Source organism: Ralstonia sp. TCR112 (genome assembly GCF_007997035.1).
In the GTDB taxonomy this organism is placed as follows: domain Bacteria; phylum Pseudomonadota; class Gammaproteobacteria; order Burkholderiales; family Burkholderiaceae; genus Ralstonia; species Ralstonia edaphi.
This window is the reverse complement of record NZ_VOSS01000028.1, coordinates 1-115343: the sequence shown is the minus strand read 5'-3', so window position 1 is coordinate 115343 and position 115343 is coordinate 1. Positions and strand designations below refer to the sequence as shown.

Below are 115343 nucleotides of genomic sequence, written 5' to 3'. Positions count from 1 at the left end.
GGGACTCCGCTGAGCATCTCAAGACCGAAGCCGACATGGCCGCATATCTGGACGCGTGCCTGGAGGAAGCGGCCGACGACCCCGCATTTATCACGCATGCGTTGGGCGTAGTGGCCCGAGCGCGCGGCATGACGCAACTCGCACGTGACACCGGCATGACGCGCGAAGGGCTGTACAAGGCCTTGTCTGAAGAAGGCAACCCGAGCTTTGCCACCGTGCTCAAAGTCATGCGGGCGTTGGGTATCCGCCTGCATGCGGTCGCGGTGTAAAAGGCCGGGGCGTACCCGTTTCTGCGTGACCTCCACACGCCTCCCGCACGTCTGCCGCAACACGCCATCCCCCCCATCGGGGCAATTCCGGGGCGCGACAACCTGCGACATGTCGCTACAATTCTGAGGGTCAGCTTAGGCTGCCCACAGAACAACCACACCGAGACGCCCTCATGGATAGCACTGCCACCCCGCATGCGGTTGACCCGCACGACACACGTCGCCGTATCTTCGCCATCGTCGGCGCGTCGTCGGGCAACCTCGTCGAATGGTTCGACTTTTACGTCTACGCGTTCAGCTCGCTGTACTTTGCGCCGGCGTTTTTCCCCAGCGGCGACCGCACGACGCAACTGCTGAACACGGCGGGCGTGTTTGCGGCGGGCTTTCTGATGCGGCCGATTGGCGGCTGGCTGTTCGGCCGCATCGCCGACAAGCACGGCCGGCGCACGGCGATGATGATCTCGGTGCTGATGATGTGCGGCGGCTCGCTGCTGATCGCGGTACTGCCGACCTACGCGCAGATCGGCGCGCTGGCCCCGTTCCTGCTGCTTGTGGCGCGGCTGTTCCAGGGCCTGTCGGTGGGTGGGGAATACGGCACCAGCGCGACCTACATGAGCGAGGTGGCGCTGCAAGGCCGGCGCGGCTTCTTTGCCTCGTTCCAGTACGTGACGTTGATCGGCGGCCAGCTGTGCGCGGTGCTCGTGCTTGTGATCCTGCAGCAACTGCTGACGACGGCCGAGCTGAAAGCCTGGGGCTGGCGCATCCCGTTCGTGGTGGGCGCCCTCACCGCGCTGATCGCCCTGTACCTGCGCAAGTCGCTGCACGAAACGCAGAGCGCCTCGGCGCGCAAGGCCGAGCACGCGGGGACGATCCGCGGGGCGTGGCAGCACAAGGGCGCGTTCCTGCGCGTGCTTGGTTTTACCGCCGGCGGTTCGCTGATCTTCTACACGTTCACGACGTACATGCAGAAGTACCTCGTCAACACGGCGCACATGGACACCAAGACCGCCTCGAACGTGATGACGGCCGCGCTGTTCGTCTACATGGTGTTGCAGCCGGTGTTTGGTGCGCTGTCCGACCGCATCGGCCGTCGCAATTCAATGCTGCTGTTTGGCGCCTTCTCAGTGCTGGGCACCGTGCCGCTCATGAAGGCCCTGGCCACGGTGTCAACGCCGCTGGCGGCCTTCGGCCTCATCACGCTGGCGCTGGCCATCGTCAGTTTCTATACGTCGATCAGCGGGCTGATCAAGGCCGAGATGTTTCCGCCCGAAGTGCGCGCGATGGGCGTTGGCCTGTCGTACGCGATTGCGAATGCGGTGTTCGGCGGCTCGGCGGAATATGTGGCGCTGTGGTTCAAGCAGGCCGGCAGTGAATCGACGTTCTATTGGTACGTGACGGCGCTGTGCGCGGCGTCCTTCATCGTGACGTACTTCATGCCCGATCCGAGCAAGGAAGGGTATCTGCGCCACGAGCCGTAATCGCGGCCCGGCGTTCCCACGACAAGCCCATACCGCGACCACCGATGTCTCAAACGGCGGTCGCGGTCGAGCTTCCCGCATCAGCTTCCGGCTAACCCAACGCGCCAAACGCAGCAGCCACCAGGCGACGCTGCTCCGCCTGGTGCGCCCGCACCGACGCATGCGCGCCCGACGGCGTCGCGCTGCGGCACACACTGGCCAGTCGACTCCGCTGCGGAACACACGTCTCAAGCGCCTCGCGCACGAAGCGCCATGCGCCTTGGTTGGCGTCCTCCTCCTGCGCCCAAACAACGTCCTTCAGGTTCGGGAATGCCGACAACGCGGCCGCGAGCGCCTCCTGCGGAAACGGGTAGAGCTGCTCCACACGGACGAGCGCCACATCCGTACGCGCCTCGCGCTGCGCCTGCAGTTCGTAGAAGAACTTACCGCTGCACAGCACCACCCGCTTGACGGTTTCCGGGTCAACCACCGAGGCGTCCGCCAGCACCGGCATGAAGCACCCGTCGATCAGGTCCTGCACACGCGAATGCGAACGCCCGTTGCCATGGAGCTGCGTCTTCGGAGACATGACGATCAGCGGCTTGGGCGCAGCCAGCGCGGCTTGCTCGCGCAGCAGGTGAAACCACTGGCCCGACGTCGACGGCATGACCACGCGCATGTTGTCATCCGCGCAAAGCTGCAGGAAGCGCCCCAGGAATCCGTTGGAATGCTCCGGCCCGACACCTTCGTGGCCGTGCGGCAGCAACATTGCCAACGCAGACTGGCAACCCCACTTGTATTCGCCCGAAGCGATGTACTGGTCGACGAACACCTGTGCGCCGTTGACGAAGTCGCCGAACTGCGCCTCCCACAACGTGAGCCGCGTGCGGGTCTGCACGCTGTAGCCGTATTCGAAGCCCAACGCCGCTTCTTCCGACAACGGCGAGTTGACGATGTCGAACGTGCCCTGGCACGGCGCCACGTGCTGCAGCGGAACATAGCGGTCGCCTTCGTCAGACAAGCTCGACTGCGAATGCCACACCGCGTGCCGATGCATGAACGTGCCGCGCCCAACATCCATACCGGACAGCCGGATGCTGTGCCCGTCTTCCAGCAGCGTGGCGTGGGCGAGGTTTTCTGCCAGGCACCAGTCGACCGTATGCGCGTCGCTCGAGACCGCCGTGCGCCAGCGCTCGCACAGTCCGCGCACGACATCGTGCAGGAGCACGCCGTCGGGCGGTGTGGTGAGCGTCTGCGTCAATGCCTGCACGCGGTGCAATGACAACGGCTGCAACTGGCGGCGCGCCGCACCGTGCGGCAGCGAAACGTCGGCTTCACCCAGCACAGCGCCAGGGCCTGCGTGCAAATCGCGCACGGCCGCGTCACGCAGATCGGCCAACCGGGCTGGTTCCGCGCTGGCCGCGTGATACAGCTCCGTGACGGTCGGATGCGCGGCAATGGCCGCGTGCAGCGCGGGCTGTGTCACGGCGGGCGTGTCGTGCTCCGAATGCCCAAGGCGGCGATAGCCGATCAGATCGATGACGATGTCGGCGCCATGCTCCATGCGGTACGCAATGGCAATCCGAGCGGCACGCATGACGGCTTCGGGGTCGTCAGCGTTGACGTGCAGCACCGGCGCGTCGACCATGCGCGTCACGTCGGTGCAGTAGTCGTGCGCACGCACGTCCATCACGTTGGGTGTCGTGAAGCCGATCTGGTTGTTGACGATCACGTGCACGACGCCGCCTGCCGTGTAGCCGCTGCGGCGGGTCAGGTTCAGTGTCTCCATGACAACGCCTTGCCCGGCGAACGCCGCGTCGCCATGCACCATCACCGGCAGGCACGGTGTGCCGGGGTGCTCGTCCACATGCGCGCGCGCCATGCCGCATACGACGGGGTACACGCTCTGCAGATGCGATGGGTTGGGCGCCAGCACCAGCGCCACCTCGTCGCCGCCCACCATCCGACGCGCCCGTCCACCAAGGTGATACGGCAGATCCCGCTGGGTGAATGCAATGTCCGAATCCGGATCGAGCCGATCGAGCATGCCGCGCGCCCCAAACCCCATCACGTTGACGAGCGTATTCAGGCGCCCACGATGCGGCATGCCGAGAAACACCTGCCGCACGCCATGGCCGGCACCTTCCTCCACCAGCGTATCGAGCAGCGGCACCAGGCTCTCGCAGCCCTCCAGGGAGAACCGCTTGGCATGCGCGAACGTGCCGCCAACAAGACGCTCCCACATCTCCGCCGCCACCAGCCGGCGCAGCAGCCAGCGCTTCTGGTCAGGTGCGAGCGGCGGTGCCAGCAGTTCCGCTTCCATGCGCGCGTGGAGCCATGCGCGGCGCTGGCGTTTGCGCACGCTGCTGCAATCGAGGCCGATGGCACCGCAGTACACGCGCCTGAGCTGCCATTCGAGTTCCTGCATCGTCGTCGCGGTGGGCAGAACCGCGCTGGCGGGATCGCGCTTCTGCGCCGGGTCGAGGCCGTGAAACCGCAGGCGAAGCTCGGGCACGTCGGGCAGGGGCACGCGTGCGAGCGGGTCCAGCCGCGCGCGCCGATGCCCGTGCTCGCGATAGGCGTCGATCAACTGCGTGACAGGGGTGAGTGGGAGCGCCGTGGCAGGGCCGACCGGCGTATTGGACAGGTCAAACCCTGCGGCCGGACCCGGGTCGGCCATTTGAGGAGCGTGCGAGGACATGGTTGTTCAGGAGATAAGAGACACCGTGGGTGGGTCCCGCCATCGGCACGCCGGCGCACCCGCGCGCGCAATCCTCCAACCAGCACAGCGGTTGCGCAGCAGACACCTGTTCGGCAAATGGCGGGACCGTTCGAAACGCCAAAGCAAAGCGCTACGTCGATTCCTTCTGTAACGAGCCGCCTGGCGACGACCCGTGCCTCCTCCGTTGGACTGCTGACTGCAACATCACTGCGACAACAACTGCGAATGACAAACGTGTCTAAGCGCGCGCCCAGCCAGCTTGCGCCAGCGTGGCCGTCCCGCTCTGTGCGCCATGCGCATGACCCGACATGTCGCCATGCAGCTTGAACGCGCTGACCATGTCGGCCAGCTGATCGGCCTGGTCCTGCAGCGCCTGTGCCGAGGTCGCGCCTTCCTCGACCAGCGAGGCGTTTTCCTGCGTGACCTTGTCCATCTGCGTGATGGCCTCGTTGATCTGCTCGATGCCTTCGCTCTGCTCGCGGCTTGAAGCGCTGATCTCGGCAACGATGTTCGTCACGTTCTGGATACCGGCCACCACGTCGCGGATGATCTGGCCGGCCTCTTCCACCTTGGCGGTGCCGGTGCCGACGTGGTTGACGGAATCTTCGATCAGCGCCTTGATCTCCTTGGCCGCTGCGGCACTGCGCTGCGCAAGGTTGCGCACCTCGCCCGCCACCACGGCAAAGCCACGGCCCTGCTCACCGGCGCGCGCAGCTTCCACTGCGGCGTTCAGTGCCAGGATGTTGGTCTGGAACGCGATGCTGTCGATCACGCCGATGATGTCGACGATCTTGCGTGACGACGCATTGATGGTGCTCATCGTTTCGATCGCCTCGCCAACGGCATCGCCGCCCTTGGTGGCCACCAGCGATGCATTGGATGCCAGGCGGCTGGCTTCCTGCGCGTTGTCGGCGTTCTGCTTGACGGTGGAGGTGAGCTGTTCCATGGCCGCCGCCGTTTCTTCCAGCGAGCTGGCCTGCTGTTCGGTCCGGCTGGACAGATCGATGTTGCCGCTGGCCACCTCGCGCGATGCACGCGCGATGGTGTCCGTTCCGCCGCGCACCCGGCCGACGATGCCGTGCAGGTTCTCGGTCATGCGCTTGAGCGCGGCCAGCAGGCGGCCGATCTCATCTTGCGCGCCAAGCTCAAGACGGTGCGTCAGATCGCCCTGCGCCACGGCTTCAGCCAGATGCAGCGCACGGTTGATCGGGCCGGTGATCGTGCGGGTGATGAAAGCGCCCGTGGCAATGGCAAGCAGGGTTGCCAGCACCGCCAGCACGATCATCTGGATCTTCGCGTTGGCGCCTTGCGCGGCGGCTTCGCCCACGTCGTGCTCCATCTCGCTCGCCTGGCGGTCCACCATCTTGTCGACCAGCACGTAGTACTGGTCTTGCAGGCGGCTCATGTCACCCTGGTACAGCACGCGAGCGTCTTCGGGCTTGTTGGCATCGATCAGCTCAAAGAACTTGCGCACGCTCGCACCGTAAGCGGAACGCGCGTCGAACTGTTCCTTGAAGAGCGCCTTGCCCGCATCGGTCGTGAGCATCTTCTCCAGCCGCCCATACGCCTGCCCATTGGCCTGGCGGATGGCCGCGTAGTCGCTCATGTACTTCGCTTTCTGATCGGCCGACGTGGCCAGCAGCAGATTGCTGAGAATGCCGTTGGCCTTGTAGCCGTTGTTCTTGATCTGGTTGCTCAGTGCGATCAGCGAATAGCGCTCGCTGACGATCCGGCCCATCTTCGTATTGTTGTCGTCCAGCCGTTGGATGCCGACCGCGGCGGTCCCGATCAGCAGCGCCACGACAAGCGCGAACGCTGCACCAAGGCGCACTCCGATCTTCATATCCGAGATTCTCATTTGCTTCATTCCTGTTTCAGCGGCGTCAGAGAGAGAGAGACGTCATGACCTGGTCAGCCCCATCGCCGGGATGATCTGGCGATGCACGCAGGTACATGCGTCGAAGCAGGAGCATCTTGGAGACATGTGCGGCTGTCGTTGGCCGATCTTCAAAACCGTCGCGCTACAAGATTGCCCAGGCTGCTTCGATCGGAAATGACGGCACGGCACAAGGATTCTTGAATGCGATGCCAACGCAGCAACGCGCTTCAAACCTGTGCACTCGACTCGGTGCACAGATCGCCGATCGCGAGGTGCGTGGCGCCAGCACTGGCGTGGCGGCACATCGCATCAAAACGAAGAGAACGAACGCGCACCAAATTTGAGCTTTTTTGAATCTTGGCGGCGCAAAAACTTCCGATATGAAATTATTTTAATTCTCGTATGCGGATGGAAATCGAGGCCGCCATCATGCGGTCACACGCATCTGCATTCGCGTCGCAGGCCTGGCCGCCTTCCACGAAAATTTCGTCACGCGCACCTGCCGCATCGTCTGCTGGTGCAGCCTCTAGACAGCAACCTGACCGCCAAACCGCTGGCGAATCAGCTCCGGCGGATAGCGATAGTTCCAGCGCAACTCGGCACCGGCGGCCACGCGCTCCGTTGCGAAGAAGGCGCGGATGGCAAAACGTCGTCCGCAACGTGAGGTCGCCTCGAACACCGCGGCCTCCATGTTGTAGCCGGACTCCGCCTGCCGGTCCGCCTGGCCACGTTCATAAGCAAAGCTGGTGTTGGCCATCGCCAGGATGTTTTCACCGTCGACCCACGAATCGATGCCGCCGGCGCTCGTGCTCAGCACGAACGAATCATCGAGGCACGTGTAGTAGGTGGCAGGGGTCATGAGCCGGCCGCCATAGACGCCGAGGCATTCGCCAACGGCGATGTCCCGCACCGCAAATACACCGCGCTCGCCAATGAGCGCTTCCTCGCGCGGGTCGCGCAGGTCAGCACGCTGTAACCGTCGGCACACAAGCGTGCGGTGATACAACCCGCCCCGCAAACTGGGCGTCACATCGACTTGCAGGTATGGCCATACCGCGTCAGCCAGGTAACGCTCGAAGCGGCCTCCGACTCGCCCCGTCGGCTCCAGCGCGGTGATGAGAATGGGCTGCTCGATGTCGTCGCGAAACGGATAGCGCTGATCGACCTCGGGTGAGTACGCGAGTCGCGCAATGGCATGCGCCTGCTTGAAAGCCTGCGTCTCTTCCCGAAAGACGTGAGCGCACGTCAGCAAGGCGGGATCGTCCGGTTCTTCGGACACCAATTCCAGAATCTCGGAGCGCAGCGCCTGGGCCGCTTCGTAAAAGCGCGCGTGTCGCGCAGCAAGTCCACGCGTTTCAGCGGCCTGTCGAAGCGACGAACGAATACGGTCGACCAGCGCATCGGCAAGGCAAGACGTTGATGAAAGCATAAGCACCACGGCAGCAGGACGAGTCACGGACGGCCACAACCATAGCCGCAGCCCGGCGCACGGCGGCGTCACAGCGCGAAAGGAACCGTTGCGGCGCGAAACGACGCCCCCTCCCATCATCCAGTGATGTTCGCCAAAGGAAGCGCTCAGCGGATCGAAGATCTGCGTTGCGGTGCGCCGAGAAACGGCATCAGGCAGCTCGGGAAAAATCCACCCCCCTCTTCGGAGGGGAAACGTGGCATGGATCCTGCGTTATTGGCGCCCGTTTCACGACAATAAAAATACGGGTGGGGGTATGAACAAGAAGCGGATCCCGGCGATCGCGCCGGCGAAATGCAGGCACCGGTTCGGCATGTGTGGACTGGACCATCGCGCGAGTCTGGACCGGGGGTGCGCCTAGCAGGCAGATCCGCTCGTTTCTGCGACGCGGGCAGAGCGCCTCGGAAGTTTCAGGCGCACAGGGCGCGCGAACGTCCTGCGTTCTCCGTCTTTTCCGGACCTTCGCCGCACGGTGACAGCGCTGTCCCTCATGACGTCCTTGCGATTTACCTCATTCCGGCTCCCTGGCCTGGCTGCCCTGCTGATCGGACTTTCCGTATCGCAGGCGCATGCCGTGGCGGCTGACGAGCCTCAGCGCTTGCGTATCGAGCGGTCAACGCTGGAGCATGTCCTGATGGAAATCACGCGGTTGAGCGGCCAACCGCTGTCGTTCGCATCCAGCCTCGTGCAGGAGCGCTGGGCAGGTCCGATCGACGGCACGATGACGGCCGCCGACGCCGCCCGGCTGGCACTGCAGAACAGCGGGCTCGCGCTGTCCGTGCTGCCTGACGGCACGATGACCGTCGTGGCGGCCGGCACCGCCGGCGCCCCCGACCCGCAGCCGCGCGACATCGGCGCGCTGCCGCCATCGGAAGTCCATGGCGCAGGCGACACGGGATTCGCGGCGCTTTCCAGCAGCGCCATCACGCGCGTTGAAATGCCAATGACCAGCATGCCGCACGCCATCAATACGGTCACGCGCGGCCTGTTGGCCAGCCAACAGCCGACCTCGTTGAATGCCGCACTGGCACAGGCCGGCGTGGCTTCGGTATTGGCTGACCCGACCGCACCGCCCCTCTATGCCATCCGTGGCTACATGACCAACGCCATCTCCGTGGATGGCTTGCCCGACAAGCTCGCCTCGCTGCGGCCCGTGGACGCACTGGAAGAGATCGACGTCATCAAGGGGCCGAACGCAGACGTCGCAAGCGTCACCATGGCCGGTGGTGCCATCAATGCCAGCCTGAAGGCACCGACCGCTGCCGCACAGCGCAGCGTCGCCATGGAGGTCGCCTCGCATGGCGGCCGCAAGGTGGTCGCCGACCTGGCCGGTGCCATCGGGGCCAACGGGTTGTCGTACCGCCTCGTTGGGGTCAACGACACGACGACCGACAGCGACGGCGGATACGCGGGCCACCGCGTCAGCTACGGCCACGCCGCACTGGGCTGGAACGACAGCACAACGAGCATCACCGCGGGCATCGAATCCCTCACCAGCCGGCAGCCTGTGCCACCTGCCACCTTTGCGCTGGACGGTGCACCTGCGCGTGTACCCGTGCAGCGTCCGTTCGGCAACGTAGACGACCGCGTTGAAGGCAGCGGCACGCGCGTCTACTACACGGCCTCGCGCAACCTGAACGATGACTGGGCTCTCCATTCGCGGGCGAGCTATGAATCCGTGAGAGAAGAATCGGCCCAGTGGGATCTCGGATCGGCCTCGTCATATAACGCAATGCCCAACAACACGATCTGCGGGCTGCGTCATACCGAAAGCCACCTGTGGGCCATGTCGAACGAGTTGACAGGTACCGTGTCGCACAACGCACTGCGCCACACATTCACCCTCGGCTGGGAAGAGATCCAGGAGCGGCAGAACCTGATCAAACCGGGCTTCATCGCACAGGCCACGCAAGACCCGTTCGCGCCCGTACCGCTGCCGGCGGCCACGTTCATTCCGGGCAACCGGCTGTCGCAAACCTTGAGGCAGTCGATCTTCCGGCTGCGCGACCACGTCGCCATTGGCGACAGGTGGGAGGTGTCGGCCTCCATTCGCGCGAACAACTACGTCGCCCTGCTGCCCCATACGCAATTGCGCGGCGTTGCCTGGACGCCTGCCGTGGGCCTGCTCTACAAGCTCACGCCCAGCACGGCATGGTTTGCCGACTACATGCGCGGCTTCCAGATCAACACGGGCTACTTCTATGACGGCACGGGCACACAACCGGAGCGCAGCCGCCAGGTCGAAACCGGGCTGCGATGGGAAAACGCACACCGCACGCTGACGGCACAGGCGGCGCTCTACCGGATCGATGCGAAGAACGTCAGCCTGGCCGACGTGTCGCACCCGGGCTACTACACGCAACTCGCCGAGCAAACCAGCCAGGGCGTGGAACTGTCGATGCAAGGCACGGTGGCGCGCGGCTGGGAGGCATCGTTATGGTTATCGGTGGCTCGCATGTCAGCGAGGCTGCCGGGCGGCTACGTACCCGGCGTGCCGGCTCGAAACGCCGCGCTGTGGACCACGTACACGCTGCAGAGCGGTGTGCTCGCAGGCATGGGCATGGGGCTCGGCATCAGCGCGCAGGGCCGTGCCGACGCCCACGGCGATGCGTCGTTCCGGGTGCCCGGCTCGGTGCGTGTCGACAGCAGCCTCTTCTGGCACCAAAAGCGCTGGCGCATCGACCTCTTCGCGCGCAACCTCTTCAACGTGCGCACGTACGGCAACACGCTCAGCAGCAGCTACATCCCCATCCTGCCGGGCCGCACGCTGGCGCTGCGCGTGACGCACCACTTCTGAAGCCCACCTGCGATTCACATGCCGCGCGCTGACACAGCGGCACGCACGTGAGTTTGCCGCCGCGCACGTCCGATCTGGCCTGAGATTTCGTCTCGGTGATCAGCGCTTCGGCCTGGCTGCATGGCCTGATGGCCGACATTCCCTAACGTTCCACCAAAGTCGCCCGACATGCCCTTTCGCTTTGCGATCGGCGTGCCGGCACGCGGCTGCCCTGGGCTGCGCGGCCCGGCACGGGCAGAACGCGCAGGGCCATGTCGGCCCCGCGACCCGAACTGGAATCGGAAGCGATTGCCGTGCTGGCGTTTCTCTGCAGACGTCGGCCGCGCGGCGTTTCTCTCCTCTCTGTATCGGCATGCGCCCAGTCAGCGGCCTGGACGGTGCCATGCATCACGCCTGCCCACTGAGGTGACACATGAATATGAAGGTCCAAGACAACGCTTCACTGAATATCTCGACCCAGCTCCAGCTGGATCAACCCGGCAAACAGAACCAGGCCGAAAGCCCGCTGCAGCATCTCGTGCAAGACATCCTGAAGGTGCTGGAAGCGATGCTGCGCAACGCCACCGCACAAGGCGGCGCCAATGCAGGTGCGGGCGGTGGCTCGGGTGGCGCAGCCGGCGGTGGCGCCCAGGGCGCGGGTGCCGCGCAGGGCCCGTCCGCCAACCAGGGCGCGCAAGGTGCACAAGGTAGCCAGGGTTCGCAAGGCGCGCAGGGTGCCAACAAGGGCCAGCAGGTTGGCGACGACAACGGCGACGACTCCAGCAGCCAAGACCCGATGCAGGCGCTCATGAAGCTGCTGGAAGACCTGCTGAAGTTCATGAAGATCAGTGAGCAGATGCAGCACAAGTTCGACACGGGCGAAGGCGCCAAGGGCGTCGATGGCGCGGGTGGTGCCAACGGCGGCAAGGGCCTCAGCATGGACGACATGCTCCAGATGCTCGACGACGCGCTGCAGCTGATGCAGCAGCAGATGATGACGAACGCGTTCGGTGGTGCGGGCGGCGCAGGCGGTGCTGATGGCGGTGCTGGCGCAGGCGGTGCTGACGGTGGAGCCGGCGCAGGTGGTGCCGGTGGCGCAGACGGCACCGACAACTCCAGCGACGCCAGCGGTGCAAACGGTGCCGACGGCACAGGCGACGCCGGTGGCGCAGATGGCGCCGACAGCTCGAGCGACACCAGCGGCGCAAACGGTGCTGATGCCACAGGCGATGCCGGTGGCGCAACGGGCGCGGACAACGCCAACGGCGCCGAGGGCAGCGGTCAGAAGAGCAACGACTCCATGATCGAACAACTGCTGAAAGTGTTGGACGACCTGGTGAAGATGCTGACGCAACAACAGCAGCAGGCGCTTGGCGGCGATCAGCCGCAAGGCGGCAGCGCTGGTGCCGGTGGCGCAGGCAACGCAGGCGCGGCCGGTGGTGCGCAAGGTGCGGGTGGCGCAGCGGGCGGCACGGCAGCCGGTGGCGCAAACGGCGCGTCCGGTGCATCCGGCACGCCGAACGCCTCCACGGCCGATGGCGCGAACGGCGCAGACGGCACCGGCAACGGCGCCAACAGCCCCATGGCCCAGCTCGAAACGCTGCTCAAAGACATGATCAAGGTGCTGGAGCAACTGCAGGCACAAAAGGCCGGCGGCACGCAACAGCAGCACGCCCAGGTGCAAGGCGCCTGACGCCAGCCCACTCAACCCGACGGCCGGCAACGGCCGTCACTTTTGCTATCCCAAGCAAGGAGACTCGCCATGAGTATCTTCAGCAAAATCAAGCACGCCTTTCAGCACCTTGGCGATGACATCGCCAAGGTCGGCAAGGGCATCGCCCACGCCGCCGAAAGCGTCGGCAAGAACCTCGTCCACGACGTGGAAGCCGTTGCCAAGCAGACGGCAGCCATGACCAACGATCTGGTCCACCTGCGCATTCAAAAGGCGCTGCACGATGCCGTAGGCGTTGGCGAAGCCACCTTCAAGGGCATGCGGGATCTGAATACCGCTGCCTTCGACGTGGCAGAAAAATCGCTGGAAAATGCCCACCTGAGCAAGGGCCTGGACAAGGCGCTGAGCAAGGTCGACAAGGCACGGGGCTTCGTCAACGATATTGCCGACCGCACGGTCAAGAGCATCGGCGACAGCGTCAACGGCTTTGCGGACAGCAGCATTGCTGCGGCCAAAGCGGCTGCGCATGGTCGCTTCGGCGAAGCGCTCGGCGATATCGGCTCAGCCGCGGGTAACGCCGCACAGTTGGCCTCGGACCTGACGCCCGAAGGCCTCGCGGCCAGCGCCGCTGTAGCAACGCTGCAGAAGACGCACCTGGGCGGCACGGTGGTCGACTCCGTGGTGGAAGGCGCGCTCACGGGCGGCCGCAGCGGCCTGAAGGATGCGATCAAGTTCGCCGCCAAGGAAGGCGCCAAGGCAGAGGCTGGCGTGCAGGCACAGAACCTGTTCAACAAGGTGAGCGGCCAAGGCAGCGGCAATGGCACCGGCGGCATGCTGCTCGGCGCTGCGGCTGCGGGCGCTGGCGTGGCAGGCGATTTCCATGCCTCCCGCAAGACCCGTCACGCCACGGCAGCTGAACCGCACCACACTGGTACGCAACATCAGCCCGAGGCTGGCGGCCACGAAGATGCGAGCCGCAAAGGCAAGAAGAAGCACGAGGCCGAAGTCGACTCAAGCAACGGCAACGGCAACGGAAGCGGCACGGGCAAGACGGGCAACGGCAGCAACACCGACCCCACCGGCCAGGACGCGGCCCTTGAGCTGCAACTGCTGCAACAGCAGTCCGCGCATCAGAGCATGCTGAACGGCATCAAGTCGAACACCAACGACGACGATGATGACGATGGCGACGACGTTACGTCGAACGCACCGGCCGCGGCACCGCAGTCCTCCGGCTCGAGCCAAGCGAGCGCCAGCGCTGGCCCGAACAGCCACGCCAGCGCGTCGACGCATAAGAAGGCTGCATAAGCCGCTGTTTGCGTTTGTTCCACTTCGGCCCCACGCGAGGTTCGCGTGGGGTCGAAGCTTTCCGCCATCGGTGCGACGCCACCGTCGTGCAACCTTCGACTGGAATTTCAATGCCTTCGATCAATCCGTTCCGCCGCACTTCGCACACTCCGGCCGCCGATTCCACGCCAGCGCATGGCGCCGTCCCTGCCTATGCCACGCCACCGCGACAGGAGCCGGCACGGCAGCCTCGGCGAGGCGGAATTGCCGGATTGTTCGGGCTGCGCCGCTCGTCTGCCAATGCGGATCGGTCTTCCGCCGCGCGCCCCAACATCGCTGCCGGCACCCCACCCGGGGCTTCGCGCACGGCGCCAAACAGCCCACTCCACGTACGCGCTCCGGCGCCCGAAAACCTGCTGCATGGTGCTGCCGCCGTGAATGCGCGCATTGCCGGTTCCGGCGTCCGCCAGGCGCTGGAGGAGTGGCACGCGCAGATGCATGCCCGGATTGGCGACTACCGCCCGACAAACCCGTCTGCTCCTTTCAATCCGGCACGGCAGCTCGACATTGCGCTGACCCACATCGAAGACGTGGCGCGAGGGCGTCGAGAGCCAGCAGACAGGATCGAGCTGAAGGCGACGCCTGTGCTTCATCTGCCTGACCTCGTTTCCGAAATCGCGCACCTCAAGGCCCTTCACGTGTCGGACTGCGACCTGCGCGAACTGCCGCACGACTTGAGCAACCTCGGCATGCTCGAGACACTCAAGCTGCAGAACAACCCACGCCTGCACACGGTGCCCGATACGCTGGGGCAATTGGCGAGCCTGAAGCATCTCGAGATCGTGGGAAGCGGCGTGCGCGCGTTGCCGGCCATGCACGGCCTCGCGAACCTGGAACACCTTGCCATCCAGCATTCACCACTCACCTCGTTGCCGCGCGACATCGGCAACGCAAGAAAGCTGAAAACATTGTCTCTGGCGCATACCTATCTGCGCGAGGTGCCGGCCAGCATCGGCAATCTGTCGAAACTCACCGAACTGGACCTCCGCCACAACGTAGGCCTGACTTCGGTGCCTGATTCCATTGGGCAGCTGCGTCAGCTGAAAACGCTCGACCTCTCGTACTGTCCACAACTCCGCGCCGTCCCGGCGTCCGTTGGAAACCTGCGCCACCTCAAGACCCTCGATCTGCGTGGCTGCACGGGTCTTACCATGCAAGGTCTGCCGAAATCGCTCATCACCCCGATGCCCGGCCGCAAGGTGCACTTCCCGGAACATCTGCACACCGAAATCGGCAAGGTACGTGAAGAATGGGCGATGAAGAACGCACCTCGACTTCAACTGCTGCAAGCCGACATCGAGCGCAAGAACGAAGAGATGGAAAACGCCGTCTTCGGGTCGGCAAACGACATGAACGACGGCCAGTTGGTTTCGGTTGCCTTTCGTCTGAAGAAGGCTCATGACAAGCTGCCCGAAGTGAGGAATCAGGTCCTGCGTAATCCGGCAGGCCTGCAGACCGATGCGTCTGTCGCCATGCGGCATGCATTGGCCAACGCATTCAACGTGGAGCCCGATCGCGAGATGTCCGCACGTTTGGTGACCGCGGCGCGTGCGTTGCCGCGCCCCTTGCAGCACGAACTGGCCGATCTGGTCGCCTCTAGCTCGGGGCGTCAACTGGTGATCGCCATTGGCGAAGGCGCATTTGGCGTGCGAGGCTCCAGCAGGCTGCAACACATGCTGCCGGCGTTTACGCAAGAGATTGCCCGCCACCCGCAGATCAGGAACCTGCGCGAGCAGGCACGGCGACATCCGACAACCCACACCGCGCAACAGGTAGCGGCACAGCTCACGCCGATCGTTCAGCAGTTGTGGACCGCCACACAGGCCGAGGCAACACTCGCGGCGCTTGTACCGCCGCTGCAGACAGAACTGAAACCGCTGCTGGCATCAGAGGCCGGCCGAAAGTTCGTGTTGGACCTCAGCAAGGTGGCAGAGGGCGCCAAGGGAACAAGTACGCTCAGGCGTCTTCTGCCGCAATTGGCCACGCGGATTGCGCACGACCCGAATGCGCAGGCTCTTCACCGGCTGGCAAGGCAGGATCAGCACGGCACGGCCGACGAACGCCGCGAAGGTCTTGCACTGGCGTTGCTCCCCATCGCCCAGCACCACTGGGATACGCTTGCGCAACAGGGCGACGCCGGGCCGTCGCGCCGCCGTTGACCGCGTTGCCGACGAGCACAAACAAAAAGCCTCCCATCGGGAGGCTTTTTTTCTGCTGCATTGGCAAGGGGCCCTACAGCGCCACCACACGCGGGGTCAGCAGGAACAGCCGCTGGAACCGCTGGCCCGTGGTCTGGTCATGCCGGAACAGTGCGCCCAGCAACGGGATCTTCGAAAGCCCCGGCACGGCATCCACGCCCTTGGTTTGCTGGTCGACCGAGTAACCGGCAATCAGCAGGCTTTCGCCTTCGTTGATGAGCGCCTGCGTGTTGATCTCGCTCTTGTTGACCACCGGCAGGTTGCCCACCATCTGATTGGTGATCTGGCCATCTTCAATGTGGATGTTCATGCGAATGCGCGAAGTGCCGCCATCCATCACGACCATCGGCAACACGCGCAGCGACACGCCCGCCGAAATGCTGTACAGATCCGCCGACTGATACCCTGCCACTGGCACGTAGAAATTCTGTTTGCTGTCCATGATGGCCTCGGTGTTGTCCAGCGTGGCCACCTTCGGGCTCGCAGTGATGTGCGCCTGGTTGGTCTGCTGCAGCGCGCTGATACGCGCCATCAGGTAACGCGATGCTCCACCGATCACGGCGGTCAACACACCGCCCGTGGGCGTGGCGGCAATGGCAGCAGCGGCATTGGCCGTGGTGGCGACCGCATCCAGCGCGCCCGGATTGGACAACTGCGTGTTCGTGCCATAACCGGTTTGCATATCGACATGGCTGTTGTGCAGGCGCCAATCAACACCGAGGTCTTCCAGTGCGCTCTCACTGATCTCGATGATGCTGGCGCTGATCTCCAGCACGGCCGGGCGCGTATCGAGCGATTCAATCAACGATTGGTGGGCCGCCATGCGGTCTGCGCGGTCGCGTACGAGCACCGAGTTGCTGCGCGGGTCCGCATGGATGATCGGGGCGCTGCCGCCGTCTTCCTGGAATGCATCCGCACGGCTGCGGCTCTCGCCGCTGGGCAACGGTGCCGCTGAACCGCCGCCGGCGTATTGGCCGACACCGCCCGGCGGCAGGGGCGCCTTGCCGCCACCGCGGTCATTACTGCCCAGACCCGAAAGCGCACGCGTGCCGCCGCGCCCTGCGTTGGCCTCGCCGGGGGCGACGCTGTCGACGCGACGGTCACCGCTTCGTTGCGGCGTGCTCTCCGTGCTCGGCGCGTTGTTGCCGTACATGCTGTTCAGGATGGACGCGACACCGCGAATGTTGATGGCCTGGCCGTCCACGATCATGGTGTGGTCGGTGGCCCACGCGTAGCGCAGCGGGAAGGTACGCACGACGGTGCGGTTGGCATCTTCGCGGCCGCGGTCGATCAAACGCGCTATGTCCTGCACAAGCTCGACCAGGCGCGGCGGCCCCGATACGACCACGCTGCCGGTTTCATCGTCGTACAGCACGGGAAAGCGCGGGTCGGTCACGCCCAGGCGTGTCAGTGCGCGCTTGACCTGCGCGGTGGATGCGCGCTGCAGCGCAATGGTCGCGCTCTGCGCCTCGTTGGCGCCCGTTACGCGCAGCACGGCGCCGTCGTAATACCACGCAAAGCCGAACGTGGCGGCCATGCGATCGAGAAACCGCTGCGGCGTTTCATTGAAGTTGCCCGTCACGCTGCCCTCGACCTGGGGCGAGATCCACGTCATGACGTGCTGGCTGGCGCCGAGGTCTCGCAAGACATCCTTCACGTCTTTGCGGTCGGCCACGTATTCAAATTTCTGCGACTGCCACGGGATCATCGCCGCAGCGGCGCTTCCGGCCAGCGACAGCACCGCGACGCCGCAGCCATCAAGTACCGGCACGCGGCCAGCACGCGACCCTTCCGGCTCGCAATTCGAGTCAGATGCATGGTTGCACTCGTAAGAATGATGAAGACAGACCGCACCAGCGCGCGGCCAGGCGATACAGCGGCCGCGGCTTAACGCCAGATGGTTTCCGACGGCGCTTCGTTGAACTGCTTGCGATACCCCTTGACCAGCGCCGAGCGGCTGCGGATGCCCCAGCGCGATGCCGTATCGATGATGTTCGACGGCCCGCGCCCCTCGTCCAGCAGGTCGGAGCGGATGCCCTCCAGACGCAGCCGGCGGATGACCGAGCTGGGCGACATGCCCACCGCGCTCTTGAACGCGAGCTGCAGCGCGCGCTCGGTCACGTTGATGTGCGCGGCCACCTCACGCGTCGTCAGGTCGCTACGTTCGATGTTGTCGAGAATGTAGTGATACGCGCGGCGGTACTTGGCCGACAGACGCGCGCTCACATCATCGGACGCGCGCGACGCGGCCGGCGTGGTCGTGCTGACACGGCGGACGCCAGGCGATTCGGTGCGCAGGCAGCGCAGGGCGTCTTGCATGTAGGCGGTGTAGTACTTGAGCGCACCCGCTGCATCGCCGCGCTGCGCCGCCATCTTGGCGCGGCAGTAGAGATAGTCGAAATTCCAGCGTCGCGCGCCGAACGACGTATCGCGATTGCAGATCTGGTCATACACCTTGCCGGCCACGTCGTGCTGCTCACCGCTGAGCGCGGCCAGCACCACCTCCACCTTCGTCTGCATCAGCAGGCGGCTGCCCATGCGGCGCGATTGCCCGATGATGGCCATGAGCGGGTCGATTGCCGTGCGGTCGCCATCGGCCATGCGGCGCAGCAGGCTCAGGTACTCGGCGCGGCGATGGATCATCGCGGGCACATTCGCATCGTGCTTGCCGTTGGCGGCCCAGCCGTCGCGCCCGCCATGGTTGTGCAGCATCGCAGCGCCGACTTCCGCGGACTGCCAGAACGCGTGTTCCAGCAGACGGTTGGAGCAGCGGATGCCCGCCTGCACCGCAAACTCGTACACGACGAGATCCAGCGTGGCGACCCAGCCGGCATCATTGCGCTCCGTTGCAATGGCACGTGCCGATTGCAGCGCCTCGTCTGCTGCGTCCTGCTGACCAAGCTGGTGGTGCACAAGTGCCAGGCCCATCATGCCTTCGACGCGCTGCAGCCATGTCGCGCCATCGTCTTCGGCCATGCGGGAGAAACAACCTGCCGCGGCCGAGTAGCGATCGCGCAGCAGCGATTGCCAGCCCATGTTGCGGCACGACACCACGCGCAGCTGATCATCCGAATGGCGAATCAGACGCTGCGCGATGCGGAAGGCCTCTTCGGCGTCTTCATCGCACTCCAGTAGCATCGATGCATCGGCCATGGCCAGCACGCCGGCGTAGTCGCCAGCGTCTTTGCCGTGCAGGCCGCCATGATCATCGACCAGTTGATACGCGCGATCGAAATCTTCCGCGAAGACGGCCTTCGCATAGTCGGGCAGACGCTCCCGCGCTGCCAGTCCGGAGGCCAAGGCAAAGTAGATGTTTCCCAGCATGTCGACGCTCCCGTGTCAGAGATTGCGGCTCGCGAGGCGCTGGCCGCGTGGTGTTGGATTTCGTAAGGACATCCTAAGAAATCGCTGCACCGACAATCTCAACAAAGCTTCGTCAGCCGCTGAACAATCCTCACTGCATATTTTTCGGTTTTGACGACGTGCCATCGCCCACCAGTCCGCCCCTCACCCGCTGCAGCAACTGGCTATAGGTGAGCGTGTCGCGCACCTGGCTGGACATTGCCACCACCAGCGCCGTGACCATCAGGATGGCCACCACGCCCTTGATGGGCTGCCCAAGCGAAGCGGGTTCGAGCTTGTCGGCCGCGCGCGACAGCAGCCCGATGCCGGCATCGATAAGGAACAACGTCATCATCACCGGCGCAGCGAGCTTCACGGCCGTGGAGAAGATGGAATCGGTTTGCTGCAGCAGAAAACTCTCGGCCACGGCGCTCATGTCGGGCAGCGTGGCGCCCAGCGGCCACCAGTGAAACGACTCGAACACGACGCCCAGCAAAAACAGCATGCCACCCGCTGCATAGAACAAGGTGACGGCCAGATTCAGCAACGTGTTGCCGATCGGCGTGTTCTGGTCGCCCTGCAACGGGTTGCTCATCTGCACGTTGTTGAAGCCGGCCATGTTGTCGACGATCGTGCCCGCCGTCTGCGCGACCCAAAACACAGTCGACGCCGCATAGCCGAGGCACGCCCCCAGGAAAATCTCCTTGCCGGCCAGCAGGAACCACCGCGCCGCGCTCAGGTGTTCCGCCACGGCCGGCGGCTGCGCCGCAGCAACGATGATGGCGAGCGTGTACACCACGCCATTGCGCGCGGTGCCGGGCACGGACTGGTCGCTCGTGGCCGGCAGGATCGCGAAGATGGTCATGATGCGCACGCAGGACAGCGCGAGCAGCGCAAGGATCACCTCCGCGCTTTCGTCAAGGTCAAACCAGGCGTGCAGAACGGTATCGATGGCTTCCATGGGGATGGGCTGAATATCGTCGAAATGTCGTGCCATCAAGCCGCTGCACGTGGGCGCGGGCGCGCCAGGATGGCCTCCACAGCCTCCTCCTCGGTGGCAAGCTCGCGCTCGGTGGCTTCCTGCTGATCGATCCGCTCCGCAGTCTTGCGGCATTGATCGAGCATGGCATCGAGCCGCGCCAGCGCCTGGCGACGTGCCTTGAGCTCAGCTTCGCGTTCGGCCACGGCGGCGTGCGCGGCAGCGACGGCGTGCTGTGCTTGCATGACCGCATCATCCAGCTCGCCGCGAAACGCGTCGTAGCGCAGGTACGCATCGGCCAGCAGCACCGGCGCGGCAATCAACTGATCCATGCGGGCAACGTGATCACGCAGGCGCTCATGCGCGCGCTCGCACGTGTCTTCGCTGTCTTGCGCTGCGGCCTGTGCATCGGCCACGGCTTGCTGTGCGATGCCGATCTCCGCTTCGACACGACGGCGCTGGCGCGTCTTGGCTTCGATCAGCGTGTGCCAGACCGCGGAGCGCTTGCGCTTCATGCCTGAGCCACCTCGGTCAGCAGCCGGTATGTTTCATCGGGGCTGCACCACTCGTCGGTGCGCTGGCGCAGGAAGTCTTCCATCCAGCCGTTCCATTGCACGGCGGTGTCGGCCACCGCATCGCTGCCTTCCTTGTACTCGCCCATCTGCAGCAGCGTCTCGACCTCGTTGTACTTGGCGAGCAACTGGCGCATGCGGCCGGCAGCCGCGCAGTGGTCGGCCGGCGCGACTTGCGTCATCACGCGGCTGAGACTGTTCAGGATGTCGATGGCCGGATAGCGATTGCGCGCGGCAATGTCGCGCGACAGGATCAGGTGGCCGTCCAAAATGCCGCGCACCTCTTCGGCCACGGGGTCGTTGCCGGATTCGTCTTCGGCCAGCACGGTGTACAGCGCGGTGATCGAGCCCGTGGCGCTCATGCCGGCGCGTTCGAGCAGGCGCGGCAACTCGGCAAACACCGATGGCGGAAAGCCGCGCCGCGTGGGAGGCTCGCCCGCGGCAAGGCCGATCTCGCGCTGCGCGCGGGCAAAGCGCGTGAGTGAATCCATCATCAGCAGCACACGCAGCCCCTGGTCGCGAAAATACTCGGCGATGGCCGTGCCGACATGCGCGGCCTTGGCGCGCTCCACGGACGAGCGATCGGACGTTGCACACACCAGCACGGAGCGGCGCATGCCCTCGTCGCCCAGGATCTGTTCGATGAACTCGCGTACCTCGCGGCCGCGCTCGCCAATCAGCACGATCACGTTGACATCGCATTCGGTGCCCCGCGCCAGCATGCCGAGCAACGTGCTCTTGCCCACGCCGGCCGGCGCGAAGATGCCCATGCGCTGCCCCTCGGCCAACGTGGCCAACCCGTCGATCACGCGCACACCGGTGGCCAGCGGCTGCTCCACCAGACGGCGCGACATCGGGTCAGGCGCCTGCGCAAACACGGGCACGTAGTCGTACACATCCAGCGGCGGCCCGCCGTCGGCGGGTCTGCCCAGACCATCCAATACGCGGCCCAGCAACCCGGGGCCGATCCCGACCGAAAGCGTGCGCCCGCTCGGCACCACGCGCGTCGAACGCGACAGGCCGACCACGCCGCCAAACGGCGCCAGCAAGGCGAAGTGCTCGCTGAAGCCGACCACCTCGCCTTGCTGAAGCTCCGTGCCGTCCGGCGTGGTCAACGTGCAAAGCTCGCCGAGCTTGACGTCGACGCCGCCCACGCGCAGCAAGGTGCCCGTCACTTCCACGACCTTGCCCAGGCGCTGGACGGGCGCCACGCTGCGGATGGCTTCATCCATGGCGTCGATCAGCACAGCTTTGGTCATGCCGCATCCTCGTCAAAACCGGCATCGTCATCTGCGTAGCCTTCGTGCGGATCGGCATGTTCGACCGGCTTGCGCTTGCGGCCGGAAAGCGCGTGGCGCAGCGCCGCCAGTTGCACACGCAGGCTTGCGTCGGCGACGCCGTGGTCCCATTCGCATCGGCAATGTCCTGGCTCGGCGCGGTCGTCTGCCAGCACCTCGAAGGCGGCGTTGAGCGAACCCGTCTGCACAGCCTTGGCAAATGCAGCGCGGGCTGATTCGATCTCGGCTGCGCACACGCTCACCGTCAACCGCGCCTGGCTTTGCAGCACACGGCCGAGCGTGGCCGCCACGCGCGCAAACAGCGCCTGGCGGTCGGATTCCAGCACCACATGCTCAACCGCCTGCATGACCGTGGCGATCAGGCGGTCTTCCTCGCGGCGCGTGGCCTCCTCATCCTCGTACGCGCGCGCGGCCATGGAGGCGTGAAAGTCCTCCAGTGCGCGCCGCTGGCCGGCCGCATAACCGAGCTTGGCGCTGCGTTGCGCGCGCTGCTCGGCTTGCCGGAGCAGCTCGTCAGCATTGGCCCGGGCTTGCGCCAGGATGGCTTCAGCCTCGGTGTGTGCCTGTGCCAAGGCAGCCTCGCGCGCCTCTTCCACGGCTTGCCATGCGGCATCCAGTTCGACCACGTGCCGGTAGTCTTCGGCGCGGATCACGTCCGAGCCGATGCCGAGCGCCGCATCGCGCCTCAACCAAATAACCATGACAACTCCGGAAAGAGAACGGGCAACGCGGCCATGAAGGACTCGGCTTGCGTGTCAGACGGGGCAGTGCCGGCACACGGCGGCAACGGCGCTTGCATGCCGATCGTCAGGCGCATCAGTTGCGCCAGCGACCGGTCCGACACCGCACCTTCGGCAATCAGGGCATGCAGGCCCGCCTCCGCAAGCTGCGCCAGGTCGAGCGTCGGCAGCGGGCCGCCCGGGTCGGGGGCCCAGTGCTGGCGTTGCGTCAACCCCGTGAGGGCTGCATCGCCCAACAAGCCCGCAAGGCCTGCCAGGTAGGCGCCGTCGATGCATCGCGCCAGCGCGCCGCGCCGGTCAATCAGCGTGCGGGCCGCAAGCACGCGCTGCAGGTCTTCCGTATCCAGCACGGCCAGTCGATGCGCATGCGAAAGCAATGTCGGCAAGCCCACCTGCCCCACGCCAAGCGCGATACAGACCTGGCGCCAGTCTTTGGCCGCGCCTGCCGGTACACCGTTAGCTTGCGCGGCGGATGTCGATGTATCGAACAGATGCACAAGCCCATGCAGCCGTTCCTGATACGCGTGCAGCATGCGCAGGATCATGGTGGCTGCCGGATCGGACGCGGCGCTCGCGGCGGTCATGCTGTTGCGCGCTTCTTCCAGCGTGCCGGCAACTTGTCTTCCAGGCGTGCGCGCACTGCGTCAAGGCGCGTCCGGACCGCGGATAGCCGCATTGCGGCGCGCCACAGCAATACGATCACGCTCAGGGCACCCGCCACGGCCCCCAGCGTGGCCCACGACACACCGGCGGGCGCGCGGCTCGCGGCATCGGGGGTGGGTGCATCCACGGTGCCGGGCACCAGCGTGACGCTGACGTTCTCGTAGGTGAGCCCTTCCACGCTATGCACGACCAGGTTCTTGATGCTCGGGACCAGCGAAGACACGTTGGCGCTCGGGCGGTACTTGATGAACACCGATGCACTGGACGGCTTGACCACGGTGGCCAGCGGATCGTTATTGGGCAGCACGATCTGCACATTGGCCACGGCCACGCCATCGATGCGCGAGAGCGTTTGCGAAAGCTGCTGCGATACGCCGTAAATGAAGCGCACGCGCTCTTCCGTGGGCGTGGAGATCAGCCCGTCTTTCTTGAAGATGTCGCCCAGGCTCGCGTACTTTTCGTGCGGCAAGCCGTGGCTGTGCAGCACTTCCATCGCGCGGGCGAAGGCATCCTGGTCGACCATCACCGACCAGGTCTTGCCGTCGTCGGGCGAATTCTTCTGCGCATCGATGCCGGCCTGCAGCAGCACGGTCAGCATGTCGTTGGCATCGGCCTCGCTCAGCTGGGCAAACAGCTGCTTGTTGCAGCCGGCCAGCAGCGCGGTCAGCACGAACAGCAGGGCCAGTGCGCCGCGCCGCATGCGGCAGGATGGAAGCGCGGGCCGCATCATTGGTTCCGCATCAGGGTCTGCACGGCGTTCTTGCCGGAATGCGCGATGGTGCTGCCCAGATGGATCTTCGTCATGGTGGCCGCGCACTCCATTTGCACGCGCACGCCTTCGGCCACCACTTCCTGCACAGACATACCGCGCTCGGCCTCGGTCATGGCTTCCACACGCGCCATCGACGCCTGCACAGCGGCATCCTCTTTCTTGATCAGCTCGCCAACAGCCGAAGGCCCCTTGCTGTGGTGCTGGCTGTGCTTGGCGTTCTGCAGCATGGATTCGAAGCGTGCAACAAGCTCGGGCGCCGGCGTCGCGGCTTCTGCCGGGGCAATGCCGGTGCCCGGCGTGCCGGCAGTCACCGGCGGGATGGCGGTCGGACCTTGGATCATGATGGGCTCCCGGGAGGATGGTTAGGCGCGGGTGAAGTAGTGCGCGCTGTGGTAAGCGCTCAGGTCCACGCTTTCGGCGGCCGGCGCGGCAGCGGCGGTGGTGCCGAACGTGCCGGCATCCATGTCTTCCTGCACACCGATCAGCGTGCGCACCAGCGCGACGGAATCGGCGTCTTCATTGCGGGCGAGCACCTGGTTGGCATAGACGTGCCACTCCTGGTCGCCCAGGGCGTTGAGGCACAGGGCCATCATGGCCGAGGCAAACGGCACCACGCTCTCGGCACGCTCACCGCTGTGCAGCTCACGCAGGATGCGCGCGGCATCGGCGTATTGATGGCGGCCCACCAGCAGCCAGCCTTCCACCAGATCGAGCTCACGAAAATTCGGGCGCAGCGTGCGCAATGCGGTCAGCAACGATTGCGCGTTGTCGAACTGCCCGCTGCGCGTTGCGTACATCAAGACTTCGAGCAGCCCGCCCAGCAGGCGGTTGCTACATTGAATCGGTTCCATATCGCGGGGTTCTCCGTGTCGGGTCATGTCGATGCCGGCATGGGTGCACCGGCCGACCTCGGGTGAAACCATAGACGCACGCATGCCGCGCGCCGGCCACCCACCCCGAAAAAGAGCGCCCCGCCCCGAAGTCCGTCGGCGCTGTGCGCGAGTCCGCACAACGCAAAAGCGACCGCTTTCGCTTCGCTGTCACCCCAGCTTCGGAACCGTGCATCCGCCTTCGCCCAAAGGGCACGCGCATGGCGCCCGCCTCAGCACAATGCCTCGCATCGCTGCGGCTGCGTAGGCCGCGGCCCCTTCCGTCGACACCCAGGGCCCCACCATGTCGGACGAAAAAACCGAAGAGCCCACAGACAAGAAACTCCGAGACGCGCACAGAGACGGCGAAACCGCCAAGAGTGCCGACCTGATCGCCGCCGTCGTGCTGCTGGCGGGCTGCCTGCTGCTCGCGATGACGGCATCGCTGCTGGGCGACCGCTGGCGCGCGCTGGTCGACCTTGCGCTTGATGTGAACAACAGCCGGCATCCGGCCATGACGCTCAAGCAGACACTCGGCCACGTCGCGCTTCAGCTGGCGCTGATGACGCTGCCGCTGAGCCTCGTGTTTGCGCTCGTCGCCTGGATTGCCACGTGGGGCCAGACGGGCATCGTGCTCTCAACCAAACCGCTCGAACTGAAGATGAGCGCCATCAACCCCGCATCGGGCCTGAAGCGGATGTTCTCCATGCGCTCGATGATCGATCTGCTCAAGATGGTGGTGAAAGCGATTGCCGTCGGAGCCGCGCTCTGGAAGCTGGTCCTGATGCTTCTGCCGACCATTGTGGGCACGCCGTATCAGCCGATCATGGACATCGCGCAGATCGGCATGTCGATGCTCGTGAAGCTGCTGGGCGCGGGCGGCCTGCTCTTCCTCGTGCTCGGCGCGGTGGACTTTGGCATCCAGCGCTGGCTCTTCATCCGCGACCACCGCATGAGCAAGGATGAAGTGAAGCGCGAGCACAAGAACAGCGAGGGCGATCCGCACATCAAGGGCCAGCGCAAGCAGCTCGCGCGCCAGATGGTGGATGAAGCCAAGCCCAAACAGACAGTGGCCGGCGCGCAGGCCGTGATCGTCAACCCCACGCACTACGCCGTGGCGATCCGCTACGCACCCGAAGCGTGCGGCCTGCCGTGCATCACCGCCAAGGGCGTCGACGAAGAAGCTCTCAGGTTGCGCGAAGAAGCCCAGGCGCTGGGCATTCCGATCATCGGCAATCCGCCGCTGGCACGCGCGCTGTACCTCGTAAAGCTGAACGACCCCGTGCCCGAAGCGCTGTTTGAAACCGTGGCCGAAGTGCTGGCCTGGGTGGGCGAGATCGGCGCGAAAGACCCTGGCGCCAAACACATGGGCGCAAGCCCTTCCATCCTGAACTGAGGCATCCGATATGGCCAAGAAGACCGCCTTCTCTGAATTCAGCGGCGAAATCGGCATCGCTGCGCTGGTGGTTGCCGTCATTGCGTTGATGGTGCTGCCGCTGCCCACCGTCCTGATCGATTCACTACTGGGGCTGAACATCACGCTATCGGTCGTACTGCTGATGGTGACGATGTACATCCCGGCGGCAACGTCGCTGTCGGCGTTTCCGTCGCTGCTGCTGTTCACCACGCTGCTGCGGCTCTCGCTGAACATCGCATCGACCAAATCCATCCTGCTGCACGCAGACGCCGGCCACATCATCGAGAGCTTCGGCAAACTCGTGGTGGGCGGCAACCTGGTGGTCGGTCTGGTGGTGTTCCTGATCATCACTACCGTGCAGTTCATCGTGATTGCCAAGGGCTCCGAACGGGTGGCCGAGGTCGGCGCGCGCTTTACGCTCGATGCCATGCCCGGCAAGCAGATGAGCATTGACGCCGACTTGCGCGCCGGCCATCTAAGTGCTGACGAAGCCCGCAAGCGCCGTGCGCTGCTAGCCATGGAAAGCCAGCTGCACGGCGGCATGGACGGCGCCATGAAGTTCGTCAAGGGCGACGCGATTGCCGGCTTGGTCATCACGCTGGTCAACATCCTGGCCGGCATCGTGATCGGCATCACGTATCACGGCATGACGGCCGGTGAAGCCGCCAACCGCTTTGCCGTGCTGTCGATCGGCGACGCCATGGTGTCGCAGATCCCTTCGCTGCTGATCTCGGTGGCGGCCGGCGTGATGATCACGCGTGTGTCTGACGACGACCACGGCGCCAAGCCAAGTTCATTAGGCAAGGAGATCGTGCGGCAGCTTTCCACCAGCGCACGCGCCATGTTCACCGCCAGCGCCTTGCTGGCCGGCTTTGCGCTGGTACCGGGGTTTCCTTCGTTCCTGTTCATCGCGCTGGCGGGCGCAGTCTTTGCCTTTGGCTACACGCTGCGCAAGCGCCTGAACACGGGCAGCACGACCGACAGCGACACCCTGCCCGCGCTGCTGCGCGAAGGGTCCAAGGACAAGGCGCCGACCATCGCCGACAAGGCCCCGTCGTTCACGGCGCCTCTGGGGGTGCGGCTCGGCACGCGGCTGGCAGAGGGACTCGACATTCCCAAGCTCGACGCCGCGTTCCAAAGCGGGCGGCACGCCTTGGCCGAAGAACTGGGCCTGCCCTTCCCGGGCATTGCCGTGTGGAAGAGCGCCGCACAGCCCGAAGACGCGTACGAAGTGCTGGTGCACGACATCCCCGGCGAACCGGTGGCGGTGTCCGAGGGCAAGGTATCGATATCGGATCTGCCGGAGCCCTTGCGCGCGCAACTCGACGCCGCGCCCGATGCTCCGCCCCACGCCGAGCAGGTGATAGCCGACCATGTCGTGCATGTGCTGCGCAAGCACGCGCACCTGTTCATCGGCCTGCAGGAAACGCAATGGATCATGGAGCGTGTGACCACCGAGTACCCGGGTCTGGTCACGGAAGCGCAGAAGGCTGTGCCCGCACAGCGCATGGCCGACGTGCTGCGCCGCCTGCTGGAAGAGCAGGTGCCCATTCGCAACATGCGCGCCATCCTGGAAAGCCTCGTCATCTGGGGGCCGAAAGAAAAAGACACGCTGATGCTGGTGGAGTACGTGCGTGGCGATCTGGGCCGGCAGATCGCGCACCAGGCCACGTGCGGCTCGCGCAAGATGCCCGCCATTCTGCTGGACCCGACGGTGGAGCAGACGGTGCGTCAGGCGATCAAGCCCACGCCCGCAGGCAACTTCCTGACGCTGGATCCGCAGCAGGTCGACACCATCGTCACGCGGCTCGAACACATGAGCCGCAGCGCGCCGCAATCGGGGGCGACGCCGGTGGGGGCACTTGCCATCGTCACGTCCATGGACATCCGACGCTATGTCCGCCGCATGATCGAGCCGCGCTTGCAGGCGCTGAACGTGTATTCGTTCCAGGAATTGGGCGCGTACGTTGATCTGCAGCCCGTGGGCAAGCTCACGCTGTAAGCCGCCATGACCATACCCGTACGCCTGTGGCGAGCGCCGCCCATCGTCCATCCCGTCACGCCGGTCAGGCGCCCTGCAGCACAACGCACTGCGGAGGCGCGGTCCGGCATGCACACCGAGCCTGGTGCGGGTGAAAGCAGCGCCTGGATACCGCTCGATACATACAGCGACGCCGTATGCGAAGCCGCACCCGAACACGAACCGCCCACACACGACCACGCAGACGCGCAGCCCGATGATGCGGCCCCCGAGGCCGCGCCGCTGCACACCTCGGCCATGGCCAGCCGACTTGTGCGCACGTGCTCGGAGATCAGCGTGGGGAGCACCGTGACGGAGCATCTCGCGCAGCTGCTGTCCAGGTTCTGCGGCTCGCGCGTCGTGAAGGCCAACAGCGAATGCTGGGAGGTCACGCTCGACCTCGACCCGCGCGTGCTGCCCGATACCCGCCTCACCCTGCGCCTTTCGCCCCACACGCTATGGCTTCGCTTCCTGGCGGCACACCCGCGGGCGCGCGACTTACTCTCCGAACACGGCGATGCACTGCGCCAACGCATTCACGTTTTGCTGGAGCAGCGCATCGATGTCGAACTCGAAGTGTGGTGACCGCTGCCACACGCCACCCGCCACCTCTCGCCGACTCGCCATGAACACCGGGCTCACGCCATCCCCGCTCGATGCGCATCTGCGTGCGTTCACGCCGGCCCAGGCCGCGTTGACACGGCTGACCGGCACACCCTTCCCGGATGACGATGGCCGCCACTGGCAACTGCACGCCGTAGAACGCCCGACGCCCATGCAGGCGCCCATGCGGCTGGGCGTCGGTTCATCGCTGTGCGCGGTCGACGTTGTTGTTGACGGGGCCAACCACCCGGCGCTCTACGCCATCGCGCAGGACCCCGATGCGCAACGCCGCACGGCGCTTGCCGGTCTTTGGCTGACACCGATGCTCGATGCGCTGTCTGCTGCGGGCTTGAAAGACGCCGCGCTGACGGGGATCGCGCCCGAGCGCCACAGTGCGCTACGTAACGATGATCCGGAACTGCCGATGCGGCTCGATGGGCCGCACGGTGAAACGCCATGCCGCATCACCACGCTCGGTTGGCACACCACACCGCCTGCGCCACCCATGGCCGATCGCAGCGCTGTGCTCGCACAACTTGGCGTCATTGGCCTGCCGGTGGGCGTCCGCATTGCAAGCCGGCGCTGCGCAACGCGCACGCTCTCTTCGCTCGCGGCCGGCGACGTTCTGCTCGGCTGGGGCCCGCACGCCTATCGCCCCGACACCGATGCAGGCGCCGTACACCTGACCTGCGGCGACAGCCGGCGCACCCACTTCACTGCCCATGCTCACTACAAGGAAGGCACCGTGACGATTCTCGATGTTCCTACGCTCGCAGACGACGACACGATCGCCGCAGGCGACACCCCATCCGACAGCACTGACGGCATTGCAGTGGAAGCGCTGGAGTGCCCGTCCACCTCGAAATCGCCGTGATGAGCCTGCCGCTGGCCGAAGTGGCTGCGCTGGCGCCAAGCCACGTCCTGCAGTTGCCCGTCCTGCTGCGCGATGCGACCGTGCGCCTGGTGTGCCACGGCCAGACGCTGGGGCATGGCCAGCTCGTGGCGGTGGGCGAGCATCTGGGTCTGCAGATCTCCGCCATGAGTGCGCGCCATGCAGAACATTGAATTCGCCTCGCTCATCATTGCGGCAGTTGCCATTGCGCTGCTGCCGTTTGCCGCCATGGTGGTCACGTCGTACACGAAGATCGTCGTCGTGCTGGGCCTGCTGCGCAATGCGCTGGGTGTGCAGCAGGTACCGCCCAGCATGGTGCTCAACGGCATTGCGATGATCGTGTCGTGCTTCGTGATGGCGCCGGTCGGCATGGAGGCCATGCAGCGTGCCCACATGCAACTCAATGATTCCAGCGCGAACGTGAGCCAGGTCATGCCGCTGCTCGACGCCGCGCGCGAACCGTTCCGGCAGTTCCTCGACAAGCACACCAATGCACGCGAGAAAGCGTTCTTCATGCGCTCGGCGCAACAACTGTGGCCGCCGGCCAAAGCCGCTCAGCTCAAGGAAGACGACCTCATCATCCTCGCGCCCGCCTTCACCCTGACGGAACTGACCGCGGCGTTCCGCATCGGCTTCCTGCTGTATCTCGTCTTCATCGTGATCGACCTGGTGATCGCCAACCTGCTGATGGCGTTGGGGCTGTCGCAGGTGACGCCAAGCAACGTCGCCATTCCGTTCAAGCTGCTGCTCTTCGTGGTGATGGACGGCTGGTCCGTGCTGATTCACGGCCTGGTCAACACGTATCGATGAAGGGGCCGTCATGGACTACGACAACATCACGCGCCTGACCAGCACGGCGCTCATGCTGTGCCTGCTGGTGTCCTTGCCCGCGGTGGCGGTGTCCGCCATTGCCGGGCTACTGATCTCGTTCGTGCAGGCCGTCACGTCGCTGCAGGACAGCAGCATCTCGCATGGGCTCAAGCTCATCATCGTGTCCGTGGTGATCGTGGTCGCGGCGCCCTGGGGAGCAGCATCGATCCTGCAGTTCGGCAACACGATCCTGCAATCGCTCTTCCAGTAGGAGGGAGCCGTGACACGTATCTCCGCTTCGACGCCCAACGTTCTCCCGTTGCCCGATCCGGTGCAGGCACCGCCACAGAACGCGGCCGCGCCGCACCATCGCAAGCATCATCGGCATGGCGCGCACGAACACCACCATTGGGCCGACCAACTGGCCGAAGAAAAGCTGCACCACCACAAGCACGTTGCGCAGGTTGCAAAACGCGTGCGACGACCGCGCACGGGCAAGCGCAGCGGCGCGGGCTCGCCTGAAGAGCCCATCACCGACAGCACGTTCGAAGAACTGCTCCTCATGCTGGAAGAGCATGCGCGCAAGGTCGAGCCCATGGTGATCGGCCTGTCGTCCCGGCAAGGCCAAAGCGAAGGTGACGACGAACAGGCACGAGACCATCGCAGCGCCCAAGGCCGCCGCGCCCTGCTGCTGCAGTACTTGCAGGAACAAGCAGCGGAGACCTCGGCCGCCGCGCCGAAGAAAACCGCGGCAGCCGAGGCCGGCGCGCCGCCAGCCGACACGCTGCTGTCGGAGGTGGCGTCGTCCAGCTACCAGCGCCTTGAACAGGAACTGCTTGCCGTGCGGCACGCCATGCACACGGGCCACCCGATGCCGCTGCGCATGGCGTTCGACATCCTGCGCAGCTATTTGAAGCAGGCGTCCATCGAAGGCACGCCCGGCACGCTGGCCGCCGTGAAAGACCGGCTGCTGGCCACCACCGCGGCACCGCACGCAGCTGCCCACGCACTGACCGACCGCGAAAAGACATTCAACCTGCTGTTTCCCCTCTTGCTGCTGAGTCCATCGCGGCCGCGCATTGGCCGCGAGCGCGGCGAGAGCATCGCACGCAGCAGCGCCGTCGCACGCCGCTGGACGACCGAACTGTGGTCTTACCGCGCGGGGCTCGGTCTGGCCCTGCCCCCGCTTTCTGATCCTTCACCGCAATCACCATGAACAAGCACATCCGCGTGTTGGCAGGCGCGCATGCCGGCGCCTGCCTCGACCTCACTCCGGGCCGCTGGACGGTCGGCCCCGACCCACAAGCCAGCATCCGCATCTCCGACTGGGTGGGCGATCCGCTCGCGCTGCTTGTCGACGCAGAACACGGCGTTCTGATCGAATCCGACGACGGCGGCACCGCCTGGGACGACCTGGCCCCTCGCCGCTTCGGCGAGATCATTCTCTGCGTGGGCCCCACCGGTGAAGCATGGCCGTCCGATCTTGCCCTCCTTGAGCGCGTGCTGTTGCCCGCTGCCCAAGAGACCGGCACGCACAGCGTCGCCGCTGCGCAAGCCCCTGCTTCCGATACACCCGCGCACGCCCGGCCCCGCGCACGCAAAGGCTGGATGGGCGTGACGGCAGTGGCGCTGCTGACGCCGTGCGCACTGCTCCTGGCCTCCACACGCGAAACATCCTCTGCCGCCCATTCGTCCGCAGCGACCCCGATTCCGCTAATCGAGCGTGTGCGCGCAAGCCTGGCGCTGCACCGTATCGACGGGTTGCAGATCGAGCAGCACGACAACGAGATCATCGTCCACGGCATCGTCACATCGCCGGCCGAAGAGCTGGCCACGCTGCGCGACCTGCGAGCCGTGTCGGCGTCCGTCCATACCGATCTTTCCATCGCGCAGGAGGTGATTGAGAACCTGCGCGAATCGCTGCAGGAGCCGGGGCTCAGCATTAGTTACCTGGGCAGCAACCGGTTCTCCATCACGGGCCCCGCCGTGCACCCCGAACGCGTGCGCGCAACGGCGGACCACGTCCGCAGTGACCTGGGCGGCAACATCAAGGACATCGTCTTGGACATCACGCAGGCCCGCGTGCGCAACACCAAAGCCGATGCCACGTCGGCACTTTCCGTCGATGAACTGAGCTACATCGAAAGCTCTGACGGCACCAAGGATTTTCTCGCTGCGCAGCGTTAACGCTGCTTGGCCGTTCTTGCCAATTCCCCTCTTCTGGAGACCCACATGTTTGACCATTTCACGCTCGACATCATCGAAACGTTTGACGGCATTCAGGCTTTTGCCAAGCAGGAAGGCCCGAAGGATTTCGGCCCACTGAACAAGGCCGTCGACGCGCTCAAGCGCACCGCCATGGACATGGAACAGCGCGCCATTCGCGCGGTGGACGTCAACCAGCGCGAGCAGCTTCGTGTGCTGTCCCATGGCTTTTCCAGCGCGGCACAGGTGTGCTCCGGGTTGATCCCGGCATAACGCGCACAGCGCGCCTACGGGCTTCGCGAGACGACATCACATTTCGCTTCCCCGCCGGCCCGGAGCGCAGAAATCCACGATGATGACTTCACGGCGAACACAACAGCAGCACGTTTCGCTGAACCGAATCAGCGACATCCCACACCGGGGTGTTGTTGAAAAACCCGGCTCTCACCCGAGACCACTCATCCACTGCAAAGGAGTTTTCCATGACGATCCAAACCAAAGCCGCTGCCCTCGGTGACACCGCTAGCCGCCTGTCGTTCAATGCCCAGCAAGAAGCCATCACCAAGGAAGGCGAGGCAGACATGCTGAACGCAGCCCGTCTGCAAAACGAACTGAACCGCACCAACATGTTCGCCAAGCTGATGGAAGCGGGCCCGAAGGCCGCCAAGGACCTGATCTCGTAATGATCGGTTCCGGACGGCACATTCGGTGCCGCCAACGTTCGGGAACGGGGCCGCGCCGTTCCCGAGCGGTTTTTTGAATGGTTCCCCGCGCGCTTCTGCTGTTCTCCCCCGGCCCATCGCGCCGCAGCCCGATTCACCGAATCCGACCCGCTACCGCGATCCCGACATGACACCGATCCACCGCAACGTCTCCGCCACGCCGGCAATCCCTGCACCGGGCGATTCCGCGTCGCACCTTGCTCACGGCCTGCCGGCCGCGCACGGTTCCGGCACCCTGCAAGCGGTGGTCTCCGCCGGCACACAGGACATGCTGAACACCGCTCATCTGGAAGATGAACTGAACCGCACGCAGGCATTCGCCAAGTTGATGGAAGCGGGCCCGAAAGCTGCCAAAGACTTGCTGGCGTAGAACATGAGCATCGAACGGCGCGACGCCCTTATCCGCGACATGTGCGTGCATCTGCAGATTCCGGATGCCGACGCCATCATCGCCGCCGGCAGGCTCACTGTCGAAGGGTTCGAAGTCATCATCGACGCCGTCGAGGAAGACCTCGATGCCTTCTACCTGAACTTCGACTACGGCATCGTCACCGGCGGCCGCACGTTGCGCGTGTTCCGCCTCATGTTGGAAGCCAACGTCACCATCTATGCGCAGGACCATGCCCAGCTCGGGCTCGATGGCGATACGGGCGGCATCATCCTGATCGTGCGCGTCGCCTACGACCCCGACATCGACGGCGAGCAACTGGCCGAGCTGCTGGGCCACTACGCCGAGCACGGCCGCTACTGGCGCGACAACATCCTGCAGACGACCGACGACATGTTCGAGAACCTGGCGAACGGCACCTACGTCTGGATTCGCGCGTAATGGCATGCATGGGGTGCACGGCAGTGCCGCCACGGGCGCGCCTTCGCAGCGCGTGATGATTTCGTGAACGTGTATGCCGGCTGTCATATAAGGCCGTACGCTCGCGGCATCACATGCGAAGGTGCTCGTTGAAGCTGACGCGTCGGCTCCTGCGGCATCGCCAACCCACGTTCATGTCCGCCTCACGCACGCCGTATCTGCCGACCCTAGACATCCCGCTTCTACGCGCCGATGAGTTCTTCCCGTTCGCCGCGCACCCCATCCTCATCGGCGCATATCAGCTCTGGTTCACCTGTGATGCCGAGGCCGATCCCGAATCGGTCACCGTTTGCATCGACCTCGGCAAGCCGCTCGAGATCAACATTGACGAAGCCCTGCACATGATCCTGGGGCTCTGCCTCGGCCTACCCGCTTCGTCGCGCGGCATGGTCGCGCAGCAGCGGCACACCGGTACGCTGGTCTATCGCTTTCCTTACATGCTCGACGACGACCCGACGGGCGCCCTGCTGGTGGATGCAATGACCGGGCTGGCGGCGTCTGCCAACTCGGTCTCCAAGTGGTCGGTGCACTGACGGATCGTGCGTGTGACGTTGCCATGCAGCTTCGCCATCGTCACACCGGATTCGCATTGCACGCGTGATTGTCATTCGGCCGCATCAAAGTGGTATGCCGATTGACCACGCCAGTGCCTGAACACTTCAAGCCATGCCCCCTTCACGCCTGTTGCCCGTCAACGTGCCGACATCGCCGTCGGAGTACGAGACGCTCCACGATTTCGCCGCACGCACGCCATCGCCCTCGCCCCAAGGCGGCAATGCGCCGCAGCCGCGAAAGAAAGGCGGCTGGCTGGGCAACCTGAAATCGCGCGTACGGGAAAAGCTGCCCAAGAGCGACGAGACAGAACTGGCCACGCTGCTGAGCGACAGCAAGCGCTCCGGCACATCGTTCGATACGGTGGGCAACTACAGGGAGCCCACGCGCGGCACGTTGACGGTCACGCCCGAGGCAACGCCGCAGGCCGCCGAAGGCACGCCGCACCCGGCTACACCGCAGGTGCAGGAACATCAGGAGACGCGCCGCGCTGCACGTTCGCAGCGCAAGACGTCGACCATGATGCAGCGCGCCGAACAGGGTGCGCAGCGCCTGCGCCAGCACGGAAAACCGCCGACGCCTCAAGCGCCGGCATCCACGGCACCGCTGACCGTGCCGGCCACGGCCGAAGCGTTTCGTCAGAGCATTGGGCAGTTGTTCCATACGGCGGGCAGCGCGAGCGAACGTGATTTGCTGGCCGATCGGCTCGGTGTCCTGGCGGCCCCTGCGCAGGGCACGTCGTCCGCAGCCGGCAACTACATCGGGCCAATGCTCGCGGCACGCGCACTGGCAGCCACCAGCGGCGGCAATGCAGCCGATGCGCTGCGGGTGCTGCTGCATGTCACGCAGGCGGTGCATTTTGATGCTGCCGCCTTTGCCGCTCCTGCGCCGGCGCCCAGCAACGAGGGCTCAACGCATTCGACAGGCAGCGCCTCGTTGGGCATGGGGCGCCTGTTTGACGAGACAGCATCGGCAACGTCGTCGCAGCGCTCCAGTGCATCCGATCTGGGCCTGTCGCATTTGTTTCGCGAGGGCGAAACGTCGCCACATGGTGCGCAAGACGGCGCCAGCCGGAGCGTTGATCAGCACAGTCCGGATGCGCTCTCCCGGCAATCCAGCTTGTCGGTCCAGTATGGTTCAGACGGTTCCTCCCGCAGCCTGACCGTGCCGCCAATGCCACAGGGCATGAGCGATGCCGGTGTGGCAAGCGCGGCTTGGCGCACGGCGCAGTTGCTCTCGCGCAGCCACCACGGCTTTGAAGCGCTGACCAGCCTGATGCAAGCGCCGCCCACGCCGGAGCAGGCGCACACCGCGCGCGCCTTCCTGCAGGCAGCCGACCATGTGCATACGGCTGGCACCTCGGCGGCCGATCCCACCGCGCTGTTGCACGCGCATCCGCCGGGCAGCGGCACGCAGGCCGCGTCACTCGCCATCAACGTCATGCACGCCGCTGCGCTCAAGCTGCGGGGCGAGCCCGTCGGTGCGCAACAAGCGGGCGTTCTCTTTGCCTGGCACCAGGGCTTTCGTGAAGACGGTCCGGGCTCGGATCTGGCCAACACCAAGGCACGCCTTGCCAAGTTTGTCGGGCGCACCATTCCGCGCGTGGAAAAGCAAACCGCGGGCAGTCATTTCTGGCAGATGATCGGCAAGAAGAAGTCGCCGCTGTCATCGGCCGCGCTTGGCATGCACGGCGCACAGCGGCCAGGGCTCGTCAAGGAAATGGATGCCTATACGGCGGCGCTGCGGACGATGATCGACACGCTTGCGCAGGCCGGGAATGCGCCATCGCTGCTGCACGCCATCGCCCACCCAGGCGATCTTTGGCGAAGCGCCATCCTCGCGCATTGGGCCGGGCTGGCGGCCTCCAACGCGCCGTTGAGCGACTACACGCTCACGGCAGAGAAGCTGCGCGCGCTGCAACCCGAAGTCGGGGCAGCTGTCAGCCGCATGCAGCGTGAGCATGCCGAGCCGACTGCCGTCGCCCGCACGCCGGGCAGCTCGCCGGCCCACCAGGAATTCGCGCAACTCGTGGCCTTGACCGGACTGACCGACGATGCCGACAGCCGGGCCTGGGCGCAAAGCCGGTTGGATACGCTGACGCTGCCGCAGGTCAGCGCCGCGCAGGCCCACGTGACCAAGCTCATCGATCATGCCGGCCTGACGGGCGAGCCGCCGGAATACCTGGTGGGGCTGCAGCCCTCGGCCACGCTGTTGCGCTACTGGGGCACCCACGCAGGCGAAGCGGCCGAATCGCCCGCCTTCCGTGGCGCGCTCGAGCGTGCCGACAAGCTGGAGCATCCGGCAGACCTCAAGATGCCAGCGCCTACCGTAGAAGACGCCCGCAAGACCATCGAGACGCTGCTCACGTCCATGGAGTCGGGCAACAAGGTACGCCTGTCCAACGGCGGCTGGATCGGCGGCAGCACGGCCGGCGTATCGACCGGCTTGTCGCACGTCGGCAAGGCGCTGCCGGTGCCCGTGTCGGTCCAACTGGACGCCAATTACGGCAGGGGCCGGCAGGCCGTGGTGGAAATCGGGCGCAGTGCGCACGGCCGCGACGTGTTCGTGGGCACCGATCGCACGATGCGTGCTTCAGTGGGCGTGGGGGCCTCCGTGGGCTACGACCTCAAGACGTGGGGCAAGCGCCTGCGCGCCAACCTGCTCGCCGTCAAGGTCACACCCTTCGATGTGGAGACGGGTGAGCCGCGCGGCGTGGTCATCCGCGCCACACGGCCCACGCAACGCCCCGTAGAGGGCCACGACGACTGGGAAGCCATCAAGTACGACGACAAGGCCGCGGCGGAGGCCATCGTCAAGGCCATGAACTGCTGTTCGAGCAGGCAACCGCAGCGCCTGGCCACCGGCCCGATCCCGACACGTTGTGGAACACGCTTGCGCAGCATTGCGGCGGAAGCAGCGGGAGCGGCGGCATTTCCGTCGGCTGGGTCGACCAGACCAAGAAGCGCTGGCGCGCCTCGATGGACGCGAGCGTTGGCATGAATGTGCGCGTGAGTGGCCCGCATACGCCGGTGCGAATCGGCCCGTCGGCACGGCTGCGCGGCGAAAAGACACTCAGCAACACGGCCACCCTGCACGAGAAGACCGGCACGATGCGTGTCGAGCAATTCAGCGTGGCCACGGGGCACAAGGTGACGGCGCGGGGTGGCTTGGCCTTTTCGGTGGGCCGCACCTTCTACACGGCCGCGCCCGACGACAACGCATCGGCCAAGGCCGGCGAAAGCGGCAAGTTCACACAGTCGTTTACCGGGGGCATGCCGCTGGGCTTCAACTGGAAACTCTCCGAAGGCGGCCACACGACCAAGGTGAAGATGGCTTACCAGAACGGCAAGATCGCCGATCGCGTCAGCTACTTCGACACCGAATACCGCAGCGTGCGCGAATACCTTGCCGTCGTGCGCAGCGACCGCGATGCGTGGATCAACATGCTGGCGCACAAGCCCGGCGGCACGCCGGAAAAGGCCGCGCGCGAGTTCGAGGCCTACTGCGAGACAGTCGAAAAGCATGCCCGCCCCAACCAGCGCTATCTGCATCGGCATCGGCTTCGGCCGTCCGCCGCTCGCGAGATCGAAGGTCACCTCGCCCTGGCCGACCTGCACCGGAGCATCGATCCAAATTCCGCCGACGCGCACGCTTCAGAAGCCCTGGCGCAGGCGCTTCTGGAAGCGCCAACGTCCCGCTTGCCGGAAAAGCTCGCCATCGTGGAGCAGGTATCCACCAGCCGCAGCCGCGGCCTGACCAGTGCACTGCAGCTGCGTGCCAGCAAGGAAGCTGAAGGCACGCGTGAACTCGCCGCCATCAAGTTCGGCTGAAGATCGTTTCATCAGGTTGTCACATAAGCCGTCAAATTAATGTTCTCGGCGGTTTTTTAATTTGCATATGCGCATAATCGTTCACTCAGAATGCGGCATTTGCATACTCAACGCACAATTGCAGAGTCAACAAAAAAAACTCAATCAGATCTAAGCGCGATTTCACTCTTTATAGGGATGTGTGAGCAAATTGTGAACGTTATGCTTTGCCCCAGTTTGAAGCGCCATCTGCAAGATTCGAATCGGTAGTGCAGTGGCTTGAAAGGGGAGCGCCATGAAGTTCGCCGTATTGACCTCGAACCCATCCAGCTTTGCCTACGTGGCGAGCTGTCTATCCACCCAGGAAGCGGAGTGCGTCCGCTTTGACGACGCCCTGTCGCTGCTTCGCGCGCGCCGCACGGAAACGTTTGATCTGTTGATGATCGACGCGCAGCACTTCCGCACTGCGGGGCAGCTCGTGCTGTCGTGGCGCGAGTGCAATGCCGACATGTGCTGGCCCACCCTGGTGTTCGGGCAGTTTGTCGACCGGGGGGACATGGCCGCGGCGTTTGATGCCGGCGTGGACGACGTATTGACCGGTCACTTCAGCGCCGAAGAGCTGCAGGCCCGCGTGCAACGGGCGCTGCGCCGCGCGGAGCCCGTGCGCCAGAATGCCGGTATCAACGTCGTGGTGGGGCCATATCGCCTTTGCCGCCTGACCCGTACCGCCACCGTCAACAGCGTCCCCATTCGCATGACTGCGCGGGAGTTCGCGACGGCATGGCTGCTGTTCTCTTCGCCGGGTTCGTTCCTCTCACGCCAGCAGATCGCATCGGCCGTCTGGGGCGCGGACGCCAGCATCGTCGAGCGCTCGATCGAGCAGCACATCTACAAGCTGCGCAAGAAACTGCAGTTCGGCCCCGAAACCGGCGTGGAACTCAAGACCGTCTATGCACGCGGCTATCAGCTGGCCGTGCAGGCTGCCAGCAACGAGCCGGCAGGCCCCCTCGCGCACACCATCCTGGCCGCGTGAGCGGTCTTTTGCGCAAACGATTGCGCGCCGTAGGGCCGACCGCGCCTACGGCGAATCTTTTTAGCGTTCGTTAATGAAAATCTTCAAGGCGGACAATTTCAGTACCGGCTTAAAAAACTCAGTGCCGGTTTAATAAACATTGCCTTGTTAATGATTACCGCGTTAATGATTTTCGCGGGCGCGGCTTTCACCGGCACATTGCTGGTATAACGCTGCCAATTCTGTCCGATTACGCGCTTGCAAACGCATCAGGATTTGGCGCACGTGCGACTTCACGGTTTCTACGCCGATATGCAGCGCCTGCGCTATTTCCACGTTGGACTTGCCGGAGGCTGCCTCACGCAGGATGTCGCACTGGCGTGGCGTCAGCACCGAGAACATAGCCTCCTTGCCCGCCGACCGGCCAGCCCCCTTCCGCCTCGATTCCAACATCCGCCCGAGCATGGCGTGCGCCTGCTCCAGCGTGACGGGCTGGGCCGGCGGGTCTTCACCGGCGGCCTCGGCCAGCTCGGTCAGATCGACCAGGATCCCACCGTTTGGGGCACGCGAGACCTGCCGCACCGAGATCGTCAGAGGCGCCACCGCGTGCGCCCGCCAGGCGGCGGCCGCAGGAAAGGGGGAGAAATACCGGCTTTCAGCCGTGCTGTCGGCTGCGTGTAGTAGCACGTCGTTCTGGACCCGGGCGTTCATGTCGTCCTTCGCTCTTGTGGAAGCTGTTGCATCTGGATGCAGGGGCGCGCACGGATGGTGACCGCGGCAGCCTCTTACTCTCTCTGTGCAACGAGCGAGAAAAACCGGAACCCCGATCGCAACAATTTTTTCGCGGCGCACGCGCGCTCAGCGCGGGCCGATGCGCACCCACACGCCGCCAAGCTCCTTCACCTGGATGGGCAGCGTTTCGGCCAGCATCTGCAGGGCGCGGCATCCGCCGAGCGGGAACCGCCCCGTCACGCGCAGGCCGGCCACTTCGCGGTTCAATTCAATCAGGCCACGGTGGTAGGGTCGCAATGCGTCGATCACATCGGCCAGCGGCTGGTGTTCGACCTCGACCATGCCGCGCGTCCAGGCGGCTACGTTGCGCGCCATCAGCGCCAGTTTTTCGATGCCGCCGTCGGCCAGACGCCGAACCTCGCCTGCACGCGCCGTGGAAACGGCCCCCGCCGGCGTCGACAGTGCTGCGGTGCCTTCAAGCACGGCGACCTTCATCGCACCTTCAGGCTCCAGCGTTGCGCAGACCATGCCGCCCGTGCATTCCACCGTGCCCGCGCCAGACCACAACCGCAACTGGCCCGACGGCGACCCGGCAACGGCCAGGACGCTGCCGCTGCGCAGACGCACGTCGTAGCCGCGCACAACCGCGGAGGCGTCGACCGCGCTGCGTGCGTTCAGACGCAATTGATAACCGCCAGCGAGGGTGAAATCGCGGCGCTCGGAGGTTGCCGTACGCATATCGGCAGCCAGGTCGGACAGCGGGATCTCCCGGTCAACGAGAGCGGCAACGCCCAAACCCAGCCCGCTGAAGATCAGTGCGCGGCGCACATGCCGCATCGGCGCAGACGGCGCATCGAGCAACCGCCGCGCGGCGCGCCGGTGCGAGTCTGCAACGGGCGGCAGCGCCATCGAACCCAACGCGCCCTGCAAGCGTTGCACGGCGGCAGCATGTGCGGGGTCGGCTTCCTGCCACGCGGCAAAGCGCTGGCGCTCCGTCTCCGAAGCCGTGCCCGAGCGCAGTACGACAAGCCACTGGATCGCCTGCTCCGCGATCCGGTCATCCAGCGCGTGCTTCACGATGCTTCGGCCAGGTAGCACAGGCGCATGGCCTGCGTCATGTATTTCTGCACCATGCGAACGGATACCTGCAGGCGCTCGGCGATCTCAGGGTATGTGAGGCCATCGAGCTGGCTATAGAGAAAGGCGCGGCGCGCCTTGGGCGCCAGCCCATCGAGTACGCGGTCGATGGAGGTGAGGGTCTCGAGGATCAACGCACGCTCTTCCGGCGATGGCAACGTCGCCTGCGGTTGCGTGGCGGCCCACGCCATGTAGGCCTCTTCGAGATCGCGACGGCGCCAGGTGTCGTAGAGCAGGCGTTGCGCAATCGTTGTCAGCAAGGCGCGCGGCTCGCGGGTGTCTTGCCACCCTGGCCTTTGCAGCAATTGCGCAAATGCCTCCGCCGCAATGTCTTCGGCGCCAAAGCGACAGCCCGTCTTGCAGCCCATACGACGGGCGAGCCATGCATAGTGCTGTCGGAACCAGTCAGAGGCCAGTTCGGTAACTGGCTGGCAGGTTTGCGTCACGGTACCCTCCGCGAAAATCTGTGCTGGGCGTTCCCCGGTAAACAGCCCGATCCGGTGTGGGCAAAGGCCCCACCCAGATGTCGAGATTTTACCCACCGCTGATATTTCAGGTGGGCATTTTTTCGCCCTATATCGCACTTTTTCGGTACCCCAGCCACATCCAGGAGCCCCTGCTGGCATCGTCTGGCGGTGCAACCCGGTTGCTGCAATGCGTTGCAGCGACGCCCGCCACGGCGCCCGCCCATGCCCTCCGAAGAATTGCCCCACCGCCCTTTCGACAACGATGCATTGCCCGCGCATGCCCTGCGCATCGGCACCCGCAACGTCTGGCTGGCTTATGACAGCTACGCCGATCCCGACATGCTGACGGCCTATGTCGAACTTGGGCCCCGCGACACGCTGGACGTCGCGTTGACGCTCAATCTGCTGCTCGGTCTCTGCCTGGAAGTGGAGGGCGCCTCACGCGGCAGCGTCGTGCGACACCCGCAAACCGGCCAGATGATCTATCGCTTCCGGTATGCGTTGGACGACGACCCCGAAGCGACGGATTTGCTCGATGCCATCGCCGCACTCACGGCGGAACTGGACGACGGCGCCGCGCCCACGCGGTATTGAGGCGCCGGAGTCACTCGTTTCGGATGCCGACGCAGCACTTCGGTGCCCGCAACGTCCGCCGGCCGGGGCTGGCTAGGCTTGCAAGGTTCAATTGTGCTTGGGCGGAACCGCGTTGCCCCGGCATGCAACCTCGGAGCCCTCGCCCATCATGAAGATATTTTCCCGCCACTCCAGAGCGACGCCTCCGGCACAGACGTCGTCCAGCACATCGACATCGCAATCCTCGCAGCCCTCGATGCCAAGCGTGCGCAAGACCTCGCAGTTGCCCAGCGGCCTGCGCGATCTTGCCGACATGGTGACGGCCAGCCGCCAAAAGAAAAGCGCTGCATCGCTTTCCAATGAGCAGCTCAAGGTTGAGCTGTCGAACAGCACCTTGAGTGGGCGTGGTACGCGCGCTGTGCACCGGGAAGCCAAGAAGCGTATTCGCGAGGGCAAACTGCAGTGGCCGCCCCAGCAGCCGGAGCAGCCCGAGCAGCCGCCGTTGTCTCCCTCGTTCAGCGGGCGGGCGCAAGGCCGTCACGCGCCGCCGGATTCGCCGGTGTTCGACGTCGATACCGGCGCGCTGAACAAACCGCAGTTACGCCAGATGGCACTGGCGCTCAAGGATGCACTGCCTAGGGTGCCGGTGGCGCTCATGCACTCGCATCCGAACAGCGACGGGCTGCTCGCCAAGCTCCAGCATCAGTTGAGCACCATCCAGACGATTGCCGCGGACGACACGCGCAAGGCGCCCCATGAAGTCGGCATGGCCGTGCGTGATGCATTTGCGTCGGCCGCCAAGACCGCGCGCCAGCTTGCCAAATCGTTGGGCAACCATGATCCGGCCGACGCCTACAGAGGCATCGCCGCGCTGCTCACCGAACTCAAGCGAACACACCTGAGCGGCAGCGCGCACGAGGTCATGAGCCACTACGCCGAGAAGGAGACGGCCAACCTCGAAGCCAAGGCTCCCGGCATCAGCACGGCAAAGCCGGGCTCCAACGTGAGCACCGGCACGTCGGGCGGCGTGGCAGTGTCGGCCTTCCCCACCAACCGCTACGCCGGCGCGCACGTGTCGGTGGAAGCGGGTGGCGGCAAGGGCCGCATCTACTTTGCCGACGACGACGGCGACGTGGATTACTGGCCCTCGGCACAAGCCTTTGCCAAGGTCGCGCTGGGCGGCAAGCTGGGCGAGTGGGCCGCCAAGCTCACGGGCCGGCTTGACCTGTCCGGCGGCAACGTCTTCCTCGAACACGATGATTTGCGCCAACTCGTCAAGCTCGTTGCCAACCACGATGCCAACCATGCCTGGGTCAAGTCCGCCGGGCCGCATGCGCGCCAGGCGATGCAGCAGTTGGAATCGTTGGCCAACCTCGTGTCTCACGCGCTGGGCCGCAACTACACGGAAGCTGCCGGCAAGCCCTACTTTCTGAACGACGCCAAGATTGCCAAGGGCTTCAACACCTTGAAGATGACGCTGCTGGCCGGCGCCATCGACCAGAAACTGGGCGGCGAGCACTTCAGCACGCTGATGAAGGCCGCGTATCCGCCGATCACCGACGTCGTGACGGACCGCATGGGCAGCGGACAGCCACTGCCCGCACCACCGAGACGCGACGTGCCCAATTCGGTGGCCTATGGCGACCGCATCCTGGCCTATCGCCAGGTGACGGGCAGCCTGGATGCCAACGTCGGCAACGAGACCCACGGGGGCACCAACCTGGAAGCCGGCGGCAGCTTTGATGTGAATCTGCGCGGGAACGTCGCGCAGTACTTCACGGAAAGCGCAGCCGCACCGCACACGCTGCTGGACCCCGGCTATCACAAGGATTACCAGTCCACGTTCAAGCTGCATCAGCAGCTCGATGCGGCCTGTGCCGAACCGCCGCCCGCGCAGCTCCATCTGTACAACGAGACACGCAAGGCACTGACGCAGGAACTGCATGCGGGCCCCGCGCTGCCCTTCACCGAAACCGAGCGCCTGCACTACGGTGAAGAAGCCAACATCCCCGCGCAGTTCCGCAACGCCATCACGCACGCCAGCCCGGAACAGCTCAATCACGCGACGGACCAGCTGGAGCATCTCATCGGCACGTATCTGCAATTTGCCAACCAGGCCGGCGCCGTGCTCGCCAGGAATGATCGCTTCATGCCTGCCAGCGAGCGCGGTACGTTGACCCAGCATCGAGAAGCCGCCTTCGCACACATCAACCAGACCGTGTGGCAGGGCCGTTACCCGCAGAAGGATGCGCTGGCCCACCCCGAAGCGTTCGTCTCCAAGAGCCACGCTGCCATCAGCCTGGCGCTGGGCTGCGTGGGTGCGCATATCTCTGTCGTCAAGCAGCAGATGGCGCAGCGCGAGGAGCACGGTACGGCTGCAGCCGAAGCCATCTTGACGGCGGATTCGATGTACAAGACCGCGCGTGAGATGCTGGACAAGACCTACCTGCCGCTCAAGAACTACGACGTGCAGAAGAACGGCCCGCTGAAAGACAAATCGCTGTGGCAGCGCTGGGATGCAGCACTGAAGGCAACGGTTTCCGGCGGCGCGCAGAGCAGTGCGCTCAACGCTATCGTCAACCGCTTCGGTCGGTCCACCGGCAAAGTGCAGCTGGGGCCTTTCACGGGCTCCATCTCGGTCGGCAATAGCGCGGGGCAGATTTCGCTCACCGCCGAGGCACGCCTGATGAACGCCAATCATCAACCTAATCCCAGCCGTACGGGCAAGTTCCTGCAATTGACGTTCACAGCGCAGGGCGGTGCACCCATTACCGGCGCGATCCTCAACAAGGCCATCGAAGCGGCCATCGAGAAATTCGCGCCGAACATGCGGCTGCAGGACGAGAAGTTCGATCCGCATGAGTTGATCCGCCAGACGCAGGGGCTGCTGCTCAACGTGACCGACGGCACCAGCCTGGTCGTCAAGTTGCGTCAGGCGCCTGACGTACAGAATGCCCCGATGGAACTGCAATACGCGCGCGTCCTGCGCAACAAGAACAGCGGCATGAGCCTGGCGATAACGGTCCCGACACCGCACGGCACGTTCACACCGTCCGTCTCGCATACGGACAGCACGCAGAGCTACGCAGGCGAGGTGATGGGCTCCGACACGAGCTACCTGATCATGCAGCACCCGTTTCTCGCCAAGATCGTCGACGCGGAAGCGCATCGCGAAGACGCCGCGCTGCGGCAGGCGTTCGATGCGAATCCGGTACAACGCGATCGCTACCTCGCCAACCCGAACCTGATGGTCGACGTGGTGGCGAAGTACGCAGCCGCCACGCAGGAGATCAACGCCGCGGCGGCTGAGAACCGCCCCGTCCAGATCAAGAACGAGTTCGTGCGCTATCACGCTGCGACGCCGTTCGCACGTGCGGCCCAGGTGTCAACGCAGGTGGCGGCGCACGCGCCGGGCTCCACCGCCAACGGCGAAGAGCTGTTCAAGCTGGCCGAACCGCTGGCCAAGCCGATCGACGTGAGCCACCTCGACGTGAACGCGATGCGCGCGCGCCTGCAAGCCATGACCACCATCGAGGAACGCGCGGACTATCTGTGCGACTCCAACCAGGGCCGCCCGCTGCTCGACGCGTTCTCGAAGATCATCGGCAACACGCGCGCAATCAACTCGGCCGCTCTGTTCCATACCGAGGAGCGCAACATCGGCATCCAGTCGCTGGTGCGCAACCCCAAGGCGCTGCAACGCGAGAACAACCGGACGCAGGCTGCGCTCCATGGCAAACCGCAACCGGCGGGCACCATTGGCCAGCTGCGCACGCGCCTGGAGCCGGCCAAGGCATCGGTCAAGCAGGCGAAGCTGGCCGATCTGCAGCGGCTCGCTGCCATGAACCTGCCGATCAGCCAACAGGCACAGCAGGAACTGCAACGCCGCAAAGCGCTGCTCGGCAACGCATTCCCGACCGAAGAGGGCCCATCGGAGACGTAAAGCCCGCGGAAGGCACGCTCTGCAGCCAGCCCGGGATGCGCCCGGGCTGGCTTTTTTTTTGCCCGGCAAGCGTCCTGTTGTGTTGCCGTAGGCGCACAAAGACAAAGGCCGGCATCAAGCCGGCCCATGGGAACAACATTGAACAGCGGTGCTAGCCGGCGTGCAGCCACTCGCGCGCGACAGCAACGTGCCGCTGTGCGACGCCCTCCCCAGCCCTGACATAGCGCGCAACGTAGCCTTGCAGCGGCGGCCAGGCCGCGAGCTTCTGAACGGCCTCGTCGATCGATCCGCCGGCCGCGCCATATTCGAGCAATGCTGCAAACGCCTCCGCGCGTACCATGCGGGCGGCCGCATCTTCCGGCAGCCCCGGCTCGCGCAAGCGCTCGCCCACCAGCAACGCCATCAGCACGTCAAGCGGCAGACCCTCTTCGTCCAGGCAACCCAGCGCATAGCGTTCTTGCGCTCTCTGGAATACGGCGCTGCGCAGCGCTGCCATTTCGCACAGGCCATCCACCAGCAGGCCGAGACGGCGGCTGTCGCGGTAGGCGCGCACGGCGTCGGGTGCGATGGCGTTGATATAGCGTTCCATCCAGATGCACAGGGCATCACTGCCATATTCGGCGTCATAGGGCTGCAGGCGCGCACGCCACTCCTGGCGCAGTGCCGTCCAATCCGGCGCAATGCCGGAGCCGGCTGTTGCAACGGTGGCAGCTGCGGGGCGCAATTCGGCCAGCCGTGCCGACAGATGCGCCGGCACATCGACACGGCACGCCGCCGGCAGCTCGCGAAGCGCTTCGGGCAGGCCCGACAATGCGTAGCAACCGCGCAAATCGAGGTGTGTCAGCTGCGTCAGGTTGCCAACGGACGCAGGCAAGCTGCGCAGCGATCCGCAATCGCGCAGGCGCAGCGTACGAAGTTGCGCGCAATGGCCAATGCCCTCCGGCACGGCCACGAGACTCGCCATGCCGGAGGCGTCGAGATGACGCAGCTTGCGCAGTCGCGCGAGCGACTCGGGCAGTGCCGTGATGGCGCAGTTCTCGCGCAGGTCCAGACGCTCGAGTTCGGCCAGGTTGCCAAGCGTGTCTGGCAAGACAGTGAGCAGAGGGTTGCCACGCAACTGCAGCTCGCGCAGCTGCGCAAGCTGGCCAAGCTGATGGGCAATTGCACGAGCAGCTTGTTGGATGCCAGCGTCAGCGTTTGCAACGCAGCCAGCGCACCAAGCTCCACCGGCACGATGCGCAGATCCGTGCCCTGCAGCACCAGCCGCTCCAGCCTCGGCAGCTGCGACAACGACGACGGCAGCGCACGCAGCGGCGAATCGAGCACGACGATCTCTTTCAGTTGCAACAGCTTGCCCATGCGCCCCGGCAACGCCGTCAACCGTGGGTTGCGAGCGAAATGCAGCGCGCTCAGGTTGACCGGCAAACCGCCGGACGCCGACCACTCAAACAGATCGCAATCGTGAACGGTCAGCCGCTCCAGCTCTTCGGCCAGGCACAGAGCCGCAGGCAGGCGCATCACCGGAATACCGTCGAGCACGAGGTGTCGGCTCTTCTGTTGCATGGCCAGCAGCATGCGCGTGGCGGCCAGTGCCAGACCCTGCTCCGTGGGCCGAGCCGCGTCGGTCAACAATGGGCCGCTGTAGCGGTGCAGGCGACGCGCCATCTCCTGCTGCCATCCGGCCACCGCCTCGCATACGGACAGCCAGCGGCTGGCATCGGTCGGCGGAATGGGAGCCCGCAAGCCGTGGCCCTGCGGCATGGCTTGCTGGATGCGCTGCGCATCGCGCGCCGCGCCTGCGCGTTGTTGATGCTGCGCGCGCGAAGTCGTCGGCGCCGGCTGTCGGTCATGGTGCGGTATCGACATGTGGAATCGGTTCGCGGCAGGCGACGGCTCGGCGTGCCCGGTTCGCACGCGCTGCAGTGCGCGCCGCAATGCGCGCGACAGCTTTCCGGTGACCGAGACACCGGCGTCCGCCGCATCCGGGTCGGCGCGGGTCTGTGCGACGGTGTGGGGCAGCATGGGGGCACTACCGTAATGTGATTGCATGATGGGCCCAAGAAGATGAGTGGCAGTCAGCGGCGGGCAACACGCCCTTTCCGCCTGTTTGCTGATCGTATGGACCCCCGCACAACCCGGCCCGTGGCAGGACGAACCCGTTGCGCCCACAGCGAACGGTCATGCCAACCCACGCTGTCGACACGGTTTCGCTGCAGGCCCGCCTAGTTCGCACAGCCCGCGCGCACCACCGCGCAGCCATTTCTATGATGCGCGCATGCTCGTTACCGGAGATTCGCAATGCATGCCCAATCGTCTCGCATCATGGCCGCGCGGGAGCGTCGCGCAACCACCCATGCCGTACGGCCCACGCGTCGCGAAACCCATCGCACCTGGCGGCAGCAACGCCTGCAACAACGCCACCCCATGACGCGCACCTGCGCCGGCAGGCAAGAGCATGCGCGGGCGTAAGCGTTACGCCGCCGCGCTGCGCCGGGGGCTGGTGTTCGCCGTCGCACTGCTGGCCTGCCTGCCTGCCGCAGCCCTGGCCGATTGCATTGACGATGCCGCCGCTTATCACGGCGTCAACGCGCAAGTCCTGCGCGCGATCGGGTATCAGGAATCGCACCTGAACCCGCAAGCGCACAACCGGAACCGCAACGGCAGTGAAGACCTGGGCATGTTCCAGATCAATACGATCCACCTGCCCGAACTGTCGCGCTACGGCATCGGCCGCCAGATGCTCTATGACCCGTGCGTCAGCGCCTATGTGGCCGCATGGCATCTGGCGCGAAAGGTGCAACTGCACGGCAACAGCTGGCATGCCATCGGCGCCTATCACTCCGAGTCGCCGGGGGAAAACGGCATCTATGCGCGCGCCGTGGAAGGCATCCTGACCCGCAAGCTGGCAGCACGTGCGCCATTGCCGCTTGCCGGCCAAACCCGAGCACAAGAGGCTGCGCCGCAACCACAGCAGGATGCCGCCAAACCCATGCGCCCGGTGGTTCTCAGGCATGCGGCCGATCAGACCGCCGAACACAGGACGCATGCGCCGGACGTGCCGCCGGCCGGGGCAGATGAGCACTGGCTCGATGCGATGCTGACGAGCCTGAACCAGAGTGCGAGCTTGCGGGATCGCTTCAGCCGCTAAGCGCATGCGTCATTGCCGGCTGGGGCCGACCCCCGCTCGGGCTTCGGGTGACGCCTTCAGCACCAAGTCCGGAACCGGCACGCCGCCCGAACTCTGAATTTTTCTCAACTGCCCCGACGTCGGCGCCGGCACGCGGACGAAACGCTCTATCCTTCCCGACCACCCCCCAAACCAATAACTCGGGTGTCAGCAATACAAGGGGAGCAATCAAAATGAAAAAGCAATTTCGTGGAGGAATTGCGCATTGGCCTGCGCGGCAGTCGCTGGCTGCGGGCGCAGCGGCAGCGCTGTGGGCCTGCATGCCGGCTGGGCACGCAGTTGAGCTGGGCGTGCTGCATCTGCATTCGAACATTGGCCAGCCGCTGGATGCGGAAATCGAGTTGACAGGGTTGCGCCCGCACGACGCTCAAACGCTTGTGCCGCAACCCGGGAACCGCGAAACCTACCTTGCCGCCGGCGTGCCTTACAGCGCAGGCGCGACTTCGCTGCGGACGAGCCTGGTGCAGCGGCAAGACGGCGGCTATGCCGTTCGCGTGTACTCAACCGCGCCGCAAATGGACGCCATTGCGGATATCGTCGTGCGTCTGGCAGCGCCGGGTGGAAACATGCTGGCGGCGTATACGGTGCTGCTCAGCCCGCCGGGCGCGGCGAGCGCACCTACCACCTTCCTGCAGGCCCAACGCAAAGTCGCGCCGGCTTCCGCGGTGTCTTCGCCTGACGGTGCGCCGGCACGACGCGCCGAGAAGCAGGCAGCGACAGCTGCAGCCTCTCCCGCTGCAAGCACGGCGACCGGCAGTCAGCCAGACGGTGCGCGTCCCTTGCTTTCGGCCGCCACCTTGCATGCAGGTGAAGACGGCGGGCGTACCGAAGCGGCTTATACCGTCAAGGCGGGCGACAGCCTCTCGCAGATCGCGCTCGGTGCCGTGCAAAACAGGGCGGACGTATCTGCCGAGCAGACCGCGCTCGCGTTTTACCGGGGCAATCCGCGCGCTTTCATTGGCGGAAACATCAACCGACTGCGCGTCGGCGCCGCGCTGCGTGTGCCGTCGGCCGAGGAAATCACCGCGGTGGCAAGGAGCGAGGCCGAACGCCAGATCCGCATGCTGACGCAGGCCGCGACCACCGAGCCGGGGGCAAATGCGAACCCTGCTGCCGGCAGCCGGCCGACTTCTGCACCAGCCAATGCATCCGACAAGGACGCACTGCACATTTCCGCCACGGGCACACAAGAGCGCGCAAAAGTGGAGCAGCTCAATGAGGAATTGGTTGCGGCCAGGCAGGCGATCCGTGAACTCGAATCGCGCCTTGCGCAAGTTGAGCAGAATCTGGCGGATATGCGGCGGCTCGCGGCCTTGAAGAATGCGCCGGCGCCGGCACCGGCTGCGGCAGCGGCGGCACCATCCACAGAGAATGGCGATGCGCCACGTGTCGCGCTCGAAAGCCACAGCGCGACTCCCGCCGACGATGCAGCACTCTGGAAGCGCGCCGAGATCATCGGTCCGGCCTCGGGTCTCTTGTTGGCTGCGCTATCGGCCGCGTTCATGTTTTACCGAGTTCGCATGCGCAAGGTTCAATCTGCGCTGGCCACGATCTACACCCAATTCAACGAACACGGGGATCCGCTGACCGAACGCGCCATCGCGGCAAACGCAAGGGCGACGCTATGCCATCCCGGTAAATCGGTGCGGGAACCGCCACGCATGTGGAGGAAAACCCGCACCCAGAGCCGTTTTCGTCAAGGCACGGCTACAGATTCAGGAACCGGTGCCGATCTACAACGAGCCCTTGCATTTCCAGCGAAGCATCGAAGCGAGCGTGCGCAAAAACGGTCAAGCGTTTGCGTCACATCGCCCGGTTTGGCGTCCTATCAGAAACGGTCTATACGGCGGCGCAGAAGACATGCCGCGCCCCCATCGCTGGGGTTGAGAGGCCCACCACCCAAATCTGATCGTTGTTTGCCCAGCACCGAGCCATGCCGTTCGCACGCCCTCCGCTTCTGAAAGCCATTCCAATTTGCCTGATCCTGGCCGCATGCGGCGGTGGCGGCGACGATGCGGCCTCCACCCCGCCACCGAGCGCAACGCAGCCGGTGGCGCCGATCGGCTCGCCAGTCAGCCCCGTCGCCCCCACTGCTCCAGCCACTTACACCATTGCGGGAACGGTCACGGGCTTGCTCGACTACGGCAGCCTCACGTTGCTGAACAACGGTGCGGACCCGATCGTCCAGGCCGCAGATGGCGGTTTCAGCTTTCCAGTGCCCGTCGCGGCGGGGGGCGCCTACGCTGTCTCGGTCAGCGCCAAACCGCTCTGGCAGTCTTGCTCCGTTGCAAACGGCACGGGGCTGGCCAACGGCGATGTCAATGGCGTGAGCGTCAACTGCGCGGTCGCACAGTCGATGGTGTCCACCATCGCCGGGTCCACCACCGCCGGGTATGCCAACGGTACGGGATCGGCTGCGTCGTTCCGCCAGCCTAGCGGTGTTGCGCGGGACGCCTCGGGCAACCTGTATGTGGCCGATTACGGCAACCACGTCATTCGCAAAATCGCGCCGGGTGGCGTCGTAACGACTTTGGCGGGCACAGGCAGCCCCGGCCATGTCGATGGCATGGCGGGCAGCGCCAAGTTCGCGACGCCCGTCGGCATTGCCGTGGCCGCCAGCGGGAACATCTATGTGACCGAGTTCTACGGCAACGACATCCGAAAGATCACGCCAGGCGGCACGGTCACGACGCTTGCCGGTTCGGCCACTGCGGGCAGCTCCGATGGCGTCGGCGCAGGCGCCTCGTTCAACAACCCGTTGGGCATCACCGTGGATGCCAACGAGAACGTCTACGTGGCGGATTACAGCAACAACATGATCCGCAAGATCACGCCGGCCGGGGTGGTGACAACGGTGGCCGGCACGACCACGGCGGGCAGCGACAATGGCGCGGCCGCCCTCGCCACCTTCAATGGCCCGTCGGGCATCGCGCGCTCTCCGTCCGGCACGCTGTATGTGGCGGAGTGGTTCAACAGCGATATCCGGCAGATTTCGCCGGCAGGTATGGTCACGACGCTGGCGGGCTCCGGCGCGACAGGGAGTGATGACGGCGTGGGGACTGCGGCGACGTTCTCGCTGCCGGTGGGAATCGCAATCGGCACCAACGGCGTGCTGTATGTCGCCGACGACGGCAACAACCTGATCCGCATGGTGACGCCGGCGGGCGTGGTCGCCACCCTGGCCGGCTCCCTCAATCCGGGAAGCACCGACGGCGCAGGCAGCACCGCGATGTTCAATCACCCCGCCGGGATCGCGGTCGACACGAGCGGCAACCTGTATGTTGCCGATCAAGCCAACAACCTGATCCGCAGCGTCGCGCCCAACCCATAGACGTACGGCGTGCTGCTGCCTGTTGCGTTCGCTGCGCACGTCGTCAACCTTCGGATGGCCCCGCAACCGGAAAACGCATCGCGCCCGGCGTAGCGTGGCCACGCCGGGCGCTGTGAAGCACAACCGGGACACCGAATGCCCCGGGCAGCGACCTCACTTACTGCACGCCAACCCCACCGTACGAAAGGTACTGGCCGAACAGGCGTGCAAACTGGCCACCATCGGTGTTGATATTCGTCGAATACGTGCCGCCACCGCCGAAGACGATTGCGAACGTATGCAGGCCGCCGTACTCCCACGGGTTGCGCAACATGTAGTCGACGTGGTTGTCACGGTAATGGTTTGGAGTGCCACCCGGCGTGTCGGACGGCACACCCAACGGCGTCTGCCACCACAGGATCGGCAGCCCATTGCCCAGCGCATCGCGGTAGGCTGCAACCTTGTTCTGCTCCTGGTGGAAGTTCGGCGTCTGGATGTTGTTCTCGTCCAGATAGAACGGGCCGGTGCGGCCCTTGCATTCGTCTACTGCAGCGGCCTCGAGGCAGCCGGCATCACGGTCGCCAGCCTGGGCGACGATGAAGTCAGCCTGGTTTGCGCCGACTGCCTGCATTTCCTTGCCGATCACGTCCGGCGTGCCAGTCCAGAACGACGGCGGGAACCCGAGCAACGCTTTGGGAGCATGCCAGCGGCCCATCGACACCAGGCACATGCCGATGCCTGCAGCCGTATTCGGCAACCAGCTGCATTCCTGCTGATTGTTCACAGACGCAGCGAGCTGCGCCGGATCATGATTGGGCGCCTGCGACCACACGTAGCCCCAGAAATCCGGCTCCAGATTGACCAGCACCGGCGTACCCAGTGCGTTGATGCGGTCATACATCATGCGCACTTGCGACCAGTAGCTGTTCATGAACGTCGCGTCGTTGATGCCGCTGATGTTGCCATCGCCATTGGACGCCATCTGGTAGAGCGTAAACATCGGCGTGGCACCCATGGCCTGGACCCGCTGCGCGGTGTAGGTCACGTAGGCGCCGTCCGTGTTCCAGTTGGGCCACGCGTTTTGTCCGACGCCAACCAGGTAGGTATCGACGATGTCCGGGCGAATGTTCTGCGCCTTCATGTCATCGGTCGATTGGCCCGAACCCAGGCCGACCTGCAGACGCGGCACGCGGCCCATCTTGTTGAGGATGGCGGTTGCGGGAGCGCTATCGGTGCTTTGCGTGCGTTTGATGCCGCCGTCGCTGGCGCCCGTCTGCGTAGCGACGGGTGCGCTGCCGGCTGCCTGCGTGCCCGCGCTGCCGCCAGACGTACCGTCACCTTCGCCGCCACAGCCGAACAGGGCAAGCGAGAGCAGCGCGGCTGCCGCATACCGCTGAGAAAACCCGCCGACCTTGTCGCGTGATTCTGCTGCAGCGCGCGCTTCCCGCACATTGCTGGCACCACTTTCTCTTTTCATTATCCCGACCTCGTCAAATCGATTTAATATTGAACGCAGCGGCGCATACATCCATGTTTCAAAGCATCAGAAAATATGCGAACAGATCGCACTACAACGCATTGAAACACGCGCAATCCGCTCGATAAAGACGCTCATGGAATATGCCATCCACCATGGCGAGACTACCATCGCGCCCGGCGAGCAGAAATGAACAGTGAGGTTATTTGAAGTTCGTTTGAAGGAACCAAATCGACACGCGAATATTGATTGGTATTTTTTTCAAAGAACTCGATGCCCAGAAGTTGCAGCGGCAACATTCAGGAAGCAGCCGAACATCTTCGCCGGATCGATGTGGCGCTGCAGGAGCGAGGGCCTATCAGAAGAAAGAAAGCCCCAGGCGGCTTGTAACCGCCCGGGGCTTCTTGACCGCGCTTCACGGAGGCGCGTGAAGCGCGGCTGCGAGCGATTTTATCGGATCGTCGCCCGCAAATTAACGCTGATGAGATTAATTGAGCAATGCCCGCATCGCTGTCATGAACGCGTCATCATTCAATGCGATCAGCGCTTTAATAAGCGATCCCGATATTTAATCGCCGACAGAATGACTGCAGATAATTGTATGTAGCGCGCTCATTGGAATGAATCCCCATCGATGTGGCGAAAGCCCGGTCAGCGCCCCTGCTGGTCACGTGGATGATGTCTCGGAGGGCCGTGGCTTGGCGGTTGCAGTCGTTGCCGCGGTCGCCTCGGGAAGCACCACCGTCTGCCGATGACGCGCGGCAGAACCCGCGCCCGCGCTGGCTGGCTGTTCCTGCACGCGCGCCGCTGCGGATCGCGGCTTGGCTCGGTGCTGGCCAAACAGCTTGCTCGACAGCGTGCCGGACTTCTTCGGTGCTGGCGCAATGCCGGCCTTCGCATCCATTTGCTGTTTCAAGCGCTCAAGATGCGCGCGGGTGTCATCGGGGCGCGCACGCGGCGGCGACATGGCCAACATGTCGGCAAGTGATGAAGATCGCTGCCCGCGCGGCGGGACAGAAACCGATTCGTGGTCGACCTCGTCGTCTGCAGCTTCGATTTCGGATCGCGCGCCTTGCACGCTCTGATACAGAGGCGTGCCCGATGAACCCTGGCGCTGCATCGGGCGATCCGATGGTGGCACGCGAGGCCCATCCTGAGGTGGCACAGAGGCGGGCGGCGCGGCCCGCTCTTCCTTCAACTGCGCTTCGTATTCTTTCAGCAGCTTGGCGTCGATCGTATCGAACACGATCTGCCGCTCGACTTTCAGCCCGGTACTCTGCGTCAGCCGCAAACCCGCGTTGACGTTGAAGCCGTCGGCCTCGCTGTATTTTTCATAAGCACGCAGGCCGATCGGCATCCAGGAGTTGGGGGCGTTGATGGTCTTGGTGTATGAGGCGGCGAGCTGCTCGTGCAGCTTGGTCTCGCTTGGCGGCGTCACCAGTGAAAGCTGCTGCAGCTCGTTGAGCGTTTTCGCGGCCTCCGTGGTGAGGGCGCGCCGGACAAAGAAGGCGTTGTATGGGCTGTCCAGCAGGCGCGCCGTGTCGAGATTGTCATTGACTGCCTTCAGCCCCTTTGCCTGGCCGCCGTCTGGATCGTTCCGGTGTGGATAGGCGAAGAATTTCACCCACTCCTGCTTGGTCGCTTCGACATACCGGGCGTAGTCGTGGAAGCTGTCGAATTCGAAATCCGCCACCGACTTTGTCGGCAGCACGTTGTCCCGATCGATCGCCAGGCGCAGCTTCACGTTCGTGCCGCGCTCCTTGACCACCGCGCCTGCGCCGAACAGATCGGCCGACGTATTGCCGGTCGTGCCCGTCACTGCAGATGTCGTGAGCCCGAGGTTGACCTTGTGCCGGCTCAGTTTCTGCTCGCGCAGGTTGGCAATCCGGTAGGTGCCGGTAGCGTCGAGCTGCTTGAACGTCGACAGCCATTGCTTCTCGAACGAGTAGCCCAGGCTCGCGCCAAGAGCGCCGGTCTCTTGCTGGCTTTTGCGGTGCTGGCTGGGGTTGAGCAGCTTGGTGACGGACGCACCGATCCCCACCGACATCTCGCTGCGATGCGCCCGCGTCTTCTGGTTGATCCAGCTGAGCGAGAGATCGTGCTCGGCATAAAACTCGCTCGCGAAAGCATGAAACAGCGCATCGGCGTCGGGCATGCCTTCGGGCGAGCGACGCCGGGCATCCGCGGCCGCGAACATGAAGTCGGTAACGCGCGAGAACAGCGCGCGGACCTCGGCATCTTTTGCCGCCGTCCGGCGCGGAATGCGGACCATGATGCCGGTGGCATCCGTGCGCTCGTGCTCGTAAGGGTTCACGTCGACGTTGGCGCCCGTGCGGCAGCATTTGAACAGCTTGGCGCCAAAGAAGCAGCCCGCGCCGATGCGCCCACGGTGGCGCTTTTCCGTGCCGATGAACAGCTCGGCGGCGTGGACGGGGTACGACATGGACACGGCCGCCTCACGCCCCTTCTCATAACGCAGATCGACACGGGCATTGCCGGCCACCGGCACGCCAAGCAGCCGCTTCTTGGCGTTGACGAGCGCCTTGGTGATGCCCTTGGTACTGAACCCGCCGGTGGTGCCGCGGCTGAACCGCACCGTGTTGCCGCCCGGAATCGTCTTCAGGTAATCCACCAGCATGGCGCGCACGCTGTGCTGCGATCTGTCTGCGGGCGCCAGCGGTGGCGTCGTGGCAATTTTGCGGGCCGCCTCCATTGCCTTTTGGAAGGGCTCGGGCTGCTCGACATTCAGGAAATTTGCGAGCGCATGCACATCTTCAAAGCCAAGGCGCACACTGCCAAGATGCTGCCGGACGTTTGCAATCGCTTGTTCCACGGCCTCGGGCGAGCCCGATGTCACCTTGTGAGCAGCATCTTCCGTGAACTTGCGAATACGTTGCTCGACCGTTTCCGGCAACGCTGCGGGCGACAATTCGCGGCCCAGCACGAGCTGATGCCCCTGCCGTGCGGCCTGGTGCTCGGGCATCCAGTCTTCAAGCGCGACCCGCAGCGCGATCCACTGGCAATGGGTATCGCTCAACGTTTCCGGACGAACGGGCGCGCCTTCTCCGGAGCAGCCTCAGCGGGCGGGGTACTGCCGCAAAGGCGTTCCATCTCGACAGCGACCGCCTGCACCACCTCGTTGACCGCCGGTTTGGCCAGCTCGGCCATCAACGCTTTCTGCTCGTTCGCCAGGACGGCGCGATCGCCCTGCGCCATACCGATGCGCGCGGCGGAGAGCGGCGATTTGTGGTGGCTCGGCAATGCGGCGCGCCGGTCGTCGTCCATCCGGTCGACCCAGGCCAGCGACTTGAACATACGCGCCTTGAACTGGCTCAGGTCTGAACCCGGCGCGTCGTCGGTGAAGCCGTTGCGCCATGCGACCAGATCACTCTTCTCGGCGGCGCTCAGTGCCGACGGTCCTACACCGTGGATAAGCTTGGCGCTTGCGTCGGAGACGCGCTGGGCGAAGTTCGTCGCGCTCGACACGGCCTCGTGCGGAGCAAGCCGCGCGGCAATCAGCGCATCCGGCGTCGGCTTGGCCTTCAGCGCCGTCGCAATGGCGGCGCCGGCCTGCAGATGGACGCGCAGGTTGCCCTGATCGGTGGCGGAAAGATTGCGATTGCCCGTGGCGGCAAGCATTGCCTCGAAATTGCCGGTCGTCGCAGCGTGCTGCAAAGCGCCCCACGCAACGGCCCGCCCCGCTTCGGCGTGCTTGAGTTGCTGGTCGTGTGTGTGCAGGTGGGTGGGCGTCGAGACCGTCGCAATCATCGCCTCCTGCGCATGGCGGATGTTCTCGGCGGTCTGCGCAGAAACCACGACGGCACCGTTGTGCTCGTGCGCCGGCGATTGGGAGCCGATTTCGTCAGCCACCGCTTCGAGCGTGGCCAGGCAGGCTGCAGCGGCCTCGGCGTTGCGCGCATCGAACTGCCCGAAGCTCTCCCGCACACCCGGCCATTGCGCGAGGGCCTGGGGCGCATGTCGTGCCGCGCCACGCATGGCGATCGGGAAATCGCGCACCGTCTGAATGAAGGCCTGCAGCGCCTTGACGTCGATCGTGTGTGACGGTGCCGACGACGCCTCCCCGCCCGAACCGGCGCCTGCGGTGCAGCGGTGTGCCATCAAGGCGTCGCGCGTCTGCTCCAGCGCGCCGCGCAGGGCGAGGATATGGGTGTCGCGCGAAGTCTCGGAATGCGTTTTCGCGCTACCGATTTCGGCGCCCAGGTCCGCATGCTTGAGATAAGAAAAGATGTCGCCATTGAGCGTTGTGGCGTTGTCCGGGTCGAAACGCTCCTTGGCGGACACGAGCGCCAGCGATACCGCCATGGCCACGGCGGGCGAATGCGCGGCAGCCATCTCCCGGACGCCCGCCACGAAGGCCTCGGGTTCGCTGCTGACCTTCGCCGCCAGCACTTGCCCGTGCGCCGTCTCCCAGTAGGCAATGACATCGTCAACGTGTTGCAGCGCCTGCGCCCCTTGCGTCTGGCCACCGTGGAGACTGGCGCTGGCATTGGTGATCGCCGAAATCTGGGTGCGCAGGCCCGACATCGCGTGATTGAGCGCCTGCTCCGTTCTACGTGCCGAACCTGTAGGGCTGCCGGGCTGCGGCGCGTCGCTGCGCGCAGCGGCAATGCGCTCCACAGATTGCTTGACGTGCGCGAAATCACGCAACGTGGTGGGCCTGCCGGCCCGCGAGTGGGCGCTGAACGGCGTGTTCCAGTCGAGCCGGCTCGCGCCGTCCTTCGTCACGCCACGGAATGTGCTTTTGACTTGCGCACGCAATGCCTTGCCTATCCGCTTCGCCACGCCGACGTTGGCCTGCGGTGCGCCCGGCAGCGGAGGCGGCGCAGGGGGCGCCTTCTTCAATCCCTCAAGTTGCCCGCGCTGGCGAGACGCCTGTCTGGCAGGGTTGGATGGCGTACTCGTGTCGCCACCTGTCGCTTGGGACGACGAGGGATGGGTGGCAGGCGCACTGGACGAGATGCAGGGCAGTTTGAGCGGCATGGATCAGCAGGGCGCATTGAACCAGGTTGGGAACGCGTTCAAGTCTGCTTGCCCGAAGGGGCGACTGGCGTACACCAGCCGAAGATGCGACGCCCAAAACGAAGCCTGCAATGCTGACGGGCACCCGGCAAAATCCGTTGGTAACGCCGTAGCAGGGCCCCAAAAAAAGCGCCGGTCGAAGATGACCGGCCATCGCGATCAGCGACGTAACGCGATGTACCGCGACGTACCGCGGCGGCTTAACCGGCTGACAAGTCCTAGGCGGTAAGTTGGCGCAGCGCTTCAAGCAATTTGACGGCGGGGCCAGGCAGGATGCCGTGGCGGCGCCGGAACGCAGTGAGCGTGCGGCGCGCTGCCAGGCCGGGAATCGGTAGAGGTTCGATCACGCCGGCGCGGCGTTCGGCGTCGATCATCGGTTCGGCCATCCAGCTCAGGAAACCGGAGCGCGCCACCAGGCTCTTGAGCGCCGTCACCGAGCGCGTTTCCACCACGATGTTCGGCAGGCCCAGGCCGGCGGCTTCGAATACCTGGCGCATATGCTCGTACGGGCCGGTGCCGCGCGGTGGAACCGCCCACGGTGCATTTAGCGTATCGGCCAACGTCAGCGCAGCGGACCTGCGCAGCGGATGCTCAGGCGATGCCACGACGAAACTTGCGTCCTCCCACCGGCAATCCGCGATGGCGATGATGTCCTCGGTATCCGGCATCGCCATGGACAGCGCGAGGTCAATCTCGTGCTTGACGAGTCCCTCGGCCAGCCGGTCCCACACGCCCTCCAGTATCTCCACGCGCAGATTCGGCCAGCGCGCCACCACGTTGCCCACGGCCAGCGGCAGGACGTAGCTTGCGATGCTGCCGACTGCGCCGACGCGAATGGTCCCCTTGGCAAGTCCGCGCATGGCGTCGATCTCTTCGCGTGCGTAGTCCGCCTCGCGCTGCAGCAATGAGGCATGCGGCAGCAGCGCCTGCCCAATGGCTGTCAGCTGCATGCCCTTGGAGTGCCGCTCGAACAGCGGCGCACCGACTTCGTCTTCCAGCCGCTTGATGATGCGACTCAGCGCAGGCTGGGTGACGTGCAGGACGTCCGCCGCACGCCCGAGGCTGCCGGCGGAAACGATGGTGGTGAAGGCGCGCAGTTGGCGCAGATCGAAGGCCATGCAAAAAGGTAATGACTTTGACGAAATAATTCAATATCGCGTTAAGAACTACGGATTCCATACTGGCAGCCTGTTCCAAGGAGATGGCCCGTATGACCCGCACCTCGCTCGCGCTGACCACCGTGCGCGACGCCACCATCGAGCTGCTGCGCCGGCTCGGCATGACCCACGTATTCGGCAACCCCGGCTCGACCGAGCTGCCGATGTTTCGCGATTTCCCGGAGGATTTCCGCTACATCCTGGGCTTGCAGGAGGCCGTGGTGGTGGGCATGGCAGACGGCTTTGCGCAGGCAACCGGCAACGCGGCGCTGGTGAACCTGCACTCGGCGGCGGGCGTCGGCAACGCCATGGGCAACATCTTTACGGCCTTCAAGAACCGCACGCCGCTGGTGATTACGGCAGGGCAGCAGGCACGGTCCATCCTGCCGTTCGATCCGTTCCTCGCCTCCAATCAGGCGACGGAGCTGCCCAAGCCGTACGTCAAATGGAGCATCGAGCCGGCGCGTGCCCAAGACGTGCCGCTGGCGCTGGCCCGCGCGTATCACGTCGCGATGCAGGAGCCGCGCGGCCCGGTGCTCGTGTCGATTCCCGTGGATGACTGGGATCAGCCGACGGAGCCCGTCGCCGTGCATGAAGTGGCGTGCGAAGTGCGGCCCGATCCGGTCACGCTGGCGCGCATCGGCGACGTGCTCGATGCGGCGCGGCGGCCTGCGTTCGTGGTGGGGGCGGCGGTGGATCGCGCTGGCGCGTGGGATGCCGTCGTGCAATTGGCCGAGACCCACAACGCGCGCGTGTTCACCGCACCGATGGCCGGGCGCGGCGCGTTTCCCGAAGACCACCGCCTGTTCGCCGGTTTCCTGCCTGCAATGCGCGAGAAGATCGTCAGCCTGCTGCAGGGGCACGACGTGGTGTTTGCACTCGGCGCACCGGCGTTTACGTATCACGTGGAAGGGCACGGGCCGCACGCCCCGGTTGGCGCGAAGCTCGTGCAGTTGATCGATGACCCGGCGACGGCTGCGTGGACGCCCCAGGGCATTTCCGCCGTTGGCAACATCCGCCTGGGCGTGCTCGATTTGCTCGACCGCCCCGCACCGCCAGCGCGACCGCTGCCCCCGCTACGCGCCAAAGCGCCGCGCGCAGAGCCGGGGTCGCCCATGTCGGCGGCCTTCGTGTTGCAAACGCTCGACGCCGTACGCGGCCCAACGGACATCATCGTCGAAGAAGCGCCGAGCGCGCGGCCCGTCATGCAGGCCTATCTGCCAATGCGGCGCTCCGGCGGGTTCTACACGATGGATAGCGGCGGCTTGGGCTACGGCATGCCCGCTGCAGTCGGTGTTGCCTTGGCGACGCCTGGCACGCGCGTGATCGGCTTGATTGGCGATGGGTCGAGCATGTATTCGATCCAGGCGCTGCGGAGTGCGTCGCTGCTTGAACTTCCCATGACGTTCGTCATTCTCAACAACCGCCGCTACGCGGCGCTGCAGGAATTTGCGCCGGTGTTCGGCTTTGCCGCCACCGATGTGGTGCAGGGGACCGACTTGAACGGTATCGACTTCGTCGGCCTGGCGCGCGCCATGGGCTGCACTGGCGAGCGCGTGAGCGACCCGCATGCGCTGGAGGCCGTGCTGCGCACCGCATTGCAATCCGCAGGACCAACCGTGATTGAAGTGGAGATTGCCTGATGACGAATACGAACATTGCCCCGCTGGACGCGGCGCAGAACATCTCGATGCTGATCAACGGCGAGCGCGTGCAAGCGGCTAATGGTGCGGTGTTCGAACGTCGCAATCCGCTTGACGGTACCGTCGCCACGCGCGCGCCGGCCGCGACTGTGGACGATGCCCGTCGCGCCGTCGACGCCGCAGCTGCAGCCTTCCCCGCCTGGGCCGCAATGGGACCGACGGAGCGCCGCGCGCTGCTGATGCGCGCCGCACAAGCACTTGAAGCCAAGGGCGAGGCATTTGCCGCAGCGATGGCGGCCGAAACAGGCGCCTCCTCACTGTGGGCCGGCTTCAACGTGCATCTGGCCGCAAGCGGCTTGCAGGAAGCCGCCGCCATGGTCACGCAGATTGCAGGCGAGATCATTCCGTCCGACGTGCCCGGCAGCCTCGCCATGGGCGTGCGCCAGCCGGCCGGCGTGGTGCTGGGCATCGCGCCGTGGAATGCGCCGGTCATCCTCGCCGTGCGTGCGATTGCGTTGCCGCTGGCGTGCGGTAACACCGTCGTGCTCAAGGGCTCGGAAGTTTCCCCGGCCACGCATGGGCTCATCATTGAAGCCTTGCAAGAGGCGGGCTTGCCAAACGGCGTGGTCAATTTCGTGACGAATGCCCCGGCCGACGCGGGCGCGGTCGTGGAGGCGATGATCGCCCACCCGGCCGTGCGGCGCGTCAACTTCACGGGCTCCACGCGCGTGGGCCGCATCATCGCGCAGACGTGCGCGACGTATCTGAAGCCCGCAGTGCTGGAGCTTGGCGGCAAGGCGCCGCTGCTCGTGCTGGCGGATGCGGATATCGACGCTGCTGTCGATGGCGCGGCCTTCGGCGCGTTCGCCAATTCCGGCCAGATCTGCATGTCCACCGAGCGCATCATCGTCGACGAATCGATCGCCGATGCATTCGTCGCCAAGCTGGCTGCCAAGGCGCAGCGCTGCCGTTGGGCGATCCGCGCAAGGGGCCGGCGGTGCTCGGTTCGGTGGTCGACATGAGCACGGTCGAACGCTGCAATCACCTCATCGACGACGCACTCGCCAAGGGCGCGAAGCTGCTGTGCGGCGGCAAGGCCACCAGCACGCTGATGCCCGCCACACTGCTCGACCACGTCACGCCCGACATGCTGATCTACGCGGAAGAATCGTTCGGCCCCGTCAAGGGCATCGTGCGCGTGAGCGGCGACGATGCCGCCGTCGTCTGCGCGAATGACAACGCGTACGGCTTGTCGTCCGCCGTGTTCAGCCGCGATGTAGCGCGCGCCATGAACGTCGCGCGCCGCATCGAATCGGGCATCTGCCACATCAACGGGCCGACCGTGCATGACGAAGCGCAGATGCCGTTCGGCGGTGTCAAGGCGAGCGGCTTTGGGCGTTTCGGCGGCCGCGCTGGCGTGGCGGAATTCACGGAGCTGCGCTGGATGACGGTGCAAACCACGCCGCGCCATTACCCGTTCTGAGCCGCGATGCCGATGAAGATCGCAATCCTCGGTGCGGGCGCCATGGGTTCGCTGTTTGGCGGGTTGTTGGCCGAAGCCGGCCAGCACGTCACGCTGCTCGACATCAACGACGCGCATTTGCAGGCCATCGCTGCGCACGGTTTGCGCTTGGAAACCGATCGCGGCGATCGCCACGTGCGCAACCTGCAGGCGCTGCGTCCAGGCGATGCGACAGACGTGCCGGATTTGCTGATCGTCTTCACCAAGGCGATGCACACACGGGCCGCATTGGCGAGCGTGCGTCATCTCATCGGCGCGTCGACGCATGTCCTGACGCTGCAGAACGGGCTCGGCAATGTAGAGGCGCTGGCGTCGGTCGTGCCGGGGGAGCGGATCTTCGTTGGCGTGACGACGTGGCCGGCTGACCTTGCCGGGCCGGGCCACGTGCGCTCCCACGGCGCGGGCGCGATCCGGTTGATGACCGCAGACGGCGCGCCGCGTCCGATGTTGGCACGCGTGGTCGATACGCTCTGCGCCGCCGGTCTGAACTGCCAGGCCGATGCCAATGTGTGGGGCGCGGTGTGGGAGAAAGTCGCCTTCAACGCCGCGCTGAATCCGCTGTGCACCGTGCTGAATCGGCCCGTCGACGCGCTGGGCGCGGTGGAAGACGGCCCGGCGCTGGCGTTGACCATCGTGGGCGAAGTGCTGGCCGTGGCGCGCGCCAGCGGCGTTACGGTTGACGCCGCCAAGGTGAACGACAACGTGCGGCACGCCATCGTTGCGCATCGCGGGCATAAGCCGTCGATGCTGCAGGACGTGCTGGCCGGGCGGCCGACCGAGATCGAATCCATCAACGGCGCCGTGGTGGCGACAGCCCGCCGGCATGGCGTGCCTGTGCCGCACACAGAGACGTTGATGCAGCTTGTGCGGTTGGTGCAGGTGCAGGCGCAGGCCGCACACCAGCAGGAGCATTAGCGGGCCGAGCGACCCAAGCTTTCATTCGATGGCGCGCAGACGCCACCTCAACGGAGACAAACCATGATGAGCAGTTCCCGATTGGTAAGCGCGACGCTGGTATTGCGTTGCGCTTTCGCATGTTCGGCGTCCCAGCGGAGGCCGGCATGAGCCAGTACCCCACCACGGTCGATATCGGCACCGTCCTCGATGACGGGCCGTTTTCTCTCGCGCAGAAGATGGCAGTCCTGCTGGCCGCCTTCGCCATCGTCATGGACGGCTTTGACGGCCAGTTGATCGGCTTCGCCATCCCCGTACTCATCAAGGAGTGGGGCATCACGCGCAACGCCTTTGCGCCGGCGGTAGCCGCGGGCCTGATCGGCATGGGGCTGGGCAGCGCGCTGGCGGGCCTGTTTGCCGATCGCTTCGGGCGACGCTGGGCGCTCATTGGCAGCGTGTTCCTGTTTGGCGTGGCGACGTGCTCGATCGGTTTTGCGCCTAACGTGGCGACGATTGCCGCGCTGCGGTTTATCGCCGGCCTGGGCATTGGTGGCGCGCTGCCCAGCTCCACCACGATGACGGCGGAGTTCACGCCTGCGCGTCGTCGCACGCTGGCCGTGACGGCCACCATCGTCTGCGTGCCGCTGGGCGGGATGCTGGCGGGCCTGTTTGCGGGCCACGTGCTGCCGCTCTACGGCTGGCGCGGGCTGTTCTGGATCGGCGGCGCGCTGCCGCTGGTGCTCGGCTTCGTGCTCGTGGCGGCGCTGCCCGAATCGCCGCGCTTCCTGGCGCGCCGCCAATCGCGCTGGCCGCAACTGGCACAGCTGCTGTTGAAGATGGAGCGCGATGTGCCCGGCAATGCCGTGTTTGCCGATGTGGCTGGCCAGAAGGCGATTCAACACGCGAGTTTCCGCTCGCTCTTCGCACCTGGGCAGGCACGCGACACGATGGCGCTCTGGGCAGCGTTCTTCATGTGCCTGCTGGCCGTGTACGCAGCGTTCAGCTGGCTGCCGACGATGCTGACTTCAGAAGGCTTGAGCGTGAGCGTGGCGGGCTCGGGGCTGACGGCGTACAACCTGGGCGGCGTGATCGGTGCGCTGGTCTGCGCGGTGACGATTGCGCGATGGGGCTCGCGTTGGCCGATGGCGCTGTGTTGCGCGGGCGCGGCTGCGAGCGCCTTTGCGCTGCAGGGTATCGATGCCAAGCTCAACACGAACCTGCTAATCCTCGGCCTTGGGCTGCACGGGCTCTTCGTCAATGCCGTGCAATCGACGATGTATGCGCTGTGCGCCTATGTCTATCCCACCGCAGTGCGCGCCACGGGTACGGCGTTGGGTCTCGCGTTCGGACGTCTGGGCGCGATCCTCAGCGCGTTTGCCGGCGCCATCGTCATCACGGCCGGCGGCGCAGCCGCCTATCTGACCATGCTCGGGATTGCGATGTTGGTGGTGCTTGGCGCGCTTCTGGCCATGCGCGAGCACATCCCCCGGCTGAGCAGACGCGGCACGAAAGCCACGCGGGTGGCGCCCATCCCGCCCAGCACGCCGATCAAACCTTAGCTTCTGCCGCCTTTGGCGCTACCGCACATCTGAACCGTGCGACGGGGCTTTAAGGACGAATAGCGCATCGCTTGCGCTGTGCTGGCAGCAATACGGACAGAAGCAATTGAGGCACGTCGTGTCTTTGCTGGGTAAGACCGGCGAACACGACGGAGCGTGTCAGCGCTGAGCGAGATGCGTTCGGTCCAATGCAGCGGCGCGTGCGCACCCGATCAGCGCCAAGGTGCGCTCCATATCGGCCCGGAACATCGCGAGCACTTCAGCGACACCGGCCTCGCCACGAGCAGCCAGACCGTATAGCAGCGCGCGGCCAAGCATCACTGCATTGGCGCCGGATGCAAGCGCCTTCACCACATCTCGGCCATTGCGGAAGCCACTGTCGACGATGATGGCCGTGGTGCTTCCCACTTCCTTGGCAATGCTGGGCAGCACCTCGATAGGCGCCGGAAAATCCGCCAGTTGCCGGCCACCGTGGTTCGACACGATGACCCCGTCAATGCCGAGCGCACGGCAGCGCGCTGCATCGCTGGCGCTCAAGATGCCCTTTACAAACAGTTTGCGCGGCCAGCTCTCGCGCAGCGCGGCCAGATCGTCCCAAGAGAAACCCGCATCCATGCGCCGCTGCAAAAGTGCAGCCTGAACCTCCAAGTTGGCCGAGCCCTCCGTCTGTACATTCGGCAGCGTTGGGAATCCACCGAAGACCTGCCTGGTCAACCAGGCCGGGTGAGTCAATACATCCAGTGCCATTCGGGGGTTTAGGCGCATCGGCACAGAAAAGCCATTGCGCAGATCGCGTATCCGGTTGCCGTTGACGGTCACATCGGTCGTCAGGACCAGCGCTTCGTAATCAGCCGCCAATGCCCGCGCAGTGAGCGCCCGTGCATGCTCGGGGTGAACGACGTACAGCTGGAACCATCGTCTTCCGGAAGCCTGGCGTGCCAAGTCTTCCAGCGAAACATTGGAGGCAGTCGACAACACGAACGGGATCCCCGCTCGTGCAGCGGCTCGCGCCAGCATGATGTCGCCATCCGGCCGGCACGCACCTGTCAGCCCCATCGGCGCAACGATCAGCGGAAGCTCCATGCGCTGCCCCGCCAGCGTGGTCGAAAGATCCCGAGTACGGACATCGGTCAGCCGAGACGGCGAAAACCGCAGGCTTTCGAACGCGGCACGGTTGTGTTTAAGCCCCGATTCATCGTCCGCACCGCCTTCGATGTAATCGAAAACCATGCGGGGCAGATACCGCTGCGCGGCACGGCGGTAGTCCTCGATGCCCAAAAATGCTGACTTCATTTGCCGCAAACTCCTCACGCTCGAACGCAACGATGCTGCTGTGTGCAACGGCCTTGGTGACTTCGCACCCGGCCTCGCCTTTCAGTCATCACCGCTTCCCGTTTTGCGGTCTCAGGCCGCAGCGTGCGGAGCACAACGCAGGCATGTCGCCGACGTCCACGCTTTCAGCGCACTGGTGACGACCACTTCGCCTTGCGATTGTTACAACGTCACACCGCGATCTCATATTGCCGATTACGCGAGAAGTCATTACCCGCCAGCATGGCTTTTCTGTGACTACGTTGGAACATCTGCCGTCTGAACAGGCGGAAGGTCGCGGGGCCGGTCGCCCGCGCCACCGTTAACCGTCAAAAATCTGCGTGCAGTCTGGTTCGGATCAAGCTGTCACGGGGTTCCTTGTTGGACACTGTCCACCGACAGCCGGGAGCGCGGTGAGCTTCAATTCAGGCAGTAGGCGATCAGGCCATACGAGGCAGGCGTGGCCGAGCTTTGCGGCGTGGTTTAAAACGAAAAGGAGGGTACCGATATGTCACGCGATGCCGATGAAGCAATTGTGTTGTCCCCGCCGACGACGTCAGATAAGGCGGGCGGGAGAATCGACCAGCCACGGCGGTCGTTCATCGTGCAGGCCGGATTGCTCTCGGCCGCCCTGTGGGGAACGTCTGCGGGCGCAGTGGGCACGCGCAGCGCCGCACGCATCGCGCGCAGCGTCATCGACCGCTCCTGTCGCGTCAGCGGTCAGCGGCTCGACGACCTCGTCGCAAAGGCGTATCCGCTGTTCAACAAGCCGGTCATTCTCCCTACGTTCGATGCGAGCCGGGACGGTGCCCGCTTCGACGTGGACCTGCATCGGATCGTTACGCACACCGTGGTGCCGGAAACCGGCGAACGACTGCGCGTGAGTGGCCTGCTGGCGGTGCCGGTGGGCGTCAAGGGCGAGCTGCCCCTGGTGTCGTGGCAGCATGGAACGATCCTGTCATTCGATCAGGTACCGTCGAATTTGACGTTGCTGGCCGACCCGGCTTACGAACTCACAGATGCAGCGGACTCGCTGGAGACGCTCTTCAACGTGCATCGCTTTGCCGCCCGGGGTTATGCCGTGGTGGCAGCCGACTATGTCGGCAAGGGCCCCTTCCGCGATGGCCGCGGGGAGGGTTACGCAGTCAAAGGCGTGAGCACTCGGACCTGCCTTGACATCCTTGCGGCTGGCCAGCAAGCGATGCGCACGCTCGGTCTGCGACCCTCGAAACGCTTCCTGCATGGCTGGTCGCAAGGCGCACTCAATACGCAATGGCTCCATCAGGCGCTGCGCTCGCAATCGTTACCGGTCACGGGCACAGCGGTTGCCAGCCCGTTCAATGACCTCAACGAAGCGTGGAGCTTCTGGGCAGGCGCCCAGACGTTTCCGCTACCCGCGGGCGTCGCCTCATATCCGGCCCTGCCAGGCTGGATATCGCTGTGCATGATCGTTGCCCTGGGCAGCTACGAACTTCAGTACGGCCTTAGCGGGCTGCTGCACGCCGCGGTGCAGCCGCAATACCGCGACATGGCAAAGCAATACTGGCAGGACTACAAGCTGGACACCGCCGCCGCACAGGGAATCCCGACGGGCGCCCAGCTGCTGGTGCCGGGCTTCTTCGATCGCGCTACCGACGAGCGCAACAGCGCCTTCCTGCGGCACCTCGCGGCGAATAGAGCCTCCTACTGGCACTACGATGCACCGATCCGCTTTCACTACGGGCTGGCCGACGAAGCGATCCATCCGGCGATGGTCGGGCGCGCCCTCTCCGCAGGCGGAGCTCTTGCCGGCGGAGTTGCCGTCCCGGGTGGCAGCCATCGCGGCACCTTTCTCGCTGGCCTTTACGGAGGTCCCTCCACCCTCGACGGCGCCCAGAACATCCCGCAATGGTTCGCCTCCCTGGGTTAGGCAGGCGGACTCGGCGCGTCGATGCCGCATTAAGCGGCCACGCGAGTCATGAAGGACCGCACCCGCGGTCCTCGTGAACGCACACACGGAGGCTGTGCTGTGCCATTCACCGAAGGGCCATTGACGCCGAGGGTGGAACAGCAATTCCTGCTTCACGTCCGCCACGCACAGCGTATGCGCTCGCGAATGTCCTGCAAGCGCGAAACAGGTTCATTCGCGAAGACGAAGCGCAGGTAACGCTCTGCCCCGGGGCCCCATCCCCCCATCGGAGTAGCCGCGATTTTGCCGTGATCCAGCAGGAGCCTGGAAGCTTCCGGCGGCTCAATTCCTAGGCTTCGCGTGTCGATCAGCATTGACCAGCCGCCATGAGGACGGATGACCGGCAAGTCGGAAAGCGCATCCATCAGAAAGTTGCGGCGACTTTCCCACTCCGCGACGGCCGCAGCCACGCCGTCATCGGTTGCGGTCAGTGCGGCGGTGGCCCCGGCCATTGCGATGCCCACTTGGCAGACCACGTTGGAAAGGCTGACAAGGCGAACATCGTCCATGATCGATTGCGGACCGACGATCCATCCGACCCGCCATCCGATCATTCGATATTCCTTTGAAACCGCACCGACCGTGATGGTCCGATCTCGCATACCCGGGAAACTGGCTGGGTGAACAACGCTCCGGCCGTCAAACAGGATGCGTTCCATTGCGGCGTCATAGACAAGCCATAAGCCTCGGTCCTCGCAATGTCTTGCGATTGCCTGCCACTCGTCCGGGGACGGGACGTAACCGCTCGGCATCGAGGGCGACATGACCAATAGGGCCTTGGTTCGAGGGCCGATCGCGGCCGTCAGGCTGTCGAGGTCAAGGCGCCAGCCGTCCGGTCCTGGACGCAGCCGGGCAAACTTCGGGACGCCACCGGCCAGATGTACGCGGTTGATCAGGCCAGCGTATGTGGGATCCGTAAGCACGACCTCATCGCCAGGTTCGACGATGGCTAGCAGAACGTTGAGAATTCCGGCGAGGCCACCCGCTGACACGATGCATTCGCTCGCAGCGTCATATTCGACGCCTGCGGAATGTCCGATGCGGGCGGCTGCCGCTTCGCGCAGCGATCGCAGGCCGGTAAACGGCAGATAGCTGTTTGCCGCATCGTCGTCGATCGCCTCGTGCGTACGGGCGAGCGCCGCCGCTGGCGGTCGGAGGTCGGTGTCCAGATTTTCGAGTCTTAGAATGTCTGGGTCGCACAAGGCGTCCGCTGCGTCGCCCACACGGTCCACGCCGATCCCGGGTATTTTTCTCAACCGCGACACCGTCATATCAACCTCCGACATTGTTTTAATATATTAAATTGAAAAAGACGGCAGACTGCAAGCTCTCCTCGACTTCGCTGGCCGATCGCCTGCGCGAACGCATTGCGGACGGAACATGGGCGCCGGGGACGCAACTACGCCAGGAACTGATCGCCAAGGAGTTTGGGACGAGCCATATCCCCGTCCGGGAAGCGTTTGTGCAATTGCAGGCGAGCGGCTTCGTGACGATCGTGCCGAATCGCGGCGCATTCGTTTCGGCGATGACGACGGCCGAGGCCGCAGAACTCACGGAAATGCGGGTTGCGCTCGAACTGCTCGCGCTCAACTCGGCAATTGATTTTTTTGGCCCGAACGATGAGGCCGCGGCACGCGCGATACTTCAGCGCGACGAGAAGGCCAGGGAGATCGAGCACTGGTCCGTGGATAACTGGGCGTTTCACCGGGTGATCTACCAGGCAAGCGGCAAGAGCCATCTGATGGAAACGTTAGAAACGATCTGGCGCAAGACCGATCGCTATCTACGGCTCGTCTGGCAACTGGAACGCTACCAGGACATTTCGTCCGCACAGCATCGCGAAATACTGGATGCAGTGGTTGCGCGCGACCGGCGCGCTGCCAAGCGGCTGACGAAGGCGCATATCGAATCTGCTGGCACGGTAATGCAGGACGCGCTTCGCGAAGCCCGGGCCACCTGAATCACACTCCACAATCAGCGCGAACGCGACGCCATTCACGCGGGCCGCCTCGATTTGTCGGCAATCCAGGCTTCCGTTCTGAAGGTCCCAAACCGACCCAACTTGGACGCTCGCTGTCCATCAAGTTGTCCCCTGCCGGTGACGGCTGAACACAACCACCAGCTGCATCCAGCGCGCACGCTTGCGCGCCGCTATGAGGCAGACCGCTACACCGGCGCGCTCATCGCCCTACCCCGACAGCCATCGCCACGAGCGCGCGCCAACTGATTTTGGGCGCGCGGCGGTGCAGATTTCGGATTTGATTGAGGCCGAGTTTCGGCGGCTGGCCCCTGAGCACTCCACACAAGTACCCCAAGCGCTTACGTTCTTCTTGCCGCTCAATCTTGAAGGGCCGTCAGCACGTCGTTGCCAGCTCCCGAGCGCGCTCGGCGCCGAATCGAAGTGTGCAAGAAGGCACTCGCCACTCGACAACGATCCCCTACCGTGGAGTTGGAGATTAAACCGCAACAGTTGAAAGGCTTAGAAGCAGGCGGCGCCTGATGTAAGACAACAACTTGTTACATATCCGATAGTATAAGAACGGTCCTTCGCGCCCCAGGGGACAGATTGCATTTTCCCCCAGCAGACCCATGCCCCACCGCAAACGCATTCCATATTCCATCATCGGTATCGGTATTGTCGTCGCCTGTGCATTGATGGGCGTTTGCGTGTTGCAGCTTATCCAGAGCCGTGCCGACGCGCTGGACCGTGCCCGCGAAACCTCACGCAACGTTGGTTTGCTGGCAGAGCGCGACATCGAACGCAACATCGAGTTATACGACCTGTCCCTCCAGGCAGCGATCCACAACCTGCAGCTGCCGAACGTCATGTCAGCCCCGCCCGCCGTACGGCGAGCGATTCTGTTCGACCATGCCATGACAGCGGATTATCTGGGCGCGATGCTGATCTTCGACGAGCACGGCAACATCGTTCTAGATTCGTCGAACGACGTGTCCCGGAAGGGCAATTTCGCAGACCGGCGGTACTTCACGATCCACAGGGAAAACCCGAACGTCGGCCTGTACATCAGTGATCCTTATGTGTCTCGCTTGCGAGGCGGCGCGCTGAGCATTGCCCTGTCGCGACGCATTTCCAAGCCGGACGGATCGTTTGGCGGGATTGCCGTCGTTGCGCTGAATCTCGACTATTTTCACAAGCTGTTCGGCGGCATCGATCTTGGCCAGCGTGGCGCCATTTCGCTCATCGGTTCCAATGGCGTGATGGTCATGCGCCAGCCGTACGACCCGAAGATTATCGGGCGCAACATCAGCAAGGCCGCCACATTCCAGAGGTTCCAAACAGCGCGGGAAGGGACGTTTTCAGAGACGGCATCCATCGACGGGGTGCGACGGATTTACTACTTCAAGCACTTCACCAAGCTGCCCCTCATCATCATGGTGGCCGAAGCCGAGGACGAGATTTATGCGGCGTGGCGAGACCGCGCCTTGATCATCGGCGGCCTTGTATTCGCGTTCGGCATCGCGTTCATCGTGCTGACGCTGATGCTCGCTGCGCAGCTGCGCCGCAGAATCCGCGCTGAGTACGAGCTCGAGTTGCTGGCCCGCACCGACGGGCTCACGGGCCTGAGCAATCGCCGTCGATTCGCTGAGCTGCTGGAGAGCGAGTGGCGACGCGCGCGCCGTGCCCGGTCCTCACTGTCTCTGCTCTTCATCGATATCGACCGGTTCAAGTCCTACAACGACACCTACGGACACCAAGCCGGAGATGACGCACTCGCCGCAGTCGCGCGTTGCATTGCCGACAACGTCCGCCGCCCCGGCGATACGGCAGCCCGTTATGGTGGCGAGGAGTTCATTGTGTTGCTTCCCGATACCCCGGAAGCAGGCGCGCGCCAGATCGCCGAGAAAATTCGAACCGCAATCATCCGGCTGTTGATCGAACACGTCGGCAGCGAACTCGGACACGTCACCGTCAGCATCGGCCTGGCTTCCTGGACACCAGACAAAGCGGGAGACACGGAAGCCATCATCAAGGAGGCGGACGAAGCGTTGTATTACGCCAAGGCGACTGGGCGAAACAAGACCGTCTCCTTCCACGACATAGCCGCCGCATCGACGCCTTCGGAACCCGTCGCGGTCACCTAGGGATCAGAGCCGCGCGGCCTATCGAACGGTTGCGTGGCACTGCAGGGTACGCCAGGGCGAGTACGTCGCTGCTTGACCAATCGCGCGTTGAAGGCCGTCTGGGTACGGACTTTTTGTCTCCGCTCACCGGTTAACGGCAGACAAAAAAGGCTGTACCAAAATCGCGTGTAAGGCATTGATTCTGCTGGCCTGCTTCCACCTTGGCGAAAAGAAAAGTCTGTACCAAGCAGACTCGTCGACAGACAAGCAAGAGACACAAAATCTGGCCAACCGCATGGCGCCTAGTTGGCCAGACTTTTTATCGTCGACCACGGGCTCGACGTCTGGACAGCCCGTTTTCCGCTGTGGCTATGCGCCGAGGCAGCTGCACTTCACTGCCGGGGGCATCCCAAGTACGGCCGGCCCGCTCGCCTAGGCGGGGACACGCGCTTCGGCGATCGTTTCCGCAGCTGCCGACAAACCAGCCGCTGTCTCGACGCCTTGCCACATCGCAGCTGCCTTCGCGGCCATCATCATGATCGGCACATTAGGGTTAGCCGGAACGAGAGTCGGCATGACAGACGCATCCACAACACTCAGCCCTTCTAGCCCGCGTACGTTCAAATCTGGATCGACCACTGCATCGTCGTCGCTTCCCATTGGGCAAGTGCTGGCAGGGTGAAACTGTTGGCTCGCATTGGCGCGGATGAATGCGTCAATTTCAGCGTCAGTACTGAGCGCGCCAACCGGCATGACCGGCTCGCCGCGAAACGCGTCCAACTCCGGTGCGTTGACGATTGCCCAGGTTTGCTTGAAACCTTCCCGCAGGGCCTGGATGTCTTGAGGAGCCGACAAGGAGTTGTAGAACACACGAGGCCGATCAGCCGGATCCGCAGATTTGAGCAGGATCTCGCCCCTGCTCCGTTGGCCCACCAGCTGCGTGCGGGTCACGAGGCAATCCTGGTAACGCCGCTTGATGCCCGGAAACCATGTGTCGGCATAGGGCGGCGGCATCTGCAAGTACAGCTGCAGGTCTGGCATCGACAGGTTCTGCTGCGATTTGATGAAGCCGATGATGACGCCCGGAAGCCTCGACGACGGCCCGCTACGTAGCAGCAGCGCTCGCAGCATGTTCACCGCGGCCTTGTCGAACCGGAGGGATTTCTGAAATGGACTGGGCTGTTTCCGTTTCCACATCATCGGGAACGCCAAATGGTCCTGCAGGTTCTTCCCCACCGGCAGATCGATGATTGGACTGATTCCCATCGATTGCAGATGATCCGCTGGTCCCACACCCGACAGCATCAGCAAATGCGGTGTATTGATGGCCCCGAGGCAAAGGACGGTCCGCTGAGAGTAGACCTGCTCTCGCGCGCCGCTCCGCACATATTCGACACCTATGGCGCGTCTTCCTCCGAACAACACCTTGGTCGCCATCGCTCCGGTCAGAACGGTGAGATTGGGGCGCCCCAGAACCGGATGCAGAAAGGCTTTTGCTGAAGACGAGCGTCGGCCCCCTTTGATGGTGTATTGCAGAACCCCGAATCCCTCAGGTTGGTCGCCGTTGTGATCTTGCGAGATGGGATAGCCCAGTGAGCGAATGGCGTCGAACCACGCCGGTGCGATGGGATCGTCGATCGGTGGGGTCAGCGCCCCGAGTTCGCCTGCTCCACCTCGCCATGCATTCTCGCCGCCGTCCCAGGCTTCACACTGCTTGAAGTAGGGCAGGACGTCCTTGTAGCACCAACCCGGCGCACCTTCATCCGCCCACGCATCATAGGTAGCGGGATGTCCACGCGTGTGTGCCATGTAGTTGATCGACGAACCGCCACCGATCACCCTGCCGTGCGGAATATCGTTTCTTCGACCCCCGAGCCCGGGATCTGGCTCTGACACATCCGACCACCGATATAGGTTGTTGGCTGTCATGTGAACGATGCCTACGGGCAATCCGATCATAGGATCGCGATCCCATTCGCCCGCCTCCAAGAGCAATACACGCAGATTTGGATCTGCCGTCAGCCGGTTGGCCAATACGCACCCCGCCGATCCGGCGCCGACGATGACAATGTCGAAAGACTTGTCCATGTGGTCTTTGTGGCCCACTACGAATCCTCCTGCAAACCGCTCACTGGCTCGTGTATTCGAGAGATGGATCGAAGCTGCCACCGCAGACCGGCAGTCGTTGCCTCCCTTTGCATCCCGCGACGTCGCGCAACAGCGCCTCCCCGGTTGACAGGAGTTTGCGCATAAATCCGATCTTAGTCAATTATTTAAGTGAGCTGGGCAACAGATACCTCAACACGTCCACGCACCGTCCGCCGGTTCTGCCAGCGTTGCCTACCGTTAAATTTGCGCATCTTGCGACCTAACTGAAGCGCCATGTCTGATATTTGTACGGTACTACGCAGCGCCTAGGGGCTATCCCGGAGCCCTCCCGAGTCTAGTTGCCTCTTGTGCGAAGTGCTGATATAACTCGACTAACGCCGGCTTTTTGAGGGCGTGCAGCACATTGGAGTACCTCACACAGGAGTCCGCAATGTTGATCGGCAAGTTGGGCCCCGTCATGCAAGTCGCCTATGTAGTCGACGACGTTGATGCGGCCATCGCGCTCTGGAACAAACTCGGCATCGGGCCATTCTTTGTCTCCCGACACATTCAGTACGCGGAGCAGACATATCGAGGCCAGCACACCGAATGCGACATCACGGCCGCGTTTGCGTACTCGGGCGACCTGCAGATCGAGTTGGTCCAACAGCACAACGCGGCACCCTCCACCTTCGCGGATTTTCAAAATCGGTACGGTGCCGGCGTACAGCACGTTGGGTTGTTGTCCAACGACATAGCGGCTGACACCGCCACCCTTGCAGATCTAGGGTTCTCACCGCTGCATCGCACGCTTTCTTCCATTGGCGTTGAAACCGTCTTCTTCGAGCCCCCATTGCTTGGCGGCACAGTCTTGGAATTGATCCAGGCGAGCCCCCTGATCACGGAAGGATTCGCCCAGATGAAAGCGGCAGCCCAAGCATGGGACGGCACGGGTCCCTCTGTCATTGAGCTCTAAGCACACCTCCCCACCCATCGTCATGACGACCGACGGGCCCTTGTGCGACTTTTGGAGAATTTGAACGATGCTAAAAATCGGCGATACCGCGTACCCCTCCTTGAAGGGCAAGGTCTCGGATGACGAATGGAACATTCGGGTACAAACAGCTGCGCTGTTCCGCCTCATTCCTTTCATGGGGTGGGATGACCTTTCCATGCAGTTGGTCTCGGCACGCGTAGGGGACGACTTTCTCGTCGCCCCATCGGGATTGCTGTTCGAAGAAGTCACTGCGTCCAGTCTCGTCAAAATCAATCTGGAAGGCGATGTCGTCTCGGAAAGCCCATTCGGCCCTGTTCAAAACGCGTGGTACCCCATGCGGGCCGTACATGAGGCTAGGCCGGACGCAAACTTCGTGATCCACTCCCACGACGACATCATTGCTGCGGTGGCCTGCAATGCTGAAGGCCTATTGCCGATCTCTCAGTCCGCAGCCTTCGCGATTGCAGACGGCTTGGCCTATCACGACTACGAAGGCGTCGAAACATACGAAGGACGCATACCTTCTTTGCAGCGGTCCCTCGGCGCCAACAATAACGCTGCGATCCTGCGTAACCACGGACTTCTGACGCTGGGGTACGAAGCAAAACATGCCTTCATGCGGCACTACAACATCCGCAAGGCTTGCCGCATTCAGTTGCTGGCGAACAGTGCGAAACATGGGGAATTGATCCGCTTTCCGCAGTCTCTTCTCGATGAGTTCCGCCATGAACTCATGCGTGTTGGTCAAGCTGACGGCACGATGGATCCATGGCCTGGAATGCTGCGTAAGCTCACCAAGCTGGATCCGAGCTTCATGGACTAGAGGCGCCGCAGAATGCAAAAGATTCAGATCAATGGCGCTCAGTCGCTGATTCAGACGCTCGTCAACTGTGATGTCGATGTGTGTTTTGGCAACCCAGGTACGTCGGAGATGCACTTCGTGGCCGCGTTGGATTCTGCGCCGACCATGCGAAGCGTCCTCTGCTTGTTCGAGGGCGTGGCCACCGGTGCAGCCGACGGCTATGGCCGTGTTGCCGGCAAGCCTGCGGCAACCTTGTTGCACCTCGGCCCGGGGCTGGCGAACGGCCTGGCCAATCTGCATAACGCGCGCCGGGCGAACACGCCCATCGTCAATATCGTCGGCGATCATGCGACGTACCATCTTCAGTACGATGCGCTGCTGACGTCGGATATCGTCGGTTTTGCTCGACCGGTGTCCTCCTGGATTCACGAGTCGAAATCGGCGAAGACAGTGGCGGCCGATACCGCCCGCGCCGTGCAGGCTGCACGATCGGCTCCAGGATGCATTTCGACACTGATTCTTCCTGCTGATACCGCGTGGGACGAGGCTGAGCGGCCTGCGGATCCGCTGCCTCACCGCGGGCCTGAACCTGTATCAGCCGCCGCCGTCGAGGCTGCCGCCGCGCTTCTGCGCAATGGCAAGAAGACGGCACTCATTTTGCGCGCGAATGCACTGTATGGGGCAGGTCTTGAAGCCGCAGGACGCGTCCAGGCGGCCAGCGGCGCACGCCTTCTCTGCGATACCTTCGCGCCGCATACGGAACTCGGCGCCGGACGCGTACCAGTCGAACGTATTCCCTATTTCGCGGAGCAGATCGTCAGCTTCCTCGAAGGGACGGAACAGATCATTCTCGTCGGTAGCAAGCCGCCGGTCTCGTTCTTCGCCTACCCGGGAAAATCAAGCTGGTGCACACCCAAGGGATGCCACCTGAGTTACCTGGCACACCCGCATGAAGATGCTTGGGGCGCCCTCGCAGCTTTGGCCGACACATTGGGCGCACCACCGCAGGCAGCGAAGCGCGTACCGCTCCAACTGCCTGATATGCCTAGCGGGAACCTGACACCTTTGGCAATCGCGCAGGTCATGGCGAACCTGACGCCCGAACAAGCGATCTTCGCTGACGAATCAGCGACGAGCGGCCTTGCCCTGCTGAGTACGATGGCCACCGGCCGACCGCACACCCATCTTCCCTTGACTGGCGGCTCCATCGGCGACGGCCTGCCCGTTGCCGTTGGCGCAGCGATCGCAGCGCCGGATCGCAAGGTGGTTTGTCCGCACGGAGATGGCGGCGCCGCCTACACCATGCAAGCGCTATGGACGATGGCTCGTGAGAACCTGGATATCACCGTTGTCATTTATGCCAACCGCTCCTACGGAATTCTGAACATCGAACTGCAGCGCGTCGGCGTACAGGAGACTGGGCAAAAGGCGCTATCGATGCTGGATCTTCACAACCCCGAGATGAACTGGACCAAGATCGCTCAAGGCATGGGAGTGGAGGCGTCCCGGGCGACCACCGCAGAGGCGTTTGCGGACCTCTATCGCTCAGCAATGCAGCAACGAGGTCCTCGGCTTATCGAAGCGATGATCTAAAGGCCGCGGTGACGGGACGCGTTCCTTAGCGAATTTGAGGCCCACCAGAAGATGCGGCCGCTAGCGCGGCGCATCGATCTGTTGCGGTTCCCGCCAATCTTGCTGGCGCTCCGGCACATGCCAGCACCACGTCGTCAGATCCCGGTCATCGGTCTCCTCTGGGGTCTTTCTATGCCGTGTTAGCACGGCATTTTTTTCGCCTCGTAGGCTCCGTGGCGAGATGGGCTTGAACGTGCTAGACGACCTTTGGCCGCAAGACCCCATTTTCTCTCGCGTTACGAAGCCAAGGCCGAATCTACTGGTGTCATTGCGCGCTTGCCGGCACGTGCTGTTTGCTGATCGCGCCGCGCTCAAAGAAGGCTTGGTATTCCTGATCGGGTACGAATAAGCCCCCCGTCGTCCAAATGACGTGGGTGGAGTTCGCTACGTATTGATGGAGACCGTGGCGCTCCAGGTACCCGGCCCCCTCACCTGGTGACGTAAGCCAGCGGGGCCCATCAAAGCCAGCCGCCGCAGACGGCTCGATCCGAAGAGCCTCTGCCACTGCCGCGGTGTGGACATGCTGGAAGAGCCGCTCATCGTCTACAGTGAAAACGCCCCCCAACGCAGTCCGCATGGTAGAGACTGCGCGCGCGGACGCACGTGGAACCGCTAATCCATCCGCCTCGGTCTGGTTGTCCAGACCGATGTCGTACACCGCGGGATTGCTCCCGCTTGGGTCGAGCATCGAAAGAAAAAAGCATGGCGACGCCACGGGTTCGGCAAAGAAGCAATGCACATGCGGTCCAAAAACATGAGCAAGGCCAAACGCGATGCCAGATGGTGCGCCACCAACGCCGCAAGGCAGATACACAAACAACGGATGCCGTTCATCGACGACAACCCCTGAGGCATGCAGTTGACTCTTCAGACCTAACGCAGCTGCGCTGTAACCCAGGAACAGCGACAGGGAATCCTCATCGTCAACAAAGTACGACTTCGCATCGCACTCCGCTTGACGTCGGCCCGCTGCCACCGCAGCCGCATAGTCCCCCTCGTGTTCAACCACCGCGACGTTCCGCTTGCGCAATCGGTCCTTTTTCCATTGTTTGGCGTCAGCAGACATGTGCACCGTTGCCTTGAACCCCAGCGCGGACGCAATCACACCGATGCTCAATCCCAGATTGCCGGTCGAACCAACCGACACCTGATATTGGCCAAGGAATGCTCGCGCTTCGGGATCCAGGAGGCCGGCAAGGTCACCTTCGGAAGCAAAACCATGAGCGACAGCGAGATGCTCTGCTAACTCCAGGACTTCGTGGATGCCGCCTCGCGCCTTGATCGATCCGGCAACAGGTAACCCATGATCTGCCTTCACAAATACATGACCTGCAAAAGGCGGCAAGCCGAGTGCCTCTTGCAGAAAGCTGGCTCGAATCAATGGTGATTCGATGACTCCACCGGTGGCCTCCAGTTCGGGAAACAACTGAAGCAGCACGTGCCTGAAATTTGCAAAGCGGTTTGCGGCTTCAGTGACATCGGCCATGCCGATCATTCGCTCTCCCCATGAGCATACGGGCATCCCGTCATGGGAACGATTCGGGTTCGTCCACAACTGCGGTCTACGCGCCTCCAGCGCAGCGATCGCGTCAGCGGAGGCGAGTGTCAGATGCATCCTGTCCATGGAAAACAAACTCTTAGAGGGAAGGAAAACCAGATGGGAGCGTTCTCGTCCGCAAGAACGCTAAGAAACAGAAGGTTGCTCGCTATGCAGCTCCACGGGAGCAGGCGCGACGATGCGAGAGTCAAAAGCCCTGTAGAACCAGATTACGACCAGAGCTAGAGCATTCACGACCAAGGGAATCACCGAGACGGCTAGACGTATTGACCAGATTGCCGAGTGCGGTTGTTCGACGAAACCCTCTTGTGTCTCCACCAAGCCGGACAGAGCGAACAAGCCTCCGGCAACCAACGCGCCCAATGCAAATCCCAGTTTTTCGCCGGCGACGAACACCCCGCTCAGCACCGCCTCCGACTGCGGCGCGTCACTCCGGCTGTCTCCATGCTTGATGCAGTCCGCCAACATCGAATAGGCAAACACCTGAATTCCGCCTTCACTCATCCCCAAGATGGTTGCAATGGCCAACACAAATGGCACGGGGGTCGTTGGATGGACCATCAGGTACCCAAGGGCTGCGGTGCCAGCGACAACAAGTGCCACCGCGAACGATCCGAATTTGCCGACAAGCTTGCCGAGATACACAAACAGCGGAATCGCCGCGACAGACGCCCCGAAGGTCAGAAAGAAGAGAAGGGACAGGAAATCGGCGTCTCGATGCAGCACGTAAGTGACGAAGTACGCCAAGGTTGCCCCAAGCACTCCGCTCCCAATGACGTGGAGAACATAGGAAAAAAGTAGCAACAATAATGGACGGTTGTTGACCAGGGCACCCCAAATCTCGGCTTTCGTCAGGTGCGGAGCGTCCACATGTCGGGCTGGCTCCTTGGAAGTGAAGAACGTCGTCATCACGCTCACCGCCATGACGCTCCCCATCACGATACCCATCGCCAGATATCCGGACCGACCTCCCCCAAATTTCTCAACGATCAATGGAGCCCCAGCGCCCGCTAGCACGCAGCCCAGCATGGAGTACACGGCGCGATAGGAGTTGAGCGTTGTACCGTCGTGGTAGCCCGTCGCGATCTCGCTGTTCAACGCGCAATAGGGCACCAGGAAGGATGAATAGCAGAACGTGCAGATACTGAAGACCCCCGCCACAAAGCAAGCCGAGGCCAGCGGCGAACTGAACGGCGCTCCCCAGATGAAGGAGAATGCCGGCAGGATCGTCAACCCGGCGAACAGAATGAAGGGACGCCGACGGCCAAGCGACGTTGACGTTCTGTCGGACATGCCGCCCACCACCGGACTCGAAATCAGATCTACGATTTTCGGCAGAACTGCAGCCAGCGTGGCGACACCCACGGAGATGCCCAGGATGTTCGTCATGTAGAACATCAGCAAGATGCTCGGCGTGACGGAGTAGATTCCGCTGGACAGATCTCCGATGGTGTAGATCGGATACCTGACCAGACGCGATGCTTTCGGCTTGTCCATGGTGCACAACGCTATGCCGTGGTTAGGGTGCCGCGGGGTGACCGGCTGTCTCCGCCCGAAGCTGTGTCAAGCGGCTCCATAAGAGCCGACGCTTCTACATCCGTTCCTCTGCCAGAGAGGTATTTCACGGCGGCTGGCCGGCCGAGGCAACAATCGCCTCGAGTCGACGCATCGACCGTAGCAACACTTTCAGCGTTGTGAAGCGCGCTGTAGCAATGCCTCAATTGCTGCCAACGATTCGGGCTCGTCCAGAAGGGGAGGATGCCCGCGGCCTTCGACCGTTGTCAGCACGGTGTCGGCGTGAGCCTCCACCATGCGCTCAGCGCAGTCAGCCGTAAAGAAGTCCGAGGTCGCTCCGCGAAGAAGCGCCACTGGCACGCCGCGCGTCGCGAGAAACTGCGGCCATAGATCTGGCCTTTCGGCCTTCATCCGTTGCGCATCGGCAAGCGAGCGAAGGTCGAAGTCCCGGGCATATCTGCCAGGAGCCACCTCTCGATAGGCTCGCAGCATCAAATCCACCCAGCGCTCTTCGGCAAGATCCGGGTACGTCTTGCTGAAGTGCAGCTTCACGCGATCCACTGCCTCATCAAAGCCGAAGTCCGATGCGTCGACGTTGTCCGCCATTCTTTTGGCAGACTGCTCCACGACTTCGGCGCCGAGGTCGTTCAGAACGATACCTGACACGCGCGTCCCGCTCTCTCCCGCCATATCCATCGCGATGATGCCCCCAAGAGCAACGCCCAATACCGCAACCGGGCCAATGTCGAGATGGTCCAGCAGATCTTTGACGTCCCGCATGACCAGATCGTAGTGATAGTCCTTGGGGTCGCTGTACCGCGTAGAGAAACCCCGCCCGCGGAGATCCGGGGCCACCACACGGACACCCTTGGCCGCGAACGTCTTTCCCAATTCGCAGAAGTCGCGGGAGTTCCGCATGAACCCGTGCAAACACAATAGCGGCACAGAAGACGCGGGGCGCGCCGGGACGAAATCTCTATAGAAAAGCTTCGCTCCCGTAGACGTTACAAACCACGCCTCTTTGCCGTTCTCGACACTTCCGTCCATGGCAGTTCCCCTAGCATGCGTCCCGCCCACCTCGGGCGATCGTTGGTGTCAAACATTGATCCAAAAGCTGACGTTAGTCAAGTTTTATCGTACACTGGGATCCACAAGGGGTCATCGCGCCCCGTTCTCACGACGACGTCATCTCACGTACATGAAAGACACCACCATCGTTATCGGCGCAGGCATCACCGGCCTCACAGCGGCGCACACATTGAAGGAAGCAGGTCGAGATGTTGTCGTCTTGGAGGCGTCAAACCGCCCCGGCGGGCGAATCGTCCGCCTGACAAGAAAAGGGGATGCAGCAGAAGGCGGAGCGCAAGGCATTCATTCCAACTACAGAGAAATGCTCAAGCTGGTGAACTCCTATGGGTTGTCCCAAGACCTGATGCCCCAATCGAACGTCCAAGCCGGTTATTTGGATCGCCGGGGCAATATCCAATTTCCGCAAGGGAACTTGGGGCTTGCCAAGCTGCTGGGCCTGCGGGGAACATTGGATCTCACGTGGTTTACGATCCGGTATCTTGCCATGTCGAAACGATTTTCGTTCTTTGAAACAGAGAAAGACATTCCGGAATACGACAATGTTTCGGCTGCGGACGCGTTTTCTTGGGCCGGCAGCAACTTTAAGGATTTTGTGCTCCGCCCCGCAGCCCATGGAATGGCAAATACAACGGCCGAGCATACGAATCTATATCACACGCTCAATCTCATAAAGATGTTTGGCACATCCAAAGTCATGACGCTGCGCACAGGCAATGTCACACTTGCCGAACGGATGGCCAAACGGGTCAATGTGCAATATGAAACGGCGGTATCAAAGATCCTCACGAATCGAGGCAAGGTCGAAGGCGTCCTTCTTGAAAACGGAACCACACTAAGTGCAAAGCACGTTATCGTCGCATGCTCCATCGATCGGGCTGCCGAGCTCGTCCCCGATGGTATGCAGACAGCAAAAGAGTTTCTGTCTTCATTCCCAAATGCCCCTTTCTCGCTGGTGTACTTTTTCCTTGATCGCCCTCTCCAAACAGAGGCGTTCGTGTACATGGGGCACGCCTACCGGGATACCGTCTTTAACATGGCTTTGAATCACACGGTCAAGACTCCGCACCTGGTGCCAAGTGGCAAGGGGATCATTTCCGCATGGCCTTGCTATCCCGATGCAGCGCGTCTCGCCCAGCAAAGTGAGTCAGACCTGATCATCCAAGCGTTACGCGACGTGGAGGCCTTCTTCCCAGGGATTTCTCAATGGGTTGATGAGGCACGCGTGCAGCGGCATACGTGGGGTGTTGGCCGCTTCGCTCCGGGCCAGCATGCTAAGATTCTCGCGTTCAAGAAGGAGGCTGAATCGTTTGACGGGATTTCATTCGCCGGCAACGATTACGATGGTGTCCACATGGAATCCGGCGTCCGTGGTGGCCTACGTGCAGCAGAACGAGCGCTGAAAGGCAATAAATAAAACGCTGACCCGTCGCTGAGCGCCTTTAATCTACAGAGGATTCACCCAGAGTGTCAGGATCAAAAATCACGCCTCCCGACGATGAACCGGTGCGCCAAAAGGCTTCGCACCGAAAAGGACGCACCGCAGAGGTGCGGCGATCCCCTCGCGTGCCAACTCAAGAGCGAAGCAGGCGCAGATATCAAGCGATTATCGAGGCAACCGAACATTTGCTGCAAACCGCAAATATCGAAGATATTAGTCTCTACGATATTGGAAAGCAGTCCAAGATAGCGCCCGCCTCTGTGCATTACCTGTTCAATACGGTCACCGCAATCCATATTGAGTTAAACAAGATATACAACGAGCGGCTAACTGCCATCGTTCTGGAGCAGAGCAAGCGCCAGGCTGCCAAAAAGAACCCAAGCTGGCAAGATTGGGTTAAAGCTGTGATGGCGGATGCCCGTGATGTGCTCAACAACAATCGAGCCATGAGTGAAATCATGTTGGGGCCAACATTGCATCGCCAAAGTCGGATTAACAACCTGATGCACAATAAAACATTCGGGCAGGCTTCGCTCGAGGTAATGCGGGAAGCCTATGTCATGCCGGAAATCCCAAATCTGGAACGCTACTTCATGTTCTCTACAGAACTCGGGGAGGCGTTGTGGTCGGGCTCTTATTCCGCCCGGGGCGAGATAGACGACGAAACGTTCGCGGAGTCTGTTCGGGCCACGCTCGCGTATCTGAGATGCTTCCTGCCGGAAACCCTGGTTCTAAAAGAGCGTCAAGCAGAAAGCGCAGCGTAGGCCGCAATCTGGAGCCTCGACGAGCAACAACTCTCGGCTCGTAAGCTGACGATTAATCGATTTACATCAGATTTTTCGCTCCCTATCCATTGACTTGAGCCATGCTGGGAAGCGCGGGCGCCCCGGACCGTGCTTCCCTCGCCGCAGTCAGTTGCCGGTTGCACCCATGATCGACTTTGTTTCTAGAAACTCGTCGATCCCAGCCGCACCCCACTCTCGGCCGTTTCCGGATTGTTTGTATCCGCCAAACGGCGCAATGGGATCCACCCCAGCCCCGTTGAGGTGCACCATGCCAGTACGCATCCGCCGCGCCACGCGCTGCGCCTCGTCAACATCCGGACCGTAAACGTAGCCCGATAAGCCGTAGATCGAGTCGTTGGCGATAGCAACCGCCTCTTCCTCATCGCGATATGGAATGACGACGAGGACGGGTCCGAAGATTTCTTCCTGTGCGATACGGAACATGTTGTGCGGGACTGTGAAGACCGTGGGCGCAACGTAGAAGCCTCGGTCAGTGCCTTCCACCGTGCTCAAACCACCGCTCACCAGCGTGGCGCCTTCATCCAGTCCCACTTGAATCATTTCGCGGACCTTAAGAAACTGCCGGCGGTTGGCGATGGGGCCCATGGTCGTGCTCGGGTCCATGGGGTCACCCACCACAATGCGTTTGCACGCCTCCACCGCTATCGCTTGCACTTCTGCAAGGCGGTGCGCAGGTACCAGCATGCGTGAAGGCGCCGTGCATGTCTGACCGGAGTTGCTCATCATGCTGAGCACCCCGTGTGTGACAGCGGTCGGGAAATCGGCTCCATCAAGAAGGATGTTGGCCGACTTCCCACCAAGCTCGAGAGACACACGTTTGACGGTATCTGCTGCGGCCTTGGTCACCTGTGCACCGGCGCTTGTCGAACCGGTCAACGAGACCATATCGACCAGTGGATGCGAGGCAAGTACCTGGCCGAGGCGACCGCCTTCTCCCTGGACCATATTGAAGACGCCGGGAGGAACGCCAGCCTCCTCCAGGATTTCCGCAAACAGCACTGAGGAGTAAGGAGCGTTCTGGCTGGGCTTCAGAACGATGGTGCAACCTGCTACCAAGGCTGGGGCGACTTTGCAGGCGACCTGGTTCATCGGCCAGTTCCACGGCGTGATCATGGCGCACACACCGACCGGCTCTTTGACCACGCGCGTGGACGGCAACTGAACCTCAAAGGCATGCGCCTTCGCGACGGCTGCCGTCGCACGGAAATGCATCATGCCTGCGGGGGCTTGTGCAGGCATCGACAGCGCATGGAGGGGCGCTCCCATTTCCAACGTGATGGCACGCGCCATGTCGTCCATCCGCCGTTCATATATGTCGGCAATGCGCTCCAGGAGCGCGATGCGTTCAGCAAGCGGCGTCTGAGAATAGGCGGGAAATGCATCGTACGCAGCCTGAATCGCGAATACAGCGTCAGCTTCGTCTCCGAAGACAACACTGCCCGATACCTCTTCTGTCGCGGGATTGATCACATCGTGATGGCGGCCGCCACCGCTCGGCGGTACCCAACGGCCGTTGATGAAGGCGCATTGAAGATGCGCTGAGTCTTTTCCAATGGTCACGCGTTGTCTCCTTGCCGAATGCGTCGGCTTAGTTCTGGTTTTGGGGCTTTGCGGCGGGGTCCTGTACGACGCCTCGTTGCGAGAACATCAGCCATTTCCCCGGCCCCGTGGGCAATGCCGCCGTCAGCGGTGCGCCGCCGGCACGGATCGATTCGGTGAAAGTCCGACCACCGTCATGGCTTTGGGCCGCGAAGCCATCGAGGCCGACGACCATCACGTCGCCGTTTCTGGCCGCGATGGATGTGATGGAGCTGGCGGCTTTCAAAGGTATTCGCGTCCAGCTCCGGCCGCCGTCTTCGCTGCGCATCAACGTTCCGCGCTGGCCGCCGACTAGCAGCACGCCGCCGTCCAGCATCGCCCCGCACCACAGAGAGCCGTTGTAGCCGGTGTCGAGGTATTCCCATGTCCTGCCATAGTCGACCGAGTGCAGAACCTGGCCCTTCTCTGCAGTCGCATATATGCCCCCCTTTCCGTCGGGAAAGAGGCCAAGCAAGTTGAAGTCAGACTTGGTGCCCGCTTTGGGATTCACGCGCTGCTCTGTCCAGGTGGCACCGCCGTCCTGCGTCACCAGCACGAGCGACCACAACCCCACTGCAACGCCACGCTGTGGATCGAAGAAATGCACCGCAAAGAGGGGGCGATCCTCCTCGGTGCTCAACCGTTGAATTCGCCATGTTTCACCACCATCGGTGGTGGCAAGGATCACCCCCCAGTGGCCCACGGCCCATCCTGTTCTCGGACCGGCAAAGCTGACGCTCGTCAGAACTGAACTTACCGGCACCTGCTGTGCCTGGTGGAAAGAGGCACCTCCATCATCGGACAGCAACACGACGCCGTTGGCGCCCACGCTGACCAGACGGTCGCCCGCCCACGCCGCACCTAGCACCGGAGACTGTGTCGCGATGGGAGATTTCGCTGCGGGAATCGGAACCAATTTTTCGGATTGGGATGCAGCATTGGCAACCACGGCCAGTACAGGCGCCGCAGCAATGACGAAGGCTCGAAGGATGCGCGAATGAAGGATCTTCATGGTTCGTCTCCCCACATCAATGCGCCAGGAGGCCCGGCGCACGCGCGGGGCCGCGGCGTGGGAATAGCCGTTCCAGCCAAACCGCAAAAGCAGGAAGAACGGTCATCGCCATCACCATATTGACCAGGAACATGAACGCGAGCAGCTTGCCCATGTCGGCTTGGAACTTCAGTGCGGAGAACGACCACGTTGCCACCCCAACAGCCAGCGTCAGTGCCGTAAAGATCGTGGCTGTGCCGACCTCCAGAATCGAGTGCTCCAGCGCCTTGACGATACCCACTCCATTGGCCAGATGGAGTTGCAGGCGGTTATAGATGTAGAACGCGTAGTCGACGCCGATACCCACCGCAAGCACCATCACAGGAAGCGTGCCCACGGTCAGGCCGATCTCAAGCTCTTTCATGAACCAGTAGCCGATAAACGTGCCGATCGTGAGCGGGAGACAACAGGCCAGTACGGCGCGAACGTCCCGATAAGCGAGGAAAACCAGCAGGACGATCGTGGCATACACGTACAGCATCATGGGGAGTTCGCTGTGCTCGATCACTTCGTTCGTTGCCGCCAAGACGCCCGCGTTGCCTGAGGCAAGCCGGATCGTGACGCCGGGGAGTTTCTCCGTGTCGCGGAATGTCTTCACCGCGGCGATCACGCGATTGATCGTGGTGGCTTTGTGATCGGAGAGATAGATATGCACCGCACTCATGCTGCAATCCTTGCGCATGATTCCGGGAAGCCGCCCCACTTCTACGGCCATCGCCGCGTAATTCGCGGGATCAATGGGCGTCGCGGACATCTTCGGATTTCCTTCGTTGTAGCCTTCGTTGTATTGGCGAAGCAGCGACGAAAAGGACGTAATGGACAACACTCCATTTACGGGCTGCATTGCCCAGACGAACCGGTCCTGGTATGTGGCAATCTGGACGTTCTCGCACGAGTTGGACGGCGCCTGAAAGACGACCGTGAGCCAGTCCAGCCCGATGTCGTAGTTGGTGGCGATCGAAACAGCGTCTCGGTTGAATCGGGCGTCTGCACGCAACTCCGGCGCGCCCGCCTGCAACGTACCGACCACGCGATCCCGGCTCTGCCAGGCCGCCGTGGCAAACACGCCGGCCGCGATGACAAGAACGAGTGCTGCATTTCGGGGAACCGCAACGCGTGCCAGGACATGCAGCCAACGTGCCCGTTGTACCGCCCTCGCTTCCATGCTTTTGGCATACGCAGCGTCCACCTGAAGCATCGATGCCGCAAGGGGAAGCATGACCAGGTTCGTGATGATCTTGTACGCAACGCCAAGCGATGCCGTGATGGCCAATTCGCGCACCATCGGAATCGGGACAAGAACCAGCGTGGCGAAGGAAACGAACGCGGTGATGAGCGCAAGCGTTCCGGGCACCAGAAGACCACTGAAACTCGAGCGCGCAGCGCGGTCCACAGACTTGCCGTGAGAGATCTCTCGAACGATGAAGTTGATCTGCTGAACACCATGCGAGACGCCGATGGCGAACACGAGGAAGGGCACCAGCACACCCAACGGATCAAGCCCGTACCCCAGCAAATACAACGTCCCGAATTGCCAGATCAGCGAAAAGAGCGAGCAACTCAGTGGCAATATCGTCAAGCGAATCGATCGACAGTACCAATACACAGCCAAGGCGGTTAGCAACAGCGCCATCAGGCAGAACTGCAGGACGGCGGCAGCGCCCTCAGCGATGTCACCAATCTGTTTGGCGAAGCCGATGATCTGGATCTCGTACTTGTCGTCCTCGAACTTCTTGCGCAGCTCAGACTCCAGCATCCTGTCGAACGACACATAGTCGATACGCTTACCGCTGGCGTTCACCTCGTTCAGGTCGGCGGTCACCATGGCACTCGTCTGGTCTCGCGAGACCAGGCTGCCGACAAAGCCCCCCTGCGCCGTCGACCGAGAGATATTGCCGATGGCTGTCGCATCCAAGCGGTCCGGGGTGACCGTTCCGGGGATGAGTGGGTCTGCCCGGAAGCCTTCCTCCGTGATTTCATTGACGAAGGAATTCGGCGTCCACAAAGACTGGACGCTGCTGCGCGACACATAAGGCAGAAACGTGACGGCCTGCGTGACGTCGTAAAGACGCTTCAAGCCCTCCGTCGTCCAAATGGTTCCCTTCCTGGCTTTTACGACGATCGTCAGGCGGTTTGCGCCCAACAGATCATCTCGGTATTCGTTGAATGTGGCGATATATTCGTGCCCCACGGGAAGCTGCTTCTCGAAGCCAGCATCCATTCGCAGCTTGACCGCAAACCATCCCATCGCAACGGTGAAAGCGATGAGTAATCCAAGCACAAGCCGCCTGTGGCCGAATAGCGCGTGCTCGAGCATGTTTAAGATCCGGACGAGCGCGCTCGAACGCGCCGACTCGGCAACAGGCGACGACTTCATGATGACCTCAGAAATTGCGGGATGCGACGATGCCGAAGAAGTCTCGGTCACGTAGCGGGTTCTTGAGCGGGTTGGTCGATCCCATGAACCTTGTGTAGTTCAGGCCGATCTGCCAGTTGGCCGGGTTCTGTACAAAGTTGACGTACAGGTTCATCGAGCTCACACCTCGCACGAACTGCGCATTGATGTTGGGGGTCTGGCCAAAGAGTCCGTATCGGAAGTACACGCCTGGATTGACCTGCCAGCCCTGCACCAGTGTCCCGTCATACACCCAGTTGAAGTCGACATTGATGCCGCCGGAGTACTTTGTTCCGGCCGAACTGCCGGGGCTGTTGAGCGCACCCGTGGCAAAGAGATCGTTGAATTCGTTACCCCACAACAAACCACCAGCCGCAATAGGTGACCCTCCGTAGCTCTTATGGAGCCCCGGGTAGGCGATCACGACCGTTTCGGTGGTGAGCGTGGCCGTTTGCGCTCCCAAGAGATTCAAGAGCGCGCCTGCGTTTCCGGGCTGAAGTGCATAGAGCGAAGTCAGGTGCCACTGAAAGCGTTTTTCGTCGACCCAGCAATTACCCCCCTGGGCCACGCAACCACTCGCCGGGTTGAGCGGCACGGCATCCCGGGGCCGGAAGGAGAGCTCCGTTCCAATGGCCATGTCGCCCACCGGAAAATTGGCGCTGACACCAAACATGTGGCGGTTTTCCGGATACTTGAAAACGGTAGCGCCGTCAGCAGCGAGAGACGTCTGGGGTAGCTTGTCGTGATACGCGATCGCGTAGACCCCAAGATTGATGTCCGTTCCGTCCGGTTGATAGCGTGCGGCAAAGCCAAACTGACCGCCGTTCTTGGGACGCGCTTCTCGCACACCGTAAGCACTCTCGCCCGCTCCGATGATGGACGAGGACCAGTAGCTACCTACCGGAGGCAAGTAGCTCTTGTTCCAGTTGCTCTGGACGTACCCCTCCACATTGACCCCATGCCCGAGGCCTGAGGCAACACTAAGGATTGGGGCAGGCAGAACAAATTCCTTGACCTGTGCACCTGGCTGAGACGCCCGGTTGATATCGATGGCGTTCGTCGCATTGATGCCGCCGATCTCGAAAATACTCTCGCCCCAACTGATGACCTGGTTCCCGACCCGGACTCGCGCCTGCTGGTCACCGACACTGAACTGCTTGCTGACCCAAAGATCGAGCAACCGAGCCTTGAAGCGAATATTGCTGCGGGCATCCGATGCAAGCCCGCCACTGATATCGGGGGGAGAAGCGGCAAGCGCGTCCTGTCCGCTGGTTGCTCCAGTAGTGCGCGTGCCCGCGTAGTCGTACACCCAGGAGCCGCGGGCCATGAACGCGAGCCCCTCTGTCGGCATTTTCAACAGCAACTCGTGGCTACCCTTGAGGTACGTCGTAAAGGCATTGCCTTTGTTGTAGTTGATGTTGCCTTGGTCGCTAAGGCCGCTGATCTGCCCGAGACTCCCACCGCCCGTGCGGGCCCCGGTGGCTGGGTCATAAGTCGGCGACACGAGGTTTTCGCTTTGCGATGCCGTGCGAACACCAACCCCCGCAGAGACTGTCGAATCGAGGCTCCCCTGGATCGTGTCGTTAGAGAACGTAAAGGCGTTCGCCCCCGTGCAACCCAGCGCGATGAGCGCTGAAACGGCCCCACGCACGGCAGCACCACGCTCTTGAGAGCGAGTGAAAGAGAGGTTTTTCATTGTCGATGTCCTCTCTTTCAACGCTCGCTCAACGCGCGAAGGTTTTCAGCGTTGTAGAAGCTCGCCTTGAAGTGCGGATCGTCGGCGCCATCCACAATCCATTTCGCATCTTTTCCTGCCGCGAGCATCGATCCGTCGACAACGTAGCGGCCATCATTCAGGTTGTATTGCGCGAAGACGAGAGACATACAGGCTCCCGTCTCATACACGGGAATCGAATATCCTTCCCGCACCTTGGAGATCTTGCCCTGGGCGTCATAGTCCACCGCACCAGCAAGACCCCAGCTATCTTCGTCGATGTAGAAGAGACGCTTAGGCGCGGAATGCCGAACACCTTGTTTGACCGTCGCCTCTACCAACCACACGCGGTGGAGCTCATAGCGCCGGTACGCAGGGTTAATGAAGTCCGGCTGATAGGCGTCTTCGTACTTGGCCGTGAAGTCGTACATCCCGAGCGCGTTGTACGGAATGAGCATCTCCTTCTTGCCAATCAGCTTCCAGTCGAACCGATCCAGAAGACCAGAGAAGACGTACGCCTCGTCGATGTTGTACTGGTTGTCGAAGCCGATCTGCGGTGCATCGTAGGCATAGGTCGGCATCCGGCGCGTCCGACGTTGCCCCGGGAAGTAGTAGAAGACTTCCGCCGGTTTGGCGGCATACGCAGTAAACATTGCGCCCTGGCCGGCCAGGGCCACAGGCGACTTGTACGTGAAGTAGTTCATCGCCTCGACCTGGCCCGCGGCAGAAAACGTCGTGCCGCCCTTCACGCCCCAGGGGAAGTAGAGCCACGTGTCGGATACAAATTTCAGGCCATCGCCAGAGCTTCCCTTTCGCGGCGACGTCATCGTAATCTGGTCTCGGAACTCGATGCCAACGCCGCGGTAGCCCAGCTTGGCGTTCCACATCGCTTCGGCGCCCGTCTTAGGATGCGGAAACGGGAACCCAGGAAGATACGCATCGGCCAATGCAGTGCCGTCTGGACTCATCTTGGCGAAGCCGATGTTCTTCTTGGTGTTCTCCGCCACAAAGTCGGGCATACCGCAGGTTCGACGCGTCGGATACACCGGCATGGTGTATCCCTTGGTTTGCTTGATCAGCGCGACCTGGCCAGGATTCAGCTTGTCGGCATACTGGTCGACGTTGCTCGCATCGATGACGTACAGCGGCTTGTCAGATTTGTACTTGAAGAAATCCAGTCGGCGCTTGCCAGGACTCCATCCATTCTCCAGCGCCCCCGGCGCGGTCCATGCAGGAATGCCGCTGGACGTCCCGGCCTTTTCCGCGCCAGCAGGCGTCAGATCAGCCGTCTGTGCTATTGCCGGGTACGCCGCCGCCGAGAAGAGCGCAGCAAGCAGGGAAGGCATGGTGACCTTTTTGATAGCAGCAAACGGCTGCAGCGGCTGGGTAGTCCTGGCAATCACAACACTCTCCTCGAGAATTTGCGCCCCCCTCAACGACTCAGTCAGAGCCGTATCGAAAGCGATCGTCAGATGGATGGCAAGAAATTCGGATGCACCGCAAAGCTGATGTAAAGCGAATTTAGCAGCGGCACGGGCGCCTATCAAGCAGGGTTTATGCCAGTGTTGCGCGGTAAATGTTGAGCTTCCTCGACATGGCCGGAGAATGGTTCGCCACCAACATCTGACTTATATTGACTTAACAAGACGATCCGGAAGCAAACGCACGTACTCTCCCCTTGTTGGTGCAGCGGCCCGCTTCTGCCCTGCCGGAGGGCAAATTAAGACGCCATCTTGTGCGCACTGTCTTAGTCAGGGATGCGACGGGTGCTTGCCGTGACGCTCAAAGAGCCTCTCGCATAGCGGATACGTCCACCGTTGTATTTCCCGGCAAGCACGTGCTCGCCGAATGCGGTGGCAAGGTCGCGTAGCACCGTTGTTAGCGCACGCCGACAGGCCCGTGAACTTAATGCCGCTACCGAAAGGGAGGAATAGAACTTTCGGGGGCGAACCGGTTGTCAGTCTTATGTTTGCCGACTGCACTGCCACGGTTCGCGTGGTACCCAGACACTGCCGCATATGTCGATAGTCATCGACCGTCGCATTCAACGGCAGCGATGCCTCTTCATCCAACAAGGGAAAGCGGCGGCTAGAAATGGGGGTGTGAATCGCAAGCCAATGCCGGGCCGATGGAGGAGAGCCGATGGACGCCAGAGGATGTTGGAAATGCGTCTGGACACTCTGCGTTGACGCCCTTTTCCAGCCTCAACCTGCCGACCCAAAGAGCTGAGATGCCCGGAGGATGGCGCGACAACTCTGACCCGCAATGTTGGCCGCGTCTAAATAGCGTCGACAGTCATCCTGGAGGCAAGTCACGCGGCCTGCCTCCACATGACAGGCAACCGCGACTACTGCTTGGTTGGCTCTGCGTACACGCGCTTCGCAAACGCGGCGATCGCGTCCGCCATCGCCTTGGGCTGTTCCGGCGCAAAGGCGTGACCTGCGTTGGGCACCACAACCACCGTGACACGATCACCCAGCATCGATTTCAGCACCTGCGAGAACCGGCGCGGCGCCACTGCGTCGTGTTCTGCCTGCAAGTCCAGGATCGGCGCGTTCCCGGCCGCAAAGTACGCATCGACCGGCGTCACGTTGCGGGCATGGGACTCCGCCTCATGCGTCTCTTCGTGCCAACCATCGAGCCAGACGCGGGGGTCGTTGCCCGGCGCAAAGAAGGCTTTCCGCAGGTATTCCAGCCGCTGCTCTTCCGACAGATGCATGTCACCTGCGCCATCGATAGCCTTGCGCATCTCCGCGTTGATGGGTTTCTCGTTCGAGCCAGGCGGTACCTTGCCGGCGGAAGCTGCCACCAGAACCACGCCACGCACCAGCTCGGGGCGATCCACCGCCACCATGCGCGCCGGGAAGTTACCCCAGGCGTGGCCCACCACCACAGCCGGCCCCTGCTTCTCGTGCTCGATCACTGCAGCCACATCGGCGGCGAAGGCATGCATGTCCAGATTCGCCATCGGCCCCTTGCTCCGGCCAATGCCACGCGGCTCCGGGCGCAACACGCGGAAGCCGTCGGCGACCAACCGGTCTGCGACCTGGTCGTAATCGCGCCCCGAACGGCCCAGCGACGGCAGGATGACGATCAGCGGCCCCTTGCCCTGCCGCATCACCTCGATCTGCACGTTGCTGTACTTGACCAGTTCGCGATCAATCTGCCCGGCATCCGCGGCTGCCAGCGCAGAGAAGGAAAGCATGACCGCTGCCAATGCGGTACAGCCGTACTTGATCAGTTTCATGATGTTCTCCTTGGTGTGGATGGGCATGCCGCGCGGATGCGTCGGCCTGCAAGTTGTAGTGTTGACGGAATCAGGACGCGCCCGGATAGACACGTCGGGCGAAGCGCGCGATGGCGCGGCTCATCGCTGCAGGTTGCTCGGGCGCCATGGCGTGCCCGGCATCGCGGATCACCTCCACCGTCACGCGATTGCCAAGCATGGGCTTGAACACGTTGGGCACGACCACGGCGTCGTACTGCGCCTGCAGATCAAGCATGGGTACCGTGCCGCCAGCGAAGTACGCATCCACCGGCGTGACATTGCGGGCGTGGGCCTGCGCGTGATGCGCGTCCGGATACCACCCGCTCAACCATGGTTTCGGGTCGTGGCCCGGAGCGAAGAATGCCTGGCGCAGATATTCCAGACGCTTCGCCTCGGGCAGCGCGAGGTTGCCGGAGCCATCAATCGCTTCGCGCAGCCGGCCGTAAGGCTTCTCGTTGGAACCCGGCGGCAGCTTGCCGGCGGAGGCTGCCGCCATGACGAGACCGCGCACCAGGTCTGGCCGATCCACCGCCAGCATGCGCGCCGGCTGGCTGCCCCAGGCATGCCCCACCACGACAACGGGCCCTGTCTTTTCCTGATCGAGCACGGCGGCAACGTCGGCCGCAAACGCATGCATGTCGAGATTGGCCATCGGCCCCTTGCTTTGACCAATGCCGCGCGGTTGCGGCCGCAGGACACGCAGCCCATCCGCGGCAAGCAGGCGGGCCACCTCGTCGTAATCTTCAGCGCCGCGCCCCAGCGACGGCAGGATGACAACGGTCGGCCCACTTCCTTGGCTCAGGGTTTCGATCTGCACTTCGCCATGGCGCACGAGCGTCCGCTGCACGTCTGCACTGGTTGGCGTTGACGTGGCGCAGGCGGACATCATCAGAGTCAATGCGGCGCCAAGAAGGCATTTCTGCAACGTCATGGAGTCTCCTTTTTCCGGGACATGGCCCGGTTGTTATTGTTTCGGGTAACAGTGTCCCCTCGCGGCTGGAAACCAACCGCGATGCATCAGACAACGGCAACGAATCAGGCTATTTGGCGGAAATCGGGTCGAGCCCCGTCTGGACCAGCTTGGCAGCAACTTCCGGCGAGCGCAGATACGTGATCAACCCTTCGGCGGCCTTGCGTTCCTTGGCATCCTTTGCGACTGCAGCCGCAATCACGCTCGTCTTCTGCACTTCGGCGGGCAGCGGGCCGACATACTGGATGCCGCTGAACGCGCGCAGCTCGCTGATCTGCTGCAAGCCCAGATCGGCCTCGCCGCGCTCCAGGGCCGAGCCGACCAGCTCCTTGCCACGGATCAGCACGCTCTTGGCTTTCATCTGCTCGGCAATCCCGAGACGCTCGAACAGCGTGCCGGTGATGTAGGTGCCGCTCGCCCCTTCGGAAAATGCCACCGACTTGGCCGCCAGCAACGTTTGGCGCAGATCGTCGACGGTCTGAATATTCGGCTTGGGCAAGCCCTTGCGCACTGCAACGCCAACGCCTGACGCCACGAGATCAACGCGCGACTCCGGAATGAAGCGCCCTTGCTTTACTTGGTCCGTCAAGGCGGCGCCGATCATGAAGCAGACGTCCATCGGCTCGCCGTTCTTGATGCGCATCGGCAAGGCATCTGGCGAGCTGCCATAGGACGGGCCCCACGCAATGATCAGATGGTTGCCCGACTGCCGCTCGTACGCCGGTATGACTTTCTCGAACGCTGCGTGCAACGCACCGGTGGCCAGCACGTGGATATCGGCGGCCCAGACCGCACCCGTTGCGGCGATCAACGGCACTGCGCACAGCGTACGCGCCGCAAACCGGCGCACTCTGGATTGGAACGGCATGTCTTGTCTCCTAAGTCGTTCTCGTTTGATTTTTGGTGTTGCAGAACTAAACCGCCCCGCGTGTGTTCACGTACAGGGCATAGAGCGATGTGGTGGACGCCATGAAAAGGCGGTTGAGGTGCCGCCCGCCAAAGCACAGGTTCGCGCAGCGCTCCGGCAGTGCGATGTGGCCGATCGCGGTGCCGTCGGGGGCAAACACCCGCACGCCATCAAGCTCTGCGGTGCCGGTGCCCCAGCCGCACCACAGGTTCCCATGCACGTCGACGCGAAAACCGTCCGGAGCCCCGTCCGCGGCATCGATCAGCACACGGCGGTCGCCCAGCGTTTTGCCGTCGACCACATCGAATGCGAGAATCTCGCGCGGCCGTGCGCGCGATGCCACCACGTAAAGCGTCCGCTCATCCGGTGAGAACGCCAGCCCGTTGGGTCCGAGCACATCGTCCGCAACGCAATCCAATCGTCCATCGCGCGGGTCGATCCGATAGATGCTTGCTGGCAACTGCGGCTTGGCAATCTGGCCCATGTAGTCGCTCACCAGGCCGAACGGCGGATCGGTAAACCACACCGCGCCGTCACTTGCGACGACCACGTCGTTCGGAGAATTGAGCGGCTTGCCATCGAACTCGCTGGCCAGCACGATGATGCTGCCGTCGTATTCGGTGCGCGTAACGCGGCGTTGCCCATGCTCGCAGGCAATCAGCCTGCCCTGCCGGTCGCGTGTCAGGCCGTTGGCCTTGTCGGAGGGCGTGCGGTATGCCGCCACCGCGCCGGACGCATCGTCCCAGCGCAGGATGCGATCGTTGGGCAGATCGGTCCAATAGAGCGCCCCGGCGTCGCCAAACCAGACGGGGCCTTCCGCCCAGCGGCAGCCGGTCCACAGGCGCTCGACCTTGGCGTGCGGCAAGCGGTAGTGCTCGAAGCGCGGGTCGAGAATGCGCACGGCAGGGTCAGGCGTGCGCAGGCTGGGTTGCCACCAGTCGTTGCTCATCGCTGGCCCTCCTTGACGCGGCTCAGCAGCACCAGAGAAAGCAGCGTTGCCAGCACCAGCATCGCGCCCATGCCGATCAGCCCGGCCTTGAACGAGCCCGTGGCGTCTTTCAGCCAGCCCACCATGTACGGGCCAAACAACCCGCCAAGGCTACCCACGGAGTTGATGAAAGCGAGGCCGCCCGCTGCAGCCTGCTTGTCCAGGAACGTTGCCGGAATGCTGTAGAAGCACGTGCGCACGGATGACAACCCCACCACGGCCACCGTCAAGCCGAGCATGGCGGGCACCAGCGCATCAGACGCCACCGATGCAAAGAAGCCCAGCGCCGCCACCGCACAGGTGATCACCAGGTGCAAAACGTAGCGCTGCGTGCGCGCCACCACGCGTGCCCAGACCAGCATGACCAGGGCGCCGACGACGTAAGGCAGCGCCGTGGCAAAGCCCACCTGCGTGTTCGACAGGTGATGCGTCTTCAGGATGGTCGGCATCCACACGCCAATGCCCAGAATGCCGATGATGTAGCTGAACAGAATGGCCGTGAGCAGCCAGACGCGTGCGTCTTTGAGCGCCGGTCCGAGACGATGCTCAACCGCTGCGCTGCGCTCCCGTTCGATGGCCGACGCCAGTGCGGCGCGCTCCTCTGCCGTAAGCCAGGCGGCGTTATCGGGGCGATCGGTCAGCATGCGCAGGCAAAGCAGGCCGAGCACACAGGCCGGCAGCCCCTGCAGGATGAACAGCCACTGCCAGCCATGCAGCCCCAGCCAACCGTCCAGCTCCAGCATCGATACCGACAGCGGCCCACTGAATACCGACGAAAGCGGGATCGCAGCGAGAAACCAGCCCATCATGCGCGTGCGATAGCGCGACGGAAACCACAGGGTGAGATAGAAGATGACGCCAGGAAAGAACCCGGCCTCGCCAATGCCGGCGAGCAGGCGGATCGCCGCATAGCTGTTGGGCCCAACGGCCAAGCTTGTGCCTGCAGCAAACAGGCCCCACGTGATCATGATCCGCGCCAGCCAGCGACGTGCGCCATAGCGATACAGCGCCAGGTTGCTCGGCACCTCGAACAGGCAATAGCCCACGTAGAAGATGCCGGCAGCCAGACCAAACTGCGCGGCGCTCAAGCCCAGGTCGCGGTTCATGGTCAGCGCCGCGAAGCCGACGTTGGTCCGATCGAGGTAGTTGACGAAGTACGCGATTGCCAACAGCGGCACGAGGCGCCAGGCAGCCTTGCGACAGGCGCTTTGTTCAGCAGACTGCCCTGCCTGGGCGGCATCGATAAACGTGGCTTGCATGGCGATGCCTCAGAAATAGAGTCGTTGCGGGTTATGAACGAGCACAGCTTCGGCAGCGTCGGCGCCGCAGGCTTCCTGCACGAACGCGAGCAGACTGCTGTCGTCGGGCACGTCGCCCTTGATGTTGGGATGCGGCCAGTCCGTGCCCCAGATGGATCGCTCGGGTGCCGCTTGCACCAAGCGCCTCATCAGCGGCAATGCTGCCTCCCACGGCGGTGCCGCGCCTTGCATGACGCGGTCGACCCCAGACAACTTGATCCACCGCTTGTCATTGCGCAGATGACGCTCCAGCTCGCGCATGGCAGCTTCGTCCAGCGGGCGCGTCGCATCCTGACGGGCCATGTGGTCGATCACCAGCGGCACATTCAGGTCTTCCCACGCGTGGAGCACCGGCAGAAGCTGATCCAGTTGTCCATGCAGCAGCACGTGCCAACCCATGGGCCCGACGCGCTCGGCAAGTTCGCGCAAGCGGCCCAGATCACGGTCGCCCGGCAGGTGACCCATGAAGTTGAAGCGGATGCCGCGCACGCCGCCTTCGTGCAACTCGCGCAGGGCGTCATCACTCGTGGTGTGGTCGACCAGCGCGACGCCTCGGTAGCGCCCTTGCGTCATGGCCAGCGCGGCCAGTAGCGCACGGTGATCGGACTGGTAGCACGCCGCCTGCACCAGCACGCCGTGCGTGACACCCAGTTGCTCATGCAGCGCAAGCAGTTGCGTCATCGGGGCTTCCGCCGGGCGATACGACGCATCGGCCGGCAGCGGAAAGGCATCCCAGGGCCCATAGATGTGCGTATGGCAGTCCCACACGCCGCCGTTCAGTTCGCCTTGCATGATCAGTCGCACCGCGCCGTCATGCCGCCGTCGACCACGACTTCGGTACCTGTAATAAAGCGCGCCTCGTCCGAAGCGAGGAACAGCGCGGCATGCGCGGTATCACGCCCGTCGCCCATGAAGCCGAGCGGAATGCGGGCAAGGCGGCTTTCCAGCAGCTTGTCGACATCGCCGCCCGAGCGCTGGCCGGCGAGGCGCACTTCCACCATAGGCGTATGCAATTGCCCCGGCACCACGGTGTTCACGCGAATGCCCTTCTTGGCGTATTCAACGGCCACGACCTTGGAAAGCTGGATCACACCGGCCTTGCAAGCCGCGTAGGCCACCTGCGCCGAGCCCGTCCAGCGGATGCCGGAAGTCGATGCCGTATTGACGATGGCGCCACTGCCCTGCGCTTCCATCACGGGCAGCACGTGCTTGCAGGTCAGATAGACGCTCTTGAGGTTGAAAGCGACCTGCGCATCCCACTTGTCTTCCGACAACGCCACAGGGCCGCCAGCAGCAGAGCCACCAACGTTGTTCACCAGGATATCGACGCGGCCGTATTGCTCCACGCAGGCATCGACCATGCCTTTGACGGCTGTGGTGTCGGTCACGTCGCAGGTGTACGGCGTGACCTCACCACCGGCCTCGCGCACGCGGCGCAGCGTTTCCTCCATGGCCTCAAGGCTCTTGTCGACGGCGAATACGCGCGCCCCCGCCATCGCAAACAGCACCGCTACGGCGCGGCCGTTACCCCAGCCCGGGCCGACGCAGCCTGCGCCGGTCACGATGGCCACCTTACCTGCCAGACGGCCCGCGGCCGTGGCTTGTTCAAAGTCGGTCGTTGCTTGCACAGTGAATTCCTTGTTGCTTGTTGCTTGTTGCTGTTACATCGACAGTTGCGTCGGCAGTTCCGGCGTCGCACCGGCCGGCGCGGGCACGTTGAATGCCTTGATGGTCATCGAGATGAGCGTGTAGTAGCCGGCAATGCCGACCAGATCGACCACGCCGTTCTGGCCGATGGCGTCCACCAGTTCGGCGTACAGGCCGTCGTCTACTTCGCGCGTGGCATGCAGTTGGGTGAGGAACGCGAAGACGAGCGCCTCGTCGCGCTGCTCGAACGCCGGGTTCATGCCGTCGCGAATGGCGTCGATCACCGCCGGCGATACGCCGGCTTCCAATGCGAACGGCTTGTGCGCGGCCCATTCGTATTCGGCCAACCAGTAGCGGCCCATGAACAGGATGGCCAGTTCGGACAGGCGCGGCGGCAGGCTGCTGTCGTAGCGGCAATAGCGTCCGAGCGCCTGTGCGCGGTCGGCCAGCAGGGGGCGATGCAGCCAGACGGCCAGCGGGCCGCGCACACCCTTGCGGGGGCCATTGGCAATGGCGTCGTAGACGGCGCGCTGGTCTGCGTCCAGCGCATCGGGATCGAGGGCGGGAATGCGTTGCATGTTGGTGTTGCTCAGTGACTTAGTGGGTCAGCGCGTCGTGCGCCACCGCAGCTTGTGTGGCGGGCTTCTGCAGCTTGAGGAGAGAAGAACGGGCCTGCCCGCCGGTTTCGCGATGGAAGGCCTCGGCATCGAATGCGCCTTCCCAGCGGGCGATGGCGAAGACCGCAATGGTGTTCCCGACCACGTTGACGAGCGCAGTGGCGATCGCCATGACGCGGTCGATGCCGAACAGCAGGCCCAGACCCGCCACCGGCAGCGAACGCACCGATTGCAGCGTGGCCGCCAGCTTGACGAATGCGCCGCCGGCAACGGTGGTGCCACCCTTGGAGGTCAGGCTCAGGATGGCAAGCAAACCCAGTTGCTGCCACAGCGAGAACGGTGTGTCCGTCGCCTGCGCAATGAAGCCCACTGCGATGGCCATGTAGATCGACGTGCCGTCGAGGTTGAAGCTGTAGCCGGCGGGCAGAACGAAACCGACCACGGCCTCATCACAACCTGCGCGTTGCAGCTTCTCCACCAGGCGCGGGAAAGCCACCTCGCTCGATGCGGTGCCGAAGATCAACAGCATCTCGTCGCGAATCAGCTTGAGCACGCTGAAGTACGGCAGGCCGATCATCCAGCTGATCGAGCTGAGCACGCCAAACACGAACAGCAGCGACGCAGCGTAATAGAGCACGATCACCTTGAGCAGATAGAGCAGCGTCACGCCGCCGTAGCTGCCCACCGCTGCGGCCATGGCCCCAAACGCGCCGAGCGGTGCCAGCTTCATGATGAAGCCGAGCATGCGGAACAGCACCTTCTGCGCTTCGTCCATGCCGCGCAGCAGGACCGAGTCCGGTCCCACCGAGAGGTTCAGCGCCAGACCCGCCAGGATCGAGATGATCAGCACCTGCACGATGTCGCCCTTGGCAAAGGCATCGACCAGCGTGTGCGGAATCAGGCTGAGCAGGTAATTGACGGCCGAGATGCCGCCGGCGCCGCTTGTGGCCTTCACCGCCTCAGCGCTTTCTGCGAGGTTGGTGGCGTGCAGCCCCACCCCGGGTTGGAACACGTTGACGAGCACAAAGCCCAGCACCATGGCGACTGTGCTGACCACCTCGAAGTACACCAGCGACTTCACGCCCATACGGCCCAGCATGCGCAGGTCGCGCACATGCGCCAGACCCTGCACCAGCGTGCAGAAGATGATCGGGGCCAGCATCATCTTCAGCAGCGCGATGAACGCCTGCCCGATGGGTTTCATGGCAACGGCCCACTGCGGCGCAGCGATACCGAGGACGACCGCACACGCCAGGCCGATCAAGACCTGCACATGCAGCTTCTTCAGATGTTTCATGGTGTCTCCTGCGTCCAGTCGTTCAGTGCTCTGCCGCGAGAAGACGACGCAAGCTTGCTGGACTTGTATTGCTAGAAAGGCGGTCGTTACGGGGACGTGAACGCCGCTGGCCGTATGGCCTGAGGGCGAGCGTCTCCTGTACGCGTTGGTAACTTGTTATTTATAGGAAGCATAGATTGACGGTCTTTTCTTGACAAAGACCATATGAACATACAAAGCTATGCCAGCACGGCATATCTGAAAGCAAGCATGGACATCCGAGAACTCAAGAGCTTCATCCGCGTGGCGCGTGCCGGCAGTTTCAGCCGCGCGGCGGCCGAGCTGTACATCGCGCAACCTGCGCTCAGTCGACAGATCGCAAAGCTGGAGGCAGAGATTGGCGTGCCGCTGCTGGTTCGGCATGGCCGCGGCGTCCGGCTTACCTCGGCGGGGTCGCGTCTGCTGGAGCGGGCGGAAATGATCACGCACCTGCTCAGCGAAACCAGCGAAGACGTTCGCGCCAGCGCCGATGAGGAGCGCGGGCATCTGGCCGTTGGCCTGCCGCCGACCATGGGTGCACTGATCGGCGCCGATCTCGTCCAGGCCTTCCGGGCGCAGTGGCCCCGGGTTTCGCTGCATGTGCGTGAAGGCCTGAGCAGCTCGCTGCAGGAGTGGGTGCTGGATCGGCGCGTTGACCTTGCCGTCGTCTACAACCAGCCGCCGCTGGATGCGTTCCACGTGCGCCCGTTGTTCAGCGAACCCATGATCCTGGTGGGGCCGCCCGGCTCAGAGGCAGATCAGCGCGAATACCAGATCCGCGACTTGGCCAGCATTCCGTTGATCTTGCCCGGCCTGCCGCACAGCAATCGGCGCCTGGTCGAACAGGCGGCCATCCAGCACGGTGTGCGGCTACGCGTCGCGCTGGAAGTCGACAGCGTGTCGCTGACCAAGCAACTGGTAAAGGCCGGCGCTGGCTATTCGATCCTGACCTACATCGCGATCAAGGAGGAGATCGCACGCGGTGAACTCGTTGCGCATCGCATCGGCCGCCCCGGCATCCGTTCGAGCGTGGCGATCACGACCTTGCGCGAGAATCCCCCTTCCCGCTTTGCCGCTGCCTGGACAGCCCTGCTGCAAGACAGGCTCAAGCAGTTCATTGCGTCGGAATCGTGGAAGGCAGATGTGGTCTGGCCTGACGATCGGGCTCGTTAGCCGCTGGCCGCTCTGAAACGACAATGGCAAGAGTTCATTGACCAATCTGCGCGGCTCTTTCTTGAGGATCATGAAAGATATCGCCAGGGGATCGCCCAAGGGGGCCGATACCTCATCTCGTCGGGGCAGCGAGCGGCCGTACCGCACTCGTCCTGAATGCTGCCGCCGGCACCGTATCCGACTGGTAAGGACGCGGAACTGCAGAGCGCAGACTGACATATGCACGTCACTGCTCCCAAACCTTGCCCGGATCGGACTGCGCCAATCGCGGACTGGCGCCAATAGTTGCCAACCCCGCAGTTGGACCAGACTACTTTGTTCAGGTACGGACTTTTGTCTCCCCTCACCGGTTCGAAAAAAACTAATCCGGCACCACCGCCGTCACCTCAATCTCCACCTTGGCCCGGTCTTCGACCAGCGCCGTCACCTCCACCGCCGTCATCGCAATACTGAAGCTGCCGATCAGCTCGCGGAACGCCTTGCCGATCTCGGGGTAGGCCGCCACGTAGGCCTTCTTGTCGGTCACGTACCACGTCATGCGCACGATGTGCTCGGGCTTGGCGTCGCCGGCGGCCAGCACCTCGACGATGTTCTGCAGCGCCTGGCGGACCTGACCGGCCAGGTCATCCGTGTGGAACACGCCCTGCGCATCCCAGCCGATCATGCCGGCCACGAACACCATGCGTCCGCGTGCGGACACACCGTTGGCATAGCCCTTCGGACGCGGCCAGTTGGGAGGGAGGAGTACTTCCATGATGCAATTCCTTCTAGTTCTATTACGACTGCAGTTGAACGCTCGCCTCGATCGCCTGCCGCACATCGGGCGGCATCGGCATCGCGCGATGCGTATTGAGATCGGTAAATACCAGCACCTGCTGCGAGCGCACGCGCTGTTCGTCGCGGGCCCAGCAATCCAGGCCCAGCGTAAGCGACGCATTGCCCAGCCGCTCCAGCTTCAGCTTGAACTGCACGTCGTCGCCCATGCGGCTGATGGCGCTGAACTCGCAATGTAGCTTGACGATGGGCAGGCCGATGCGGCGCGGGCCCAGCATCTGCGCATATGAAACGCCCAGGCCGTCAGTAAACCAGTCTTCGACCAGGCCGTTGAACAGCACGAGGTACTGGGGAAAGTAGACGATGCCGGCCGGGTCGCAGTGTGCAAAGCGGATGCGCGCGGCACGCTCGAAGTGGTAGTCACTCATGATTTTTCGTGTTCGCGCAGGCGGTAGCGCAGCAGCTTGCCGACTTCACTGCGCGGCAGGCTCGCGCGAAACTCGATGGCGCGCGGATACTTGTACGGGGCCACGGTCTGCTTCACGAAGTCCTGCAGCGTCTTGACCATGTCCGGCCCCGGCGTCTGGCCCGGGTGCAATACAACGAACGCCTTGACGATCTGCCCGCGCTCTTCGTCGGGCTCGCCGATCACGCCGCACTCGGCCACGGCCGGATGCTGCATCAGTGCGTCTTCCACCTCGGGCGCGGCAATGTTGTAGCCGGACGAGATGATCATGTCATCGGTGCGCGAGTGGTAGTGGAAGTACCCTTCCTCGTCCATCACGTAGGCATCGCCCGTCAGGTTCCAGCCGTTGCGCACGTAGGCGCGCTGGCGGTCGTCGGCCAGGTAGCGGCAGCCGGTCGGGCCTTGCACCGCCAGGCGGCCCACGGTGCCCGGCGGCACGGGGTTGCCGGCGTCATCCACAACGCGCGCGACATAGCCCGGGACGGCCTTGCCGGTGGCGCCGGGGCGCACGTCGGCATCGGCGGCGGAGATGAAGATATGCAGCATCTCGGTTGCGCCAATGCCGTCGATCAATTCGATGCCGGTGGCGTTCTTCCACAGCGTGCGCGTGGCCACCGGCAGCGCTTCGCCCGCCGACACACAGCGACGCAGCGGCGTGGCGCGCAACTCGTCTCCTCGCGCCGCGATGTTGCGGTACGTGGTGGGCGCGGTGAACAGCACCGTCGCGCCAAACGTGCGGATGCCATCGACCAGATCGTTCGGCGATGCCTTCTCCAGCAGCACGGTCGATGCCCCCACGCTCATCGGAAACAGCAGCAGGCCGCCGAGGCCAAACGTAAACGCCATCGGCGGGCTGCCGATAAAGATGTCGTCCGCGCGCGGCTGCAGCACATGCGGCGGCCAGCACGCGCAAATGGCCAGGATGTCACGATGAAAATGCATCGTCGCTTTCGGCACGCCCGTCGTGCCCGACGTGAAGGCGAGCAGGCACGTGTCATCTGCCGCCGTATCCACGTTGGTGAAGGTGGCCGGCTGGCGCGCCATGGCGGCCTCCAGCCCTTCCGGCGTGTCATCGTGAAAGCACAGCAGTTGCACGGGCTTGGCCGCTTGCGCCACGGCATCGCGCAACTCATCGACGAGCCGCGCATCGCACAGTGCGAAGCCGATCTCACCCTTGCCCAGGATTTGGCCCAGCTCTTTGGCGCGCAGCAGCGGCATGGTCGTCACCGCAATCGCGCCCACTTTCATCACCGCAAACCAGCACGCGGCGAGCATCGGGCTGTTGGGCGAGCGCAGCAGCACGCGGTTGCCCGGCACAACGCCCATCTCATTGACCAGCACGTTCGCGATGCGGTTGGCGTGCGCCTGTAGATCCGCATACGTCCAGCGGATGCCGGGCGCCTGGATGCAGAGGCGACCGCCCTCGCCTGCGGCAACGCGGCGGTCGAGCAGTTCGGTGGCGCAGTTGAGCTGCGGCGGAAACTGCAGCGCCGGCAGGTCGAAGCGATACACCGGTTGCAGCTCCGCTGGCGGCAGCCGGTCGCGGGCGAAGGTGTCGATATGGGCGCTGGGCATGGAGGACTCTCCGTCTCTGGCGTGGGCGTGTTCAGGACTTGGCGGGCGCCGCCGCACGCAGCAGTTCGCGCGCGATGATGAGTTGCTGCACTTCCGTCGCACCTTCGTAGATCCGCAGCGAGCGGATCTCGCGGTACAGGCGCTCGACCGGCTGCTCGCTCACCACGCCCAGGCCGCCCCACATCTGCACGGCGGCGTCGATCACCTGCTGCGCATTCTCGGTGGCGGTCAACTTCGCCATGGCGGCTTCGCGCGTCACGGTGCGGCCCTGGTCACGCTGCCACGCGGCGCGGTAGGTCAGCAGCGCGGCGCTGTCGATGGCGGTGGCCATCTGCGCGAGCTTGGCCCGCGTGAGCTGGAAATCGGCAAGCACGCCGCTGAACATCTTGCGGGTGGTGGCGCGCGTCAGTGCTTCGTCCAGCGCGCGGCGCGCAAAACCCAGCGCGGCTGCCGCTACCGACGTGCGGAACACATCGAGCGTTCGCATCGCCACCTTGAAGCCCTCGCCTGCCGCGCCCACGCGCTGGCTGGCAGGAATACGGCAGTTGGTAAAGCGCAGGCGCGCCAGCGGGTGCGGCGCAATCACGTCGATGCGCTCCGCAATCTCAAAGCCGGGCGTACCGGCCTCGACGATGAACGCGCTGATGCCGCGCGAGCCCGGCGCCTCACCGGTGCGGGCAAACACGACGTAGAAGTCTGCGATGCCACCGTTGGAAATCCACGTCTTCTCGCCGTCGAGCACATAGTCGGTGCCGTCTTCACGCGCGGCGCAGGCCATGGCGGCCACATCGGTGCCGGCATCCGGTTCGGACAGCGCAAATGCAGCGATGGCCTCGCCGCGCGCGACCTTCGTCAGATAGCGTTCGCGCTGCTCCGGCGTGCCGTGCAACGAAATGGCGCCCGACCCCAGCCCCTGCATCGCAAAGGCAAAGTCGCCAGGCCGGAGTGGCGCGCCAGCGTCTCGCGGATCAGGCAGATGGCGCGCGAGTCGATGGTCTCGGCCGCGCCGCCGTGTGCCGTGCCGCCCACCGCATGACGCAACCAGCCACCCTGGCCGAGCAGCTTCACCAACGCGCGGCACTCGGCATCCACATCGGGGCCGTGGTCGTGCGGAATGTGTGTCGTGGCCCAGGCGTCGAGTTCGGCTTCGAGCTGCCGGTGCTTGTCGTCAAAGAAAGGCCATTGCAGATAGTCTTTGTCGCTCATCTCAGTTCCCCTCGAACACCGGTTTCTGCTTGGCGACAAACGCGTGATACGCGCGCGAGAAGTCTTCGGTCAGCATGCAGATGGCCTGTGCCTGGGCCTCGGCCTCGATGGCCTGCTCGATCGTCATCGTCCATTCCTGGTGCAGCATCGTCTTGGTGATGCCGTTGGCAAAGGTCGGGCCTGCGGCCAGGTCGGCGGCCAGGGCTTGCGCTTGCGTCAACACCTCGGCCGGTTCGCACAGGCGGTTGAAGAAACCCCAGCGCTCGCCCTCTTCGCCGCTCATCGAGCGGCCGGTGTAGAGCAGTTCGCTCGCGCGGCCCTGACCGATGATGCGCGGCAGGATCGCGCAGGCGCCCATGTCGCAGCCGGCCAGGCCAACGCGGTTGAAGAGGAACGCCGTCTTGCTGCGCGCCGTGCCCAGGCGCAGGTCGGAAGACATCGCCAGGATGGCGCCCGCGCCCGCGCACACGCCGTCAACTGCAGCGACGATCGGCTGCGGACACGCGCGCATCGTCTTCACCAGCTCGCCCGTCATGCGCGTGAACATCAGCAACTCGGGCGCCTTCAGTTGCACCAGCGGGCCGATGATCTCGTGCACATCGCCGCCGGAGCAGAAGTTGTCGCCCGCGCCGGCCAGCACGATCGCCTTGACGTCATCCGCCCACTTGAGCTGATGAAACAGGTCGCGCAGCTCGGCATACGAATCGAACGTGAGCGGGTTCTTGCGCTCGGGCCGGTTGAGCGTGATGGTGGCAACGCCGCCTTCCACGCTCCACAGGAAATGCTTGGCTTGATAGCCCGCCAGCGGTCGGCGGTTGCGGCCAGCAGGGCCGGGTCCACATGGTGATTCGGGTCCGTCATGGTTGGGTCGGGTTCGTTCAAGGTTGATCTTCGCGGGCGTCCAGCTCTTGCTCGCGCTGCGCGAGGTGGACGCGCAGGTGGCCGAGCTGCGCATACAGCGCGTCTTTGTTGGCCGTGCCCAGGCCGTCGAACATCTCGATCAGCCAGCGTTCGTGCTCGGCGGCCATCTCGGCAAAGTGGCGGCGACCGGCATCCGTCAGCAGCACGCGAAAGGACCGGCGATCATCCGGATCCGGCTCGCGTTTGACAAGCCCTTCCTTCTCCAGCTGGTCGGTCAAGCCGGTGACGTTGCCGCCGGTCACCATCAGGTAGCGCGACAGCACGTTCATGCGCAGGCCATCCGGGTGGCGATCGAGTTGTGCCAGATAGTCGAAGCGCGGCAGCGTGGTGTTGAAGCGCGTGCGCAAGCGCTGGCGGATTTGCTGTTCGATCTGCGTGCTGCACGCCAGGAGGCGCAGCCAGATCTTGACGTCCATGTGGGCGTCCGCATGCGCGCGGGCTTCCAGGCCGATACGTTCGTCGCCCAGCGCATGCACGACGGCGTGGTGGCCTGAGGCGCGCGTGGCGAGTGCGGTTTTGCGCCGCGTGCGTTCGTTGCTCACATCACCTCCCCGCCGGATACCGAGATGGCCTGCCCCGTGATTGACGACGCGCCTTCGGAGCACAGCCACACCACGGCGTTCGCCACTTCGTCGGGCGCGATCAGCCGACCCTGCGGGTTGCCCTTCACCAGCTCGGCGCGGGCCTCTTCCGCGCTGCGTCCGGTACGGGCAACGATACGATCGATGCTCTCGCGCACGATGTCGGTTTCCGTATAGCCGGGGCAGACTGCGTTGACAGTGACGCCGCGCGCCGCAAGCTCCAGCGCCAGCGAGCGCGTGAGCCCGATCACCCCATGCTTGGCCGCCACATACGCCGACACATACGCATAACCGCGCTGCCCCGCCGTGCTGGCAATGTTCACGATGCGGCCGCGGCCCGACGCCTGCACATCGGCCAGCGCCGCCTGCGTGCACAGGAACGTGCCCGTCAGGTTCACGGCCAGCATGCGCTGCCATTGGTCGAGCGTCGTCTTGGCAAACGGTGCGCTCTCGGCCTGGCCCGCGTTGTTGACGAGGATGGAGATGGGGCCAAGCCCCGCGCGTGCAGATTCGAATGCCGCCGACACACTCGCCTCGTCGGTCACGTCGCACGTCACGACTTGCGCGCGGGCACTGTCGGGCAACGTCTTGGCGGTGGCTTGCAGCACATCGGCGTTGCGGCCCATCAGCGTGAGCGTGGCGCCATGCGCCGCGAGTTGCGCGGCAATCGCAGCGCCAATCCCGCGCCCTGCGCCGGTAACAACGGCATGGTGCCCGGTGAGCGTCGCAGGTGCCGCCATCTCAAACCCCCTGCATGCGGTTGGCCTGCTCCAGCGGAGACAAACCCGCCGCCTGCGCCGCCATCGCGCGCTCGCGCTCCAGGTTGCGCTCCAGCTGCAGCTTGCCCGCGCGGTACTGCTTGGGCCACGGCATGTCGAGATAGCCGATGCGCGCGGCTTCGTTCAGCGTCCAGGCCGGATTGGCCAGGTGCGGGCGCGCCACGGCGCACAGGTCGGCACGGCCCGCCGCGATGATGCTGTTGACGTGGTCCGCCTCGGAGATGGCGCCCACCGCGATGGTGGCGATGCCGGCCTCGTTGCGAACGCGGTCGGCAAACGGCGTCTGGAACATGCGGCCGTACACGGGCTGCTCTTTCTTGCTGACCTGGCCCGACGAGCAATCGATCATGTCCGCGCCTGCGGCCTTGAAGACGCGCGCAATTTCCACCGCATCGTCCGGCGTGATGCCGCCCTCCACCCAGTCGTGCGCGGAAATCCGCACCGACATCGGCTTGTTGCTGGGCCACACCTCGCGCACCGCGTGAAAGACTTCGAGCGGAAAGCGCAACCGGTTTTCCAGCGAGCCGCCATATTCGTCATTGCGCTGATTCGTCAGCGGCGAGATGAACGACGACAGCAGATAGCCGTGCGCGCAGTGCAGTTCCAGCCAGTCGAATCCGGCCTCCGCCGCGAGCCTCGCGGCGTGGACAAAGTCGTCACGCACGCGGTCCATGTCGTCGCGCGTCATTGCGCGCGACCATTGGCTGACGCCATCCAGATACTGCTGGGGCGATGCGGAGATCAGCGGCCAGTTCTGCCCGTCTTCCAGCGGCAGATCGATGCCCTCCCACGCCACGCGCGTCGAACCCTTGGCGCCGGCATGGCCAAGCTGGATGCCCAGCTTCGCATCGCTGTTGGCATGCACGAACTGCACGATGCGCGCCCAGCCGTCGCGCTGGTCGGTGTTCCACAAACCCGGGCAGCCCGGGGTGATGCGCGCATCCGGCGACACGCACGTCATCTCGGCCATCACCAGGCCGGCACCGCCCATGGCGCGCGCGCCCAGGTGCACGAGGTGGTAATCCGCCGGCTGCCCGTCTTCGCACGAGTACTGCGCCATGGGCGACACCACCACGCGGTTCTTGAGCGTGACGCCACGCACCGTGAACGGCGTGAACATCGGCGGCACCGGGCCGTGCTGCGGGCCCCGCGATGCGCCGGCCTGCTCGGCAATCCAGTCTTCAAACTGTTCGAGATAGCGCTTGTCGCGCTGGCGCAGGTTTTCGTGGCTGATGCGCTGGCTGCGCGTGAGCAGCGAATAGGCAAATTGCTCGGTCGGCAGGTTGGCGTAACGCGCGACGTTTTCAAACCACTCCGTCGAATTGCGCGCCGCGTTCTGGATGCGCAGCACTTCCACGCTGCGCACCGCCTCGTAGTGCTCAAGCGCGGCACGCAAATCGCCCGGGTGCTGGCCGATGCTGCGTGCCAGTTCAATCGAATCTTCCAGCGCCAGCTTGGTGCCGGAGCCGATCGAGAAGTGCGCCGTATGCGCGGCGTCGCCCATCAGCACCACCGGCGTGCCGTGCGTGTTGGTATGCACCCAACGCCGGCAAACCACGCGCGGAAAGCGAATCCACTGCGCCGAGCCCCGCAGATGCGTGGCGTTGGAAATCAGCTTGTTGCCGTCGAGGTACTTGGCAAAGAGCCGCTCGCAGTACGCGATGGCCTCTTCCTTCTCCATGGTCTCCAGCCCGGCGGCGCGCCACACCTCCTCGGGCGTCTCGACAATGAAGGTCGAGGTTTCGTCGTCAAAGCGGTACGCATGCGCCTGGAACCAGCCGTGCTCGGTCTCTTCAAACGCAAACGTGAAGGCCTCGAACAGCTTGTGCGTGCCCAGCCAGACAAAGCGGCAGCGGCGCGTGTCGATATCGGGTTGATACGTGGCGGCGTACTTGGTGCGGATGCGGCTGTTCAAGCCGTCGCTGGCGATGATGAGTTCGGCATCGGCGTAGGCGCCATCGCTTTCCAAATCCTTGTCTTGCACGTCGGTCTCAAAGACGAGCTTGACGCCCTCTTCCTCGCAGCGCGCCTGCAGGATGTTCAGCAGGCGCTTGCGCCCGATGCCGCAGAAGCCGTGGCCGCCCGAACGCACCACCTGGCCGCGGATGTGGACTTCAATGTCGTCCCAGTGGTTGAAGGCGTCGAGGATCTGCGCGGCGCTCTTGGCGTCGGCGCGCTGCAGGTTGCCCAGCGTCTGGTCAGAGAACACCACGCCCCAGCCGAACGTGTCATACGGGCGGTTGCGCTCCACCACGGTGATGTCGTGCGACGCGTCCTGCAGCTTCATCAGCAGGGCAAAGTACAGGCCGGCCGGCCCACCACCAATACAGACAATCTTCATGACAACGGCTCCGCATTTGATGCGGTATTACCTTAGTCATGAATAGTTTAGTTGTAAAGCAATTTGCTAAGACGGTGCCCCGGGGTTTACACCGAACCGCGCGCGCCAAGCTCACACTCGCATGTGAGTCCCCACTCAGGCCAGACGCTGCCGGAAGAACGCGAGGATCTCGTCGCGGGCCGCCAACGTGGGCTCGCCGGCCGCGTCGATCAGGTGGGCGGTCACCACGCTGTGCGGACAAGGCACATGCTGGGCAAAGAACGGCGGCGGATTCGGGTGCGCAGCGCTGTCGGGCAGCACGCGCGCCACAAAGCGCGGGCCCAGCGCCTGCGCATACGCGGCAAAGCGCTCGGCACGGCAGAAGCGGTCACCCTCAAAGCGGTAGGCCAGCACAGTCAGGTCTTCCTGCTCCAGCCGCTGGCGCACGGCGGCCGCTTCCTCCGGCGCGATCTCAATCCCGTCCGGCGCGCTCAGCGGCAAGGACGGCTGACACAGCACCGGCGCCAGCATGGCCGGCTCCAGCATCATCGTCAGCGCGAAATTGCCGGTGAAGCACATGCCGATGGCGCCCACGCCCGGGCCGCCGCACTCCGCATGGGCCAGCCGCGCCAGCGCGCGCAGCCATTGCGTGACGGGGCTCGACTGGTTGGCGGCAAAGGCACGGAACTCCGCGCTCACGCACGCGTGGCGGAACACCTCGGCCCCCGCCTCCGCTTCGGGCACCGCGCCATCGCGCCCGAACAACGACGGCATGTAGACGGTCAGCCCCGCATCGCGCACCCAACGTGCAAACCGCGCCACGTGCGGGCTGATGCCCGGCATCTCGGCCATGACGATCACGCCCGGCCCCGTGCCGGCCACATACGCGGTCTTGGTGATGCCGTCCAAGGTGATCTGGCGGCGCGTGAAGTCTTCCAGGCGGTCGTCTTGCGACGGATGGTGGTGTGTCATGCGCGGGCTCCGTTGGGGCAATCAGGCTCAGGCAACAAGATGCCGAAGATGCGCATAACCGGCCGCCCTGGCGAAATCGGGCAGCGCCCACAGCGCGCCGTTCACACCCCAGCTGCCGTCGGCCACGTCATGCAGCATCACGGAGGTCACCACGCGCCGCGCATCATCGGCCGGCAACGCGTGCGCAAACGCCTCATGCATCTGCTGAACGAAGCGCGCACGCGCAGCACCATCCAGCACACCGGCCGGCACATGGGCGATAGCCAGGCACGGCACCATTTGCGTTGTCACGTCCGCCCCGCCGCACCACCAGGAGGCGGCTGGCACCTCTTCCACCATCACCCAGATCGTGGCGCGGCGGCGCGGATCATCGGGAATCTGCTCGGCCTGCGCGGCCGCCTCGGTGATGCGGCGTGCAAGCGTCGCGCGCGCGTGGCCGTCAAAGGTGTTGGCAGGAATCTTGACGAGGATGTTCGGCATGTGGGCACTCGCGGGCGTCGTTGACATGCCCGCATTGAACCCGCGCAGCCGCTAGACTGGCAGTGTCGATTTCGACATCTTTCAGGCAACTTTGGTCATGGCGGATTTCACCATCCTCGTACTCTCCGGCGCGTACGCCACCAGCGTGGCGGCCACACTGGACATCCTGCAGGCCGCGTCGACACTCGCTCCGCGTGTGAAGGCGCCGCGCCCGACCTGGCGCGTCCTGTCAGCCGACGCGCCCAGCGTGCAGCTCAGCAACGGCATGCAGGTGGAGGCTGCCGCCCTGCCAAAACGCCCGCGCCCCGATGGCAGCACCTGGATCGTGCCGGGCGTAGGTCTCGACCATGCCGGCGTGATCGCCACGCGCCTCGCGCAGGACGATGCGCGGCGAGCAGCGCGCGCCCTGGCCGCGCAGGTGGCGGCGGGCGGGCAGGTGGCGGCGTCGTGCTCGGCGGTGTTTCTGCTGCAGGCGGCCGGCGTGCTGCCGGGGCGCTGCGTCACCAC

At 63.9% G+C, this 115343-nt stretch carries 90 protein-coding genes and 5 pseudogenes (1 of these 95 running past the window's edge); 43 read left to right on the top strand and 52 right to left on the bottom strand.

The window, feature by feature from the left end; translation table 11 throughout:
* Both FUT88_RS10065 and FUT88_RS10060 read left to right on the top strand, forming a co-directional pair.
* On the top strand, nt 1-269 hold the 3' portion of the coding sequence (locus tag FUT88_RS10065) for an addiction module antidote protein (RefSeq protein ID WP_037026632.1). Its footprint begins 34 nt before the window's first position; only the last 269 of its 303 coding nucleotides appear in the window; the start codon falls outside the window, past its left edge; its stop codon occupies nt 267-269.
* A 173-nt stretch (nt 270-442) separates the two neighbouring features.
* Nucleotides 443-1747, top strand: a complete 1305-nt coding sequence (locus FUT88_RS10060) for an MFS family transporter (protein ID WP_147214848.1) — start codon at nt 443-445, stop codon at nt 1745-1747.
* Nucleotides 1748-1838: 91 nt separating this feature from the next.
* Here FUT88_RS10060 and FUT88_RS10055 read toward each other — a convergent pair whose 3' ends face one another.
* The 3 genes from FUT88_RS10055 to FUT88_RS10045 all read right to left on the bottom strand — a co-directional run bounded on the left by FUT88_RS10055 (nt 1839) and on the right by FUT88_RS10045 (nt 7828).
* Nucleotides 1839-4427, bottom strand: coding sequence for a 2-oxoglutarate dehydrogenase E1 component (locus FUT88_RS10055; protein ID WP_410003875.1), 2589 nt, complete (start codon nt 4425-4427; stop codon nt 1839-1841).
* A 259-nt stretch (nt 4428-4686) separates the two neighbouring features.
* Nucleotides 4687-6306 (bottom strand): methyl-accepting chemotaxis protein, encoded by a 1620-nt coding sequence (locus tag FUT88_RS10050; protein WP_147214847.1) that lies wholly within the window; start codon nt 6304-6306, stop codon nt 4687-4689.
* A gap of 547 nt (nt 6307-6853) precedes the next feature.
* Nucleotides 6854-7828, bottom strand: coding sequence for a type III effector protein (locus FUT88_RS10045; protein ID WP_261797095.1), 975 nt, complete (start codon nt 7826-7828; stop codon nt 6854-6856).
* A 457-nt stretch (nt 7829-8285) separates the two neighbouring features.
* Between FUT88_RS10045 and FUT88_RS10040 the strand changes: the two genes are divergently transcribed.
* The 4 genes from FUT88_RS10040 to FUT88_RS10020 all read left to right on the top strand — a co-directional run bounded on the left by FUT88_RS10040 (nt 8286) and on the right by FUT88_RS10020 (nt 15749).
* The gene (locus tag FUT88_RS10040; protein WP_147214846.1) at nt 8286-10592 is read left to right on the top strand and encodes a TonB-dependent siderophore receptor; all 2307 of its coding nucleotides are present in this window, start codon (nt 8286-8288) and stop codon (nt 10590-10592) included.
* Between the two features lie 412 nt (nt 10593-11004).
* A complete protein-coding gene (locus tag FUT88_RS26135; RefSeq protein WP_186829275.1) occupies nt 11005-12264 on the top strand; it encodes a hypothetical protein in 1260 nt (419 codons plus the stop codon).
* 69 nt (nt 12265-12333) lie between these two features.
* Nucleotides 12334-13551: a hypothetical protein gene (locus FUT88_RS10025; protein ID WP_147214843.1), complete on the top strand. Its 1218-nt coding sequence runs from the start codon at nt 12334-12336 to the stop codon at nt 13549-13551.
* 413 nt (nt 13552-13964) lie between these two features.
* Nucleotides 13965-15749 (top strand): leucine-rich repeat domain-containing protein, encoded by a 1785-nt coding sequence (locus tag FUT88_RS10020; protein WP_222614254.1) that lies wholly within the window; start codon nt 13965-13967, stop codon nt 15747-15749.
* 73 nt (nt 15750-15822) lie between these two features.
* Here FUT88_RS10020 and sctC read toward each other — a convergent pair whose 3' ends face one another.
* The 10 genes from sctC to FUT88_RS09970 form a co-directional block, all read right to left on the bottom strand.
* Nucleotides 15823-17559, bottom strand: a complete 1737-nt coding sequence (sctC, locus tag FUT88_RS10015; protein ID WP_261797094.1) for a type III secretion system outer membrane ring subunit SctC — start codon at nt 17557-17559, stop codon at nt 15823-15825.
* Between the two features lie 116 nt (nt 17560-17675).
* Nucleotides 17676-19112 carry a helix-turn-helix transcriptional regulator gene (locus FUT88_RS10010; protein WP_147214841.1) on the bottom strand — a complete coding sequence of 479 codons (1437 nt, stop codon included), beginning with the start codon at nt 19110-19112 and terminating at the stop codon, nt 17676-17678.
* Nucleotides 19113-19242: 130 nt separating this feature from the next.
* Nucleotides 19243-20091 (bottom strand): type III secretion system export apparatus subunit SctT, encoded by an 849-nt coding sequence (gene sctT, locus FUT88_RS10005; protein WP_147214840.1) that lies wholly within the window; start codon nt 20089-20091, stop codon nt 19243-19245.
* Nucleotides 20092-20126: 35 nt separating this feature from the next.
* Complete coding sequence (locus FUT88_RS10000; RefSeq protein WP_147214839.1) at nt 20127-20624, bottom strand: flagellar FliJ family protein; 498 nt, start codon at nt 20622-20624, stop codon at nt 20127-20129.
* The gene (sctN, locus tag FUT88_RS09995; protein WP_147214838.1) at nt 20621-21940 is read right to left on the bottom strand and encodes a type III secretion system ATPase SctN; all 1320 of its coding nucleotides are present in this window, start codon (nt 21938-21940) and stop codon (nt 20621-20623) included. The genes FUT88_RS10000 and sctN overlap by 4 nt, the downstream gene beginning before the upstream one ends.
* The gene (gene sctL, locus FUT88_RS09990; RefSeq protein ID WP_147214837.1) at nt 21937-22680 is read right to left on the bottom strand and encodes a type III secretion system stator protein SctL; all 744 of its coding nucleotides are present in this window, start codon (nt 22678-22680) and stop codon (nt 21937-21939) included. The genes sctN and sctL overlap by 4 nt, the downstream gene beginning before the upstream one ends.
* Entirely contained in the window at nt 22665-23303 is a 639-nt protein-coding gene (locus FUT88_RS09985) for a type III secretion protein HrpB4 (protein ID WP_147214836.1), read from the bottom strand. Before FUT88_RS09985 ends, sctL begins: the two co-directional genes overlap by 16 nt.
* Nucleotides 23300-24112, bottom strand: a complete 813-nt coding sequence (sctJ, locus tag FUT88_RS09980) for a type III secretion system inner membrane ring lipoprotein SctJ (RefSeq protein ID WP_147214835.1) — start codon at nt 24110-24112, stop codon at nt 23300-23302. The genes FUT88_RS09985 and sctJ overlap by 4 nt, the downstream gene beginning before the upstream one ends.
* Nucleotides 24109-24495, bottom strand: a complete 387-nt coding sequence (locus tag FUT88_RS09975; protein WP_147214834.1) for a type III secretion protein HrpB2 — start codon at nt 24493-24495, stop codon at nt 24109-24111. The genes sctJ and FUT88_RS09975 overlap by 4 nt, the downstream gene beginning before the upstream one ends.
* Before the next feature lie 21 nt (nt 24496-24516).
* Nucleotides 24517-25005 carry an HrpB1 family type III secretion system apparatus protein gene (locus FUT88_RS09970; RefSeq protein WP_147214833.1) on the bottom strand — a complete coding sequence of 163 codons (489 nt, stop codon included), beginning with the start codon at nt 25003-25005 and terminating at the stop codon, nt 24517-24519.
* 322 nt (nt 25006-25327) lie between these two features.
* On the opposite strand from FUT88_RS09970, the gene sctU reads away from it, so the two are divergent.
* The 17 genes from sctU to FUT88_RS09895 all read left to right on the top strand — a co-directional run bounded on the left by sctU (nt 25328) and on the right by FUT88_RS09895 (nt 39954).
* A complete protein-coding gene (gene sctU / locus FUT88_RS09965; RefSeq protein ID WP_147214832.1) occupies nt 25328-26419 on the top strand; it encodes a type III secretion system export apparatus subunit SctU in 1092 nt (363 codons plus the stop codon).
* Nucleotides 26420-26429: 10 nt separating this feature from the next.
* On the top strand, nt 26430-28442 hold the full coding sequence (locus FUT88_RS09960) for an FHIPEP family type III secretion protein (protein WP_147214831.1): 2013 nt from the start codon (nt 26430-26432) through the stop codon (nt 28440-28442).
* Between the two features lie 6 nt (nt 28443-28448).
* Nucleotides 28449-29045, top strand: a complete 597-nt coding sequence (gene sctP / locus FUT88_RS09955; protein ID WP_147214830.1) for a type III secretion system protein SctP — start codon at nt 28449-28451, stop codon at nt 29043-29045.
* A 40-nt stretch (nt 29046-29085) separates the two neighbouring features.
* Nucleotides 29086-29937 carry a YscQ/HrcQ family type III secretion apparatus protein gene (locus tag FUT88_RS09950; protein ID WP_261797093.1) on the top strand — a complete coding sequence of 284 codons (852 nt, stop codon included), beginning with the start codon at nt 29086-29088 and terminating at the stop codon, nt 29935-29937.
* The gene (locus tag FUT88_RS26625; protein WP_261797092.1) at nt 29910-30128 is read left to right on the top strand and encodes a FliM/FliN family flagellar motor switch protein; all 219 of its coding nucleotides are present in this window, start codon (nt 29910-29912) and stop codon (nt 30126-30128) included. The genes FUT88_RS09950 and FUT88_RS26625 overlap by 28 nt, the downstream gene beginning before the upstream one ends.
* The gene (gene sctR / locus FUT88_RS09945) at nt 30115-30765 is read left to right on the top strand and encodes a type III secretion system export apparatus subunit SctR (RefSeq protein WP_045205537.1); all 651 of its coding nucleotides are present in this window, start codon (nt 30115-30117) and stop codon (nt 30763-30765) included. Before FUT88_RS26625 ends, sctR begins: the two co-directional genes overlap by 14 nt.
* Nucleotides 30766-30775: 10 nt before the next feature.
* On the top strand, nt 30776-31036 hold the full coding sequence (sctS, locus tag FUT88_RS09940) for a type III secretion system export apparatus subunit SctS (protein WP_024978147.1): 261 nt from the start codon (nt 30776-30778) through the stop codon (nt 31034-31036).
* A 9-nt stretch (nt 31037-31045) separates the two neighbouring features.
* Nucleotides 31046-31981, top strand: coding sequence for a type III secretion protein HrpV (locus FUT88_RS09935; RefSeq protein ID WP_147214829.1), 936 nt, complete (start codon nt 31046-31048; stop codon nt 31979-31981).
* Nucleotides 31978-32952: a type III secretion protein HrpW gene (locus tag FUT88_RS09930; RefSeq protein WP_147214828.1), complete on the top strand. Its 975-nt coding sequence runs from the start codon at nt 31978-31980 to the stop codon at nt 32950-32952. The genes FUT88_RS09935 and FUT88_RS09930 overlap by 4 nt, the downstream gene beginning before the upstream one ends.
* Before the next feature lie 45 nt (nt 32953-32997).
* The gene (locus FUT88_RS09925; RefSeq protein WP_147214827.1) at nt 32998-33243 is read left to right on the top strand and encodes a type III secretion protein HrpX; all 246 of its coding nucleotides are present in this window, start codon (nt 32998-33000) and stop codon (nt 33241-33243) included.
* Between the two features lie 209 nt (nt 33244-33452).
* The gene (locus tag FUT88_RS09920; RefSeq protein WP_147214826.1) at nt 33453-33653 is read left to right on the top strand and encodes a serine kinase/phosphatase; all 201 of its coding nucleotides are present in this window, start codon (nt 33453-33455) and stop codon (nt 33651-33653) included.
* A gap of 166 nt (nt 33654-33819) precedes the next feature.
* Complete coding sequence (locus FUT88_RS09915; protein WP_147214825.1) at nt 33820-34062, top strand: hypothetical protein; 243 nt, start codon at nt 33820-33822, stop codon at nt 34060-34062.
* 3 nt (nt 34063-34065) lie between these two features.
* Nucleotides 34066-34521, top strand: a complete 456-nt coding sequence (locus tag FUT88_RS09910; protein WP_147214824.1) for a molecular chaperone Tir — start codon at nt 34066-34068, stop codon at nt 34519-34521.
* Nucleotides 34522-34694: 173 nt separating this feature from the next.
* Nucleotides 34695-35093 (top strand): hypothetical protein, encoded by a 399-nt coding sequence (locus FUT88_RS09905; protein WP_147214823.1) that lies wholly within the window; start codon nt 34695-34697, stop codon nt 35091-35093.
* Nucleotides 35094-35226: 133 nt separating this feature from the next.
* On the top strand, nt 35227-38112 hold the full coding sequence (locus FUT88_RS09900) for a hypothetical protein (RefSeq protein ID WP_147214822.1): 2886 nt from the start codon (nt 35227-35229) through the stop codon (nt 38110-38112).
* The gene (locus tag FUT88_RS26130) at nt 38091-38942 is read left to right on the top strand and encodes a hypothetical protein (RefSeq protein ID WP_186829273.1); all 852 of its coding nucleotides are present in this window, start codon (nt 38091-38093) and stop codon (nt 38940-38942) included. The genes FUT88_RS09900 and FUT88_RS26130 overlap by 22 nt, the downstream gene beginning before the upstream one ends.
* Nucleotides 38943-39216: 274 nt before the next feature.
* On the top strand, nt 39217-39954 hold the full coding sequence (locus FUT88_RS09895) for a response regulator transcription factor (RefSeq protein ID WP_147214821.1): 738 nt from the start codon (nt 39217-39219) through the stop codon (nt 39952-39954).
* Nucleotides 39955-40116: 162 nt separating this feature from the next.
* On the opposite strand, the gene FUT88_RS26125 is transcribed toward FUT88_RS09895, so the two are convergent.
* The 3 genes from FUT88_RS26125 to FUT88_RS09880 form a co-directional block, all read right to left on the bottom strand.
* On the bottom strand, nt 40117-40644 hold the full coding sequence (locus FUT88_RS26125) for a response regulator transcription factor (protein WP_186829272.1): 528 nt from the start codon (nt 40642-40644) through the stop codon (nt 40117-40119).
* A gap of 147 nt (nt 40645-40791) precedes the next feature.
* Nucleotides 40792-41742, bottom strand: a complete 951-nt coding sequence (locus tag FUT88_RS09885; RefSeq protein ID WP_147214820.1) for a DUF4880 domain-containing protein — start codon at nt 41740-41742, stop codon at nt 40792-40794.
* Entirely contained in the window at nt 41739-42248 is a 510-nt protein-coding gene (locus tag FUT88_RS09880; RefSeq protein ID WP_147214819.1) for a sigma-70 family RNA polymerase sigma factor, read from the bottom strand. Before FUT88_RS09880 ends, FUT88_RS09885 begins: the two co-directional genes overlap by 4 nt.
* A gap of 243 nt (nt 42249-42491) precedes the next feature.
* Here FUT88_RS09880 and FUT88_RS09875 point away from each other — a divergent pair, with 243 nt between their 5' ends.
* Nucleotides 42492-42863, top strand: a complete 372-nt coding sequence (locus tag FUT88_RS09875; RefSeq protein ID WP_147214818.1) for a hypothetical protein — start codon at nt 42492-42494, stop codon at nt 42861-42863.
* Nucleotides 42864-43098: 235 nt separating this feature from the next.
* Nucleotides 43099-46785, top strand: a complete 3687-nt coding sequence (locus FUT88_RS09870) for a type III effector protein (RefSeq protein WP_261797091.1) — start codon at nt 43099-43101, stop codon at nt 46783-46785.
* Between the two features lie 151 nt (nt 46786-46936).
* Here the strand turns inward: FUT88_RS09870 and FUT88_RS26620 are convergent, their stop codons facing one another.
* Nucleotides 46937-47659 (bottom strand): hypothetical protein, encoded by a 723-nt coding sequence (locus FUT88_RS26620; protein WP_261797102.1) that lies wholly within the window; start codon nt 47657-47659, stop codon nt 46937-46939.
* 150 nt (nt 47660-47809) lie between these two features.
* Nucleotides 47810-48229 (bottom strand): annotated as a pseudogene (locus FUT88_RS26615) (hypothetical protein); the annotation flags it as partial.
* Between the two features lie 17 nt (nt 48230-48246).
* Between FUT88_RS26615 and FUT88_RS26610 the strand changes: the two are divergent.
* The 4 genes from FUT88_RS26610 (at nt 48247) to FUT88_RS09850 (ending at nt 53303) form a co-directional block, all read left to right on the top strand.
* Entirely contained in the window at nt 48247-48828 is a 582-nt protein-coding gene (locus FUT88_RS26610; protein WP_261797090.1) for a hypothetical protein, read from the top strand.
* A 412-nt stretch (nt 48829-49240) separates the two neighbouring features.
* A complete protein-coding gene (locus FUT88_RS09860; RefSeq protein ID WP_147214816.1) occupies nt 49241-49933 on the top strand; it encodes a lytic transglycosylase domain-containing protein in 693 nt (230 codons plus the stop codon).
* A gap of 212 nt (nt 49934-50145) precedes the next feature.
* Nucleotides 50146-51933: a FimV family protein gene (locus tag FUT88_RS09855; protein WP_147214815.1), complete on the top strand. Its 1788-nt coding sequence runs from the start codon at nt 50146-50148 to the stop codon at nt 51931-51933.
* Nucleotides 51906-53303 (top strand): NHL repeat-containing protein, encoded by a 1398-nt coding sequence (locus tag FUT88_RS09850; protein WP_147214814.1) that lies wholly within the window; start codon nt 51906-51908, stop codon nt 53301-53303. Before FUT88_RS09855 ends, FUT88_RS09850 begins: the two co-directional genes overlap by 28 nt.
* A 157-nt stretch (nt 53304-53460) precedes the next feature.
* Here the strand turns inward: FUT88_RS09850 and FUT88_RS09845 are convergent, their stop codons facing one another.
* From FUT88_RS09845 to FUT88_RS09830, 4 genes are all read right to left on the bottom strand, one after another.
* A complete protein-coding gene (locus tag FUT88_RS09845) occupies nt 53461-54759 on the bottom strand; it encodes a hypothetical protein (RefSeq protein ID WP_261797089.1) in 1299 nt (432 codons plus the stop codon).
* Between the two features lie 667 nt (nt 54760-55426).
* Entirely contained in the window at nt 55427-57796 is a 2370-nt protein-coding gene (locus FUT88_RS09840; protein ID WP_147214813.1) for a hypothetical protein, read from the bottom strand.
* Nucleotides 57793-59760: a hypothetical protein gene (locus FUT88_RS09835; RefSeq protein ID WP_186829271.1), complete on the bottom strand. Its 1968-nt coding sequence runs from the start codon at nt 59758-59760 to the stop codon at nt 57793-57795. Before FUT88_RS09835 ends, FUT88_RS09840 begins: the two co-directional genes overlap by 4 nt.
* A gap of 257 nt (nt 59761-60017) precedes the next feature.
* Nucleotides 60018-60917, bottom strand: a complete 900-nt coding sequence (locus FUT88_RS09830) for a LysR family transcriptional regulator (RefSeq protein WP_147214811.1) — start codon at nt 60915-60917, stop codon at nt 60018-60020.
* A 92-nt stretch (nt 60918-61009) separates the two neighbouring features.
* Here FUT88_RS09830 and mdlC point away from each other — a divergent pair, with 92 nt between their 5' ends.
* From mdlC to FUT88_RS09810, 4 genes and pseudogenes are all read left to right on the top strand, one after another.
* The gene (gene mdlC / locus FUT88_RS09825) at nt 61010-62599 is read left to right on the top strand and encodes a benzoylformate decarboxylase (protein WP_147214810.1); all 1590 of its coding nucleotides are present in this window, start codon (nt 61010-61012) and stop codon (nt 62597-62599) included.
* A pseudogene (locus FUT88_RS09820) lies at nt 62599-64082 on the top strand (aldehyde dehydrogenase). Before mdlC ends, FUT88_RS09820 begins: the two are co-directional and overlap by 1 nt.
* A 12-nt stretch (nt 64083-64094) precedes the next feature.
* Nucleotides 64095-65036 (top strand): ketopantoate reductase family protein, encoded by a 942-nt coding sequence (locus FUT88_RS09815; RefSeq protein WP_186829276.1) that lies wholly within the window; start codon nt 64095-64097, stop codon nt 65034-65036.
* Between the two features lie 146 nt (nt 65037-65182).
* Entirely contained in the window at nt 65183-66574 is a 1392-nt protein-coding gene (locus FUT88_RS09810; protein ID WP_261797088.1) for an MFS transporter, read from the top strand.
* Between the two features lie 159 nt (nt 66575-66733).
* Here FUT88_RS09810 and FUT88_RS09805 read toward each other — a convergent pair whose 3' ends face one another.
* Complete coding sequence (locus tag FUT88_RS09805; RefSeq protein ID WP_147214807.1) at nt 66734-67867, bottom strand: alpha-hydroxy-acid oxidizing protein; 1134 nt, start codon at nt 67865-67867, stop codon at nt 66734-66736.
* 526 nt (nt 67868-68393) lie between these two features.
* Between FUT88_RS09805 and FUT88_RS09800 the strand changes: the two genes are divergently transcribed.
* On the top strand, nt 68394-69794 hold the full coding sequence (locus FUT88_RS09800) for a lipase family protein (RefSeq protein WP_147214806.1): 1401 nt from the start codon (nt 68394-68396) through the stop codon (nt 69792-69794).
* Nucleotides 69795-69946: 152 nt separating this feature from the next.
* On the opposite strand, the gene FUT88_RS09795 is transcribed toward FUT88_RS09800, so the two are convergent.
* Entirely contained in the window at nt 69947-71104 is a 1158-nt protein-coding gene (locus FUT88_RS09795; protein ID WP_147214805.1) for a pyridoxal phosphate-dependent aminotransferase, read from the bottom strand.
* 32 nt (nt 71105-71136) lie between these two features.
* On the opposite strand from FUT88_RS09795, the gene FUT88_RS09790 reads away from it, so the two are divergent.
* Complete coding sequence (locus FUT88_RS09790; RefSeq protein ID WP_147214804.1) at nt 71137-71793, top strand: GntR family transcriptional regulator; 657 nt, start codon at nt 71137-71139, stop codon at nt 71791-71793.
* A gap of 629 nt (nt 71794-72422) precedes the next feature.
* Complete coding sequence (locus FUT88_RS09785; protein ID WP_147214803.1) at nt 72423-73937, top strand: sensor domain-containing diguanylate cyclase; 1515 nt, start codon at nt 72423-72425, stop codon at nt 73935-73937.
* Nucleotides 73938-74348: 411 nt separating this feature from the next.
* Here FUT88_RS09785 and FUT88_RS09780 read toward each other — a convergent pair whose 3' ends face one another.
* Nucleotides 74349-76022, bottom strand: a complete 1674-nt coding sequence (locus tag FUT88_RS09780; RefSeq protein ID WP_147214802.1) for a GMC family oxidoreductase — start codon at nt 76020-76022, stop codon at nt 74349-74351.
* Nucleotides 76023-76455: 433 nt separating this feature from the next.
* On the opposite strand from FUT88_RS09780, the gene FUT88_RS09775 reads away from it, so the two are divergent.
* From FUT88_RS09775 to FUT88_RS09765, 3 genes are all read left to right on the top strand, one after another.
* Nucleotides 76456-76980 carry a VOC family protein gene (locus FUT88_RS09775; protein ID WP_147214801.1) on the top strand — a complete coding sequence of 175 codons (525 nt, stop codon included), beginning with the start codon at nt 76456-76458 and terminating at the stop codon, nt 76978-76980.
* Between the two features lie 67 nt (nt 76981-77047).
* On the top strand, nt 77048-77824 hold the full coding sequence (locus tag FUT88_RS09770) for a class II aldolase/adducin family protein (protein WP_147214800.1): 777 nt from the start codon (nt 77048-77050) through the stop codon (nt 77822-77824).
* 27 nt (nt 77825-77851) lie between these two features.
* On the top strand, nt 77852-79396 hold the full coding sequence (locus FUT88_RS09765) for an acetolactate synthase large subunit (RefSeq protein ID WP_147214861.1): 1545 nt from the start codon (nt 77852-77854) through the stop codon (nt 79394-79396).
* A 304-nt stretch (nt 79397-79700) separates the two neighbouring features.
* On the opposite strand, the gene FUT88_RS09760 is transcribed toward FUT88_RS09765, so the two are convergent.
* From FUT88_RS09760 to FUT88_RS09750, 3 genes are all read right to left on the bottom strand, one after another.
* A complete protein-coding gene (locus FUT88_RS09760; RefSeq protein ID WP_325205666.1) occupies nt 79701-81050 on the bottom strand; it encodes a D-serine ammonia-lyase in 1350 nt (449 codons plus the stop codon).
* 69 nt (nt 81051-81119) lie between these two features.
* Complete coding sequence (locus FUT88_RS09755; RefSeq protein ID WP_147214798.1) at nt 81120-82490, bottom strand: MFS transporter; 1371 nt, start codon at nt 82488-82490, stop codon at nt 81120-81122.
* A gap of 189 nt (nt 82491-82679) precedes the next feature.
* The gene (locus tag FUT88_RS09750) at nt 82680-83555 is read right to left on the bottom strand and encodes an alpha/beta fold hydrolase (protein ID WP_147214797.1); all 876 of its coding nucleotides are present in this window, start codon (nt 83553-83555) and stop codon (nt 82680-82682) included.
* Between the two features lie 151 nt (nt 83556-83706).
* On the opposite strand from FUT88_RS09750, the gene FUT88_RS09745 reads away from it, so the two are divergent.
* Together FUT88_RS09745 and FUT88_RS09740 are read left to right on the top strand one after the other, a co-directional pair.
* On the top strand, nt 83707-85011 hold the full coding sequence (locus FUT88_RS09745; RefSeq protein WP_186829269.1) for a protoporphyrinogen/coproporphyrinogen oxidase: 1305 nt from the start codon (nt 83707-83709) through the stop codon (nt 85009-85011).
* A gap of 50 nt (nt 85012-85061) precedes the next feature.
* On the top strand, nt 85062-85799 hold the full coding sequence (locus tag FUT88_RS09740) for a TetR/AcrR family transcriptional regulator (protein WP_222614253.1): 738 nt from the start codon (nt 85062-85064) through the stop codon (nt 85797-85799).
* Between the two features lie 147 nt (nt 85800-85946).
* Here the strand turns inward: FUT88_RS09740 and FUT88_RS09735 are convergent, their stop codons facing one another.
* The 14 genes from FUT88_RS09735 to FUT88_RS09670 form a co-directional block, all read right to left on the bottom strand.
* A complete protein-coding gene (locus FUT88_RS09735) occupies nt 85947-87401 on the bottom strand; it encodes an aldehyde dehydrogenase family protein (RefSeq protein WP_260800984.1) in 1455 nt (484 codons plus the stop codon).
* Nucleotides 87402-87429: 28 nt separating this feature from the next.
* A complete protein-coding gene (locus tag FUT88_RS09730) occupies nt 87430-88431 on the bottom strand; it encodes a WD40/YVTN/BNR-like repeat-containing protein (RefSeq protein ID WP_147214794.1) in 1002 nt (333 codons plus the stop codon).
* Nucleotides 88432-88447: 16 nt separating this feature from the next.
* On the bottom strand, nt 88448-90847 hold the full coding sequence (locus tag FUT88_RS09725; RefSeq protein ID WP_186829268.1) for an MMPL family transporter: 2400 nt from the start codon (nt 90845-90847) through the stop codon (nt 88448-88450).
* Nucleotides 90848-90854: 7 nt separating this feature from the next.
* Complete coding sequence (locus FUT88_RS09720) at nt 90855-92561, bottom strand: DUF1302 domain-containing protein (protein ID WP_147214793.1); 1707 nt, start codon at nt 92559-92561, stop codon at nt 90855-90857.
* 17 nt (nt 92562-92578) lie between these two features.
* On the bottom strand, nt 92579-93925 hold the full coding sequence (locus tag FUT88_RS09715; RefSeq protein ID WP_147214858.1) for a DUF1329 domain-containing protein: 1347 nt from the start codon (nt 93923-93925) through the stop codon (nt 92579-92581).
* Nucleotides 93926-94926: 1001 nt separating this feature from the next.
* On the bottom strand, nt 94927-95826 hold the full coding sequence (locus tag FUT88_RS09710) for an alpha/beta fold hydrolase (protein WP_147214792.1): 900 nt from the start codon (nt 95824-95826) through the stop codon (nt 94927-94929).
* A gap of 70 nt (nt 95827-95896) precedes the next feature.
* On the bottom strand, nt 95897-96778 hold the full coding sequence (locus FUT88_RS09705) for an alpha/beta fold hydrolase (protein ID WP_261797087.1): 882 nt from the start codon (nt 96776-96778) through the stop codon (nt 95897-95899).
* A gap of 109 nt (nt 96779-96887) precedes the next feature.
* Nucleotides 96888-97685: a substrate-binding domain-containing protein gene (locus FUT88_RS09700; RefSeq protein WP_147214791.1), complete on the bottom strand. Its 798-nt coding sequence runs from the start codon at nt 97683-97685 to the stop codon at nt 96888-96890.
* A gap of 46 nt (nt 97686-97731) precedes the next feature.
* Nucleotides 97732-98673 carry an SMP-30/gluconolactonase/LRE family protein gene (locus FUT88_RS09695; RefSeq protein WP_147214790.1) on the bottom strand — a complete coding sequence of 314 codons (942 nt, stop codon included), beginning with the start codon at nt 98671-98673 and terminating at the stop codon, nt 97732-97734.
* On the bottom strand, nt 98670-99971 hold the full coding sequence (locus FUT88_RS09690) for an MFS transporter (protein WP_147214789.1): 1302 nt from the start codon (nt 99969-99971) through the stop codon (nt 98670-98672). The genes FUT88_RS09695 and FUT88_RS09690 overlap by 4 nt, the downstream gene beginning before the upstream one ends.
* A gap of 9 nt (nt 99972-99980) precedes the next feature.
* Nucleotides 99981-100802 (bottom strand): amidohydrolase family protein, encoded by an 822-nt coding sequence (locus FUT88_RS09685; RefSeq protein WP_147214788.1) that lies wholly within the window; start codon nt 100800-100802, stop codon nt 99981-99983.
* A 2-nt stretch (nt 100803-100804) separates the two neighbouring features.
* On the bottom strand, nt 100805-101638 hold the full coding sequence (locus tag FUT88_RS09680) for an SDR family NAD(P)-dependent oxidoreductase (RefSeq protein WP_147214787.1): 834 nt from the start codon (nt 101636-101638) through the stop codon (nt 100805-100807).
* Between the two features lie 33 nt (nt 101639-101671).
* Nucleotides 101672-102235: a carboxymuconolactone decarboxylase family protein gene (locus FUT88_RS09675; RefSeq protein WP_147214786.1), complete on the bottom strand. Its 564-nt coding sequence runs from the start codon at nt 102233-102235 to the stop codon at nt 101672-101674.
* Between the two features lie 19 nt (nt 102236-102254).
* A complete protein-coding gene (locus FUT88_RS09670; protein WP_147214785.1) occupies nt 102255-103571 on the bottom strand; it encodes a cation:dicarboxylate symporter family transporter in 1317 nt (438 codons plus the stop codon).
* Between the two features lie 249 nt (nt 103572-103820).
* Between FUT88_RS09670 and FUT88_RS09665 the strand changes: the two genes are divergently transcribed.
* A complete protein-coding gene (locus FUT88_RS09665) occupies nt 103821-104762 on the top strand; it encodes a LysR family transcriptional regulator (protein WP_147214784.1) in 942 nt (313 codons plus the stop codon).
* A 361-nt stretch (nt 104763-105123) separates the two neighbouring features.
* On the opposite strand, the gene FUT88_RS09660 is transcribed toward FUT88_RS09665, so the two are convergent.
* The 10 genes and pseudogenes from FUT88_RS09660 to FUT88_RS09615 form a co-directional block, all read right to left on the bottom strand.
* Nucleotides 105124-105516 carry a RidA family protein gene (locus FUT88_RS09660; protein ID WP_147214783.1) on the bottom strand — a complete coding sequence of 131 codons (393 nt, stop codon included), beginning with the start codon at nt 105514-105516 and terminating at the stop codon, nt 105124-105126.
* A 22-nt stretch (nt 105517-105538) separates the two neighbouring features.
* Nucleotides 105539-105964 (bottom strand): acyl-CoA thioesterase, encoded by a 426-nt coding sequence (locus FUT88_RS09655; RefSeq protein WP_147214782.1) that lies wholly within the window; start codon nt 105962-105964, stop codon nt 105539-105541.
* A complete protein-coding gene (locus tag FUT88_RS09650; RefSeq protein WP_147214781.1) occupies nt 105961-107577 on the bottom strand; it encodes an AMP-binding protein in 1617 nt (538 codons plus the stop codon). The genes FUT88_RS09655 and FUT88_RS09650 overlap by 4 nt, the downstream gene beginning before the upstream one ends.
* A gap of 31 nt (nt 107578-107608) precedes the next feature.
* Nucleotides 107609-108783: pseudogene (locus FUT88_RS09645) on the bottom strand (acyl-CoA dehydrogenase family protein).
* Nucleotide 108784: 1 nt separating this feature from the next.
* Nucleotides 108785-109644: pseudogene (locus tag FUT88_RS09640) on the bottom strand (enoyl-CoA hydratase family protein).
* A 17-nt stretch (nt 109645-109661) separates the two neighbouring features.
* On the bottom strand, nt 109662-110246 hold the full coding sequence (locus FUT88_RS09635) for a MarR family winged helix-turn-helix transcriptional regulator (RefSeq protein WP_147214779.1): 585 nt from the start codon (nt 110244-110246) through the stop codon (nt 109662-109664).
* Nucleotides 110243-111025 carry an SDR family NAD(P)-dependent oxidoreductase gene (locus FUT88_RS09630; RefSeq protein WP_147214778.1) on the bottom strand — a complete coding sequence of 261 codons (783 nt, stop codon included), beginning with the start codon at nt 111023-111025 and terminating at the stop codon, nt 110243-110245. Before FUT88_RS09630 ends, FUT88_RS09635 begins: the two co-directional genes overlap by 4 nt.
* Before the next feature lies 1 nt (nt 111026).
* Nucleotides 111027-113405, bottom strand: coding sequence for a bifunctional salicylyl-CoA 5-hydroxylase/oxidoreductase (locus FUT88_RS09625; protein ID WP_147214777.1), 2379 nt, complete (start codon nt 113403-113405; stop codon nt 111027-111029).
* 135 nt (nt 113406-113540) lie between these two features.
* Entirely contained in the window at nt 113541-114356 is an 816-nt protein-coding gene (locus FUT88_RS09620; RefSeq protein WP_147214776.1) for a dienelactone hydrolase family protein, read from the bottom strand.
* 27 nt (nt 114357-114383) lie between these two features.
* Nucleotides 114384-114836: a tautomerase family protein gene (locus FUT88_RS09615; RefSeq protein ID WP_147214775.1), complete on the bottom strand. Its 453-nt coding sequence runs from the start codon at nt 114834-114836 to the stop codon at nt 114384-114386.
* Nucleotides 114837-114933: 97 nt separating this feature from the next.
* Between FUT88_RS09615 and FUT88_RS09610 the strand changes: the two are divergent.
* A pseudogene (locus FUT88_RS09610) lies at nt 114934-115343 on the top strand (AraC family transcriptional regulator); the annotation flags it as partial.

Bases quoted from the DNA above. Each gene is read 5' to 3' on its own strand.
- FUT88_RS10060 (WP_147214848.1), top strand. From the start codon at position 443: ATGGATAGCACTGCCACCCCGCATGCGGTTGACCCGCACGACACACGT.
- FUT88_RS10055 (WP_410003875.1), bottom strand. From the start codon at position 4,427: ATGTCCTCGCACGCTCCTCAAATGGCCGACCCGGGTCCGGCCGCAGGG.
- FUT88_RS10050 (WP_147214847.1), bottom strand. From the start codon at position 6,306: ATGAGAATCTCGGATATGAAGATCGGAGTGCGCCTTGGTGCAGCGTTC.
- FUT88_RS10040 (WP_147214846.1), top strand. From the start codon at position 8,286: ATGACGTCCTTGCGATTTACCTCATTCCGGCTCCCTGGCCTGGCTGCC.
- FUT88_RS26135 (WP_186829275.1), top strand. From the start codon at position 11,005: ATGAATATGAAGGTCCAAGACAACGCTTCACTGAATATCTCGACCCAG.
- FUT88_RS10025 (WP_147214843.1), top strand. From the start codon at position 12,334: ATGAGTATCTTCAGCAAAATCAAGCACGCCTTTCAGCACCTTGGCGAT.
- FUT88_RS10010 (WP_147214841.1), bottom strand. From the start codon at position 19,112: ATGCTGGGAAACATCTACTTTGCCTTGGCCTCCGGACTGGCAGCGCGG.
- sctT (WP_147214840.1), bottom strand. From the start codon at position 20,091: ATGGAAGCCATCGATACCGTTCTGCACGCCTGGTTTGACCTTGACGAA.
- FUT88_RS10000 (WP_147214839.1), bottom strand. From the start codon at position 20,624: ATGAAGCGCAAGCGCTCCGCGGTCTGGCACACGCTGATCGAAGCCAAG.
- sctN (WP_147214838.1), bottom strand. From the start codon at position 21,940: ATGACCAAAGCTGTGCTGATCGACGCCATGGATGAAGCCATCCGCAGC.
- sctL (WP_147214837.1), bottom strand. From the start codon at position 22,680: ATGGTTATTTGGTTGAGGCGCGATGCGGCGCTCGGCATCGGCTCGGAC.
- FUT88_RS09985 (WP_147214836.1), bottom strand. From the start codon at position 23,303: ATGACCGCCGCGAGCGCCGCGTCCGATCCGGCAGCCACCATGATCCTG.
- sctJ (WP_147214835.1), bottom strand. From the start codon at position 24,112: ATGATGCGGCCCGCGCTTCCATCCTGCCGCATGCGGCGCGGCGCACTG.
- FUT88_RS09975 (WP_147214834.1), bottom strand. From the start codon at position 24,495: ATGATCCAAGGTCCGACCGCCATCCCGCCGGTGACTGCCGGCACGCCG.
- FUT88_RS09970 (WP_147214833.1), bottom strand. From the start codon at position 25,005: ATGGAACCGATTCAATGTAGCAACCGCCTGCTGGGCGGGCTGCTCGAA.
- sctU (WP_147214832.1), top strand. From the start codon at position 25,328: ATGTCGGACGAAAAAACCGAAGAGCCCACAGACAAGAAACTCCGAGAC.
- FUT88_RS09960 (WP_147214831.1), top strand. From the start codon at position 26,430: ATGGCCAAGAAGACCGCCTTCTCTGAATTCAGCGGCGAAATCGGCATC.
- sctP (WP_147214830.1), top strand. From the start codon at position 28,449: ATGACCATACCCGTACGCCTGTGGCGAGCGCCGCCCATCGTCCATCCC.
- FUT88_RS09950 (WP_261797093.1), top strand. From the start codon at position 29,086: ATGAACACCGGGCTCACGCCATCCCCGCTCGATGCGCATCTGCGTGCG.
- sctR (WP_045205537.1), top strand. From the start codon at position 30,115: ATGCAGAACATTGAATTCGCCTCGCTCATCATTGCGGCAGTTGCCATT.
- sctS (WP_024978147.1), top strand. From the start codon at position 30,776: ATGGACTACGACAACATCACGCGCCTGACCAGCACGGCGCTCATGCTG.
- FUT88_RS09930 (WP_147214828.1), top strand. From the start codon at position 31,978: ATGAACAAGCACATCCGCGTGTTGGCAGGCGCGCATGCCGGCGCCTGC.
- FUT88_RS09925 (WP_147214827.1), top strand. From the start codon at position 32,998: ATGTTTGACCATTTCACGCTCGACATCATCGAAACGTTTGACGGCATT.
- FUT88_RS09920 (WP_147214826.1), top strand. From the start codon at position 33,453: ATGACGATCCAAACCAAAGCCGCTGCCCTCGGTGACACCGCTAGCCGC.
- FUT88_RS09915 (WP_147214825.1), top strand. From the start codon at position 33,820: ATGACACCGATCCACCGCAACGTCTCCGCCACGCCGGCAATCCCTGCA.
- FUT88_RS09910 (WP_147214824.1), top strand. From the start codon at position 34,066: ATGAGCATCGAACGGCGCGACGCCCTTATCCGCGACATGTGCGTGCAT.
- FUT88_RS09905 (WP_147214823.1), top strand. From the start codon at position 34,695: ATGTCCGCCTCACGCACGCCGTATCTGCCGACCCTAGACATCCCGCTT.
- FUT88_RS09900 (WP_147214822.1), top strand. From the start codon at position 35,227: ATGCCCCCTTCACGCCTGTTGCCCGTCAACGTGCCGACATCGCCGTCG.
- FUT88_RS26130 (WP_186829273.1), top strand. From the start codon at position 38,091: ATGGACGCGAGCGTTGGCATGAATGTGCGCGTGAGTGGCCCGCATACG.
- FUT88_RS09895 (WP_147214821.1), top strand. From the start codon at position 39,217: ATGAAGTTCGCCGTATTGACCTCGAACCCATCCAGCTTTGCCTACGTG.
- FUT88_RS26125 (WP_186829272.1), bottom strand. From the start codon at position 40,644: ATGAACGCCCGGGTCCAGAACGACGTGCTACTACACGCAGCCGACAGC.
- FUT88_RS09875 (WP_147214818.1), top strand. From the start codon at position 42,492: ATGCCCTCCGAAGAATTGCCCCACCGCCCTTTCGACAACGATGCATTG.
- FUT88_RS09870 (WP_261797091.1), top strand. From the start codon at position 43,099: ATGCCAAGCGTGCGCAAGACCTCGCAGTTGCCCAGCGGCCTGCGCGAT.
- FUT88_RS09860 (WP_147214816.1), top strand. From the start codon at position 49,241: ATGCGCGGGCGTAAGCGTTACGCCGCCGCGCTGCGCCGGGGGCTGGTG.
- FUT88_RS09855 (WP_147214815.1), top strand. From the start codon at position 50,146: ATGAAAAAGCAATTTCGTGGAGGAATTGCGCATTGGCCTGCGCGGCAG.
- FUT88_RS09850 (WP_147214814.1), top strand. From the start codon at position 51,906: ATGCCGTTCGCACGCCCTCCGCTTCTGAAAGCCATTCCAATTTGCCTG.
- FUT88_RS09845 (WP_261797089.1), bottom strand. From the start codon at position 54,759: ATGAAAAGAGAAAGTGGTGCCAGCAATGTGCGGGAAGCGCGCGCTGCA.
- FUT88_RS09835 (WP_186829271.1), bottom strand. From the start codon at position 59,760: ATGCCGCTCAAACTGCCCTGCATCTCGTCCAGTGCGCCTGCCACCCAT.
- FUT88_RS09830 (WP_147214811.1), bottom strand. From the start codon at position 60,917: ATGGCCTTCGATCTGCGCCAACTGCGCGCCTTCACCACCATCGTTTCC.
- mdlC (WP_147214810.1), top strand. From the start codon at position 61,010: ATGACCCGCACCTCGCTCGCGCTGACCACCGTGCGCGACGCCACCATC.
- FUT88_RS09815 (WP_186829276.1), top strand. From the start codon at position 64,095: ATGAAGATCGCAATCCTCGGTGCGGGCGCCATGGGTTCGCTGTTTGGC.
- FUT88_RS09810 (WP_261797088.1), top strand. From the start codon at position 65,183: ATGAGCCAGTACCCCACCACGGTCGATATCGGCACCGTCCTCGATGAC.
- FUT88_RS09805 (WP_147214807.1), bottom strand. From the start codon at position 67,867: ATGAAGTCAGCATTTTTGGGCATCGAGGACTACCGCCGTGCCGCGCAG.
- FUT88_RS09800 (WP_147214806.1), top strand. From the start codon at position 68,394: ATGTCACGCGATGCCGATGAAGCAATTGTGTTGTCCCCGCCGACGACG.
- FUT88_RS09795 (WP_147214805.1), bottom strand. From the start codon at position 71,104: ATGACGGTGTCGCGGTTGAGAAAAATACCCGGGATCGGCGTGGACCGT.
- FUT88_RS09785 (WP_147214803.1), top strand. From the start codon at position 72,423: ATGCCCCACCGCAAACGCATTCCATATTCCATCATCGGTATCGGTATT.
- FUT88_RS09775 (WP_147214801.1), top strand. From the start codon at position 76,456: ATGTTGATCGGCAAGTTGGGCCCCGTCATGCAAGTCGCCTATGTAGTC.
- FUT88_RS09770 (WP_147214800.1), top strand. From the start codon at position 77,048: ATGCTAAAAATCGGCGATACCGCGTACCCCTCCTTGAAGGGCAAGGTC.
- FUT88_RS09760 (WP_325205666.1), bottom strand. From the start codon at position 81,050: ATGCATCTGACACTCGCCTCCGCTGACGCGATCGCTGCGCTGGAGGCG.
- FUT88_RS09755 (WP_147214798.1), bottom strand. From the start codon at position 82,490: ATGGACAAGCCGAAAGCATCGCGTCTGGTCAGGTATCCGATCTACACC.
- FUT88_RS09750 (WP_147214797.1), bottom strand. From the start codon at position 83,555: ATGGACGGAAGTGTCGAGAACGGCAAAGAGGCGTGGTTTGTAACGTCT.
- FUT88_RS09745 (WP_186829269.1), top strand. From the start codon at position 83,707: ATGAAAGACACCACCATCGTTATCGGCGCAGGCATCACCGGCCTCACA.
- FUT88_RS09730 (WP_147214794.1), bottom strand. From the start codon at position 88,431: ATGAAGATCCTTCATTCGCGCATCCTTCGAGCCTTCGTCATTGCTGCG.
- FUT88_RS09725 (WP_186829268.1), bottom strand. From the start codon at position 90,847: ATGAAGTCGTCGCCTGTTGCCGAGTCGGCGCGTTCGAGCGCGCTCGTC.
- FUT88_RS09720 (WP_147214793.1), bottom strand. From the start codon at position 92,561: ATGAAAAACCTCTCTTTCACTCGCTCTCAAGAGCGTGGTGCTGCCGTG.
- FUT88_RS09715 (WP_147214858.1), bottom strand. From the start codon at position 93,925: ATGCCTTCCCTGCTTGCTGCGCTCTTCTCGGCGGCGGCGTACCCGGCA.
- FUT88_RS09710 (WP_147214792.1), bottom strand. From the start codon at position 95,826: ATGAAACTGATCAAGTACGGCTGTACCGCATTGGCAGCGGTCATGCTT.
- FUT88_RS09705 (WP_261797087.1), bottom strand. From the start codon at position 96,778: ATGACGTTGCAGAAATGCCTTCTTGGCGCCGCATTGACTCTGATGATG.
- FUT88_RS09700 (WP_147214791.1), bottom strand. From the start codon at position 97,685: ATGCCGTTCCAATCCAGAGTGCGCCGGTTTGCGGCGCGTACGCTGTGC.
- FUT88_RS09695 (WP_147214790.1), bottom strand. From the start codon at position 98,673: ATGAGCAACGACTGGTGGCAACCCAGCCTGCGCACGCCTGACCCTGCC.
- FUT88_RS09690 (WP_147214789.1), bottom strand. From the start codon at position 99,971: ATGCAAGCCACGTTTATCGATGCCGCCCAGGCAGGGCAGTCTGCTGAA.
- FUT88_RS09685 (WP_147214788.1), bottom strand. From the start codon at position 100,802: ATGCAAGGCGAACTGAACGGCGGCGTGTGGGACTGCCATACGCACATC.
- FUT88_RS09675 (WP_147214786.1), bottom strand. From the start codon at position 102,235: ATGCAACGCATTCCCGCCCTCGATCCCGATGCGCTGGACGCAGACCAG.
- FUT88_RS09670 (WP_147214785.1), bottom strand. From the start codon at position 103,571: ATGAAACATCTGAAGAAGCTGCATGTGCAGGTCTTGATCGGCCTGGCG.
- FUT88_RS09665 (WP_147214784.1), top strand. From the start codon at position 103,821: ATGGACATCCGAGAACTCAAGAGCTTCATCCGCGTGGCGCGTGCCGGC.
- FUT88_RS09660 (WP_147214783.1), bottom strand. From the start codon at position 105,516: ATGGAAGTACTCCTCCCTCCCAACTGGCCGCGTCCGAAGGGCTATGCC.
- FUT88_RS09655 (WP_147214782.1), bottom strand. From the start codon at position 105,964: ATGAGTGACTACCACTTCGAGCGTGCCGCGCGCATCCGCTTTGCACAC.
- FUT88_RS09650 (WP_147214781.1), bottom strand. From the start codon at position 107,577: ATGCCCAGCGCCCATATCGACACCTTCGCCCGCGACCGGCTGCCGCCA.
- FUT88_RS09630 (WP_147214778.1), bottom strand. From the start codon at position 111,025: ATGGCGGCACCTGCGACGCTCACCGGGCACCATGCCGTTGTTACCGGC.
- FUT88_RS09625 (WP_147214777.1), bottom strand. From the start codon at position 113,405: ATGAAGATTGTCTGTATTGGTGGTGGGCCGGCCGGCCTGTACTTTGCC.
- FUT88_RS09620 (WP_147214776.1), bottom strand. From the start codon at position 114,356: ATGACACACCACCATCCGTCGCAAGACGACCGCCTGGAAGACTTCACG.
- FUT88_RS09615 (WP_147214775.1), bottom strand. From the start codon at position 114,836: ATGCCGAACATCCTCGTCAAGATTCCTGCCAACACCTTTGACGGCCAC.